The following is a 111,467-nucleotide window of genomic DNA, read 5'->3' on the forward strand; positions in this document are numbered from 1 at the left end:
CCGCCGGTGGTCGACCCCGCTCGCGGCGCGTGCGCGGGTCCGGCCCCCGCGGGCGGGGGCACGCGCGGACCGCCGGCCGGCGGGGTGGGCGCCACGGGCGACGGACCGGGCGGCGGGCCCTGCCCGATCGTGGCCGGTCCCGGCGGCACGGGCGGGGTGGAGCCCGGGCCGGGGGTCACGGGCGGGGGCGGCGGCGGGGCCGCGGGCATGCCCTGCCCGGCCACCCCGTAGCCCGCCGGCACGCCTTGCGCCGCGCCGTAGCCCGGGGGCACACCCCGCGCGGCAGGGAGTTCCCGCGGATACGGCGAGGGCGCGCCACCGGCCGGGCCCGCTCCGTCCTTCTCGTGCTCGACGACGCCGCGCGTCAGCCGTCCGACCAGGACCCCGGCCAGGGCGGCGCCGGCGAGGAAGGCACCCGGGCGGCGGCGGGCCACCCGGCGGACCTCCTCGACCCGGGCGCCCGGCGCGCGGGCGCGCAGCCAGGACGCGAAGCGCTCGGCCCGGTCCGCGGCCTCCTGCGCCAGGTCGGCCACGGGTCCACCGTCGGCCGACCCCGCCATCTGCCGGAGCTGGTCGGCGACGTCGCGCACGCCGTCGGCGGCCTGACGCTGCGTCGAACCCGCCTGCTCCTGCAACCGGCCGCGCGCCTGGCCGAGGAGGTCCCTGGCCTGCCGGCGGGCCTCGCCGGCGACGTGGCGCGCCTCGTCCGCAGCCGTACCGACGACCTGGCCGCCCGCCTCGGCGGCGGTGCGTCCGACCTCGGCGCCCTCGGTTCGGACGGTCTCGCTGGTGCTCTCCGTCACTGCCCGCTCCTTCCGTTCGGAGATGGCCGGGGCGGTACCCGAGCCGGATCCGGGGACACGCGACCGACGGCCCGTCGTCGACCAATCACCCGGACGGCCCAGCCGCCGTCGCGGGCTGCCGATCGGGTGGCCCCGGGAAGATCCGCGCGACTGTTTCGGCCGGGGCGACACGGGTAGTGACGCGGGAGGACGAAGGGGGACCGCATGGGCGTGCGGACGTGGCTCGGGTCGATCGGGGCCTCGACGCCGTTGGGGTCGTGGCCGGTGTACCGGCAGCTCACGGGCGCCGACCGGCTCGGGCGGGGCGCCGCCGCGCAGTCGCCGCGGCACGTCGGCCTGCGCCCGCGGACCGCCTCTGCCGACCGTGTGGCCGGGTCGGTGTGCCCGTTCTGCGCCGTGGGCTGCGCGCAGAAGGTCTACGTGCGCGACGAGGAGGTCGTGCAGATCGAGGGCGACCCGGACTCCCCGATCTCACGCGGTCGCCTGTGCCCCAAGGGTTCCGCGAGCCTGCAGCTCGTGACCGGCCCGCAGCGGCTGGACAAGGTCCGCTACCGGGCGCCGTACGCCACCGAGTGGACCGAGCTGGACCTGCACGAGGCGATGGAGATGATCGCCGACCGGGTCGTCGCGGCGCGCGAGCGCGGCTGGCAGGAGCGCGACGCGCAGGGCAGGCGGCTGAACCGGACCGTCGGGCTGGCCGCCCTCGGCGGCGCCACGCTGGACAACGAGGAGAACTACCTCCTCAAGAAGCTGTTCACGGCCATGGGCGCGATCCAGATCGAGAACCAGGCCCGTATTTGACACTCCGCCACGGTTCCCGGTCTGGGGACCTCCTTCGGTCGCGGCGGGGCGACGGACTACCAGCAGGACCTGGTGAACTCCGACTGCATCGTCATCATGGGCTCGAACATGGCCGAGGCCCATCCGGTCGGGTTCCAGTGGGTGATGGAGGCGAAGGGCCGCGGCGCCCGGGTGATCCACATCGACCCGCGCTTCACCCGCACCAGCGCGGTCGCGGACACCTACGTCCCGATCCGCGCGGGTTCGGACATCGCCTTCCTCGGCGGCGTGATCCGGTACGTCCTGGACAACGACCTCGACTTCCGCGAGTACGTCGCGGCGTACACGAACGCGTCGTTCCTGGTGAGCGAGGACTTCGCCGACACCGAGGACCTCGACGGGCTGTTCTCCGGCTACGACCCGCGGACCGGCGCCTACGAGCGCGACAGCTGGTACTACGAGGGCACGGAGCCGCCCCGGGACGACGACGGCAGCCGCGCCAAGACCTTCAGCGAGCCGTTCCAGGCGGGGGCGAGCGGCGCCGGCGTCGCCGGGGCGCACCTCGCCGAGCGGGACCCCACGCTGCAACACCCGCGGTGCGTCTTCCAGGTCCTCAAGCGACACTTCGCCCGCTACACGCCCGAGATGGTGGAGCGGGTCTGCGGCACGCCGCAGGAGCAGTTCCTCGACGTCTGCCGCGCCTGGACGACGAACTCGAACCGCGACCGGACCACCGCGCTGGTCTACAGCGTGGGTTGGACCCAGCACAGCGTGGGCGCGCAGTACATCCGCGCGGGTGCCATCCTCCAGCTGCTGCTGGGCAACATCGGCCGTCCCGGTGGCGGCGTGTTCGCGCTGCGCGGCCATGCGAGCATCCAGGGCTCCACGGACATCCCGACGCTGTTCAACCTGCTGCCCGGATATCTGGCGATGCCGAACGTGGCGCACACCGACCTGGACGCGTGGATGGCCGACCAGCGCACGGGCGGGCACAAGGGCTACGGCTACGACGTCGACGCCTACATGGTCTCCCTGCTCAAGGAGTACTTCGGCGACGCGGCCACGCCGGAGAACGACTTCGGCTTCGACTGGCTGCCGCGGATCGACGGCGACCACGGCACCTACCGCACGGTCATGGACATGATCGACGGCAAGGTGTCCGGCTACTTCGTCCTCGGCCAGAACCCCGCCGTCGGCTCCGCGCACGGCAGGCTCCAGCGGCTCGGCATGGCCAACCTGGACTGGCTGGTCGTGCGGGACCTCAACGAGATCGAGACGGCGACCTTCTGGCGGGACTCGCCGGAGATCGAGACCGGGGAGATCGTCCCCGAGCGGTGCCGCACCGAGGTGTTCCTGATGCCCGCGGCCTCGCACGTGGAGAAGGAGGGCACGTTCACCCAGACCCAGCGGATGCTGCAGTGGCGCACGAAGGCCGTGGAGCCGAGCGGGGACCGGCGCTCCGAGCTGTGGTTCGCCTACCACCTGGGCCGGTTGGTCCGGGAGCGGCTGGCCGGGTCCACCCGGGAGCGGGACCAGCCGATGCTGAACCTGGCGTGGGACTACGCGACCGAGGGTGGCCACGACGGCACCGGGGAGTGGGTCGAGCCGTCCGCGGACGACGTGCTGCGGCGGATCAACGGGTACGACCTCACCACCGGCGACCTGCTGCCGGACTACCTGGGGCTCAAGGCCGACGGCAGCACCTCCTGCGGGTGCTGGATCTACAGCGGCGTCTACGCCGAGGGCGTCAACCAGGCCGCCCGCCGCAAATCGCACACCGAGCAGGGGCCCTACGACGCCGAGTGGGGCTGGACGTGGCCGATGAACCGGCGAGTGCTCTACAACCGGGCCTCCGCGGACCCGGAGGGCCGGCCCTGGAGCGAGCGGAAGAAGCTCGTCTGGTGGGACGCGGACGAGGGCGCATGGACCGGCTACGACATCCCCGACTTCCCGCGGAACACCCCGCCGGGGCACCGGCCGCCCGAGGACGCGACCGGCCCCGAGGCCCTGTCCGGCGACGACCCGTTCATCATGCAGCCCGACGGGAAGGCCTGGCTGTTCGCCCCGCACGGCCTGCTCGACGGGCCGCTGCCCACCCACTACGAGCCGCACGAGTCGCCGGTGCGCAACCCGTTGTACGGGCAGCAGGGCAACCCGACGCGCAAGGTGTACGGCCGGCCGGACAACCCGTCGAACCCGGCGCCGCCCGAGGCGGGCAGCGAGGTCTTCCCGTACGTCCTCACCGCGGCACGGCTGACGGAGCACCACACGGCGGGCGGGATGAGCCGGCAGCTGCCGTACCTGTCCGAGCTGCAGCCCGCGCTGTTCGTGGAGGTGTCGCCGGAGCTCGCCCGCGAGCGCGGGCTCACGCACCTCGGCGACGCGCACGTCGTCACGAGCCGTTCGGCGGTGCAGGCCCGGGTGGTGGTGACGGACCGGATGGCACCGCTGCGGATCGACGGTCGCGTGGTGCACCAGGTCTGGCTGCCGTACCACTTCGGACACACCGGTCTGGTGTCCGGCGACGTCGTCAACGACCTGTTCGGCGTGGTCGAGGACTCCAACGTGTTCATCCAGGAGAGCAAGGTCGCGACCTGCGACGTCCGGCCCGGCCCGCGCCCGCGCGGACCGGCGCTGCGGGCCCTGCTCGACGAGGTGCGGGCCGCCGCCGGGATCACCGTGGAGACGGGGACCCGGATCGCCACGGCCCCCGGCGTGGCGCACACCGAGGAGGGTTCATGAACCGGCTGTACGGGCCGCTCGACGACGTGGCGGGTGACGCCGGGCACGTGGAGCACCCACCGCGCGTCGGCTTCTTCACCGACACCTCGGTGTGCATCGGCTGCAAGGCGTGCGAGGTGGCCTGCAAGGAGTGGAACGCGGTCCCCGAGGACGGCCTCGACCTGCTCGGCATGTCCTTCGACAACACCGGGATGCTCGGGGCGGACTCGTGGCGGCACGTCGCGTTCGTCGAGCAGCCGCGGCGGACGGCGCACCAGGACCCCGCGTTCGCGGGCCTGCCCACCGGCCCGAGCGGGATCCCGGAGACGGCGGGCGCGGTCGAGCCGCGGCTCGAGGCCGCGCCGCGCGGCGGATCGGAGCTGGGCACGAACCCGCTCCCGCCGGGCGGCCCGGAGCCGCAGGAGCTGGGCATGCCCGGCTTCTCCCGGCCGGGGGACCTCACCGGGCCCGAGAGCCGGACCGACTTCCGGTGGCTGATGGCATCGGACGTCTGCAAGCACTGCACGCACGCCGGCTGCCTCGACGTCTGCCCGACCGGCGCGCTGTTCCGTACCGAGTTCGGCACGGTGGTGGTGCAGCAGGACCTCTGCAACGGCTGCGGGTACTGCGTCTCCGGCTGCCCCTACGGCGTGATCGACCGGCGGCAGCACGACGGCCGGGCCAACAAGTGCACACTCTGCTACGACCGCCTCGGCGACGGCCTGGAGCCGGCCTGCGCCAAGGCGTGCCCGACCGACTCCATCCAGTTCGGCGAGCTCGACGAGCTGCGCGAGCGCGCCGACCGCAGGCTCGCCCAGCTGCACGACCTCGGGGTGTCCGAGGCGCGGCTGTACGGGCGCGACCCGGACGACGGCGTCGGCGGCGACGGCGCGTTCTTCCTCCTGCTCGACGAGCCGGAGGTGTACGGCCTGCCGCCGGACCCGCACGTCCCGACCCGGGACGCGCCCTCGATGTGGAAGCGGGCGGGCCAGGCAGCGGCGGCGTTCCTGCTGGCGGGCGCGGCGGCGTTCCTGGCGGGAGGTCGGCGGTGACCGGGCCCGATCCGGCGGAGCTGCCCAGCGACGCGGGCGGCAGCGCCGCGCGGTCCGCGGAGATGTTCCAGGGCATCGGCCGGCGGCCCCGTCGTCGCGGTGGCGGTCGCGGTGGTGGTCGCGGTGCCGGTCGTGGAGGTGGTGGTCGTGGCGGTCGTGGGGAACCGACCGTCGTGCCCGAGGCGGAGTTCCGCTCGTACTACGGGCGGCCGGTGCTCAAGGCGCCGGTATGGGAGTGGAAGATCGCGGCCTACCTGTTCTGCGGTGGGCTGGCCGCGGGCGCGTCGGTCGTCGCCGCGGGCGCCGACCTCACCGGGCGGCCCGCGCTGCGACGGTCGAGCCGGCTCGGCTCCCTGGGCGGGCTGCTGGCGAGCCTGTACTTCCTGGTCTCGGACCTGGGCCGGCCCGCGCGCTTCCACCACATGCTGCGGGTGCTCAAGCCGACCTCGCCGATGAGCGTGGGGACGTGGATCCTCAGCGCGTTCGGCGCCGGTGCGGGCGCGGCCGCCGTCGCCGAGGTGGTGCCCCGCCGGTGGCGTGGCACCTGGCCGGCCCGGCTGCTGGGCCGGCTGGCTCGGCCACTGGGGGTCAGCGCAGCCGCGACGGCCCCCGGGGTGGCGTCGTACACCGCGGTCCTGTTGTCGCACACCGCCGTTCCCGGGTGGAACGAGGTGCGCGACGAGCTGCCCTTCGTCTTCGTCGGGTCCGCGGCGGCCAGCGGGGGCGGCTTCGGCATGCTCTGTGCGCCGGTCGCCGAGGCGGGCCCCGCGCGGGTGTTCGCAGCGGTCGGGGCGGCGGGCGAGATCGTGGCGGCGCGCGTGATGGAGCACCGGCTCGGCCTCGTCGGCGAGGTGTACCGGGAGGGGCACGTCGGCCGGCTGCGGAAGGCCTCGGAGGCGTTGACGGCGGCGGGTCTCGCCGGGACGCTCCTGGTCGCCCACCGGAGCCGGGCCGGCGCCGCGGCCTCGGGCATCGCCCTGCTCGCGGGCAGTGCGCTGCAGCGCTTCGGCGTGTTCGAGGCGGGCGTGGCCTCCACGAAGGACCCGAAGTACGTCGTGGTCCCGCAGCGGGAGCGGGTGGACGCGAGGACCGCGCCCTCCTGAGCCCGGAGGCGGTCTTGTGCCCCGTTTTGGATCCATAACGCTCTCAGAAGCGACCTTCCGCCCCGTCATGGATCCATAACGCGTGCAGAGGTGGTCCTTGGAGAGCGTTATGGAGCCATAACGCCCTCAGTGGTGGCCTTCTGAGGCGTTATGGATCCATAGCGCTCTCGGGCGGGGCCTTCTGGCGCGTTATGGAGCCATGACGCGCTCAGGACCCATGAGAGGCAGCCTTCGGGTGCGTGGTGGAGCATGACGCCTTCGCAGGGCGCTCTCGGGTGCGTCGTGGATCCAGCGTGACAGCGGACGACGGGGTCAGAGGGCGCGCAGAGCGGTGTCCAGGGTCGGGTAGCGGCTCATCCGTCCCACGAGCTGTCGCGCGGGCAGGGCAAGGTGCCCCGCGACCGCGTCGAACCCCACGAGGTGCAGGCCCAGTCCGTGGCGTGCCGCGGTGCGAGCCGCGGGGGCGAGCGTCTCGACGGCGGACGCGTCGGCCGGTTCGACCGCGCTCAGGTCCAGGACAATGTGCCGCGTCGACGCGCTGCCGACGTGGCGGAGCCGGGTCCGCGCGTCGACCAGCCGGACGAGGCGGGTGGCGACGACCGGGTCGAGCACCCCCTCGACGGCGATGACGTGCACGTCCGGTCGGCGGCCGGAGATCGCCGATCGGCCGGGCCGGATCGGGGCGGCCACCACACCTACGACTGCTCCTTCCTCGTGTCCACCGGTCGCGTTCCCGTGGCGGAGTGCGTTCAGGCGTCGATCGGGTAGCCCGTGGCCGACACGATCCGTGGCGCTCAATCTGCATCTTGCACTACAGATATCTGTACCGCACGATGGAGATATGTCGAGTGCCGGGTGGAGAACCGCGACGCGCCGGTCCGCCACCCGCCCGTCCTCACCGGAGGTTCGCGATGCCCGTCGACCGCCACCGCAGTCCTGCCCCGTTCTCGACCACGGCCGCCCCCGAACCCGCCGTGCCGCCCGCGAGTGCGACGCGCCCCGAGCGTCCCGCGACGCCCTTCGCAGACCCGCCCACCCTCCGCGCCCTCGAGTCGCTGCACGGGGACGGTGCCGATGCGTGAGGAGTCGACGCCCCACCACGGGACGGGTGCTCCGGTCGGCTACGGCCGGTGCGGTGCCTGCGGGCACGTGAAGGTGCTCGACGAGCGCGGCCACCCCTTCCCGCACAACCGCTTCCGCTTCCGCCGCCGGCTTCGCGTCCAGCGCTGCCCCGGCGAGCACGCCGCGGCGACCCCGCTCGCCCCACTGGCCGAGGCGGGCTGAACGGGAGCCGTGACGCCCGCGCGGCTGCGCCCACTTCCTTGCCGAGGCGGCAAGGGAACCTGCCGCTGGCGCCGTGCCACGCGCACTGTCGCCCCCGGAGCGGGGGCCGGGCGGAGGTCCGCGGGTACGGCGGCGAGGTGCTGACCGGCGAGGTCGCCCACGCGGCGGCGCCCCTGACGGACGAGGCGGCGGAGCAGCTGGCCGCGCGCGACGCGGCCGTCGTGCACGGCCGGGTCGAGTCGCTGGAGGTCGTCGACGACCGGCTCGTCGCGGTGCGGCTCGCCGACGGCCGGAGCGTCCCGCGAGGCCCTCGCACTCGCCACGCAGAGGGCGGGGCGGGCTCGGACCAGCGGGTCGCGGCGCTGGTGGCGGGGGACCGCAGGCACGGCTTGTGACCGAGGTCACCCAAGGCCAAGTAAGGGCTTTCGGCCCCTGCCGCACGATCGGTCGGTAGCGAGAATCGCTGATGTGCCGGACCCCTCCACAGCCGTGTCGGACGGCAGGGCCGATCTCGTGGAGATCGACCGTGCCGAGTGCCTGCGGCTGCTGGCGACCGCCGACCTCGGACGGGTGATCTACACCGAGGGCGCCATGCCGGCCGCCCACCCCGTCAGCTACGTGCTGGACGGCGAGGAGATCGTCTTCCGCTCCGCGGGCGGGGCGACGTTGATCGCGGCGACCCGCGGGGCGGTCGTCGCCTTCCAGGTGGACCGGATCGACGCCGAGGACCACACCGGCTGGAGCGTCCTCGGCGTCGGGCAGGCCTACGAGGTCACCGATCGCTCACGGCTGTCCGAGCTCGTCCGGCAGCTGCGCGCGCCCTGGCCCCCGAGCCGGCCCGGGCACACGATCGGCATGCCGCTCGCCCGCCTGACCGGGCGCCGGCTGATCGCCCGCTGACCGCCGGCCCTCCCGGCGCACGACGTCCTCCCCCCGGCGATCCCGGGTCGTGCCCGCGGCCGCGGCACGGGAGGATGAGCGCATGGTCCGACCCGAGCGGGTGGCCGGCGGCCCGTTCGACGACGAGCCGGCGGGCTCCGTAGGCCTCGACGAGGTGCCGGAGGGCGTCGTGCTCGCCGTCAGCGGTGCGCTCGACCTCGCGCTCGCGCCCAGGCTGCAGCGCACGGTGGAGCGCGCCGCGCGGCTGCGTCCCGCCCTGCTGGTGATCGACCTGACCGGGGTGACCTTCCTGGCGTCGGCGGGCATGGCCGAGCTCGTCCGCGCCAACCGGCAGCTGCGCGGCGAGGTCCCGGTCCGCGTCGTCGCGACCGGGCGGCTCGTCCTGCGCCCGCTCGAGCTGACCCGGCTCACGGACGAGCTCGCGATCCACCCCACCCTCGCCGACGCGCTCGCGGCGGGATGAGCCGCCGATGAGCGTCGGGACGAGCGGGACCGACGGGGTGGGCCCCGAGACCGACGCCCTGTGGGTCGCCCTCACCACGGTGTTCACCGCGCCGGACGGGCGGCCCGTGCCCGTCGAGCGGCGGGCGCTCACCCCCGCCGAGCTCGCCGGCCTGCACCGGGAGGACGGCGAGGTCGTCCTGGTGCCCGACGACGCCCAGCTCGCCGCGCTGCTCCCGGGCGCGACGGCCGCCCTCGTGGTGCTCGACGGCGACGGCACGCACGACGGCGACGGGAGCGGTGACCCGGCGGCCGCGGCCGTCGCGCTGGTCGCCCGGGCCCCGGTGGGCCGCTCGCACCTGCTCGCGGCCGAGGCCGTCGGGGCGGCGACCGGCGGGCTCCGCCGTGCGGTGGGCGCCCTGCGCACCGAGGCGGCGGTGATCGACGCGCTGCACTCGGTGGGCCGGCGGCTGACCGCCCAGCTCGACATCGACCGCATCGTGCAGGAGGCCACGGACGCGGCGACCACGGCGGTCGGGGCCGCGTTCGGCGCGTTCTTCTACAACCTCGTCAACCAGTTCGGCGAGTCCTACACGCTCTACACGCTGTCCGGGGTGCCGCGGGAGGCCTTCGCGCGGTTCCCGATGCCGCGCAACACCGAGGTGTTCGCCCCGACCTTCGACGGCAGGGGCACGGTCCGCAGCGACGACATCACCGCCGACCCGCGCTTCGGCCGCAACGCCCCCTACCACGGCATGCCGGAGGGCCACCTGCCCGTGCGCAGCTACCTCGCGGTGTCCGTGATCAGCCCGACGAGCGGCGAGGTGCTGGGCGGCTTCTTCTTCGGCCACCCCGAGCGCGGCCGCTTCACCGGGCGCCACGAGTACGTGGCGGAGGGCATCGCGGGCTACTCGGCGATCGCCCTGGACAACGCCCGGCTGTACGAGCGGGAGCGCAACTTCGCCCGCGAGCTGTCGCGCAGCATGCTGCCGGAGGCACCCGCGGTCCCGGGCCTGGAGCTGGTCACCCGCTACCTGCCCGCGGCGACCGGGCCGAAGATCGGCGGCGACTGGTTCGACGTCATCCGCCTGGAGCCGGGCACAGTATCCGGCACGGCGTCCGGCACGGCGTCGGACAGGGAGTCCGGCGCGACGGCCTTCGTGATCGGCGACGTCGTGGGGCACGGGGTCACCGCCGCCACCGTCATGGGGCAGGTCCGCACCGCGATCCGCTCCTACGCCCTGCTCGGGCTGCCGCCGTCGGAGGTGCTGCGACACGTCTCCGCCCTGCTCGGCAGCGTCGCCGGGTCCACCTTCGTCACCTGCTTCTACGCCGTGCTCATGCCGGACGACGGGCTGGTCTACGCCAACGCCGGCCACCTGCCCGCCCTCCTGCTCCGCGCCGACGGCAGCATCGAGCAGCTCGGCGAGGCGATGGCCCAGCCGCTCGGCGTCGGCGCGACGTTCCCCGAGCGCACCGCGGAGTTCCGGCGGGGCGACGACCTGTTCCTCTACACCGACGGGTTGGTGGAGAGCCGCTCCCGGGACGTCACGCAGGGCCTGGAGTGGCTGCTCGAGGCGCTCGCCGAGCTGCCCCGACCGTTGACCGGCGAGGCCTGCGACGGTCTGGTCGAGCGGCTGACCGGCGGCACGCACGACGACGACGTCGCCCTGATCTCCGTGTACCGCACCGGGGAGGCGGGGTGAGACCCACGCGGGGCGGCGACGACCGGACGTCGGGGGCGTCCGGGGGCCGGGATTTCCACGTCCGCCTCTGGGCGACGGCGGAGCGGCTGGTCGGGCTGCGCCGGTCGCTGGCCGGCTGGGCGGCGGGGACCGGGCTGCCGGAGGAGCGGCAGGAGGACGTCGTGCTCGCCGCGTACGAGGCGATGGCGAACTCCGCCGAGCACGCCTACCCGCCCGGGGAGGGCGGACCGGTCGAGGTCACGGCCCGGTGCGGCGTGGGCGAGCTGACGGTGACGGTGGCCGACGAGGGACGGTGGAAGCCGCCGGACCCGCGGGAGTCCCTGCGCGGGCGCGGCCGGCCGTTGATCGGCGTGCTGGCCGACGCGAGCGCCACCGTGCACCGCGCGGACGGCACGACCGTCACGATGAGCTGGCGGCTCGGGCCGGCCTGAGCGCGGCCCGGCGGTCCCGCGCCCACCACTCGGCGCCGAGCAGCACCATCAGCGCCAGCTCGACGGGCAGACCGCCGTAGTACAGCAGCTCGGCACCGGCCCGCGCCGCCGCCGCGGGGACGCCCGGCGGCGGGTCGGCGTGGACGGTCTTGGCGAGGACGTCGTGGGCGGCGACGGCCGCGACCAGCACCGCCGCGCGGAGGCCGAGGCGCGCCCGGTGCGGCGCCGGGTCGGGGCTCACCAGCGCGGCGGCGAACAGGGCGCCGGCCAGCAGCATGTGCACGGCGACGAGCAGGTGGACGACCGGGTCGGCCGGCGCGGGCAGCCCGGTGCGCAGCAGCACCCACAGCCCGCCGACGTCGAGCACCGCGGCGACGACGGGGTGCGTGAGCCCGCGGGCCGGGGCGGACCGCAGCAGCCGGGCCAGCCCGCGGGCGCGGCCCACCGGCAGGGTCCGCAGCGCGAGCGTGACCGGTGCGGCGCGCACCAGCAGCAGCGGGGCGAGCATGCCGAGCAGCAGGTGCCCGGCGACGTGCGCGCGGAAGTCGCCGTGCCCGGTCGGCGAGGCGCCGAGCACGGCCGCCGCGACCCCGCCGAGCCAGCAGGCCGTCCGCGCGGGAGGCCAGGGACGGCCCAGGACCGCGGCCAGGTAGAGCCCGGCCGCGGCGGCACCGACCGGTCCCGCGAGCTCGTGCCCGGTCACGCGCCCCGCTCCCGGGTGCGGACCAGCAGGACGAGCCCCGCGACCAGCAGGACGGCGGCCAGGACGTTCCACACGACGTCGTAGACCAGCACGTCGGGCACGTAGCGGATCTGGTGCAGCCCCAGCAGCTTGTGCTGGACGAGCCCGTCGTAGAGCTGGAACGCGCCGCCGCCCGCCAGCGCCCCGCCGACCACCCGCAGCGGCCGGGCCGCGCGGTCGCGGCGCAGCGCGGCGATCAGGAACAGGGCGGCGACGGTGGCGGCCCAGCCGAAGGCATGGAACAACCCGTCGGAGACCAGCCCCGCGGCCGAGCCCGCCCGGTCGTAGAAGTGGTGCCAGTGCAGCAGCTGGTGGAACACGGTCTCGTCGGCGAACGCCACCACGCCGAGCCCCAGCAGCACCCCCGCGAGGGCGTTGCGCCGCGCCGCCCGGCCCGTGACCGCGCGGTCCGTACCCGTCGTCCCCACCATCGTCCCGCTCCCTTCGTCGCCCCTCCGTCGCCCCTCCGTCGCACACGGGCACTACCCGGCGACGCCGACCGGACACGGGACGGGTCCGGCGGGCGGAGCGCGTGTCGGGTCGGGCGGACGCGGGTACGGCACCCAGGTGGCCGATCACCCGCGCGCGGAGCGACCCGTGCCCACCACCACCGAGACCGGCTCGCCCTGGCTCGCCGACCGCGGCGGCGTCCGCTACACCGGACCGACGACCGAGCGGCACTTCGACGTGCTCGTCCTCGGCGCCGGGATCACCGGGCTGACCACGGCGTACCTGCTCAAGGAGCGCGGCGCGCGGGTCGCGGTGGTCGAGGCGGACCGGGTGGCCTCCGGCGCGACCGGCAACAACACCGCGAAGGTGACCGCCCTGCAGGCCACGATGCTGTCCCGGATCCGGTCGGTGCGGGGCGAGGAGACGGCGGCCGCCTACGCCGAGCACAGCCTGCGTGGCGTCGAGCTGGTGGCGGCCACGGCGGAGGAGCTGGGGATCGACTGCGACCTGCGCCGCAGGGAGGCCTGCACCGTCGCGGCCGACCGTTCCGAGCTGCGATCCGTGGAGCAGGAGTTCGAGGCGGCGCGCGCGGCGGCGCTGCCGGTGGAGTGGACGGAGGAGACCGACCTGCCCTTCCCGGTCGCCGGGGCGGTCCGGCTGGCCGGCCAGGTCGAGCTGCACCCTGTCCGGTACGCCCGGGGGCTGGCGGCGGCGGTGCACGGCGGCGGCTCGGCGGTGTTCGAGCGCACCCGCGCGGTCGCGCTCGCGGAGGGGAACCCGGTCCGGGTCGAGACGACGCGGGGCACGCTCACCGGCGAGCAGGTCGTCGTCGCGACGCACTACCCGGTGTGGGACCGCGGCGGCTACTTCGCGCGGATGGAGGCGAAGCGGGCCTACTGCGTGGCGGCGCGGGTCCGCGGCGGCCCGCCGCGCTCGATGTCGATCACCGCCGGCTCGCCGAGCTGGTCCTTCCGCTCCCTCAGCGACCAGGTGATCCTCTGCGGCCAGGACCACGCCGCCGGCGAGCGGGGTGTCGACCCCGGCCGCTACGGCCTTCTCGAGGAGTTCCTGCGCCGCCATTTCACCGTCGAGGCGGTCACACACCGCTGGTCGGCGCAGGATGCCCTGCCGTACGACCACACCCCGATGGTCGGCACGTACACACCGGTCTCCTCCCGGGTGTTCGTCGCCGCCGGCTACTCCAAGTGGGGGCTCTCCGGCGGCAGCATGGCGGGGGCCCTGCTCGCCGAGCAGCTCGCGGGCGGGCCGGGCTCGCCCGTGTTCACCCCGCACCGGGTCAGCCCGCGCGGGTTGCCGACCCTGGCCCGCACCAACGCGAAGGTCGCGCTCGACCTCGTCGGCGACCGGCTGCGGCCGGGGGAGGCCGGGTCGGCGGCCGAGATCCGGGCGGGGGAGGGGCGCATCGTCCGTTCGGGTACGGACCGCACCGGCGTCTACCGCGACCCCGACGGCGGCCTGCACGCGGTCTCCGTGCGCTGCACGCACCTGGGCTGCCTGCTGCGGTTCAACGGGGCCGAGCGCAGCTGGGACTGCCCGTGCCACGGCTCCCGGTTCGACGTCGACGGCGCGGTCCTCGAGGGCCCCGCCGTCCGCCCGCTCGAGCGCAGGCCGGTGCCGGGCACCAGGACCACCGCCGACCGGCACTAGACTTCGATGGTGCGACCCGCCGAGAGCGGAGCGACCACGGACATCGGCTCCCACACGACCGGTGACCGGCTCCGCCGGATCCAGACCCTCACGGACACCGAGCTCGCCCGGCTCGGGGTCGACGAGATGCTGGCCGAGGTGCTCGAGCGCGTCCGGGACCTGCTCGAGGTCGACACGACCGCGGTGCTGCTGCTCGACCCGTCGGCCACGTTCCTGGTCGCCACGGCCACCCGCGGGCTGGAGGAGGAGACCCGCCAGGGGGTGCGGATCCCGATCGGCAAGGGCTTCGCCGGGCGGATCGCCGCGGAGCGGCGGCCGGTGATCATCGACGAGGTCGACCACTCGAACGTGATGAACCCGATCCTGCGGGAGAAGGGGATCCGGTCGCTGCTCGGCGTCCCGCTGCTGGTGGGGGGCGACGTCATCGGTGTGCTGCACGTCGGCACCCTGGTCCCGCGGGCGTTCGACGGCGAGGACGCGGAGCTGCTCCAGCTGGCCGCGGACCGGATCGCGCTGGCGACCCGCGCCCGGATGACCCAGGCCGAACGCACGGCCGCCGCGGCGCTGCAGCGCAGCCTGCTGCCGGGAGCGCTGCCGTCGGTGCCCGGCCTGGAGCTGGCCGCCCGGTACGTGCCCGGCGGCGGCGGCGAGATCGGGGGCGACTGGTACGACGTGTTCGGCCTGCCCTCGGGCCGGCTGTGCGTGGTGGTGGGCGACGTCGTGGGGCGTGGGCTGCCGGCGTCGGTCGCGATGGGCCGGCTGCGCAGCGCCGTGCGCGCCTACGCCCTGCTGACCGAGGACCCGGCGGAGCTGCTGCGCAAGCTCGACGTGCAGGTCCAGCACTTCGAGCGGGACGTGATGGCGACCGTGCTGTGCGCGGTGGTCGAGGTCGACCAGAGCGTGGCGTGGGTGGCCTCGGCCGGGCACCCGCCGCCGGTCCGCGGGACCCCGGGGGAGCGCGGCGAGCTGGTCGAGGTCGACCCCGACCCGCCGATCGGTCTGGCGCCGGTGCGGCGGCGGCACGTCCACGCCGTCGACCTGCCCGTCGGGTCCTGCCTGGTGCTCTACACGGACGGCCTGGTGGAGCGCCGGCGCGAGTCGCTCGACGTCGGGCTGCAACGCCTCACCGAGGCCGTGATCCCCGGTCCCGCCGAGCAGCTCTGTGCCCGGATCATGGGTCGGCTCATCGGCAACGAGACCTCCGCCGACGACGTGGCCCTGCTGGTCGTGGCCCGGCCGGGCGACGACGGCACGGCGCCGTTGCGGCTGGCCGAGCCGGCGGAGCCGCGGTCGCTGCGTGCCGTGCGGCAGGCCCTGCGCAGCTACCTCGGCTCGGTCGGCGCCTCCGCTGAGGAGGTGTCCGACCTGGTCCTGGCCGTGGGGGAGGCGTGCGCCAACGTCGTGGAGCACGCCTACGGGCCGGGTGGCGGGCTGCTCGAGGTGCACCTCGAGATGCACGGGCGGCGGGTGAGCGCGACGGTCCGGGACACCGGCGCCTGGCGCGAGGCGCGCGGGGTCAACCGCGGGCGCGGCACCACCCTGATGCACGGGCTCGTGGACGAGGTCCACGTCGACCGGGACGCGACCGGTACCCGGGTCGTGCTGGAGAAGACCCTGGGGAGGAAGTCGTGACCGAGGTGAGCATCGACGCGCGCGAACCCGAGCCCGGCCGGTGGGAGATCTCCCTCGGCGGAGAGGTCGACCTGGACAACGCCGACGCCGTCGAGCAGCGCCTGCAGGACGTGATCACCAACCGCGCCCGGTCGGTGGTCCTCGACCTCGGCGGGCTGACCTATCTCGACAGCGCGGGGATTCGCACCCTGTTCACCCTCGCGAACCGCCTCGAGCTGCTGCAGGTCGGCCTCGAGGTCGTGGTGCCCGCCGGCTCCCCGGTCCGCAAGGCGATCCGGCTCGTCGGGCTGGGCGAGGTCGTCACCGTCCGGGAGGGCTGAGAGCGCAGCGGTCCCGCGGAGGGAACCCTTGCACGGCTCGAACCTGTAGTGCACAATGCAGATATTCCGATCGGAGCCCACAGGTTCCGGTCGGGTGGCATCGCCGACCAGTGCCGACCAGGAAGGAGCGACCCGCGATGCTGATGCGTACCGACCCGTTCCGCGAGATCGACCGCCTCGCCCAGCAGGCCCTCGGAGCGGCCCCCGGGACGTGGTCCCGCCCGGCCGCCATGCCGATGGACGCCTACCGCCACGGCGACGAGTTCGTCGTCGAGTTCGACCTCCCCGGCGTCGACCCCTCGGCCGTCGAGCTCTCCGTGGAGCGCAACGTGCTCACCGTCAAGGCGGAGCGCCGCCCGACGCTGCACGACGAGCACGTCGAGATGCAGGTCTCCGAGCGGCCCCTGGGCGTCTACTCGCGCCAGCTGTTCCTCGGCGACACGCTCGACACCGAGCACATCGACGCCGCCTACGACTCCGGCGTCCTCACCCTCCGCATCCCTGTCGCGGAGAGGGCCAAGCCGCGTACCATCACCATCTCCACCGCGAACGATCCGGGGCGCCGCGAGATCGACGCCTGACCGTCCGTCCGACCGGGTCGACCGGGCCCGGCCGGCTCTCCTCGGAGCAGAACGCAGGTGAGCCCGATGAGCGCACGCGACCTCGGCGGGACCCCCGCCGTGCGCGGACGCGCCGGGATCCCCCACGCCCTGCCCCGCGAGCGGTCGCCGCCCCCGTCGGCGCCGCGCCGCGCGGGTGCCGTCTGCACCCGCGCGGTTGCGGGCCCGCCCCTGCCCTCCGCCCCTCCGCACGTCACGCCGAGCCCCGCTGCACCCCAGGAGCCCCCGTGAGCCTCGCCTCCGTCTGGCTGCAACTGCACGACGGCAGCCTCGTCCGGGCCGACCAGGCCACCGAGATCACCGTGCACCCGACCCCGGCACTGACCGGGAAGCCGGCCCACTGGCTGCTCACCGTCACCGTCCCCGTGCCGGTGGGCAGCGGTGACCGCGGGGGCTGGCGCACCGAACCGCTGCACCGCACGCTCACCCAGACCGCCACGCCGCCGACCGACGCGCCGGTGGCCCTGGCGCGGCTGCTCGCGCGGCTCGACGCGGCCGACGCGGCCGGCGTCGTCCGTGCCGACACCTCGCACGTGCGCCACGCGCCCCATCCCGACCACGCCGTCGGCGCCGGCGAGGTCCGCTTCGGCTTCACCGCCTTCGCCGGCGCCGGCCCCGGCACGGCCCTCGACGGCGTCGTCAGCCCCGACGACCCGGAGGAGCTCGCCGACGACCGGCCCCGCCGGGCCGCACTCGCGGGGAGCGGCGCCGCCCCCCGCTGACCCGTCCGAGACCTCGTTCCCGCACCGGCCGGACGGTCCGCCACCACGGGCACCGGACGGTCGACGAACCTTCACCGTCCACCACGACCGAGAGGAGGGCACACCCAGCGAGACCACACGCGGATGAGATCGGATCACCCACCGGGCCGGGCGACGGGAGCACGGCGCTGCGCACGCACGCCGTCACACCACCTCCCGCCGTCCGGCCCTCGACATGCGCGCCCCGGCCCCGGGGAGTGGTCGCGCGGAGGCGGGGTACCGCCCCGGGATGGCTGCACCTGCGGACCTCACGCCCGACGGCTCGTCGCTGACCTTCGTCGGCACGGCGACGACGCTGCAGCGGCTCGGCCCCTTCACCGTCCTCACGGACCCCAACTTCCTGCATCGGGGCGAGCGGGCCTATCTGGGCCACGGCCTCACCAGCAAGCGCCGCACCGAACCGGCCCTGGGGCCCGACGAGCTGCCGCCGCTCGACGCCGTCGTCCTGTCCCACCTGCACGGCGACCACTTCGACCGGCGCGCGCGGCGCGGGCTCCCGCAGTCCGTGCCGATCGTGACCACCCCGCACGCGGAGCGCCGGCTGCGGCGGCAGGGGTTCCGGGCCGCGGAGGGACTGCGGACCTGGGAGAGCTGGGAGACCGCGCGCGGCGACGCCGTGCTGCGCGTGACCGCGGTGCCCGGGCAGCACGGTCCCGCCCTGGTGCACCGCGCGCTGCCGCCCGTGATGGGCGCGGTGCTGGAGCTCGAACGGGACGGACGCACGGTCCTGCGCCTCTACCAGACCGGCGACACCCTGATGCGGCCCTTCCTGCACCGTGTCCACGAGCGCTTCGGGCCGCCCGACGTCCTCGTCGCGCACCTGGGCGGGACGCGGGTCGCCGGGGTCCTGGTGACGATGGACGCACGGCAGGGCGCGGACCTGGTCGAGGCGTTCCGCCCCGGCACCACGATCCCCGTGCACTACGACGACTACGACGTGTTCCGCTCCCCGTTGAGCCACTTCACCCAGGAGCTGTACGACCGCGGCCTGTCGGCGGGGCTGCGGGTGCTGCACCGGGGCGAGACCGCGGCGCTGGAACCGGCCGCGGCACCCGTGCGCGGCTGACCGGGCCGGCCGGGCCGGACGGGCCGGTCGGACCTGCAGGGTCGGCCGGCGGCTCGGCGGCGGGCGGCCGGTCGTCGAGCAGCCCGCGGCGGAGCTCGGCGAGCGTCCGCGAGAGCAGCCGGGACACGTGCATCTGGGAGATGCCGACCCGTTCGGCGATCTGCGTCTGGGTCATCTCGCCGAAGAAGCGCAGCATGAGGATGGTGCGCTCCCGCTCCGGGAGCCGGTCGAGCAGCGGGCGGAGCGCGTCGCGGTACTCGACGAGGTCGAGCTCGCGGTCCAGCTCGCCGAGCCGGTCGGCCAGCGGGGTGTCGCCCTCCTCGTCGCCCGCGACGGCGTCGAGCGAGCCGGCGCTCTGGTTCGCCTGTGCGTCGAGGGCCTCGATGACCTCCTCGACCCCGGCGCCCAGGTGCGCGGCGAGCTCGCTGGGTTTCGGTGCCCGGCCGAGCTGCTGGGACAGCGGCCCGGTCGCGCGGCGGATCGCCACGCCCAGCTCCTTGAGCCGGCGCGGCACCCGCATGCTCCAGGTGCGGTCGCGGAAGTAGCGCAGGATCTCCCCGCGCACGCAGGGGATGAGGTAGCCGAGGAACTCGCCCTGGGCGCGCTCGGGGTCCCAGCGGTCGATCGCCGCGATCAGGCCCACGGTCGCGACCTGAACCAGGTCGTCGAGCCCGCCGGGGTAACCGCGGCCGTGCTTCTTGGCCAGGTGCCGGGCCACCGGGAGGAAGCCGAGGACGAGCTCGTCGCGCAGCGCGCCCCGCCGGGGATCGGCCGGATCGAGCTCCGCATAGGCGTACAGGCGGGGCATGAGGTCGACGTACTCGCTGTCCGGCGGCACCTCGTCGGGGCGCTCGGCGTCCCCGGTCCCGCCGGCCGGCGGCGTGCGCAGCCCGGCCGTCACCGGGCACGCCGCGGGTACGACCGGCACGACGGGACGGGTCGGTCGGCTCGGGGCCCGACGGTCACGTGGTGTGCTCCCTCCGTCGTGGGTCGTGCGGTTCGACGGGCGGACTGTTTCACCCCGGCGCCGGGCGCCGCGGCGGACGCTACCCGGGCGTCCGACCGACCGCAGGCCGGGAGCCCGGGCGCGGCCCGGAGCCGCCCGATCGGGCGGCTCGCGGGCGCCGTCGCCCCACCGCCTTCGCGGTGCACTCCGCGGGCGCGTCGTGACCGTCGCCTCCGTCCTGCCCCCGTGATGTAACGCCTCCGGCCCCCGCCGCGCTGACACCCCGGTGAGCACGTTCGAGTGGCGGGAGGTCGACCTCCGGGTGGCCGGGGCACGGGTCGACGGGGTGCGGGTGCGGGCGGCCGAGCCGGCGCGGGGCACGGTGGTCCTGGCGGTCGCCGGCGAGATCGACGTCGCGCAGGCCGGCGCCGTGCGCCGGGCCGCGGAGCCGTGTCTGGGCCGCGGTGTGCGGCTGGTCCTCGACCTCTCGGGCCTGACCTACCTCGGCTCGCACGGGCTGGCGGTCCTGGCCGATCTCGACGGCGCGGCGCGTGACCGGTCGGCCGCGCTCGTCGTGGTGACCGGCGCGGGGAACAAGGCGGTGCTGCGGCCCGTGGCCCTCACCGCGATGGACCAGGTCCTGCGCCTCGCCCCCACCCTCGGTGCCGCGCTGGACGACCCGGCGGCCTGAACCCGCTCGCCGCGCCTCCACGACGTGCGCGCCAGGCCGCCGCGCGGGCGGCCACCTCGGCGGCGGACGGCGCGAACACGGGCTCCTCCGGGCCGTGCGCGTCGGCGTCGGGCAGCGCGTCCACCCACGCCCGGTCCCACCGCCATCGGCCGACGGTACGGCGCGCGGCCGTGTCGTGGTGCCGCCGGACGGGGCAGCCCGCGCCCCCGCTGTGACCCGGACCACCGGGTGTTTGGCACTCCTGCCCGGGTGGGACCCGCGGATCACGAGGGTCGAGCCGACGGCCCCTACCGGCGAGCCGGCCCCCGAGTGCCGCGACGACGTCCGGGTCCCCGTCGGGCGGCCCGGGCGCGGTCCACCGCTCCGGCCCGCCCGACCCCGATCCTGGCAAGGAGCGCCCGTGTCCGTGCACGCCCTTCCGGAGTCCGGCCACGACCCGGACCCGCAGCTCACCCGGCCCAGCGAGTACGCCGACGAGATGCCGCGGCTGCGGCGCTTCGCGGCCCTCCCGGAGGGCTCGCCGGAGCGGGCGCGGCTGCGGTCCGAGCTGATCGTCGCCTTCCTGCCCGTGGTGCGGAACCTCGCCAGGCGGCACGGCGCCGGCTACCGCGGCGGCCAGGAGGACCTGGTGCAGGTGGGCACGGTGGGCCTGATCAACGCGGTCGACCGGTGGGACCCCGAGCGGGCCCAGGGCGAGTTCCTCGGCTTCCTCATCCCGTCGGTGCGCGGCGAGATCCTGCGCTACTTCCGCGACCGCACCTGGTCGGTGCGGGTGCCGCGGCGGCTCAAGGAGCTCAGCGTCGAGATCACCCGGGCCACCGGCCCGCTGTCGCACCGGCTCGGCCGGGCCCCGAAGCCGAGCGAGCTGGCCCGGCACCTGGGCGTCGACGTCGGCGAGGTCGTCGAGGCGCTCACCGCCAAGGCCAACCAGCACAGCACCCCGCTGGAGGCGGTGGCGGGCGACGAGCCCGGCACCGGCGTCGTCGACGGCCTCGGCGACCTCGACCGCAACCTCGAGAAGGTGGAGAACCGCGAGGCACTGCGCCCGCTGATCGCCGAGCTGCCCGAGCGCGAGCGCGGCATCCTCACCCTGCGCTTCTTCGGCGACCGGACGCAGACCCAGATCGCCGAGCACTTCGGCATCTCGCAGATGCACGTCTCCCGCCTGCTGGCGCGCACCCTGACGCGGTTGCGCGAGGGCCTGACCGAGGACCGCGGGTGAGCCCCCGGACGGGGCCCCGCCGCGGCCCGGACGGTTGGGCGAGGCGCCCGCCGGCAATCCGGGCGGTGTGGCCGGGATGAGCGACGACGGGGGAGACCGGGCACGGGCGGCGGAGACCATGCGGTCGGCGCCGGCGCCGGCGCTGCGCGCGGGCTTCGCGCTGTGCGAGCTCAGCCTGCGCGACCTCTGGACGGCGCAGGTGGCCCTCGGCGGGATGCTGGGCGAGGACGAGCTGCGCGAGATCCTGGAGCTGCGCCGCGAGCCCACCTGGGCCGAGCACGACGTGGTCGCGGCGGCGCTCAACGAGTGGTTCACCGAGCGCGGCCAGGACCATCCCGTGGCCTACTCCGAGGAGCTGCGGGGCGACGGCCCCGAAGGCCCGTGACGGACGGTTAGGAACGGGGCCGGCCGGGAACCCGAACCCCGATCGGGTGATGCGCCCGGACCGACGGACCCACGGGGAGCGACCATGACCTCGACCGACCGGCCGACCACGCAGCGCCGGGGCAGCGACGACGGCGGCGACGGCGACGGCGCGCGCCCGCACCCGCGTGAGATGTTCATCGGCTTCCTGCTCGACACGGTGCGCCAGGACCCGTTCCCCAGCGGGACGCAGCTCGACCTCATCGAGGAGTCCATCCCGGCGCACATGGTGCCCGAGTACGTCGAGGTGCTCATCGAGAAGTCGCGCGAGGGGTGCTTCCCGAGCACGGACGTCCTGCGTCGCATCCAGCGGATGTCCGCCGGTCCGGGGCCCGCCCCGCGCTGCTGAGGCCGGCCCCGCCCGGGGACGTCGTCGCAGGTCCGGGCATTTCGACGCGCGCACGGGAGGGGTGCGGCCGTACCGTCGACGGTGCTCGCCGCGCTCGCCGCGGCGGGCCGGGGTGAAGCAGACCGCCCTCGTCGGAACGATCGGCGGAGGGATCCCCCGTGCGCCCCACCACCGTGCGCCCCGCACCCGTGCCCCGACCCGGACCGCGCCCGTGACCCCCGAGGCGATCGCCGAGCCCGAGGGACAGGCGACCGCGAGCGAGTACGTCGGGCTCATGCCGGCGCTGGAGCGGTACGCCTCGTTGCCCGCCGACCATCCGGAGCGCACGCGGCTGCGCGAGGAGCTGGCGCTGGGCTTCCTGCCCGTCGTGCGGAACCTCGCCGCGCGGCACGCGCGTGGCTACCCGGGTGGGCTCGAGGACCTGGTCCAGGTGGGGACGGTCGGGCTGCTCAGCGCGCTCGACCGCTGGGACCCGGAGCTGGCCCGCGGTGAGTTCCTCGGCTACCTGGTGCCGTGCGTGCGCGGGGAGATCCTGCGCTATTTCCGGGACCGGACCTGGACGATGCGGGTGCCGCGCCGGCTCAAAGACCTCACGGTGGCGATCCGCCAGGTGACCGGCCCGATGTCGCAGCAGCTGGGGCGCGCGCCGCGGCCCTCGGAGCTGGCCGCGCACCTCGACGTGCCGGTCGACGAGGTGATCGAGGCACTCGACGCCGAGGCGAACCAGCACTCGGGGTCGCTCGACGCCGTGCTGGGCGAGGACGACGCCGACAACCCGATCGGCAACCGCCTCGGCGAGCTCGACCGCGCACTCGACCTCGTCGAGTACCGGCACGCGTTGCGCCCGCTGCTGGACCGGCTGCCCGAGCGGGAACGCACGATCCTGCTGCTCCGCTTCTTCGGCGAGATGACCCAGACGCAGATCGCGGAGCGGATCGGCATCTCACAGATGCACGTGTCGCGGCTGCTCTCCCGCACCCTGCGGCGGCTGCGGGCCGAGCTGCTCGACGACGTCCCGACCGACGTCGCCGGATGAGCCGGGCGGCCCACAGGTTCCCGCGGCCGGGCCCGTCTCACCACACCGGCTCCGTCCGGCCGGGGCTCACTCCTTGTTGAGCTTGTCCTGGGCCAGACCTGCGGCCTTCTCCATCGTGTTGGGCAGCTCGGTGGTGCCGTAGAAGCGGCTGTCCGGGTGGGTGGGCGGCGGCATCGGCACCGAGGACGTCGGCCCCTCGTGGTAGGTGAACTCGCCGTTGCCGTCCGGGCTCGGGCCCGCGGCCCAGCGGCCCTCGCCGGCCCGCGCACCGTCGGAGAAGTTGAGGTACTGGTAGGAGAACTCGGTGGCCTCCTTGCTCTGCGGGAAGTTGCTGGGCACGGGCATCTTCTCCGCGCCGGACTCCTTGAGCTCCTCGGCCGCGGCGAGCCACATGTTCTGGTGCATGGTGTCGCGGGCGAGCAGGAAGGACAGCAGGTCGCGCACGCCGGGGTCGTCGGTCATGTGGTAGAGCCGGGCGACCTGCAGCCGGCCCTGCATCTCGGCGTTGGCGTTGGAGGTGAAGTCCGCGAGCAGGTTGCCGCTGGCGGTGACGTAGCTGCCCTGCCAGGGGTTGCCCATGCTGTCCACCGGGCGGGCGCCGGCGCCCGCGACGATGCCGTGCTGGACGTCGGTGCCGCCGATGATCGCGGCGACGGTCGGGTCGTCCTGGACGGCGTCGGAGGTGATGCCCAGCGGTGCCTTCTCCAGCAGCTGGGCGATCATCGTGGCGAGCATCTCGACGTGCCCGATCTCCTCGGACGCGATGCCGAAGACCAGGTCGCGGTACTTGCCGGGGGTGTGCATGTTCCAGCCCTGGAACATGTACTGCATCGCCACCGTGATCTCGCCGTACTGCCCGCCCAGGACCTCCTGCAGCTTGCGGGCGTAGACGGCGTCGGGCTTCTCGGGGGTGGCCTTGAACTGCAACTCCTGACGGTGCAGGAACATGGGGGCTCCTCAGGGCTTCGGTGGCGCCGCGCGCGGGCGACGAGGACGCGCGGCGCGGTGCGCCGCGGCGGGCCGGCTCGGCGATTCGTCCGGCCGGGCCGCGGATGCCCGGCTCCGACGGTCGCAAACCGGTGTCGTTCGTGGGTTGACGCGGACCCGCGGGGGTAGCCGCGCGACCGATGCGGTCCACCACCACGAGGAGACAGCCATGACCGAGACCGTCGCGCGTGACGACGTGCCGGCGACCGACGTCGTCGACGAGCTGACCGACGACCACCACCAGGTGCTCGAGCTGCTGGAACGCATCCCCGCGACGCGGGTGGCCCAGGAGCGCCGGGACATGGCGGACACCGCCATCGCCGAGGTGGTGCGGCACTCGGTCGCCGAGGAGATGTACGTCTACCCGGCGATGACCGAGGCCCTCGACCACGGCGGCGACACCGTCGAGCACGACAAGGAGGAGCACAACAAGCTCGAGCGGATCATGAAGGACCTCGAGGGCGTCGACGGCGACGACCCGCAGTTCGACACCCTCGTGGGCGACATGGCCCGCGCGCTGCGCCACCACGCGCAGGAGGAGGAGACCGAGCAGTTCCCGCGGATGCGGGAGCGGATGTCCAAGGAGACGCTGCTGGAGCTGCGGCGCAAGGTCCAGGCGGCCAAGAAGATCGCGCCGACCCGCCCGCACCCCGACGCGCCCAACTCGGAGCTGTTCCACAAGATGGCAGGTCCGGGCGTGGGCCTCGTCGACCGGCTCCGGGACCGGCTCAGCGGCCGCGAGGCGGGCTGAGGCGCGACGCCGGCGGCGTCCGGGCGTCGCGATCACGCCCGGGCGTCGCCCGCCCGCCGGAGCTGCGGAGCGAGGTCCGCTCAACCGCTGAGCTGGGCGCGCAGGTGCGCCAGCGTGCGCGCCAGCAGCCGGGAGACGTGCATCTGCGAGATGCCGACCTTCTCGGCGATCTGGGTCTGGGTGTGCTCGCCGTAGAAGCGCAGCAGCAGGATCGTGCGCTCGCGCTCGGGCAGCTCGGCGATCAGCCTGCGCAGGTCGCCGCTGAGGTCGACGAGGTCCAGACCGGCGTCGGCGGCGCCGAGCCGGTCGGCGGGGGTGAACCCCGTCTCGGACTCGGGTTCGTCGAGGCTGTCCGCGCGGTGCCCGGCCAGGGCGTCGAGGGCCTCGACGACGTCGTCGAGCGACCGGTCGAGCTCGGCGGCGATCTCACTGGGCCGCGGGGCGCGGCCGAGGCGCTGGGTGAGGTCGATCGAGGCGCGGTTGACGGCGACCGTCAGGTCCTTGATCGCGCGCGGCACCCGCAGCGCCCAGGTGTGGTCGCGCAGGTGGCGGAGCATGGAGCCGCGGATGCTCGGGACGAGGTAGGCCAGCGGCCCGCCGGCCGTGACGTCCGGGTCGTAGTTGTCGATGGCCCGGATGAGCCCGACGACGCCGGCCTGCTCCAGGTCCTCGACCGCGGCGGACGTGGCGTACCGCTTGGCGAGGTTGCGCACCAGCGGGAGGAACTGGGTGATGAGGTAGTCCCGGCGCGTCTCGTGCTCGGGGTCCTCGGGACCGGCGCCGGCGTGTTCGCGCAGGACGGGCTCGAGGTCGTCGTAGCCGTGCGGACCGTCTCGCGCGTCGGCGCGGGCGCGCCCCGGCAGGGTGAGTGTGGTCGTGGGCACGGGCTCGCCTACCCGGGTGGTCCGAGGACAAACGGGCCGCCGGGCCGTGCTCGGCGAACGGTGCGCGGCCACCCACCGCCCGCTCGGACGTTGCGGGCGGGCGCCGGGGCGGGAAAGGTGGCGGTCACACCCCGCGCGACACCGTGACGGAGGACAGCCATGCCGAACGAGGCAGCAGGGGCGGACGCGGGACTGGCCGTGGCGGTGAGCGACGCGGCCGGGGTGCGCGTGCTGGCCTTCGCGGGGGTCCTCGGCACCCGTACGGCACCGCAGCTCGACCGGGCGCTGCGCAAGGAGCTCCTCGACCGCGGCAGGCTGCTGGTCGACGTCACCGGGCTGGACCTGGCGTCGACCGCGGTGCTGGCGTCCTTCCCGACCGCCCTGGCGGCAACGGGTGGGTGGCCGGCCTCGCGGATGGTGTTGTTCGGGCGGGGGCGCGTCGCCGAGGCCATGTGGCAGGCGGGGCGGCACCGCGAGGTGCCCGTGGCCGGCGACCTCGCCGAGGCCCTCACCCTCCTGGACCGGCGTCCCGCCCGGGTACGGCGCACCACGGACCTCCCGCAGGGACCGGAGGCGGCGCCCTTCGCCCGCCTGCTGCTGCGGTCGGCGTGCGAGGACTGGGAGATCCCCGCCGACGCCGTCGACCGGGCCGCGATCGTCGCGAACGAGCTGGTCAGCAACGCGGTGCAACACACCCTCGGGCCGGGGGAGCTGAGCCTGGCGCACTCCCGGCGCGGGCTCTGGGTCTCGGTGCGGGACGGGTCGTCCGCCCGTCCGGTCCTGACCGCCGAGTCGGACGGGCTCGGGCTGCGCGCGGTCGCGGAGCTGAGCCGGGCCTGGGGCGTGACCCCACTGGGCAGCGGCAAGTCCGTCTGGGCGCTCGTCGACGACGGGCCCGCCTGAGCCCGCACGGAGCCGACGCGGCGAGAATGCGAAGAGGGGGCATCATCCGGTGAGGTCCGGGTACCCGGAGCGCCCACGGGTCCCGACGGGGCCCGTCCGGAGTTCCACCACGACCACGGGGAGCGGGTTTGCTCCGGAACGACCTGACGTGCCGCCTCGAGGACGGGCCGGTCCCGGTCCTCGTCCTCGCCGGCCCCCTGACCGTGCGCACGGCCCCCCAGGCGGAGACGGCGGTGCGCAAGCTGCTCCTGGACCGGGGTTCCCTGCTGGTCGACGTGCAGGACCTCGAGCCGGTCGTGCCGTCGCTGCTCGCGTTCTTCAGCAGCACCCTCTCCGGGGCCGGCGGGTGGCCGGCCGCCCGGCTGGTGCTCGTCGGGCCGCCGGGGCTGCTCTCCTCCGCGCTGCGGCGCAGCGGGATCCTCCGCGAAGTGGGCCTCGCCGAGGACCGTGACCGGGCGCTGACCCTGCTCGGGACCCGTCCGGCGCGGGTACGCCGGCGCACCGGGCTCCCCGACACCGTTGTCGCGGTGCGGTTCGCCCGGATTCTGGTGCGCGACGCGTGCCAGGAGTGGGAGCTGGCCGGGGGGATCCCCGCCCGCGCCGAGCTGCTCGCGGACGAGCTGGTTGCCAACGCCGTCGTGCACGGCGGCGGGAGCCGCACACTGCTGCTCACGCTCGACGACGCGGGCCTGCGCGTCGGCGTGCGGGACGAGGGGGCCGGCGTGCCCGACCCGGACACCGCCACCGGGCAGGGCCTGCACGTGGTCGCCGAGCTCTCCGACGGCTGGGGCACGAGCCGCCACGCCGTGGGCAAGACCGTCTGGGCGTTGCTGCGCAGAGGCTGACGACCCCACCCGCGCCTCGGCGGTGCTCCCGGATCAGTCCTGCCCGGCTGCGCCGCCCGCGGACCCACCCTGCTCCTGGTCCGCTGCGGCCTCCGCCAGGGCCCGCTCCGCCGCTGCCCGGGCCTCGACGGCGGCCCGGCGGTGGCGCTCGGCGGCGTCGAGCTCGCCGGCCGCCGCCAGGGTCACGGCGGCGTCCTCGTGGCTCGCCGCGGAGAGCAGGTGCCGGTGGGCGGCCCGCTGGTGCGCGGTCGCCGCGTGCCGGCGGGCGGCGCGCGCCCGCTCCTCCGCGGATTCCACGTCCGCCGCCGTGGAGCCGCGCCGTCCGCGCGCCGCGAGCTCGCGCCGGCGCGCCCGCAGCTGCTCGAGCCGCTCGTCGATCTCCGCACGGCGGCGCTCGACCGCGGCCACGAACTCGGCCTCGGCCTCGTCCACGTCCGCCCCCCCCCGCCGCGTCGACGCCCGCTAGTCGCCGACTCCTCCATCGTCAGGATCGCGCCGACCACGGAGTCGCCATCGCCCCGCAGGGGGCTGGCGATGACCCGGACGTCGATGCTGCGGCCGCGGCGGTTGATCGCCGGCAGGGTGATCTCCTGCGGCCCGTCCTCGCCGGCCAGCGTGCTGCGCACGACCGGCCGCACGAGGTCCAGCGGCAGTCCGATGTCGAGGTTGAGGAAGTGCTGGCCGACGGCCTCGTCGCGGCGCAGCCCCCACAGCTCCTCGGCCTGGTGGTTCCAGACCTGCACGTGCAGCTCGGCGCCGACGACGACCACGCCGGCGCGCAGGCTGGTCAGTATCGTCTCGAGGAACTCGTTGGTCCGGTCCAGCTCACCGGTACGGTCCTGCAGCTCGTCGTTGATGGTCTGGAGCTCGTCGTTGGTCGACTGGAGCTCCTCGTTCATGGTCTCGAGCTCCTCGTTGGTCGACTGGAGCTCCTCGTTGGTGGTCTCGAGCTCCTCGACCGTGGACTGGAGCTCCTCGTTGGTGGTCTCGAGCTCCTCGTTGGTGGACTGGAGCTCCTCGTAGGCCGTCTCGAGCTGGCGGTTGGCCTGCTCGAGCTCGTCCTGCAGCCGGCGGAAGTCGGTGACGTCGTGGAAGGCGACGCTCACGCCCAGCACGTCGGTGCCCGACCCGACGAGCGGGCTGACCTGCACCTCCAGGTGCACCGTCTCGGGCCCGCGGTGATAGGTGACGTCGGTGACCCGGACCGTGCGGCGCTCGCTCTGCGCCTTCTCGATGTGCCGGCGCAGCTCCAGCGGCCGGTAGGAGAGCTCCAGGTCGCGGAAGGGCCGGCCGACGTCCCGCGTCGAGACGCCGAACAGCACCTCGGCCTGCCGGTTGACCACGGCGATCACACCGTCGTCGGTGAGCACGACCTGGGCCAGCGGGGCGGCGAGCACGGCCTCGTTGCGCAGGACGTCGATGCCGGTGAGCGGGGCCCGGCTGATCGCGGGCGGGGCGTCGGCGAACAGGGTGCCGTTCTGCGGCACGGCCCGGGGCGCCTTGCGGAACGTGCGCCGTTTGAGGTCGATCGGCACGAACAGCGCGCCGTGGCTGAGCAGCATCTCGGCCTTGCCCAGGAACAGCACGCCGGGCTCGGAGAGCGCGAAGTGGAAGCGGGTGAGGATCCGGGCCTGGGTCTCCGCGTTGAAGTACATCAGGGTGTTGCGGCAGACCAGCAGGTCGATCCGGGAGATCGGGGCGTCCTGGACCAGGTCGTTGCGGCCGAAGATCACCGAGCGACGCAGGTCCTTGCGGAAGGCGAACCGGCCCCCGGTCTGCTCGAAGTACCGCTCCAGCAGCTCCGGCGGGATGCCGCGGACCTCCCGGTCGGAGTAGGTCCCGTGCCGGGCGTGGGTGAGCGCCTCCTCGTCCACGTCCGTGGCGTAGATCTTCACCCGGTCGCGGAACTCCGCGGTGCCCAGCATCTCGGCCAGCACGATCGCGAGCGTGTAGGCCTCCTCCCCGGAGGCGCAGCCGGCGCTCCACACCCGCAGCGGCTCGGTGGGGCCCTTGGCGGCCAGCAGCGCCGGCAGTACGTCGGTGCGGAGGTACTCCCAGGCCTCGGCGTCCCGGAAGAACCCGGTGACGTTGATCAGGATGGTGTTGAACAGCGCGGTGAACTCCTCGGCGTGCAGCTCGAGGAAGTCCAGGTACTCCGCGTAGTCCGCGACGCCGACCTGCGACATCCGCCGGTCCACCCGGCGGATCAGGCTCGACCGCTTGTACCCGGTGAAGTCGAAGCCGCGGTTGACCTTCAGATGCTGGAGCAGGGCCTCGAAGGCCGGATCCGGCTGCGACAACGACGTACTCCCGCTCCCCTCGAAAGGCGCGCCGCCTGGTGGGACGCGCCGGGAGCCTAGCCGATCCAGGCCCCCCACCCGCTCATTCCTCCGGAAGGTCGCGGGTGAGCATCCGGCGTAACGTCGCGGCCTCCGCACCCGTCCGGTCGGCCTTGCGCCGGTGCGAGCGCGCCGCGAGCGAGCGGTTCGCCTCCTCGGCGGTGTCGGCGAGCCAGCGCTGCAGCGCCGCCTTCTCCTCCAGCGCCCGCAGCGCCGCCCACAGCACGACCTCGACGCCGTCCGACTGCTCCGCGGCGAGGCTGGCCGGGGACCAGGCGTGGCCCACCCGGCAGCGAAAGCGGGGGGCGGGTGCACCGTCGAGGAGGAACAGCACGCCGTCGCAGTCCGGGCAGGACAGCGGGGAGGGCTCGCCCAGCTCGAGCTGGGGCATCGGGCTCGGCACCCCGTCGGCCACATCGGCCTCCTCGGCGGCGAGCGGGTCGGCAGGGTTCGGGGGTGCCGGAGGGTCCGGGTCGGCCGGGTCCGGGTCGGCGGGATCACCGGGCGGGTCCTGCAGGAGCTCGGCGACGGCCGGCCCGAGCTTCGCCGCGGGCAGCGCACGGGCCCCCGGCACGTGGTCGAGGGCGCTCTGCGGCATCCCGGTGTACAGCGCCTCCGCGGGCTCCTGGACGAGGGCGGCCCCGCCGTGCCGGGCCAGGACGGCGAGGCCGGCGGTGCCGTCGTCCCGGTTGCCGGACAGGACGATCCCGATGGCGTGCGGCCCGAAGTCCACGGCCGCGGAGCGGAACAGCGGGTCGATCGACGGCCGGTGCCCGTTCTCCCGCGGCCCGCGGGAGAGGTGCAGGTGCCCGTCGGCGACGAGGACGTGGTGGTCCGCGGGTGCGGCGTAGATGTGGCCCGGTTCCAGCCGCATGCCGTGCCGGGCGGTCACCGCGGGCAGCGGCCCGGCCCGGCCGAGGATCGCGGCGAGGGCGCTGGGCGCGTCGCTGGGGATGTGCAGGACCACGACGACCGCCGCCCGCAGACCCAGGGGCAGCGCGGCGACCAGGGCGCGCAGCGCCTCCACCCCGCCGGCCGAGGCCCCGATCACCACGAGGTCCGTGACGGCGGCGGCGTGCGCGGGCGTCTTCCCGGGGGCGCCGGCACACGGGACGGTCACACCGCCCGCCGGTCCGTCCGGGAACGGTCCGACCGCGGACACGTCCGGCACGGGAACCGCCTCTCGAGTCGGCAACGGACGGGCACCGGACGGGTGCCGTCCGGGCCTGGCGGAACGGTACCCCTTCCCGGCCGCATCAGCCGTCCGCCGTGCGGTTGGACCCGCCGGGACCGGGAAGACGGCGCGGATGGCCGGCGACGCGTTGCTCGTGATCGGTGCCTCCGCGGGGGGCGTCGAGGCGCTCGTCGAGCTGGTCGCCGGACTGCCACCCGACCTCCCCGCCGCGGTCCTGGTCACCGTCCACACCGGGGACCGACCGCGCACCACGCTGGGACGGGTCCTCGCCCGCGCCGGGCCGCTGCCGGCCGACCAGGCCGCAGACGGGGAGCCGCTGCGCGCGGGCCGGATCCTGGTGGCCGCGCCGGACCGGCACCTGCTCGTGCGCCGCGACGGCGGCGGCGACACCGCGGTGCTCAGCACGGGACCCAAGGTGAACCGGCACCGCCCCGCGGTCGACGCGATGTTCGCCTCGGCCGTGCGGGCGCGGGGACCCCGCGTGGTCGCGACGGTGCTCTCCGGTGCCCTCGACGACGGCGCGGTCGGCGCCGCCCTCGTCGACCGGGCCGGCGGCCGGGTCCTGGTGCAGGACCCGGCGGACGCCCTCTTCGACTCGATGCCGCGGGCCGCGGTGGCGGCCGTTCCCGACGCACGGGCGGCGCCCGCCGCCGAGCTCGGCCGGCTGCTGGCGACGACGGTGCAGGAGCTTCCCGTGGGAGGTGACGGCATGACGGACACACCGGACGGCCCGGGCGGGGACGACGGCATGGCCGCGAGCCGGGACCCGGCCTACCTCCGGCCGGACGAGAGCGCGGCGACCCGGATGGGGTGCCCCGAGTGCGGGGGCGGGCTGGCCCGGATCGACCTGCCGCACATCGGCTACTTCCGCTGCCACGTGGGCCACCAGTACAGCCCCCGCTCGCTCGAGGCCGCCCAGCGCGAGGCGGCGGAGGCGAAGCTGTGGACGGCGATCGCCGCGCTCGAGGAGCACGCGGCGCTGGCCCGGTTCCTCGAGCAGGGTGCGGACTCCGAGCAACCCTCCGAGTACGCCCTGCGGGCCGAGCACTCCGCGGAGACGGCACGGCTGATGCGGGAGCGGTTGCTGGGCGGACGGGCCACCTGACCGCGGGCCCGCCCGGCACCGGCGCCGGACCCTGCGTGTGGCCGTCACCCCGGGGCGTCCGCGACGACGCGGCGGGCCACCTCCACGAGCTTGGTGTTGGTGTCGCGGGAGCCGCGCCGCAGCAACTCGAACGCGGCTCGCTCGTCGATCCCGTGGGTGTGCATGAGCACGCCCTTCGCCTGCCCGATGAGGTCGCGGCTGCCCAGCGCCCTGACCAGGTTCTCGGCCTGCAGCGCCCCGGCGAGGGCCACCGCCGCCTGCGCCGCGCACAGGCGGCCGCGGACGAGCTCGGCGGCGCCGAACGCGCCGGGCGCGGGCGCGAGGAGCACCAGCGCGGCCGCGGGCTGTCGTGGGCTCGCCACCAGCGGGAACGCGGCCACCGAGCGGAGCCCGAGCCGGGTGGCCGGGCCCGCGAAGGCGGGCCAGCGCGTCTCCGCCTCCGCGGCCCCGAGGTCGGGGACGACGACCGGGGTGCCGTCGCAGAGCGCGTCGGGTCCGGGGCCCTGGCCCAGCCGGACCTGCAGCGCACAGGCCAGCTCGGCCGCCCGGTCCGTCGCGGCGCGGACGGCCTCCTCGCCGTCGCCCCCTCCGCCGCCTCCGCCCCCGGCGAGCAGCAGGCCGACGTGCGGGGCCGCGGGCACCGCACGGCGGACGGCCTCGACGGCGGCGGCGCAGGCCCCGTCGGCGTCGGGCGCGGTGAGCAGCGTGCGGGTGGTCTCCTCGAGCAGCTCGACCAGGTCCGGGGGGTCCGCGGCGGGCGCCGGGCCGGGAGCCGGCCCGGTGCCGTGCCGGAGCAGCGCGCCGGACTCCCGGCGGACCCGCGCCACGTGCGCGTGCAGCGCGCCGAACCGCTCGGCCAGCTCCGCGTGGCGGCGGCGCAGCTCCACGGCGCGGGCGCGGGCGAGCCGGGCCGCGGCGAGCCGGACCGCGCGGTTCTCCTGGGCCTCGGGACCGGAGCCCCGGACCGAGCCCGAGCCGTCGCCCGGGGGACCGACGGCCCCCAGCTCCTCGCCGAGCACCCCGAGGGTGCGCTCGACCAGGTCGAAGGCCTGCGCCAGCTCCGCCCACCGCACAGGTGCGTCGGCGGTCCCGCCCTCCGGCACGTCGTCCCCCTTTCGCGGCCCACCCCGACGCTAGCGCCGGGCGCGCGCCGCGGCCATCGCAACGCCCGGTGGCACCGGGCACGCGCCCGTCGTCCGCTCAGCCCTCGTTCAGCCGCCGCCGGACCACCGCGGGGACCAGGACCCAGAGCACGCCGAGCAGCACCAGCGCCACGCACGCCGCGATCACGCCGGGCACCCCGCCGAGGACCACGGCGAAGATCAGCTCGACGACCCCGACGACGGCGAGCCCGAGCGTGGCGAGCCCGGCGATCGCGAACCGCTGGCTCGCCCGCACCAGCGGGCGCCGCGCGTGCAGACGGAAGAGCACCCGGTGGAGGATCACGGGCGCGATGAGCAGGCCCGTCGCGATCACCGACAGCGAGGTGGTCACGAGGTAGACCACCCGCTGCTGCGGGGTGATCTCGGGGAACCGGCTCTGGAACGGGACGGTCAGCAGCAGCCCGGTGAGCAGCTGCACGCCCGTCTGCGAGACCCGCAGCTCCTGAAGCAGGTCGGCCCAGTTCCGGTCCAGCCGCTCGGTCGGGGTCTCCCGCCGCTCCCGGAGGTCCCACTCGGCGTCCGGGTCGGTCTCCTCGCTGTTCCCCCGGGTCCCGCCGTGCACGTCGTGCCGGTCGTCGGGGTCGGTGGGGTCGGTGGGCGAGTCGGGGCGCTCGGGGTCCACGTGCCACCTCCGCTGCGTAGCCGGGAGCCGAGCGTGCCACGGGCGGGCGCCGTTTCGTAGCCGCCGCGAGGGGTATCGGCCCCGCAGGTCGAACGACCGCCCTGGCACCTGTCCCCGAGCGATCCGCGAGGCACGACACCCATGAACGAACCGACCCACGACGACATCGCCGCGACGATCGCGGAGCGCGCCTCGGCGACCGGCCGCACCGTGGCCGTCGCCGAGTCGCTGACCGGAGGCATGGTCGCCTCCGCCCTGGCCCGCGCCGAGGGCGCGTCGCAGTGGTTCCGTGGCTCGATCGTGGCCTACTCCAGCGAGGTCAAGCACGACCTGCTGGAGGTCCCGGAGGGCCCGGTCGTCAGCGAGCCGGCGGCCCGGACCATGGCGGCCCGGGTGCGCGCGCTGCTCGGCGCCGATCTCGCCGTGGCGCTCACCGGCTCCGGCGGCCCGGACCCGCAGGACGGCCAGCCGCCGGGCACCGTCTACATGGCCGCCGCCGGCGAGCCCGGCGGCGAGGAGGTGCTCCGGCTCGACCTCGAGGGCGAGCCGGCCGAGATCTGCGGCGCCGCGGCGAAGGCTGCCCTCGACCTGATCGCGGCCCGCCTGGAGGCCGAGCTCGGGTCGGGGCAGGAGCCCGTCGCGGCCGCCCGGGGCGGCACGGGATGACCGACGCCCCGGCGGGCACGCTCACCGGGCCCCGACGCCGGCGCAGCGGCTCCTGCAGGTCCGCACGATCTACGCCGAGCCCGAGGCCCGGGACTCCCCCCGCGGCCGGCAGGTCCTGGAGCGCTTCCCGGGCGCGGAGATCATCGAGGTGCCGTCGCACTGGCAGATCCCGGAGCTGCACGGCAACGCCGGCAACGTCGACCGCTCGGTCCGCGTGAAGACCGAGACGCTCGTGCCGGGCGTGAAGAAGTCGCTGTCCGCGCGGCCCGACGGGCGCTCGTCGGACTTCATCGCGCCCTCCACGGCCAACGGCTGCGCGATGGGCAGCCAGAGCGGGATGCGGAACGTCCGCTACCGCAACGTGCCCAAGCGCGAGGGTGTGCAGGCCGTCACCGACCTCGTCGCGCGGCGCGCGCCCTGGCTGCGGGTGCGGTACGCCTTCTGAGTACTTTGCGCGCACACTCGGCGCACACCCCGCGCCCGAGGAGGTCACCGATGACCGTCGACGCCGCCGCACCGGCGGACCACGGACTGTTCGGACCGGCGTCGGTGACCTGGCGGGTGCACCTGGAGCCCGTCATCTGGGTGGCGGGGATGCGGGCGCTGCTGCTGCAGTCCCTGCACCCGTGGGTGATGCGCGGGACCTACCAGAACAGTGCGCTGTTCGACCCGGCCAAGGCGTGGCCGCGGTTCCAGCGGACCGTGGAGTTCGTCGGCACCCGGACCTTCGGCTCGCTCGCCGAGGTGGAGGCCGCCGGCGCCCGGGTCAGGCGGCTGCACCACAAGCTGCGCGGCACCGACCCCGAGAGCGGCAGGCGGTTCCCGATCGACGCGCCCGAGGGACTGCTCTGGGTGCACTGCGGCGAGATCGACTCCTACGTCGACGTCGCCCGCCGCGCCGGGATCGTCACCGCGGCGGAGGCCGACGCGTACGTGGCCGAGAGCGTCCGGGCCGCGGAGGTCGTCGGCCTCGACCCGGCGGTCGTGCCCGCCTCGCGGGCGGAGCTCGCGGCGTACTTCGCGCGGATGCGGCCCCGGTTGCGGGTCACCGACGAGGCACGGACCGCCGTGGGCGGGTTGCTCGCGCCGCCCGCGGGGGCGCCCGCCTGGACCCGGGCGGCGATCTCGGCCACCGCGACCGCGGCCCTGGCCACCCTGCCGCGCTGGGCCCGCCGCATGTACGGGCTGCCCGGCCTGCCGACGACCGACCTGGCGGCGTCGGCGCTCCTCGGCGGCCTGCGCCGGGCCACCGACCTGCTGCCCGACCCGCCCGCGCCGCCGGAGGTCCGGGAGGCGCGCCGGCTCGTCCGTGAGGCCCGTGCCCCGCGTCCGGTGTGAGGTGGGCGGCTCCCGGGGTATCGCCCGGTGGACCGGACGGACGCACACGGAGGACGCGATGAGCGAGTTCGAGAAGGACGACAAGGTCCGCTGGAAGAGCCACGGCGGCTGGGCCGAGGGCGAGGTCCTGAAGAAGATCACCGAGGACACGGAGGCCGGCGGGCGCACCGTGCGTGCGTCGAAGGACGAGCCGCAGTACCTCGTGCGCAGCGAGAAGAGCGACAGCGAGGCCGTGCACAAGCCCGCCGCGTTGGAGCGCTGCTGACGGTCCTTCGCCGGACCCGCCCGCCGACCCGCTGCCTCGTCGCGGACGGTTCACGGGGGGCGGGACGGGTAGTCGAGGGCATGTCGACCCGAGAACTCGCCCTGGTCACCGGCGCCTCCAGCGGTATCGGGCTCGAGCTCGCCCGCGAGCTGGCCCGCCGCGGCTACGACCTCGTCGTCACCGCCGAGGACGCGGCGCTCGAGACCGCCGAGGGGAAGATCCGCGAGGCCGGCGACGGCACCGATGTCACGGTCGTGCACGCCGACCTGCGGCGCCGTGAGGGCGTCGAGGAGGTGTGGGCGGCCGTCGGCACCACGGGCCGCCCGCTCGTCGTCGCCGCGCTCAACGCCGGGGTCGGCCTCGGCGGCCCGTTCGTGGAGAACGACATCGAGGCCGAGCAGGACATCATCGACGTGAACATCACCTCGACGGTGCGCCTGGCCAAGCACGTGCTGCAGCACATGGAGGCGCGGCACCAGGGCCGGGTGCTGGTCACCTCGTCGATCGCGTCTCAGATGCCCGGCACCTACCAGGCCGTCTACAACGCCTCGAAGTCCTTCCTGCAGTCCTTCGCGCAGGCGGTGCAGGCCGAGCTCGAGGCGCGCGACAGCGGCGTCACGGTGACCTCGCTGATGCCCGGGCCCACCGAGACCAACTTCTTCCACCGCGCCGAGATGGACGACACGAAGATCGGCGCCTCGGACAAGGACGACCCGGTGCAGGTCGCCCGGCAGGGGATCGACGCCCTGCTCGACGGCAAGGACAAGGTCGTCGCCGGGTCGGTGTCGACGCGGGCGCAGAGCCTGGTCGACGACGTGCTCCCGGACAAGCTCAAGGCGGGGGCGCACGAGAAGATGGCCGAGCCCGGCTCGGCCGAGAACTGACCGGAGCCGACCGGGGAGGAGACCGAGATGGCCGGGAAGCACGAGCAGGCCGAGGAGATGCGCGACGACGTGCCGTCGACGATCGCGCGTTCCGACGACAAGGCCGTGCGCACCTACAAGAAGACGCTCGAGTCCGCGGAGGACAGCTACGGCGACGGCGAGCGCGCCCACCGCGCCGCCTACGCCGCGCTCAAGCACACCCACGAGAAGGTCGGCGACCACTGGGAGCCGAAGGACGAGCCCGGCCCGTCGGACGAGCAGGCGGAGAAGAGCGCCCCGCAGTCCCGGTCCGACGACGGGGACACCGCCGGCGGCGTCGACGCCAACGCGAAGAAGAGCCACCTCGTGGAGGTCGCGCAGAAGCTCGGCATCGACGATCCCGACGGCAGGAACAAGGACGAGCTCGTGAAGGAGATCGAGAAGGCCAACGACCGGGAGACGGCCCGCGCGCGGCGTCGGTGACCGGGCTCACATCGATGTGGTGACACGAGTTTGACCAGCGGTGACCGGAGGAATACCGAGCGCATTCCCGTCCCCTCCGCCGAGGAGTCGCCGTGACCGACGTGCACCCGGAGGGCCTCGTCCAGGCCCCGCCCCGGGTCCGTGCCCGCCCCCGTCTCGGAGCCCCGCTGTGGCTCTGGGCGATCATCTCCGCCGTCTGCTCGCTGGTCGCGGTGGCCGCCTTCGTGCGGTGGGATCCCCTGGGCGGCGCCGGCACGGTCGCGGACCCGGACACCGGCGCCGCGAGCGGGCTCTCCGCCGGCGGCGCGACGCTGCTGCCGCTGGAGCGCGCCTCCGGCCCGGGCGGGGACCTCTCCGGGTTCGCCGGCGACACCGTCACCGCCGAGGGCGTCGCCGTCCAGTCCGTCCCCACCGGCGACGGCTTCTGGCTGGGGCCCGCGCCCGACGAGCGGGTGTGGGTCGAGCTGGTGACCCAGCCCGGCGAGGCGCCGCTCGCCCTCGCGGCCGGCGACCGCGTGTCCCTCACCGGGCGGATGGTGGCGCACCCCGACACCTTCGCCGGCCAGGTGCTGCCCGGCGACCCGGCGGCGTCGGCGCTGCTGTCGCGGCAACGGGCCCACGTCCAGGTGGCGCGCTCCGACGTGGAGATCGTCTCGTCCTGAGGGGCGCCGTCCCGCCGCCGCGGCGGGCCGAGGATTGAACGGGCCGCCGATGGGCACGCCCCGGACATGACCGGACGCGACGACCACGACGACACCATGACCGAGCAGATCCTCAAGGAGGCGACCACCACCGGCGCCCCCGGCGACGAGCCCGACACCGCCCCGGACGAGCCGCAGGGGGCCGCGTTCCCCCGCGGCGGCGCGGACGAGGCCGACAGCGCGGGCAGGCACGAGGACAAGGACCGCTGACGACGCCGGGACGGGCCCGCGCGGTAGCAGGAGCCGGGCGCCCGAGCGGACACCCTGGCGGCGTTGCTCGGCGGAGTCGGGGCTGCGTCCGAGCAGCCGGCCCGGGCGCGGTGGCTCCGGTCCCGGACGGCGGACGGGCCGCGGCGTGCGCTCGCCGTCCGGCGTCCGCGCACCTCGGGGTTCGTCCGCTGTGGTCCGAGACCAGGACCGGCACCCACCCGCCCACGGTCGTGTCCCTGCGAGCAGGTGTGACGCGGCGGCCCCGCGGGTAGCTGCCCGCTGTGGAGATCGCGGGGAGCGTCGTGGTGGTGACCGGCGCGTCGAGCGGCATCGGGCGGGCCACCGCGCTCGAGCTGCTGCGGCGCGGGGCCACCGTCGTGGGCGTCGCCCGTGACGCCGGGGCCCTCGCCGAGCTCGAGGGCCACGGGCTCGTCCCCGCCCCGGCCGACGTCGCCGACTTCGCGGCGGTCGAGGGCGTGGTGCGGGAGGCGACCGGCCGGTTCGGCCGCATCGACGCGTGGGTGAACTGCGCCGGCGTCATCGAGTTCGGGGCGTTCCTCGACGTGCCCCTCGACGAGGTCCGGCGGGTGCTGGACGTCGACCTCATGGGCTATGTGCACGGCTGCCGGGCGGTCCTGCCCGGGATGGTGGAGCGCGACCGCGGCGTGATCGTCGGCGTCGCCTCGATCCTCGGGATCGTCGCGCTGCCCTACGGGGCGTCCTACTCGATGGCGAAGTTCGCGATCCGCGCGCTGGGTGTGAGCCTGCGCCAGGAGCTGCGGACGTCCGGGGTGCACGGGGTGCGGGTGGCCACGGTCCTCCCGGCGGCGATCGACACCCCGATCTGGCGCGACGCCGCGAACCGCAGCGGGGCGCGACCGCGGCTGGCGGCGCCGACGTACAGCCCGGAGCGGGTCGCGCGGATCGTCGTGAACCAGATCCGCAGGCCGCGCCGCGAGGCGGTGGCCGGCGGCGTGCTCGGCCGGCTGCTCCTGCTGCAGCACAAGGTCTGGCCGGAGAGCGCCGAGCGGATGTTCGCCGCGGAGGTGGTCCGGTACGTGCTGGCGCGCGGCGGCGGCCCCGTCGACGACCCGGGCACCCTGTACGAGCCGCCCGACCGCCCGCGGCAGGTGCACGACGGCTGGAACGGGCCCGGCCGGGAGCGGGCGCGGCGGCTCGCGGCGGGGCTGGGTATCGCGGCCGCCGTCGGCACGGCCGTGGGGCTCGCCCGGCGCTGAGCCCCGGGCCTCAGCACGGGTCCGGACCAAGATCACGGTCACGATCACGATCACGGGCACGATCACGGGCACGATCACGGAGGAAGCGCGATGCAGGTCGATCGGTTCGTGCCGGCGGAGCCGGCGAAGGTCTGGCAGGTCCTGGCCGACGGCTGGACCTATCCGCTCTGGGTGGTGGGGGCCACCCACATGCGGGCCGTCGACGACGGCTTCCCGGCCGTCGGCACCCGGCTGCACCACAGCGTCGGGGCCTGGCCCCTGCAGATCCAGGACCGGACCGAGGTCGTGGCCTGCGAACCGGAGTCGTTGCTCGAGCTCAGGGGCCACGCCTGGCCGACGGGTGCCGCCCGCATCCGGATCACACTGCGGCCGGAACCGGGCGGCACGCGACTGGCGATGGACGAGCACGCCGAGTCCGGCCCCGCCGTGCTGCTCCCCGGGGTCGTACAGCAGGCACTGCTGGTGCCGCGCAACAAGGAGACCCTGGCCCGCCTCGACGCCGTCGTCCGGGAACGGCCGTGAGCGTGCCCGGCGGCTCCGGTGCGCCCGAGGCCGTCGACGCCGTCGTCGTGGGGGCCGGGCACAACGGACTGGTGGCCGCGAACCTGCTCGCCGACGCCGGCTGGCAGGTCCTCGTCCTCGAGGCCGCGGAGGCCCCGGGCGGGGCTGTGCGGACCGCGGAGATCACCGCGCCGGGCTTCCACAGCGACCTGTTCAGCGCCTTCTACCCGCTCGGCGCGGCCTCGCCGATCCTGCGGGAGCTCGGCCTCGACCGGTACGGCCTGCGCTGGCGGCACGCCCCCGAGGTCGTCGCCCACGTCACGCCGGACGACCGGTGCGCCGTCCTCTCCCGCGACCTCGACAGGACGGCCGGTGCGCTCGACGCGTTCGCCCCGGGCGACGGGGCGGCCTGGCGCGTGCTGGCGGAGGAGTGGGCACGGATCCGCGACCCGCTGCTCGAGACGGTGCTGCGTCCGTTCCCGCCGGTCCGCGGCACGCCCCGGCTGCTGCGTGCCCTCGGCACGGCCGACGCGCTGCGGTTCGCCCGGACCGTCGTCCAGCCCGTGCGCCGGTTCGCCGAGGAGCGGTTCGCGGGCGAGGGCGCGAAGCTGCTGCTCGCCGGCAACGCCCTGCACACCGACCTCGGGCCCGACACGGCGGGCAGCGCGGTCTTCGGCTGGCTGCTGTGCATGCTGGGCCAGGACGTCGGCGTCCGGGGGCCCGAGGGCGGCGCCGGGCGGATCGTCGACGCGCTGGTGGCCCGGCTGCGCGAGCGGGGCGGGCGGATCGAGTGCGGCCGGCCCGTCCGCGAGGTCCTGCTGCGGTCGGGCCGCGCGGTCGGGGTGCGCGACGCCGAGGGCACGCCGGTCACGGCCCGCCGCGCCGTGCTCGCCGACGTCCCGGCCCCGGTGCTGTACCGGGACCTGGTGGGGGAGGCACACCTGCCGCCACGGTTCGTCCGCGACCTCGACCGGTTCCAGTGGGACACCGCGACCGTCAAGCTCGACTGGGCGCTCGACGGCCCGGTGCCGTGGACGGCGGAGGGGGCGCGCCGGGCCGGCACGGTGCACCTGGGCGCGGACCTCGACGGGCTGCGCGGCTACGCCGCCGACCTCGCCGCCGGGCGGGTGCCGCAGGAGCCGTTCCTGCTGTTCGGGCAGATGACCACCGCCGACCCCGCACGCTCGCCGGCCGGCACCGAGTCCGCCTGGGCGTACACGCACGTGCCCCGCGGGCTGGGCTGGGACGAGACCGACCTGCTTCGGCACGCCGAGCTCGTCGAGCGCACGGTGGAGCGCAACGCCCCGGGCTTCCGCGACCTGATCCGCGCGCGCAGCGTGGCCGGCCCCGCAGACCTGCAGCGGCGCAACCCGGGGCTGGTCGACGGCGCGATCAACGGTGGCACCGCGGCGGTGCACCAGCAGCTGGTGTTCCGGCCCGTCCCGGGGCTGGGGCGGGCGGACACCCCGGTCGACCGGCTGTTCCTCGCGGGCTCCTCGGCGCACCCGGGCGGGGCGGTGCACGGTGGGGCGGGTGCCAACGCGGCCCGCGCCGCCCTCGCCGCCTCCGGCCGCCTCGGCCCCCTCTATCGCGGCGCGGTCCGCGCCGCCCACAAACGCATCTACGCCTGACCGCCCAGCGGCGCCCGTGGCCGCGCCGACTCAGCGACTCTGACCAGTGTCTCGCGCCCATGATCACTGCGAGTGGTACGGAAAGGTTCCTCGAACAGCCCTCCTGCGACTCTCGTGCTGATCATCAGTTCATGATCGGAGCGAGCGGTACGGGAGAGTCCCGTGACCAACGCTCCTGTGACACTCGCGTAGATCATGGTCTCGGCGCTCATGATCATTGCGAGCGGTACGGGAGGGTTTCTCGGCCGACACTCCTGTCCCACTCGCATTGATCATGAGTTCAAAATCGGAGCGAGCGGTACGGGAGAGTCTCTCGACCAACCCTCCTGTGACACTCGCGCCGATCATGGACTCGCGCTCGTGATCCCTTCGAGCGATACGGGAGAGTCTCTCGACCAACTCTCCTATGACACTCGCGCTGATCATGGACTCGCTCATGCTCGCTACGAGCGGTACGGGAGGACTTTCGGCCGAAGCTCCTGCCCCACTCGCGCCGATCATGGACTCGCGCTCATGATCATTGCGAGTGGTACGAGAGGGTGATTCGGCCGACACTCCTGTCCAACTCGCATTGATCATGAGTTCGTGATCGGAGCCAGCGGTACCGGAGGATTCCTGGAACCGCGCTCCTGTGACGCTCGTGCCGATCATGGACTCGCGCTCATGATCCCTTCGAGCGATACGGGAGAGTGATTCGACCAACGGTCCTGTGATGCTCGCATTGATCATGAGTTCATGATCGGAGCGAGCGGCGCGGGAGGGTCCCGTGACCAACGCTCCTGTGACACTCGCGCCGATCATGGACTCGCGCTCACGATCGCTACGAGCGGTACGGGAGAGTCTCTCGACGGACTCTCCTATGACACTCGCGCTGATCATGGACTCGCTCATGATCGCTACGAGCGGCGTGGGAGGGTTTCCGGCCGAAACTCCTGTCCCACTCGCGCCGATCATGGACCCGCGCTCATGATCATTGCGAGCGGTACGGGAGGGTGATTCGGCCGACACTCCTGTCCAACTCGCATTGATCACGAGTTCGTGATCGGAGCCAGCGGTACCGGAGGATTCCTGGAACCGCGCTCCTGTGACGCTCGTGCCGATCATGGAATCGCGCTCATGACCGCTACGAGCGGTACGGGAGAGTTTCTCGGCCGACGCCTCCGTGGCGCTCGTGCTGATCATGGACTTGCGGTCATGATCACTGCGAGCGTCACCGGAGGGTTCCTCGAACAGTCCTCCTGTGGCACTCGCGCTGGTGACGAGCTCATGATCACTGCGAGCGGTACAGGACGGTACCTCGAACAGCACTCCTGTCCCACTCGCGCTGATCACGCCGCTGTGATCATTGTCAGCGGTACGGGAGGGTTCCTCGAACAGCCCTCCTGTTCCACTCGGATCGATCACCCATGGGGCTCGACGGGTCAGGGCTGCGTCTCGCCGCGTCCGAGGACGGCGGGGGAGAGGCTGGGGCGGCCGCCAGGGTGACCGACCGTGTCCGCCGCGGCGGCCGCGGCCACCCGCAGCGCGGTGGCGGGGTCGGCGGACGGGTCGCGCAGCAGTGCGACCGTGAGACCGGCGGTGAGTGCGTCGCCTCCGCCGGTCGTGTCGACGACGGGGACCGTCCTCGAGCGGGAGGAAGGCGTCGCCGTCCGACCAGACCGCCACGTTGCCGGGCTCGCCGCGTTCGACGCCGAGCACGACCATGCCGAGCCCGTCATCGACCATGGTGCGGCCGGCCTCGATCGCGGCGCGCGGTCCGTCGATCTCGCGGCCGACCAGCTGGGCGGCCTCGGCGGGGTCGGCGCGCAGGACGTCGACCTGCCCGAGCAGCGCGTCGCGGCCGTCTTCGCCGGGCACCCCGTCGAGCAGGAGGCGGGCGCCGCCGGCGTGGGCGTGCCGGGCGGCGGTGAGCAGGGCCGACGCCGGCTGCTGGCCCTGCAGGACGACCGCGCGGGCCGTGCGCAGCTCCGCGGCGGCCGCGTCGACGTCCTCGGGGGTGACGAGCACCGGCTCGTCCAGGTCCTGCAGGTAGCGCCAGCTCCCGTCGCGCTCGAGCACGTCGACCACCAGGCCCGTCGCGGCGCCATGCCGCCGTACGACCCGGGACACGTCGAGGCCGTCCTGGCGGGCCCGATCGAGCACCAGGTCCGCGGCGGGGTCGTCGCCGGCCACCGCGACCAGCGCCACCGTCGCGCCCAGCTGCGCCACGCCGACCGCGCAGTTGGCGCCCTTGCCACCGAGCATCTCGCGGCGTTCCCGGACGTCGGCGGCGGCCCCGGGGTCCGGCAGGGCGTCGACCACCAGGACCAGGTCCCGGGCCAGCTGGCCCACCACGACGACCTCGGGGACGACCGGCACCTCCATCCCCGGGATCAGTACTCCGGGTCGCCCGGGCGGGGCGGCGAGCAGTTGTTCGCCACGTTCAGCTGCTCGGCCAGCTCGTCGACCTGCTGCTCGCGCGCGCGGTCGTCGTCCTCCGCGGTCGCGGTACGGGTGTCGCGGTCCTCGCGGTCCTCACGGCCGGGGTCCTGCACGGAAGGGCCTCCCTCGTCCTGTCGCGGCGGTCCGGGTCCGGCGTACCCGATGACACCGGCGCCACACGCCGCACGCCGCGCGAGGACGCGCCCCCGCACCGCCACGGCATCACGTCGGCCGCGCCGTCACCGCCGCCCCGTCACTCCCGCAGCGCCCTCGCCCCCGACGCCCCGTCCCTCCCGAGGCCGCGTCCCTCCTGAGGTCGCGTCCCTCCTGAGGCCCCGTCCCTCCCACCACCCCGTCACTCCCGCAGCACCGCCGCGACCGGCGGGGAGCGGAACGCGGTGCCCTCGCCCTCCGTCCAGCGCCGCAGGTCGGGCTTCTGCGGACCGGAGCCGCCGAGCAGCAGCACGCCGGTCAGCACGACGGCGCCGACGCCGGTGACCACCACGCCGAGCAGGATCGTCCGCTCGATCGCGCCGGGGCCCTCGGACATCGCCAGCTTCATCACCACCGGTGCCGCGAGGAACGCCGCCTCGGACCGCAGCAGCTGGACCAGCGCGAACGCCGGCCCGAGCCGGGGCGCGGGCACGCTGAGCGCGCCGAGGAACAACCCCGGCCCGACGCCGGTGCCGGCACCCAGGCCGAGCAGGAACCCCGCGACCGCGGCCCGCGCGAGCCCGCCGCCGGTCAGCAGCACGCCTCCCGCCGCGCACACCGTCACCAGGCCGCCGAGCACCAGGACGGGCAGCCAGCGGGTCGGCAGCACGCGCACGATCAGCAGGATCGCCACGATCATCCCCGCCACCTCGGTGGCCATCGTCGCGCCGACGACAACCGGCGGGTGCCCCTCGACCTGCTGGAGCCGCAGGACCGCCAGCTCGGTGAAGGCGGTGAACCCGGCCCCGGTGACCATCGCGGCGCCGACGCCGGTGATGGGCAGCGTGTGGGCGAGGAGCCGGGCCGGCATCAGCGGATGCTCCTTGCGGTACTCGCGCACCACGAGCAGCAGGAGGGCGGCGAGCCCGACGACCGTCGGCACCAGGAAGCCGAGGGAGGTCGGCGGCTGCCCGACGAGCACGCTGACGCCGACGAACGGCAGGAAGGTCGCGGCGGCGGCCAGCGGGATCCCGGACGGGTCGAACCCCATCCGCGGCGCCTCGGCCTCGCCGCGCTCGAAACCGAGCAGCCCCACGACGAACCCGGCGAGCCCGATCGCGGCGGCGCCGGCGTGCACCCAGCGCCACGCGCCGGGCGTGGCGGCGAACCCACCGATCGACGTGCCGAGCACCGATCCACCGAAGAGCCCCAGGTTGATCAGCGCGACGGTGACCGGGATCCGCCGCGGCCCGTGTCCGGTCACGGCCGGCGGCAGCGCCACCACCAGCAGCATCCCGCTGCCCAGCCCCAGCAGCACACGGCCGGCGATCAGCACGCCGTTGGACCCGGCCGCGGCCGCCACCCCGGCCCCGGCCGCGATGAGCAGGGTGCAGCAGAGGTAGATCCTGCGCGGGTCGACGCGCCGGACGAGGTCGGCGGCGACGACCACGCTGAACGCGTAGGAGGCGTTGGCCAGGCCCTGGCCGAGCTGCAGCCCCGCGCGGTCGGTGCCGAGCTCGTGCGCCTGCACCGCCGTGAACAGGAACGGCGCGGTGGAGAGCAGCACGAAGGGTGCCAGGCCGAGCAGTGCCAGGGCGATCCCGGTGGACCAGCGGCCGGCGAGGCGCGGCGACGGCAGCCTCAACGGGGGCACCGCGTTCGGTGGTGCGACGACACGGGGAGCGGGTGCATACTTCCCGGCTTCCCGGCGCCCGGGCGGTCCAACCGGCGCGCGCCCGGCCGCTACCGGGTCAGGTCGGCGGGCGGGCGCGTGATCCGGCGCAGAGGGGTGCGGGCGGGCCCGGGACGGCCGCGCCCGCCGGGATCCCCAGCGCCCGCAGGATCATGCGTGCCGGGCGGTTCTCGTCGCAGACCAGGTGCAGGCCGCCGCCCCGGACCTCGAGATCCTCGCGCAGCCGCAGCAGCTCGCGCACCCCGCCGGCGCACAGGTGCTGCAAGCCGTCGAGTTCCACGACGACGACCGCCCGGTCCGCCTCGGCGAGCCGGTGCAGGGCGCTGCGGAAGCACCCGAGGCTCGCGAGATCGACCTCGCCGCTGAGGTGCGCGACGAGATAGCCCAGGTGCGGGCGGTCCTCGAGCTCGATCTCGACCATGGCCCTGTCCTGCATCGGCGGTGAGCCTCCCCGGAGGAGGAGATCGCGCGCTGCGCGCTTGAACGCTGCGTCTCCGAGATACGCCCATGTTGGCACGCCCGTACCGCTCGACGTAACCCCCGGACGCGGCGTGCCGCCCGGTCGCGTCGTTTGCCGCCACCGCGGAGGGGTATCGCCCCCGCGACCGTCGTCCGGCGAACGGGAGGACCGCCATGCTCACCGCACTGGCCCTGAACTGCACGCTGAACCCGTCGCCGACGGGGTCGAGCACCCAGACGATGGTCGACGAGGTGCTGGCCGCCCTCAAGCAGCACGACGTCGTGGGCGACTCGGTCCGCGTGATCGACCACGACGTGCGCCCCGGTGTGCAGCCGGACATGGGCGACGGCGACGAGTGGCCGGCGCTGCGGACGCGGATCCTCGACGCGGACATCCTCGTGTTCGCCACCCCGACCTGGGTCGGCCACCCGAGCAGCATCGCCCAGCGCGTGCTGGAGCGCCTCGACGCCGAGATCTCCGAGACCGACGACGAGGGCCGGCCGCTGATGTTCGGCAAGGTCGCGGTGGCCGCCGTCGTCGGCAACGAGGACGGCGCCCACAAGATCGCCGCCGACCTGTTCCAGGCGCTCAACGACACCGGCTTCACGGTGCCGGCGCAGGGGTCCGTCTACTGGAACGGCGAGGCGATGTCCGGCACGGACTACAAGGACCTCGACGACACTCCCGAACCCGTGGTGGCCACGACCGCCACCCTCGCCGCGAACGCGGCGCACCTGGCCCGGCTGCTGAACGAGCACCAGTACCCCGCCTGACGCCCTCACGGAGGGCAGAGAGGAGCCGTCGTGCGTGCAGTCACCTGGCACGGCAAGCGCGACGTCCGGGTGGACACCCACCCGGATCCGTCGATCAAGGATCCCGACGACGTGATCGTGCAGATCACCTCGAGCGGGCTGTGCGGTTCCGACCTGCACCTGTACGAGGTGCTGGGCCCGTTCCTCGGCGAGGGCGACATCCTCGGCCACGAGCCGATGGGCATCGTCGCGGAGAAGGGCCCGGGCGTGACCTCGCTGGACGTGGGCGACCGCGTCGTGGTGCCCTTCAACGTCTCCTGCGGGACCTGCTGGATGTGCGAGCGCGGGCTGCACTCGCAGTGCGAGACCACGCAGAACCGCGAGCAGGGCATGGGCGCCTCGCTGTTCGGCTACACGAAGCTCTACGGCCAGGTGCCGGGCGGGCAGGCGGAGTTCCTGCGCGTGCCGTTCGGCGACACGCTGCCGATCAAGGTGCCGGAGGGCCCGCCGGACGACCGTTTCGTCTATCTCTCGGACGTGTTGCCCACGGCCTGGCAGGCCGTGGCCTACGCCGATCCGCCGCGCGACGGCAGCCTCGTCGTCCTCGGGCTGGGGCCGATCGGCGACATGTCCGCCCGGATCGCCCGGCACCGCGGGGTCGAGACGGTCATCGGCATCGACCTGGTGCCCGAGCGGCTCGCCCGGGCGCAGAACCGTGGCGTGACCACCATCGACCTGCGCGACGCGGGCAAGGACGTCGTCGACGCGGTCCGCGCGCTCACCGGCGGCCGCGGGGCCGACGCGGTGATCGACGCGGTCGGCATGGAGGCGCACGGCTCGCCGTTCGGCAAGATCGCCCACCAGCTCGCCGGCTACCTGCCCGACGCGCTGGCCGCGCCGTTCATGAAGACCGCCGGCGTGGACCGCATGGCCGCCCTGCAGATGGCGATCGAGCTCGTGCGCCGCGGCGGCACGATCTCGCTCTCCGGCGTCTACGGCGGCATGGCCGACCCGATGCCGATGCTGCAGATGTTCGACAAGCAGATCCAGCTGCGGATGGGCCAGGCGAACGTCCACCGCTGGGTGCCGGACCTGCTGCCGCTGCTCACCGACGACGACCCGCTGGGGACCGAGGACTTCGCGACGCACCACGTGCCGCTCGAGGCCGCGCCCGACGCCTACAAGATGTTCCAGGAGAAGCGCGACGGGACGGTGAAGGTCCTGTTCAAGCCCGGGACCGCGACCTCGTGAGCACGAAGGGCGACGAGGACGTCCGTGCGGAGGTGGCGGTAGTCGCTGAGGAACGGGGGCACGATCCCCTGAAGGACTGACGTCGGAGGGGTCGGCACCGAAGGACGGTTGACCGGGCAGGCGCGGAGGAGTTCGCTCTCAGCAGGAGCGAGGGGGAGCCATGCTCAGCGACGAGGACCGGCGTCGGCTGCAGGACATCGAGGCGGCGATCCGGATGGAGGACCCGCGGTTCGCCGAGCGCCTCGCGCAGGGGAGGTTCCCCACGCGTGCCCGCAGGGCGGTGGCGCTCGTCCTCGTCGCGGTCGGCCTCCTGGGCCTGCTCACGGGGATGGCGCTGCTGTCCGGGGTGATGATCCTGTTCGCCGTGCTGGTCACCGGGATGGGCGCCACGCTGTGGTTCCGGCTCGGCGGCCGGCACCGCCCCGCCGGGTGACGGTCAGGCGACCAGTCGGGACTGCTCCACGGCCAGCGCGTCGACGAGGTCGTTCATCTCGTCCCCGGAGTGGCCCTTCACCCACCGGAAGGACACGTCGCCGCGCTCGTTGACCAGCGTGATCAGCGGCTCCCACAGGTCGCGGCTGACGACCGGCTTGCGCGCGCTCGTCGTCCAGCCGCGGGCGAGCCACCCCTTCCACCAGCCGTCCCGGAAACAGTTCACGACGTAGGTGGAGTCGCTGACCACCACCAGCGGGCCGTCGAGGGCCCGGACGGCCTCCAGCGCCGCCCGGATCTCCATCCGCTGGTTGGTGGTGCCCGCCTCGCCGCCGCTGTCCTGCCGGCCGTCCCGGGTGGCCCAGGCCCAGCCGCCCGGGCCCGGGTTGCCGGAGCACGCGCCGTCCGTCCACACCTCGAGGGCACCCTCGGCGGCGGGCATGTCCGGGCGCGGGGCCGACCGCGAGGGCCGCGCCGTGAGGGTGTCGGTACCCGTCCCCCCGCTCGCCTTCGCCGTCTCGGCGCACGCCGAGTGCGCCCAGGCCTTGCCCGCCTTCGCGATCTCCTCGCCGGGACGGACGGGGCTGGAGCAGACGCCGCAGGTGGTGGCGTACTTCGCGGTCATCGGCACCGCGCCAGCCTACGACCCGACTTCCCCGCCCCCGTCCGGGCTCCCGGCATGCTCCGGCCGTCGGAGGGGTACCGCTCGCTCCGTGTCGACCCAGGTCCTGCTCGTGGTGCTCGTGCTGGCGGCGGGGGTGGTGCTGGGCCGCCTCGTGAGCCGGCGGACGGGGCTGCCCGAGGCCGCCGTCTACGTGCTGCTCGGGGTGGCGGCGGCGTTCATCCCCGGGGTGGGCGAGGTGCGGCTCTCGCCGGACCTGGTGCTGCTGGTCTTCCTGCCGCCCCTGATCTACTACGCCGCCTTCTTCAGCGACCCCCGGGAGACCGCGAACAACCTGGTCCCCGTCGTCGGGCAGTCCGTCGGGCTCGTCGTCGCGACGGCGGTCGCCGTGGGCGGCACGCTCCTGCTGGTCTTCCCCGACGTCGGCTGGGCCGCCGCGATCGCGTTCGGCGCCGCCGTCGCGCCGCCCGACCCCGTGGCCGCGGGCTCGGTGCTGCAACGGCTGGGGGCGCCGCGCCGGCTGGTCACCGTGCTGGAGGCCGAGGGACTGGTCAACGACGGCGTCGCGCTCACCCTCTTCGCCGTCGCGATCGCGGCGGTCGGCGCCACGACCACGGTGGGCGAGGTCGGGCTGCAGCTGCTGATCGAGATCGGCGGGGGCATCGGGTTCGGGCTGGTCGTGGGGATCGTCAGCGCGACCCTGCGCCGGTTCGTCCGCGACACGGCGAGCCACGTGATCCTCTCGCTGGTCACGCCGTACCTGGCGTTCGTGCCGGCGCAGGAGCTGCACTCCTCGGGCGTGCTCGCGACGGTCACGGCCGCCGTGTGGCTCGGGGTCCGCGGCCGCGGGCTGGTCGAGCCGACCGTCCGGCTGCACTCGGAGACCTTCTGGACGGTGCTGAACTCGCTGCTGGTCGCGCTGCTGTTCGTGCTGCTGGGGATCCAGGTGCCGGCCGTGGTCCGCGAGGTGGGGGCGTACCCGTGGAGCGCGCTGGCCCTCGCGGCGGCCGCGGTCGTCGCCGTCGCGATCCTCGTCCGGCTGGCGTGGGTGATGCTGGTGGCTCCCCTGGGTGCCCTGCTGCCGGTCCGGGAGGAGCTGGCCGCGCAGATGCCCTGGCGGGAACGGGTGGTGCTCGGCTGGTGCGGGCCCCGCGGCGCCGTGTCGCTGGCGGTGGCGCTGTCGATCCCGCTGGCGGTCGCGAACGGGGCGCCCTTCCCGCGCCGGGACCTGTTGCTGTTCCTCACCGTCGTGGTGGTGCTGGCGACCCTGGTCGGGCAGACCGTGCCCCTGCCCTGGCTGCTGCGCGTGCTGCGGCTGCGGCCCGACGAGCGGGAGCGCACCGAGGGCGTCCGCGCCCGCCGGGCGGCGGTGGACGCCGCGCTGCGCGAGCTCGACGAGGTCGCCGAGCGCGACGAGCCCGCGCCGGCCGGGCTGGAGGAGCTGCGCCAGGTCCTGGAGCTGCGCCGCGACCACCTGCGGGAGCAGCTGGAGGCGACCCGGCACGCGCACCACCACGGCGACGACGCGACCGACCCCGCGCCGCGCGGGGACGGGGGCGCCGGCACCGGCGCGGACGCGAGCGAACTGCGGCTGCGCCTGGTGGAGGTCGAGCGGGAGACGCTGCGCCGGATGCAGTCGCGCGGAGAGATCAGCCGCCCGACGATGGTGGCGATCAGCCAGGAGCTGGACCTCGACGAGACGCAGCTCCGCCGGCGGCGGTGAGCACCCCCTCGGGCCCCTACTGGTGCAGGTAGGTGACCGTGAAGGTGCTGCCCCCGACCGGTCCGGTCCGGGTCTGCCGCACACCCGTCGTGCCGGACTCGAAGCCCACCGGCCGGTAGGAGGCCAGTGGTTTCCCGTCCACGGTGGCGCCGGAGAACGTGATGCTGCCGAACGACGGGAACGCCCCCGTGGGCGACTCGAGGACGACCTCGGCCGAGGTGTGGTCGTCCTGGAGGTGGGCCGTGTGCGTCGTCCGCGTCCAGCCCCGCGTGGTGTCGGCGACCGTGAAGGTGTAGTCCGCCGCGGTCCGCTGCACGCTGGCCGTCATCCGGTCGCCCGGGGCGACGGGGTCGGGGTGGTAGACCGGCGGCTGCGGCGCCGTCTCGTACCAGGCGCGGTAGACGGGCTGCCCGGAGGCGCACGTGATCTCGAGCCCGGCCTGCTGCACCGTCCCGGTCGCGACGCCGCCCAGCCCCACCCACGGCCCGAGGACCTGGGTCGGCGCACCGCAGCGCACGGCCGGGGCCGACCAGGCGGCCGACACCCGGGTGAAGCCGGTCCCGACCGCCGCCCAGCCCGACCAGTTGGACCCGGTGAGCTGCTGGTAGCCGGCGGACGTGGGGGCGGGCGCGGTGGTCCCCGTCGCCGGCGCCGCCTCGGCTACCGGCCCCCGCCCGTCGGAAGGGGCGAACAGCAGCAGGACCGCGCCCACCACCGCCGCCGCGGCGCCCCCCACCCGGCGCCCGTGCCGTCCTCGTGCTCCCGTCATGACGCCCCCCACCTCGCGACCGGACCGGGGCGTCAGCCAAGCACGCCGCACCGCCCGGAGTACAGGCCGACCGGCCCTTGTCCGGGGCGGGCCGGGCGGCTCGGCGCCGCGGCGGCAGGGCGGCGCGTCGCGGCAGGGCGGCCCGGCGCGGCACGACGGCCCGGCGCGGCGGCGGCAGGACGACTCAGCGCAGCTGCGGCAGCACCTCGTCGGCCCAGCCCCGGAAGAAGCCCTCGTGGTCGGTGCCGACCTGCTGGACGTAGACCTCGTCGACCCCGGCGTCGAGATACTGCCGGACCCGCTCGAGGTGGTCCTCCGGGTCGTCGCCGCACACGATCGCCTCGGCGACCTGCTCGCGCGGCACCAGCGTCATGGCGTCGGCGAAGTCCTGCGGGCGGGGGAGGGTCTGGGCGAGCTGGCCCGGAAGGGCGTCGTTGGCCCACAGGCGGTGCGCCCGGTCGATCGCGGCCTCGCGGTCGGGGCCCCAGCAGACCTTCATCCCGGCCTGGACGGGTTTGTCCCCGCCGCCGGACCCGCGGAAGGTCCGGGACCAGGTCGGCGTCGGGCGTCACCGTGCAGTAGCCGTCGCCGATCCGGGCGGCCAGCTCGGTGGCCTGCGGGCCGAACCCGGAGACGTAGATCGGCACGGGCTGCTCGGGCAGGGTGTAGACCCGCGCCTCCTGCACCTCGTAGTAGGTGCCGTGGTGGCTGATCTGCTTCCCCTCGTGGAGGAGGCGGATCACGTCGACCGCCTCCTCGAGCATGGCCAGCCGCTCGCCCACGGACGGCCAGGCGTCGCCGAGGACGTGCTCGTTGAGCAGCTCGCCGCTGCCGACACCGAGGACGAAGCGGCCGTCGAGCTGCACCGCGGCCGTGGCGGCGGCCTGCGCGATCACCGCAGGGTGGATGCGGACGGTCGGGCAGGTGACCGCGGTCGTGACGGGCAGGGACACGGCCTCGGCGAGCGCGCCGATCACGGACCAGACGAACGGGCTCTGGCCCTGCTCGTCGTTCCACGGGTGGAAGTGGTCGGAGATCCACAGCTTCTCGAAGCCGGCCCGTTCCGCCGCCCGTGCCTGGGCGACGAGCTCCTTCGGGCCGTACTGCTCGCAGGACAGGAAGTAGCCGATGCTCGCCATGCGGGACCGCTACCCCGGCGCGCCCCGGTGAACCACCCGGGCCCCGCGGCGCCGCTGGGCCGGACGGGGGAACCTCCGCCGTCCGGCACAGCGTCCTTGCTGCGACGGTCGGGCGGAATCCGCGTCGGGCACTCCTCGCGGCGAGTGGCGCCGACCCGGTTCGGGGTAGTCGGCGGGGAGCGCCGCACGCCCCGGGCGGCGCAGGCGGGGAGGAAGCATGCGGCCCATGACGGCACTGGAGACCGGCGACGAGGCCCCGCGGTCGGGCAACGGGACCCGACCGGCCGACCCCGGCCCCGCCGAGCGCCGGGACGCCGCGGTCGCCGACCTCAAGCAGAGCCTGCGTGACCTGCTGCGCACCGTGCTGCGCAGCTCCGTCGGGCTCGTGCTGGAGCACGTCGAGGACCTCGGCGGGACGATCCAGAAGATGGCCACCTCGGGCGGGCTCGCCATGGGTGGGCTGCTCGGCGGGGTGCGGGCCGGGTTGGCGGGCAAGAACCCGATCTGGGGTGCGCTGAAAGGCGCGGTCGGGGCCATGAGCACGGGAATGCGCGTCGCGATCATTCTCGCCCTGGTGCTCGCGATCCTGTTGTTGCCGATCACCGTCGTGTTGCTGCTGGTCGCACTGATCGTGCTGATCATCGTGGCCGCCGCCAAAGCAGGGTCCTGACGGCGCCAGGGGCCCGACGGAAATGTCCACCCCACCCTCTTTCGAGGTGCCGCGGTTCTTCGATCCGAACCGTGCGCACACGCCTGATCTCGGCCCGTGACCTGCTGCTCGTCCGACCGGGGGGTAGTCGCTCGTTCGGCGCAACCTGCTCACGAGTTCGCCGCAACCTGCCTCACCCGGGTGTTTCACGATCATTTCCGGGAAATGGACCGGGCGGGTGGGCCGAACGGCGCAAAAATGGCGGATGTCGGCGATCAGCGTGTGCGGCCAGATGCGTTCGGGTAGAAGCTCCTGACCCCGGTTCGGAGCCCGGGCGCGAGCGGTTCGGTGACATCGGTCCCTTCGCGCGGGCCCGGGCCGGCCACCACAACATGGAGGCACGATGAAATGCGGCGCACGGGTGGCCCTCGGGGTAGCCGGCGGCTACTTCCTGGGACGCACCAAGAAGATGAAGCTCGCCCTGATGCTCGGCGGGATGGCCGCGGGGCGTCGTGCGGGCGGGCCGGGTGAGCTCCTGGCCCAGGGCACCAAGCTGCTGAACAGCTCCCCCGAGCTCGCGGCACTGACCGACCAGGTCCGCGGGCGCCTGCTGGAGGCGGGGAAGGGCGCCGCCATGGCCGTGGCGGCGCGTCAGGTCGCCGCACTCACCGACCGGGTCGGCCAGAAGGTCGAGTCGCTCGCGGACACCGGTTCGGGTGCGAAGGACAAGGCCGGCAAGGCGAAGGGCAGGGCCGAGGACACGGCCGAGGACACGGCCGAGGACACGGCCGAGGACACGGGGTCGGACACGGCTGACGCCGGGGAGGACACCGTGGGGGCCGGCGCGGACGCGACGGAGAGCGCCGTGGAGAGCGCCCGTGAGGCCGTCGACGGCGGGGGCGACGACGAGGCCGATCGGGGCGCGGACGAGGACTCCGGGCAGGAGCCCGAGGACCAGCCGAAGCCGCGCCGGCGCACCGCCAAGGCGCAGGGCGCGGCGCGTGGGACGGGGTCCCGGGCCACCGGCTCCGGGCGTCGCACCGCGGCCGCGGGCACCGCCGCCGCGCGGACCGGGGCGCGGGCCGCCGCGGGCGGGGCGAAGGCCGCGTCGGGGCGCGGCAAGGCCGCCGCCAAGCGGAGGAGCAGCGATGCCTGACACGTCCAAACTGGCGGAGGCGCTGCCGTCCGACGCCTTGAAGGATGCCGGCTCGAAGCTGCTGTCGATGCTGGTGCAGCGGGCCGCCGAGGCCGCGACGGACCGGGTGACGAGCCTGACCGACCGCCTCGACACCGTCACCGAGAACGGCGGCTCCGGGCTGCGCGAGGCGTTGGGTCGCGGGCGCGACGAGGACGACCGGCGCGACGAGGACGACCCCGACGCCGAGGACGACGCCGACGACGACGGCGAGGGTGGCGGCAAGAAGGGCGGCTTCTTCTCCGGGATCAAGGAGAAGGTCAGCGGCCTGTTCGGCGGCGGTGGCGACGACTCCGAGGGCGGGGGCGGCGGCAGCGGCGGCGGCAAGAAGGTCAAGCTGATCAACATCGTGGAGGAGCAGGACGTCGGGCTGCCCGTCCGCACGACGTACAACCTCTGGACGCAGTACGCCGACTTCCCGGGCTTCATGAAGAAGGTCGAGAGCGTCGACCAGATCGCCGACGAGAAGACCCACTGGAAGGCGCAGATCTTCCTGTCCCACCGCGAGTGGGAGGCGACGACCATGGAGCAGGTCGCCGACTCGCACATCATGTGGCGGTCCAAGGGCGTGAAGGGCCACGTCGACGGCGCGGTGAGCTTCACCGAGCTGGGGCCGAACCTCACCCGGATCCTGCTGGTGCTCGAGTACCACCCGCAGGGCCTGTTCGAGCGCACCGGCAACATCTGGCGCGCCCAGGGCCGCCGGGCGCGGCTGGAGTTCAAGCACTTCCGCCGGCACGCCATGACCACCGCGATGCTGCACCAGGACGAGATCGAGGGCTGGCGCGGCGAGATCCGCGACGGCGAGGTCGTCCGGACCCACGAGGAGGCGCTGGAGGAGGAGCGGCGCGCCCGCGAGGAGGAGGGCGAGCCCGAGGAGCGCGACGAGTACGCCGAGGACGCCGACCGCGGCGAGGAGTACGACGAGGACTACGGCGACGAGGGCGAGCCCGCCGCCGAGTACGAGGACGAAGAGGAGGCCCCCGAGGGCGGGACCGAGGAGGCCCCCGTCGACGAGGCCGACGAGTACGACGAGGAGGAGCCCGAGGACTACGACGAGGCCGACGAGGCCGACGAGTACTCCGACGAGGAACCGGACGAGGACTACGACGAGGCCGACGAGGCCGACGAGGCCGACGAGGCGGACGAGGCGGACACCGCCGCCGACGAGGACCGCGACCGGGACACCGGCCGGGACACCGACGAGGACACCGAACCCGACGAGGAGCCGCGCCCGGCCCGCCGCCGTACCGCACGCCGGCAGACCGCGGGCGCCGGCGGAAGGAGCCGATGAGCGATGACGGTGGCGACGCAGACGCAGGGCGGGGGGTACGTCGACCGCGGGGGCGGGGGCGGCTCGAGCGGTCTCGCCGACGTCGTCGAGCTGATCCTCGACAAGGGCCTGGTCATCGACGTGTTCGTCCGGGTCTCGCTGGTGGGCATCGAGATCCTCACCATCGACGCGCGCGTGGTCGTGGCGAGCGTGGACACCTTCCTCCGCTTCGCCGAGGCCACCAACCGCCTCGACCTCTACGGCAAGGGCAAGGGCGGCAAGGACCTGACCGAGCTCACCCAGGGGATGATGGAGGGCGGCGCCAAGGGCAAGACCGCCGGCGCCCTCGACGCGGCCGTCGACAAGGTCGGGGAGCTCCTGGGCGGCAACAACCGCGAGGAGGAGCAGGAGGAGGCGCCGCGCCGCCGGCGGCCGCAGCGGACCCGGGAGCGTGAGGCGTGAGCGCGACGTACGTCTACGGGCTGGTCCGGGCCGACGCCGAGCTGCCCGAGGACCTGGTGGGGCTGGGTCCCTCGGGCACGGTCTCCACCGTGGCGCACGAGAAGGTCGCCGCGATCGTCGGCGACGTACCGCTCGACCGGCCGCTCGGCACCCGGGACGACCTGGTGGCCCACGAGGCCGTGGTGGACTCGGTGGCCGCGCACACGACGGTGCTCCCGATGCGGTTCCCGGCCGTGATCGAGGAGGAGGGCGTGCTCGCCGAGCTCCTCGAGCCGCACCACGACCGGTTCGTCCGGGCGCTGGACCAGCTCGAGGGCACGGTGCAGTACACCCTCAAGGGGCGCTACGACCAGGACGTCCTGCTCCGCGAGATCGTCGAGGAGGACTCGGGGGTGCGCGAGCTGCAGGAGCGCATCCGCGGGGTGCCCGAGGACGCGGCCTACTACGACCGCGTCAAGCTCGGCGAGCTGATCGTCAAGGCGCTCGAGGAGCGCCGTGACGTCGACGCCAAGGACATCCTGGACCGGATCGGCCCGTTCGCCGAGGCGGTCTCGGCCACCCCACCGACCCAGCCCGAGGACGTCGTCAACGCGGCGTTCCTGGTACGACGGGACGGGGCGGAGGAGTTCGAGGCGGCCGTGGAGGAGCTGGGTGGGGACACCCACGAGTGGCTGAAGCTGCGGCTGCTCGGGCCGCTCGCCCCCTACGATTTCGTGCCGGAGGAGTGATCGCGGATGGGTCTCGTGTCGGGTCTGCTCGGGCTGCCGCTGGCACCGATGCGCGGCGTCCTGTGGCTGGCGCAGCAGATCCAGGACCAGGCCGAGCAGCAGTACTACGACCCGGCACGGATCCGTTCCGAGCTGGAGTGGGTCGACGAGGCGCGCCGCACCGGTGAGCTGTCCGAGGCCGAGGCCGCCGAGCGGGAGAACGAGCTGCTCCAGCGCCTGATGGTGCGCCGCGCATGAACGGGGCCCGCGGCGCGGTCACCGGCCCTCACCGGCGGGACCGATGACGGACGACCACGACGAGGACGCGGGGCGGCGCGCCCGTGAAGCGGCAGGCGAGGAGGCCGGCGAAGGAACCGGCGGCGGACACGGGGGAGGACACCGGGGCCGACCGCTCGGGGGACGCGCGCAACGGCCGGGTGCTGCCGGCCGAGGCGGCCCGCCGGGCGGCCGAGCAGATCGTGGCGCTGACCGGCCGCGAGCTGGAGTCGGTGGTGTCGATCGAGCGACGCGACGAGGGCTGGCTGATCGGCGTGGAGGTCGTCGAGACCCGCCGGATCCCGGACTCGGCCGACATCCTGGCCGTGTTCGAGGCGGAGGTCGACGAGCACGGCGACCTCTACGGGTACCGCCGCACCGCCCGGCACAGCCGGGGACAGCTGCACAGAGGAGGACGATGACGACCGGAGGTCTTCCGGTACCGGGACGCACCGCCCGACCGCCCGAGCACCGCCAGGAGTCGACGAACCTCGCCGACATCCTCGAGCGCGTGCTGGACAAGGGCATCGTGATCGCGGGCGACATCCGGGTGAACCTGCTCGACATCGAGCTGCTGACCATCAAGATCAGGCTGCTCGTCGCCTCGGTCGACAAGGCCCGCGAGATGGGTATCGACTGGTGGGAGCACGACCCGAGCCTCAGCTCCGGCCAGCGGGACCTGAACGAGGAGAACCGCCGGCTGCGGCAGCGGATCGGGGATCTCGAGGCCGCCCGTACGCGCGGCGAGCTGGAGAACGGTTCGGCGCCGGACGCGGAGGCGGAGTCGCGGCCGGAGGCTCAGCCGGAGTCTCGGCCGGAGGCTCAGCCGGAGCCGGTGCGCAGGCGGAGCGCCCGGGCCCGGGAGGAGCGGGAGTGAGCCTGGTCTGGTTGTACGCGGTGCGCCACGGCGGGGCCGACCGGCCACCCGCCGGACCCGGTGTCGACGGCGAACGCCCCCGGCTCGTCGTCGAGGGCCCGCTCGTCGCGGTGGTCGGCACGGTGCGCGAGGAGGAGTTCGACGAGGCGGCGCTCGCCCGCGCGATGGAGGACCTGGACCGCATCGAGCGGCTCGCCCGCGCGCACCACGCGGTGATCGTGGAGGCGGCGGCCGAGGAGCCGACCGCGCCCCTGCGGCTGGCCACCGTCTACCGGGACGACGAGGCGGTCGCCCGGATGCTGCGCGAGCGCGCCGCCGAGTTCGCGCAGGTGCTCGAGCGGGTCCGCGACCGGCAGGAGTGGGGCGTCAAGGTCTACGTCGACGCGAAGCCCGAGGCACCCGCCGAGGAGCCCGCGTCCTCCGGGAAGCCCGGCACGGCCTACCTGCTGCGCCGGCGCGCCGACCGGGACCGCGGCGCGCAGGCCCGCGAGCGCGCCCGGGCCGTCGCGGACCGCATCGACGAGACGCTCGCCGGGGTCGCGGCGGCGGCGCACCGGATGAGGCCGCAGGACGCCCGGCTCAGCGGCCGGGCGCAGGAGATGGTGCTCAACGCGACCTACCTGGTCGACGCGGAGGCCGAGGAGGGATTCCGCGCGGCGCTCGCCGCGGTGGAGGCGGACGGGGCGACGGTCGAGCTCACCGGCCCGTGGCCGCCCTTCTCCTTCGCCACGCTGGGGGAGTCGTGACCCTCGCCCGAGCCGATGGTCGGGGTCGCGAGCTCCCCGTTCGCCCGGACGACGAGCTCTCCCTGGTCGACCTGCTCGACCGGCTGCTCGCCGGCGGCGTGATGCTGACCGGCGACATCACGATCTCGCTGGCGGACGTCGATCTGGTGCACGTCTCGCTGCGGGCGCTGATCAGCTCGGTGTCGACCCTGCTGGAGGGGCAGGAGACCGCCGTGCCGGAGGCGGCGCTGTCGGAGGCCGAGGTCACGGAGGTGCGCCGTGCCTGAGCTGCCCCGCCGCGTGGACGCCCAGCCGGACACGGTCGGCCGCGACCTCGGCCGGCTGGTGCTCACGATCGTCGAGCTGCTGCGCCAGCTGATGGAGCGCCAGGCGCTGCGCCGGGTCGACGCCGGCGACCTGCCCGACGAGAAGATCGAGCAGCTCGGCCTGGGCCTGATGCGGCTCGAGGAGGCGATGGTCGAGCTGCGCGAGCACTTCGGGCTCGAGCCCGGCGACCTCAACATCGACCTCGGCCCGCTCGGCAACCTGCTCGGTCCCGAGGCCGGCTCGCGCTGACCGACCGACGAGCGCCGACGGGTGACCGCCCGCGGCGGCGGGTACCCGGTCGTCGCCCGGGGCGGCCGGGCCGGACGAGGGAGGCGGCGTGGCACGCGCGATCTGGACGGGCTCGATCACCTTCGGGCTGGTGTCGATCCCGGTGGGGCTCTTCACCGCCACGGACGACCACACCGTGCACTTCCACCAGTTCGAGCGGGGCACCTCGGACCGCATCCGCAACCAGCGGGTCAACGAGCGCACCGGCGAGGAGGTCGACTACGGCAACATCGTCAAGGGCGCCGAGGTCGGCGACGGCGAGTACGTCGTCGTCGAGCAGGAGGAGCTGGACCAGATCGCGCCCGGCCGCTCCCGCACCCTCGACATCAGCGACTTCGTCGACCTCGCCGACATCGACCCGGTCTACTACCAGCGCACCTACTGGCTGGCGCCGACCGGCGACGAGTACCGCAAGCCCTACGCCCTGCTGCGCGAGGCGATGAAGCAGGGCGACAAGGCCGCGATCGGCACGTTCGTGATGCGCGGCAAGGAGTACCTGGCCGCGCTGCGGGCCGACGGCGACGTCCTGGCCCTGCACACCCTGCACTTCGCCGACGAGGTGCGGGACCCGTCGGAGCTGGAGAACGTCCCGACGCGCCGGACCAAGCCGGGCGAGAAGGAGCTGCGGATGGCCACGCAGCTGATCGAGTCCATGAGCGGGCCGTGGAAGCCCGACCAGTACCGCGACACCTACCGCGACCGGGTCGACAAGCTCATCGAGGACAAGAAGCAGGGCCGCGAGATCGTCACCGAGTCCGAGCCGCCGGAGCCCACCGAGATGTCCGCGCTGCTGGAGGCCCTGCAGCGCAGCGTCGAGGAGGCCCGGGGGAAGAAGTCGGGGTCCGGCGGGAAGTCCGGCGGGAGCGGGTCCGGCAGCAAGTCGGGCAGCGGCAAGAGCGGGGGCAAGGCCGGCGGGAAGTCCTCCTCGGGCTCGCGCAGCAAGGCCTCCTGACCCGGCGGCCGACCCGGCTCAGCCCCGCGCCGCCAGCGCGTCGTGCACGACGGCGCGGAGGTCGCCGCCCTTCTCGAGGGCACGGCGCTGGTGGGTGGCGCCGGGGCGGCGGGCGACCAGGGACTGCCACAGCTCGGTGACGGTGTCGTGGTCGCCGGCCGTGCGCAGCGCCGGGCCGACGTGCTCGAGCAGCGCGCGCACGACCTCGGCCGCCGGCGCGGGGCGCCACGTGTGCGGGTGCAGCAGGTCCGCGTCCAGCCCCGACCGGCTCGCCCGCCACGCGGCCAGCCGCAGGATCTCGGTGCGCACCGGGTCGGCCGGCACGCCGTCGGCCCACTCCCGGGCCGCCGTCTCGACCAGGGCCCGGGTCAGGGCGGCGACGAGGACGGCGTCGGCGGGCTCGCGGCAGACGTCCGCGACCCGGACCTCGAGGGTCGGCTGGTGGTGCGAGACGCGGGCGTCGAAGTAGAGCATGCCCTGGTCGAGCAGGGTGTCGGTGCCGAGCAGGGCCTCGGTGAGCTCGCGGTAGGCGGCGGCCGAGCCGTACGGGCCGGTCGGGCCGGCGGAGGGCCAGCGCCCCCAGACCTGGGTGCGGAAGCCCGCGTAGCCGGTGTCCGTACCCGCCCAGAAGGGCGAGTTGACCGACAGCGCGAGCAGCACCGCGAGCCAGGGCCGGATCCGGTCGAGCGCGCCGACGGCCTCCTCGTCGGACCCCACGGCGACGTGCACGTGGCAGGCGCAGGTCAGCTGTTCGCGCCCGATGCGCCCGAAGCGCTCCACCATCGCGCGGTAGCGGTCGTCCGGGGAGACGTGGGCGTCCGCGGGGACCGGCGGGGTGCCGAGCGGCACGGCCTCCACACCCGCGGCCCGCGCCGCCTCCGCCGCCTGCGCGCGGCGGGTGCGGATCTCGCCGAGCAGGTCCCCGAGGTCCCGGACCGCGTCGGTCGCCGTCTCCACCTGCTCGGCCTGCAGCTCGCCGGTGAGCTCGGCATCCCGCGCCCGGCGCAGCACGGTCGCGCCGACCGCGCGCGGCTCACCCGAGTCCGGGTCGACCAGCAGGAACTCCTCCTCGACGCCCAGCGTGCGCACTGCCACGCGATCAGTATCGCGGGCGGGGTGCGGGAGGTGTCAGCCGCCGCGCCCGGCGCGGCGGAGGGAGCGGCACCAGAACCCGCCGGCGGCCCCGAGCGCCGCACCGACCATCGCGTACGCCGGGCGACCGGCCACGAGCCCGACGAGCAGCCCGATCGCGGACATCACGGCGAGCACGGCGATCGCGGCGATCTCGGGGCCGGGGGAAGGCGGTTCGGGCTCGTCGTCCTCCTCGGCCGACTCGCCCGTGCCCTCGACGCCCTCGACCCCCTCGACGCCCTCGACGCCCTCGTCGAGCGTCGGGGCGGGCGCGCCCGCCCCGAGCCCCGGGTCGGGGACCGGGGCCGCGGGCGCCGATCGGCCGGGGCTCGGTTCGACGGGCCCGGGGACCTCCCGCGGGTCCGCCGTGAGCTGCCGGGCGAGCCGGGGGTCCTCCCGTTCGAGGAACCTGCCGATCGCCGCGAGGGCCGCCCGTTCCTTGCTGCTGAGCACCGTGTGCTCCTCTCGTCCGGGTTGCGGCCCGACTACCCGGGAGGGAGGGGCCGAACCGCTCCGGGCGCCATCGGTCGGACGGACACGCCGGGCAGGGTCGACGGGGCAGGGTCGACGGGGCAGGGGCACGGTGCAGCGTCGACCGGGCAGGGTCGTCGCCGGCAGGGCGGGTACCCGCCGGGCATGACCTCCTTCGGCTACACCCTGATGACCGAGCAGCGCGGGCCGCGCGAGCTCGTCGCCGACGCCGTCGCCGCGGAGCGGGCCGGGTTCGACTTCGAGGTGATGAGCGACCACTACTTCCCGTGGCTCGACGAGATGGGCCACGCCCCGTACGCGTGGAGCGTCCTCGGCGCCGTCGCGACCGCGACCGAGCGGGTCGGCCTGATGACCTACGTGACCTGCCCGATCATGCGGTACCACCCGGCCGTCGTCGCGCAGAAGGCGGCGACGGTCGCGCTGCTGTCCGACGGCCGCTTCACGCTCGGGCTGGGGTCCGGCGAGAACCTGAACGAACACGTCGTGGGGCGGGGCTGGCCGACCGCCGACGTCCGCCAGGAGATGCTCGACGAGGCGGTCACGATCATCCGGGAGCTGCTCGGCGGCGGCTACGTGACCTTCGAGGGGAAGCACTACCGGGTCGACTCGGCCAAGCTCTGGGACCGCCCGGAGGACGGCGTCCCGCTCGCGCTCGCGGTGTCCGGCGCCCAGTCGGTGAACCGGTACGGCCCCGTCGCCGACGCGATGGTCGCCGTCGAGCCGGAACCCGACCTGGTCGAGGGCTGGGACCAGGCCTCGGGCGCCGACCTGCCGAAGATCGGCCAGCAGCCGATCAGCTGGGGCCCGGACACCGACGCCGCCGTGGAGCGCGCCCACTCCCTGTTCCGCTGGTTCGCCGGCGGCTGGAAGGTCAACGCCGAGCTGCCCGGCACCGCGGGCTTCGCCGCGGCCACCCAGTTCGTGCGCAAGGAGGACGTCGCCTCGGCGATCGCCTGCGGGCCGGACGTGGCGGCGCACGTCGAGGCGGTGCGCCCGTTCGTCGAGGCCGGGTTCACCCACGTCGCGCTGGTCGAGGTGGGCGGCGAGATGCAGCCCGACTTCCTCGGGTTCGCACGCACCGAGCTGCTGCCGGCGCTGCGCGAGGAGTACGGGGAGTCGAAGGACCCCGCTATCGCCGTGCGAGCGCGGTGACGAGGTGCTCGCGGAGCTCCGGGACGGACTCGAACACGTCCCGGGCTCCCGCCTCCCGCAGCTCGTCGACGGAGAAGCCGCCGGTGCGGATCGCGTAGCCGGCGTACCCGGCCCGGCCGGCCGCCTCGAAGTCCCACACCGAGTCACCGACCACGAGGGCCTCGCGGCCCTCGACCTTCTCCACCGCCACGCCGATCAGGTCGGGCTGGGGCTTGGTCTGCTCGACGTCCTTGCTGGTGGTCCAGGCGTCGGCGAGCTCGCGGCCGCCGAACAGGTCGAGGTAGGCGTCGACGTGCTCGGGCTTGCCGGAGCTGGCCAGCACGATCTTGAGCCCGGCGTCGCGCAGCGCGGTGAGCAGCTCGCGCACGCCCTCGAACGGCTGCACCTCGCGCAGCAGCGGGTCGAACTCCTCCTTCCAGGCCTCGCGGACCCCGTCGCCGTGCTCGGCCTCGAACTCCTTCCCGGCGACGGCGGGGACCAGCTGGTCGCCGCCCATCCCGATGGCCCGGTGCAGCCGCCAGACCGGCAGCGTCACGTCGAACCGCCGGAACGCGCGGAACCAGGCCAGCGCGTGGTGGTAGTTCGTGTCGACGAGGGTGCCGTCGACGTCGAGCACGGCGGTGTCCACGGTGGTCTCCGGAGCCATGGGGGCCGGGTACCCGCCCCGCGCCCGGTGACTCATGTCCCGTCGCCCCCACCGGGTTCCTCGCGCACCACCTCGCGCGGGTCCTTGTCGTCGCGCAGCCCGAGGTAGCGCGGGTGCCGCAACCGGGCGTCGCGGGTCCACTCGGTGAACCCCACCTGCGCGACGAGCTCGGGCCGCAGCCAGTGCGCACCCTTCTCCCGCACGGGGCCGGCGAAGGGCGAGCGGTCGGCCGCGAGCCCGTCGAACCGCTCCCGCAGCCGGTGCAGCACCTGCCCGTCGAAGCCGGTGCCGACCTTGCCGGCGTAGTGCAGCCCGTCGCCGTCGTACACCCCGACGAGCAGCGCGCCGAAGCCCTGCCGCGAGCCCGCCGGGTCGGTCCAGCCGCCGATCACGAACTCCTGCTCGCGGACGCACTTGAACTTCAGCCAGTCCTCGGAGCGCTTCCCGGGCCGGTAGCGGGCGTCGGCGCGCTTGGCGATCAGCCCCTCCCACCCGCGGGCGCACGCCTCGGTGAGGTAGGCCTCCCCCTCGGTGTTGCGGTGGGTGGAGAAGCGGAGCGGGTCGGTGAAGTCGACGGCCGCGCGCAGCAGGCGCTTGCGGGTGCGCAGCGGCAGGCCGGTGACGTCGCGGCCGCCGACCACCATGACGTCGAACAGGTAGCCGAACACCGCGACGCCGGTCGCGCGGGCCCGGTCCGGGTCGTGCAGCCCGAGCCGGCCCTGGAGCTTCGAGAAGCTGGTCTGGGCCCCGTCGAACGCCACGATCTCCCCGTCGGCGACGAGCGCCGGGCCGCGGCCGAGCGCCTCCGCGATCTCCGGGTAGGTGTCGGTCATGGGCTTCTCGGCGCGGGACCAGATCGTGGTGCCGCCCCCGTCGCGGACGAGCACCGCGCGCACCCCGTCGAGCTTGCGCTCGTAGATCCAGCCGGGGTCGGAGAAGTGGTCGGCGGTCAGCGTGGCGAGCATCGGGGGGACGAACCGGGCCGCGGCCGACGGCAGCCCCGCCCGTTCGTCCGCGTCGAGCAGGTCGAGCGGGTCCGTGGTGGCCATGGCCGATGCCTACCGCCTTCCGCGGACCGGCGCGAGTCCGCCGTCAGCGGCGCAGCATCCGCAGCAGGGCCGGCGGGCGCCCGCCGAACCCCTCCGCCTCGAGCATCGCGAGCAGCACCCGCGGCAGGTCCCGCACCGCCGGGAAGAGCAGGAAGCGGGGCTCCCAGGACGGGCGGAACTTGGCGTTGAACCGGTACAGGCTCTCGATCTGCCACCACCGCGAGGCGCAGTGCAGGATCCGGGCCCACAGCCGCGCGACCGGCCCCGCACCCAGCCGCTGCCCGCGCTCGAGGGCACCGCGGAACACCGCGAAGTTCAGGGAGACCCGGGCGATCCCGTGCCCGCCGGACCACCGCACGACGTCGACGACGAGCTGCTCGGTGAGCCCGCCGTCGGCCGCCGGGTCGCGGCGCATGAGATCGAGGGAGAGCCCGTCGCGGCCCCACGGCACGAACTGCAGCAGCGCGACCGGGACGTCGTCGCGGTGCGCGACGGCCAGGACCGCGTCGCCGTCGGCGGGGTCGGCCGTGCGGGACAGCGCCATGGAGAAGCCGCGCTCCTCGGCGTCGCCGCGCCAACGGCGGGCCAGCCCGGCGAGCTCGGCCCGCTCCGCCGGGTCGATCTCCCCGACCCGCCGGACGCGCACGGTGAAGCCCGCCCGTTCGGCGCGCGCGACGGTCTGCCGCAGGCCCCGCATCGCGCGGCCCTCGAGGGTGAACGCGGCCGTGTCCAGGACGGCCTCGTCGCCGAACTCCAGCACGGAGAGCCCGGCCCGGGCCCACGCCGTCGCGCCCTCCTCGGAGCACGCCAGCACGGCCGGCACCCATGCGTGCGCCACCGCCCGGTCGAGGAAGGCCGCGATCGCGGCGTTCCACTCGCCCTGCTCGCCGAGCGGGTCCCCGGAGGCGAGCGCCACCCCGGCGAGCACGCGGTAGGACACCGCGGCGCCCCCGCTCGGGGCGTAGACGACGGTGCGGTCGCGGCGCAGCGCGAAGTAGTCGAGCGAGTCCGGGTCGGGCCGGCGGGCGAGCATGGCACGCAGCCGCTCCTCGTCGGCCGGCTCCAGGCGGGACTCCGGTTCGGGGGACCGCAGCAGGAAGTAGCCGGCACCGAGGACGGCGAGCACCCCGAAGGTGAGGCCGACGGTCGCGGTGAGGTCGTCGAGCCACACCCCGTGGTCGGTGAAGGCGACCGGGCCGGACACCCCGACCAGCGCGAGCAGCGCCTGGTCCAGCTGCTCGGACCCCGCGGTGCCGGGCGCGAGCCGGTGCGGGTTCAGCGCGAGGAACAGCCACACCACGCCCACGCCCGCCACGGCGAACTGGACCAGCACCCCCGCCGCGCGGGTGACCCCGCCGGGATCGGAGCGGGCCGGGAAGAACCGCCGGGTGACGACGAGCAGGCCCAGCAGCAGGGCGGTGACGGCGGCGGCCACCGCGGCGTGCCCGTGCGCCGGGCCGACGACCCGCGTGAGGTTGACGGCCGTGAGCGCCGCGGTGATCAGCACGGCGAGCGCCCAGGCCCGCCGCTTGCGGCGGCGCAGCCCGGCGGCGAGCAGCAGCATCCCGACGCCCGCCACCACGGTGACGACGACCTGCCCGACCCCGACGATCTCCGGCAGGCCCACGGAGGCCCGGAACGGCTCGCCGAGCATCCGCCGGGGCCCGGCGAGCAGCCCGCCCGCGAGCGTGAGGACCCCGACCACGCGCGAGGACCACACGACCACGCCGACCGCGGTCGCCCCGGCGAGACCGGCCGGCACCCGCGGGAAGGCGCCGGTCGGGGCGGAACGGGTCATCGCGCCCGCCCCGGCCTGCGGGACGCGGTCGGCGCCGGTGCCATGGGGCGCACGATACGACCTTCCGGCGGCGGGGTGTGCGGTCCCCGGCCTCAGCCGCGGGACGTCGCGCCGACCGGTACCGGCGCGTCCGGTTCCGCCGCCGTGACGGCGGGCCGGCGGGCGGACAGCAGGCCGACGCCCACCGCCGTCACCACCAGTCCGAGCACGCCCAGGGCGAGCGTGAGCGGGGACGTGCCGAACGGCTCGCCGAGCACGAGGACGCCCATCGCGCCCGCCGTGAGCGGGTCGAGGAGGGTGAGCACCGCGAGCGGGGCGCCCAGGCCGCCGCCGCGGTAGGCGTGCTGTGCGAGCGCGGTGCCGACGAGCGCGGCCGCGGCGGTGAGGGCGACCCGCTCCGGGGTCAGGTGGCCGAGCAGCATCGTCTTCGCGGTCGCGGAGGCGAGGCCGAAGCACAGCGCGGCGCCCACCGAATAGCAGACGGCGGCCCCGCGGGGCAGCCGGCGACCGCACACCAGGCCGGCGCCGGCGGCGACCACGACGGCGGCCGCCAGCACCCCGACGACGGGCCAGAACCCCAGCCCGGCGCCCGCCGCCGGAGGCGCGCCGTGCGGGCCGTGGTGCGGCACGGCCGCGAGCACCGCCGGCAGGCCGAGCGCCACGCAGAGCACCCCGGCCCAGGAGCGCGGACTGATCGGCGTGCGGTTCACCCGCGCACCGAGCACGAGGGCGATCGCCAGGCAGGACACCCCGATCGGCTGCACGACGACGAGCGGGCCGGCGCCCAGCGCCGCCACGTGCAGGGTCGCGCCCGTCAGCGTCGCGCCGACGGCCGCCCACCACACCCGGCGGCGGACGAGCCGGGCCATCAGGCCGAGCCCGGCTGCGGACTGCCGCGACGCCTCGCGCTCCTGCAGCACCGCGGAGATCGCGTAGAACACCGCCGAGGCGACCGCGAGCAGGATCGCGAGGGGGATCAGCACGCCCGTGAGGGTACGGGTCCGCAGCCGCCGATTCGCGCCCCCGCCAGGCGAATCGACAGTTTCGACGATCCCGCCGCCGGGATCCTCCCGCCTCCCGCCGTGCCGTCCGGTTCGGGTCCGGGCGGGAGCGTCAGGCCGCCGCGGGTCGCCAGCCGATCGCCGGCCCCAACCGCGTCGCGATGTCGGTGAGGATCTGGACGTAGTCCTCCTGCGCGAAGCTGAACGGCAGCGCGAACACCACCTCGCGCACCGCGCGGAACCCGGCGTGCGCGTGGAGCTGCGCGGCGATCTCGTCGGCCGGGCCGACGAGATCGCGGGCGAAGAGCATCCGGGCCGGGCCCTGCGGGGCGGCGGTGCGCGGCAGCCGGGCCGCGGCGTAGGCCTCGTACTTCGCGCGCTGCTCCGGGGTGGCCGTGTCCGTCGGCACGACCACGAGCCCCTGCGAGACGCGGGCGGCCGCGCCTGCGGGGTGCGCCGCGCGGAAGGCGTCGATGTGCGCGCGCTGGATCTCGGCGAAGTCGGTGCCCGCGGCACCGTCCTCGGCCCGGACCACGCTGCTCGTCAGGAGGTTCATGCCCTGCTCGCCGGCCCGGCGGGCGGACCCGAGGCTGGCCGCGCCGTACCACATGCGGCCGCGCAGGCCGGGGGAGTGCGGCTCCACCCGGTCGGAGAAGACCTCGATGCCCTCGGTGCCGGAGAAGGAGCTCGCGGGCTCGCCGGCGACGAGCCGCAGCAGCCGGTCGACCCGTCCGGGCCCGAAGTCCTCCTGCCCGGCGGTGTCCGGGTAGAGCGCGTCGGCGACCGCGTCGAAGTGCATCGGCGGTCCGACGCTCACCCCCGGGTTGAGCCGGCCGCCGGACAGGACGTCGACGGTGGCCAGGTCCTCGGCCAGCCGCAGCGGGTTCTCCCACCCCAGCGGGGTCACCGCGGTGCCCAGCTCGATGCGCCGCGTGCGCTGCGAGGCCGCGGCGAGCACCGCGACCGGGGAGGAGATGCCGTACTGCAGGTGCCGGTGGCGGACCCAGGCGCTATCGAACCCGAGCCGCTCGCCCAGCTCGATCATGCGCAGGGTCGTCTCGTGGCCGGCGCCGGGGGCGGCGCCGTCGAACGAGCCGATGGTGAGGAAACCCAGCTTCTCCAGCGGTTCCGACGGCGCGGGCATGCGTCCATCATCATCCGCCGGCGCGCGGCGCCGGGCCGTGGGGTGCGATCAGGAGCAGACCCCGGGCCGGACGAGGTCGACCGCGAACCGGTCACGCCACCGTTCCGGCCGCTCACGGGGCACGATCACCAGACCGACCTTCGGCTCGTCGTCCCCCGGAGGGTCGGCGTCGATCAGCTCCCGCACGCGCTGTCCCACCCGCCGGTAGAACTCGAGCTGCAGCGTGCGCCCGAACAGTCTCCAGCCGAGCCGGAGGACTGGGTTGGGCACGGGACCGCGGCGGGAGTAGGCGTGGATCCAGAAGGTGACGCGCCCGGTCTCGGGGTCCTTGGCCACCTCGTAGCTCAGCCGGCCCTGCTCGAGGTGCCCGCACAGCGTCTGGTAGGTCCAGCCCCACACGCGCTTGCCGTCGCGGACCGTGTCGTAGGCGTCCGTGACCCGGACCGGCATGAGGAAGCGGAGGAACAGGAACCGGCCCTCCAGCACCATGTCCCGGCCGAGCAGCGGGTCGTCTCGACGGTAGACGCCCCGCAGGATGCGGTCGTCGGTGAACTCGTAGTTGCGCACGATCCGGCAGGCGCGTTCGAAGGGCCCGTCGCGCTCGGGCGGGCCGGGGGCCTCGGTGCCGAGCTCGGCGTAGCCGGAGTCGACGTGCCAGCGCCGGTCGCGTGTGGTGGTGGGCGCCTCGTCCTCGGGATAGTTCACCGGCAGGCCGGCGAGGTACGCGACCTCGGCCTCCAGCGCCGCGCGGTTCAGCGGGACTCCTCGCGTCGCACCGACTCGCTGATCAGCCAGAAGGTCGGCGGCCAGAGCCCGACGAACAGGGCGCGGCGCTCGGCGTTGCCCCGTTCCTCCTGGTCGACCGTCTTCGCCCGCATCCACAGCCCGATGCAGAGGGCGATGCATCCCAGCGACACGCTCTGCAGGTGGATCGCGCGGACGCCCGCGCGCCGGAGGATCGTCCCGATGGTCACGCGGCATGGGTTCCCGCTCGCCGGGTACTCACACGCGATGCTCCGTTCCCATGCCCGTCGGCCGGTGACGGGCTCGCGAGGTTCGCGCCGGGTCGGCGCGCTCGTCCGGTGGCCCGTCGGCGTGGGCATCGTGGCCTGGCGCTATCTCTGGCGGACGACCGTCACGCACCGCAGCGAGGAGGACGGGGACGCCTCCGACCTCCCGGAGCCGCTCCCGCCGGAGGTGTGCGACGACCGGGTCCAGCACCTCGAGGACGGCCACGGGGACCTGCTGCACCGCACCTACTCCGTGCGCGTCGCCGGCGGCCACCGGACGCCGGAGGAGCTGCTCGCCCTGCTCGCGCGGGACCCGAACGTGTGGTCGCCGTCGGGGATGGCGGTCTTCCGCCGGACGAAGGGCAGCGACGGCGCGATGACGGTGGGCGACGAGTTCCTGATCCGCTTGCCGGGGCCGTGGGACGGGCCGGTCCGCGTGGTCGGGTCCGGGCCGCGGCACTTCCGGCTGGCGACGCTGCACGGGCACCTGGAGGCCGGGCAGATCGAGTTCCGCACCGAGCAGGCGGGGGAGGACGTCCGGTTCGTCATCGAGTCCCGGGCCCGCCCCGGCGACCGGCTGTCCCACCTGCTCTACGACCGGCTGCTCGTCGCCAAGGAGGTGCAGCTGGTGATGTGGACGCACGTCTGTCTGCGCGCGGCGAAGCTGACCGGCGGGCGCCCGCAAGGTGGCCTCACCGTGCGGACGCGCAGGCTCCGGGCGCCCGTCCACACGGACGCCGCGACACGCCCGGCCGGACCTGATTGCGGGAATTCCCCGGAACAGGTGTAGGCCGCGGACGGGGTGGGGACCCCGGGAGCGAGGCAGACCGCGACTGTCCGTCGTTGGGGAGCGGATCGGACAGTCCTTCGGGCCGGGGCCGCCGTGATCGGGGTGGCGGCCCCGGCCTCGCCTCGTCCGGATCCCGCCGGGGGCATCGGGCCGCAGGCCGTCCCCGCCCCCCGCGTCTGCAGGATCAGCGCGTTCAGGATCAGCGCGTGCAGGATCAGCCCGCCGGCATCAGCACCTCGTCGATCACGAACACGGTGGCGTTGGCGGTCGGGATGTTGCCGCAGAGCACCTTCGCGGTGTTGCCCTTGCCGTCGGTTACGGTCGGGGCCTCGGGGGTACCGCCGATCGTCACGGTGCCGCCGGCGAGCTCGGTGGTGGTGCCGGCGGCGACCAGGCCCGCGGCGTCGTAGCGCTGCGGCACGACGTGGTAGGACAACAGCCCGCCGAGCTGCTGCTGGTTCGCCAGCAGCCCGTTGAACGCCTGGTCACCCAGCTGCCTCTGCACCTGGTCGAAGGCGCCGTCGTAGGGCGCGAACACGGTGATCCCCTGCTGGGCGTCGAGGGTGTCGGCCAGGCCCGGGACCTTGCCGACCGCCGTCACCAGCATGGTGAGCAGCGGGTTGGTGCTCGCCGCGCTCGCCACCGGCTGCGGCCCCATGTCGGCCAGCGAGCCGGGCGCGTCGCCCTGCGGCAGCCGGTTGCAGGCCGGGCCGAAGACGTCGGCGTCGGTGGTCACACCGTCGCCCGCGGCGCCGGACATCGGCGCCGCCGACGTCGGGGCGGCCGACACCGGGGTGGAAGCCATCGGCGACGCCGAGGCGGCGGTGTCCGAGGAGCCGGACCCGCACGCGGCGAGACCCAGGCTCAGCGCGGCGGTCGCGCCGGCGGCGGCGACCCGGAAGGGCTTGTTCATCGTGTTCTCCTGCGGTTCCCGGCCCGGCTGTTCCGGCCCGTCGTCGACTTCTTCGACGCCTTTCGGGAATGCGGTTCGACGTTCTTCGCGCTTCGTTCTCGAGGCCGTTCCGGTTCGCCCCGGAAGAGTGGTCGTCCGGGGCCGTCGGGGCGGGCGGGAGCAGGGGCGGGCAGGCTCTAGGTGTCCGGCGCAGCTAGGGAAGAGCCGCAGCGATGACCATGCGGGAGGGCCTTACGACCATGGGGGCCGAGGCGCATACTCGCCCCCCTCTCGACGCGTGGAGGAGGTCGTCATGCATTACGGAGTGGTCCACGAGATACGCGACCCCGCAGGGTGGGACCGGGTGATGAACTCGAATCCTCAGCTCCCGGAAGGCTTCGTGCTCCTCGCGAGCGTCACGCAGGACGACGCCGCCCGGGCGATGTGCATCTGGGAGGCCCCCAGCCTCGACGGGCTGCAGAGCCTCCTCGACGGGGCGTTCGGGGACGCGGTCGTGAACGACTGCTTCCTCGCCGACTCGGCCCGTTCGGTCAACCTGCCGGCGGCACGGCCGGAGGCCGCACCGGCCTGACCGGCGGAGAACGCGGGACGCCCGGGCAGGGGCACCGTGCCCGGACGTCCTGTCGTCGGCGGTCGTCGCGCCCTCGCTCCCGGCGACGACGCTCCCCGCTCAGCCGACCTGCCCGCTCGCGACGAGGTGGCTCGGGTCGCGGGGGCGACCCGGCCCGGTTCGGGCGACACGGCGTAGCCGGTGAACGCGCCCCCGGGCGGCAGGGTGGTGACGTCGGTGCCTCCGGAGGTGGCGTCGAACGTCCCGAGCGGCACGGGGGCCGCGCCCGCGGCGCCGCTCAGGCCCCACAGGACGTAGACCGAGCCCGCGCGGTCGTTCGACGGCAGGTCCGCGACCACCACACGGCGGGCCCGCGCCCCGGTCACGACGGCGGCCACGGGCTCCCCGGACCTCAGCGGTGCAGGGTCAGCAGCTGCTCGAAGAACCCGCCGAACCCGTTCTGGCGGTCCACGAGGTGCACCTCGAGGATCCAGTGGCACTGCCGGCCGGACGGGTCGGTGCGGCGCATCGGGTGGTCGCTGCCGGGCGCGATGTAGCTCTCGATCCGCTCGCCGTCGATCCACTCGTGCGGGAACTCGCCCACCAGGTGACCGCTGTGCACCCCGCCGAACTCCCAGCCCGCCTCCTCGGCCAGCCCGACGACGTGCGCGTACAGCTCCGCCCCGCTGATGTCGGGGTGCGCCTCGAAGTGGGCGCGGCCGGCGTCGAAGATGCGCGGCAGGTCGTCGCGCAGGCGGTGCTTGACCGGGTCGTCGCCCAGCACGAAGGTGCGCCCGAAGTCCGCCTCCCACTCCGCGAAGATCGGCCCGAGGTCGAGGAAGACGATGTCGTCCTCCTCGATCAGCCGGTCCGGCGGGTTCTCCTTGTAGGGCAGCAGCGTGTTCGGGCCCGAGCGCACGACCCGCTTGTGCCAGTGCCGGTCGGTGCCGAAGAGATCGGCGCCGAGGTCGCGCACCCGGTCGCTCACCGTCCGCTCGGACTCGCCCGGGGCGATCAGCCCGCGCCGCCCGGCCTCCTCGAACAGGTGCAGGGCCTTGCGCTCCGCCTCGACGAGGTTGCGGGCGCGGGCCTCCTCGTCGACGGGTGCGGTTCCGGTCGCGTCGCTCATCGATCGCCTCCTCGCGTCCCCCCGACCCTAGGTCGACACCGGGCCCGCTTCTAGGCTCGGCGCGAGGAGGGGATCGGGTGGTCCGGTGGCTGGAGCGGCGGCAGGTCCCGCTGTACGTCGCGGCGATCCTCGCCGGGGTGACCCTCGGGCTGCTCGCGCCGGCCGCGGGCCCGGGCCTCGGCGTGGCCGTCGGGCCGGTGCTCGGCGCGCTGCTCTACGCGACGTTCCTGCAGGTCCCGGCCCGTGAGCTCGCCCGGTCGCTGCGTGCGGGCCGGTTCCTGGCGGCGGTGCTGGTGGCCGACTTCGTGGTCGCGCCGCTCGTCGTGGCGGCGATGACGCCGTTCCTGCCCGCCGACGTCGCGGTCCGCACCGGCGTGCTGCTGGTGCTGCTCGCCCCGTGCGTGGACTACGTCGTGGTCTTCACCGGGCTGGCCGGGGGCAGCGCGGGCCGGCTGCTGGCGGCCACGCCGCTGCTGCTGCTCGCCCAGATGGCGCTGCTGCCGCTGCTGCTGGGCCTGCTGCTCGGGCCCGCGGCGGCCGGGGCCATCGCGCCCGGCCCGTTCGTCGAGGCCTTCGTCGGGTACATCCTGCTGCCGCTCGGCCTCGCCTGGCTCACCCAGGCCTGGGCGGCGCGGCATCGCAGCGGCGAGGTGGTCGCGGGCGCGGCCACGGCGGCCATGGTGCCGTTGATGGTGGCGACGCTGCTGCTCGTGGTCGCCTCGCAGGTCCCGGGGCTGGGGGCGGTCCGGGCGGTGCTCGGCGCCGTGCCCTTCTACGTGGTGTTCCTGCTGGTCATGGTGCCGCTCGGCGCCCTGGTGGCCCGGCTCTTCCGGCTCGGGACGGCCGACGCCCGGGCCGTGGCGTTCACCGGTGCGACGCGGAACTCGCTCGTCGTGCTGCCGCTGGCCCTCGCGCTGCCCGCCGGGCCCGTCGTCGCGGCGACGGTGGTGGCGCAGACGCTCGTCGAGGTCGTCGGGATGGTCGTGGCCGTGCGCGCGGTGCCGCGGGTGGTCGCGCCGCTGCTCCGCGGGACGCCGGGGCGCCCCGCGGAGCGTGCTCCGGGCGGGCCTACTCCGGGGTGACCTCGGCCATGTCGTTCCAGGCCTCGCCCTCGAGGTCCTGGTAGTTGATCTTCGGGCGCTCGGCCACGACCGTGCCCATCCACGGGAAGAAGTTCTGGGCGTGCTCGGTCTGGACGTGCGCGGAGCCGGCGTCGCCGTCCCGGAAGGTCTCGACGATCGCGAACTCGTTCGGCGTGGTGCCGCTCTCGTAGAAGTCGAACGAGACGTTGCCCGGCTCGGCCCGCACGTTGTCGGTGTACTCCTTGATGCCGGCCAGCCAGTCCTCGCGCTTCGCGGGCTTGATCTTCACCTTGAGCACGATCAGGATCACGGGCACCTCCGCAGGTCGATGGTCGGCCCCGGGCACCCCACCCGGGACGGTGGGGGCAGCCTCCCACCCCCGCACCGGCGGTGGTGTCTCAATCGGCGACGACCCGCCCGTCGGGTGAGGCCGGCCGGAGGGGCCCGCGGAACGTCCCGCAACCCGTCCCGCCGCCCGCCGCGTCGTTTCCGTTGAACGGAAGATTGCCCTGACACGCGTCGGACGGCCCGCTCATACTCCGGCGATCGGGACACCGAGGGAGGGTTCCATGACGACGGAGTCAGCGGGAACGGCGAGCGGGTCGGGGGCGCGTGCCGGATGGGTCGCGCCGCTGTGCTGGTCCGCGGTCGCCCTGGAGGGGTTCGACCTGGTGGTGCTCGGGGTGGTCCTCCCGGTGCTGCTGCGTGACCCGTCGTGGGGGCTGAACCCCGCGTCGGCCTCGCTGATCTCGGTCGTGGGCCTGGTCGGCGTGATGGTGGGCGCGCTCGCCGCGGGCCCGCTCACGGACCGCTTCGGCCGCCGCACGATGCTCCTGGTCACCGTCACGTCGTTCTCGGTCCTGACGCTGCTGTGCGCCTTCGCGCCCGGGCCGGTGCTGTTCGGGCTGCTCCGCTTCCTCGCCGGGCTCGGGCTCGGCGGCGTGCTCCCGGTGGCCATCGCGATGGTCAACGAGTTCGCCCGGTCCGGCCGCGGCGGCAGCGCCACGACCGTGGTCATGACCGGCTACCACGTCGGTGCCGTGGTCACCTCGCTGCTCGGCATCGTCGTCATCCCGTCGCTGGGCTGGCGGGCGATGTTCGTGATCGGGGCGCTGCCCGCGCTGGTCCTGGTGCCGCTGGTGTGGGCCCGGCTGCCGGAGTCGATCCCGGTCGAGCGCGCGCCCGCCGCCCGCCGCAGCCCCGTCGCGACGCTCTTCCGCGGGGGTTTCCTGCGGGCCACGATCGCCTTCTGGGTGACCTCGTTCATGGGCCTGCTGCTGGTCTACGGCCTCAACACCTGGCTGCCGGAGATCATGCGCTCCGCCGGCTACGCGCTCGGCGCCGCGCTGGCCCTGCTGCTGGTGCTCAACGTCGGTGCGGTCCTCGGGCTGCTGCTGGCCGGCCGTGTGGCGGACCGGATCGGCGTGCGGACCTCCACGATCGCCTGGTTCACCGCCGCCGCCCTGTTCCTCGCGCTGCTGGCGATCAAGCTGCCCGGCGTCGGGGTCTACGTGAGCGTGCTCCTCGCGGGCGTGTTCACGTTCAGCTCCCAGGTGCTCGTCTACGCCTACGTCAGCCAGTACTACCCGGCCGAGGCGCGCGCGACCGCGATCGGCAGCGCCTCCGGCGTCGGCCGGCTCGGCGGGATCTGTGGCCCACTGGTCGGCGGCATCCTGCTGTCCACCGGCCTCGCCTACCCCTGGGGCTTCTTCGTCTTCGCGGTCGTCGCCGCGATCGGCGCGGCCTCGGTCGCCGTGGTCGGGCGGGCGCGCAGTGCCGAGGCCGCGGACCGCCGGATGGAGACCGCATGAGGACGGTCCGGGACGCCACCTTCGACGTCCTGCGCCGGCACGACCTCACCACGATCTTCGCCAACCCCGGCTCCACCGAGATCACGCTGCTCACCGACCTGCCCGCGGACCTGGAGTTCGTCCTGGCCCTGCACGAGGGGTCCGTGGTCGGCGTCGCGACGGGCTGGGCCACCGCGCACGACCGGCCCGCGCTCGTCGTCCTGCACACCACCGCGGGGCTGGGCAACGCCGTCGGCGCGCTCGCCACCGCGCGGGTCAACCGGGTGCCGCTGGTGGTCGTCGTCGGGCAGCAGGACCGGCGGCACCTGGCCTTCCGGCCGTTCCTCACGGGCGAGCTGGAGGGCCTGGCCGGCCGCTACCCGGTCTGGACGACGACGCCCGCCCGGCCGCAGGACGTCCCGTCGGCCGTGGCCCGGGCCCACCACGAGGCCGTCGCCGGCCGCGGGCCCGCGCTGGTCGTGGTGCCCAGCGACGACTGGGCCGAGCCGGCGGGCGACGAGGTCGCCGCGCCCGCGGTCGTCCGACGCGGCGCGCGGGCCGATCCGTCGGTCGTCGAGGAGCTGGCCGGGGCGCTGTCGGCCGCGGCCTCGCCCGCGCTCGTGGTCGGCGCCGACGCCGACGGCGAGGCGTCCTGGGCGGCGCTCGTCGCCCTCGCCCGGCGGCTCGACTGCCCGGTGTGGCAGGAGCCGTTCGCCGCGCGCGCCGGGTTCCCGCAGGACCACCGGCTGTTCGCCGGGCACCTGCCGGCCGGGCGGGCCCGGCTGCGCGAGGCCCTCGCACCGCACGACGTCGTCCTGGTCGTCGGGGCGCCGGCCTTTCGGCAGTACCCCTACGAGGCAGGCCGGTTCGTGGGCGAGGGCACGCGGTTGCTGCTGGTCACCGACGACCCCGAGGACGCCCACCACAGCCCGGTCGATCTGGCCGTCGTCGCCGATCCGGGCCCGGTGTGCCGGGCGCTGGCCGACCGGCTCCCGGCGCGGCCCGGGTCACGGTCGTTCCCGAAGGTGAGCCCTCCCGAGCCACCGGCGGAGGGGGAGCCGCTGCGCGCGGCGCACGTCCTCGCCGCCCTGGCCGCGCGGGTGCCGGCGGAGACGGTCGTGGTGGAGGAGACGCCGTCGAGCCGGCCGGACCTGCACCGGCTGCTCCCGGCCCGGCGCCCGCTGGGCTTCCTCTCCGCGGCGATGGGCGGGCTCGGCTTCGGCCTGCCCGCCGCGATCGGTGTGCGGATGGCCCGGCCGGACCGGCCGGTGGTCGCGGTGGTGGGGGACGGGTCGTCGCTGTACGGGATCCAGGCGCTGTGGACCGCCGCGCACTACGGCGTCGGCGCGCTGTTCGTGGTGCTGGCCAACGGCCGTTACGCGATCATGGACCGGCTCGCCGAGAAGCAGGGCGGCGCCGCGCCCTGGCCCGCGTTCACCGAGGTCAGCGTGAGCGGGCTGGCCCGGTCCCTCGGCTGCCCGGCCCGTGTGGTGCCGACGGCGGGCGAGCTGGTGGAGGCGCTGGACGCGGTCGGCCCGACCCTCGCCGACCGCACCGAGCCGCTGGTGCTGGAGGTGGTGGTCGAGCCCGACCCGACCTTCGACCCCTGACCGGCGAAGTCCCCGGAGTCGCGCTCCCCGACACCGCGAGTCGCGAGTTCCGGTCGCGCGAGTCGCGAGTTTCGGTCGCGCGAGTCGGCAGTTCCGGTAGCGCGAGTCGCGAGTTCCGGTGGCGCGAGTCGCGAGTTCCGGTCGCGCGAGTCGCGAGTTCCGGTCGCGCGAGTCGGGAGTTTCGGTCGCGCGAGTCGGCAGTTCCGGTAGCGCGAGTCGCGGGTTCTGGTGGCGCGAGTCGGGAGTCCCGAACTCGACGGGCGCCATACCGGACGTCGATGCGGTGCGTCGCGAGCCGTCGGTTGCGGCTCCGCACAGCGCGCGCTCGGGCATGACGGGTCAGCGGGTGAACCAGGAGGGGGCGTCGAGGCGGGGGCCCGAGGTGATTCGGCCGAGCGCGTCCTCGATCGTGCGGACCGCGTCCTCCCCGAGCTCGCGGACCCAGCGCGCCCTGAGGTCGTCGAAGATCGCGGCGGAGCGGGCGAGCAGGTCGCGGCCGCGGGCGGTGGGACGCACGACGACGCGGCGGGCGTCGGTGGGGTCCGCGGCGCGCTCGACGTAGCCGGCGGTCCCGAGCGCCGCGATCGTCTTGGCCGCCGCCTGCTTGGTCACGCCGAGCCGCCTGCCGAGCTCGGCGGCCGTCGTGCCCTCACCGACGGCCTGCAGCGCGAAGCCGTGCATCGGCCGGGCTTCGGGGTGACCCTGCTCCGCCAGATCCTCGTGCAGCGCGTCGACCAAGGTCTGGAAGCCGGCGAGCAGCAGGAGCGGCAGGGCGAAGCCGGGGCGCTCAGTTGACACGGTCGACAACCAGGTTCACCATATCGACAACCATGTTGTCGAGCTTACCGGAGGCCACCATGTCCGTCGTCCGCCGCGCCGACCGGCGCGTCCACGAGACCCCGAACGCCGTGATGACCACCCTCGCGTCGCCCACCCTCGGTGGTGCCGCGCAGTCGCTCTGGCAGGTGCGGATGCGCCCGGGCCAGGCCGGTCCGGACCACGTGATGGACGTGGAGCAGGTGTGGACCGTCGTCGACGGCGGGATGACGCTGCGGAGCGCCGACGACGAGACCGTGCTGGCCGCGGGGGACACCGCGGTGCTGCCGGCCGGTTCGCCCCGGCGAATCGTCGCCGACCCCGATCACGGGCTGTCCGCGCTCGTCACCGGTCCCGGCGCGGGGCGGGCCCTGCTCCCGGACGGCACCGATCGCGGCGTACCGGACTGGGTCCGCTGAGCACGCAGAACAAGGGCGCGCCGGGGACCCCTCGACCCCGGCGCGCCCGCGGACCCGGCGCGGTCGTCGGTCAGCGCCGGAACAGCGCCGCGATCTCGTACCGGCGCACCCAGGCGATCAGCGCGAACAGCACGCCCAGGACGATCGGGGTGTAGAGGTACTCGGCCATGCCGATCACGAAGACCTGGAAGAGCGCGGCGCCGATCATCAGCGCCACGAGGCAGGCGGCCGCGAGCCCGGCGACCAGCGGGATCATCAGGCCGATCCCGCCCGCGACCTCCAGCGCCCCGATGACGTAGCGGAACCAGTCGCCGGCGCCGATGGCGTCGAAGGTCTGCACGGCGGTGGCCTCGCCGAACAGCTTGGGCGCGCCAGAGGCGACGGCCATGAACAGGCCCAGCACGACCTGCAGGACGTAGAGGGCGATCCGGCCCTTGCTGCGGGCGGGGGCGGCGGTACCGGCGGCGATCATGGTCTCGGTCCTCTCGATCGGTGCGGCCTCTGCCGCGGCGTCAGAGGGGAGACCGCATCTCCGCCTGGAACTCATCGCCGCCGGCCACAACGTCCCTGCGCAGGATCATCTCGGGGTCCGCGGGCCGTTCCAGCAGCGTCTCGTCGGGCCCCGTGAAGCCGAAGCGCGTGTAGAGGCCGTGTGCGTCCCGCGTGTGCAGCGACCATCGCATCCCCGGCCCGCCGGCGAGCATCGTCTCGACGAGCGCGACGCCGAGCCCGTGGCCGCGCACCGACGGGTCCACCCAGACGTCGGCGAGGTAGGCGAAGGACACGCCGTCGGACACCGCCCGGGCCGACCCCAGCGTGCGGTCGCCGCGGTAGACGCCGACCACCCGCCAGGCGGCGTCGAGCTGGCGCTCCAGGTGCTCGCGAAGCCGCCAGCGACCCCAGTACGCGTCCGTGGACAGCCAGGCCCAGACGGCGTCGCGGTCCAGCCGGGCGGGGTCGTCGTCGATCTCGAACCCACCGATCACGCGCTTCACCCGGCCACCCTCGCAGGCGCGGCCCGCTGGGGCAGCCGGATTCGGGGCGCGTGCCCTACGGCAGCATCCAGCCCAGCACCGGCGTGGACTGCAGGTAGATCAGGATCGCGAGCACCAGCAGCATGCCGAGGCTCCACCCGACGACCTTCCGCAGCAGCACGCCCTCCTGGCCGTCGAGCTTGACCGCGGCCACGGCGATCGTGAGGTTCTGCGGCGACAGCATCTTCCCGAGCACGCCGCCCGACGAGTTCGCACCGGCCAGCAGCTCCGGCGGCAGCCCGGCCGTGTTGGCCGCGGTGACCTGCAGCGAGCCGAACAACGCGTTGGACGACGTGTCCGAACCGGTGACGGCCACCCCGAACCAGCCGAGCAGCGGCGACAGGAAGGCCAGCGCGCCGCCCGCGCCCGCGATCAGCAGGCCGATCGCGGTGGTCTGCGCCGACGCGTTCATGACGTAGGCCAGCGCCAGGACCGCGGCCACGGTGAGGATCGCCCACTTCAGGTCCGCGACGGTGCGCCCCCAGATCCGCACGGCCTCCGCGGCGCCGATGCCGAGCACCGCCGCCACGATCACCCCGGCGATGAGCATCAGGGTCCCGGCGGTCGACAGCCAGGTCAGCGAGTACTGCGTGGTGCTGCTCGCCTTGCCGTTCATGGCGACGACGTCGAGTCCGGGCCAGTGGAACGCCAGCTTCAGCTTGTCGACGCCGGGCTTGATCCCCGGCAGCTGCACGATCGCGAAGACCAGCACGATGATCACGTACGGGGCGTAGGCGCGGCGGATCTCGCGGGGGTCGTCGACCCGGGCGCCCGACCGCACGGTCGCGACCGCCTCGGCGCCCTCGGGCGAGGTCCCGGCAGGGACCGGCCCCCCGGTCGGCCGGGGGTCACCACCGCGGCCGGACCCTCCGGTGCCCTCACCGGAGGAGTCCGGACCGCCCGCCCCGACCAGGCTCCCGCCGTCGGGTCCGGGCTCGGCCTCGGGCTCGCCGCCCGGCCGGCGCGCGGCCCACACCGCGTGCGGCATCGCCCGCGCGACCACCACGACGGCGACGGCGGACAGCAATGCGGCCAGGATGTCGGTCAACGGCACGGAGACGTAGTTCGACGTCGCGAACTGGACGATCGCGAAGACGACGCCGGCGACCACGGCGGGCACCCACGCCTCCCGCACGCCCCGGCGCCCGTCGACCAGGAACACCAGGACCAGCGGGACGAACAGGGCCAGGAACGGGGTCTGCCGGCCGACCATCGAGGCGACGTCGCCCAGCGGGAGCCCGCTGACCTGCGCGAGCGTGATCACGGGGACGCCCATCGCGCCGAACGCCACCGGCGCGGTGTTCGCGACGAGCGCCAGCACGGCCGCCCGCAACGGGCGGAAGCCGAGCGCGACCAGCATCACCGCACTGATCGCGACCGGGGCACCGAAGCCGGCCAGCGCCTCGAGCAGCGCGCCGAAGCAGAAGGCGACGAGGATCGCCTGCGTCCGCCGGTCCGAGGACAGCGCGCCGAAGCTGCGCCGCAGCACGTCGAAGTGCCCGGTGGCGACGGTCATGTTGAACACCCAGAGGGCGTTCACCACGATCCACATGATCGGGAACAGGCCGAAGAACGCGCCGTGCGCCGCGGCCAGCAGCGCCATGCCGACGGGCATCGCGAATCCCACGATCGCGACGACCAGCGACGCGACCAGCCCGGCCAGCGCCGCCCACTGTGCCCGCACGCGCAGCGCTCCCAGCGCGACGAGCACCACCGCGAGCGGCACCACCGACACCAGGGCCGACCACCCCAGGGAGCCGCCGACGGCCTTCGGGTCCTGCTGGTAGACCGCCAGGACCGGCCCCGCCAACGGTCCGGACAACACCGTCGCAGACGTCATGGTCGCGGAGTGTGCGCCGCGTCACCCGAGTCGGCAGCGTGGACTGGGCCGAACGGGTGGCCGCGCCCGCCGGATGCGGCCGAACCCCAGGTCGGGACGCGGTCCCTTCCCGGTCCGGACTCAGCTCTCCGTGATCGACAACGCCCCGGACGGGCAGGCGTCGACCGCCGCCCGCACCTTCTCGTCGACCTCCGGGGCCCCCTCCAGGAGCACCACGATCCCGTCGTCGTCCTGGTCGAACACCGCGGAGTCGGTCATCACGCACATCCCGGCGCCGATGCACACCCCGCGGTCGGCCCTCAGCTCGCTCATCACGCTCCTCCCCACGCCACGGGCAGGCTCTCCATCCCGTAGACGACGTTGAACGACCGGAACCTACGATCTTCCGACGCCGGCCGCAGGTCCGGGAACCGCTGCAGCAGCGCGGGGAAGGCGATCCGCATCTCCATGCGGGCCAGCGGCGCGCCGAGGCAGTGGTGCACCCCGTGCCCGAAGGCGACGTGCCCGAGCGCGCCGCGCCGGACGTCGAGCCGCTCCGGGTCCTCGACCAGGGCCGGGTCCCGGTTGGCGGCCGGGATCGAGAGCATGACCAGATCGCCCTCCGCGATCGCGTGACCCGCGATCTCGGTCGGCCGGGTCACGGACTTGAACGTGCCGGAGTGCACGATCGACAGCCAGCGCAACAGCTCCTCGACCGCGGGCCCGATCGCCTCGGGATCGTCCCGGACCAGGGCGAGCTGGTCGGGGTGGTCCATCAGCGCCAGCGTGCCCAGCCCGAGCATGTTCGACGTGGTCTCGTGGCCGGCGATCAGCAGCAGGTTCGCGATACCGACCAGCTCGTCCGTGGTGAGGTCCGCACCGTGCTCGCGCACCAGCATGCCGAGGAGCCCGTCGCCCGGGTGCGCGCGTTCGCGCGCGACCAGGCTCGTCATGTACTCGCGCTGCTCCTCACCGGCCCGCAGCCGCTCGTCCGTCGGCCTGGACAGGTCGAGCAGCTTGGCGCTGCGCCGCTGGAACTCCGCCCGGTCCTCGTACGGCACCCCGAGCAGCTCGCAGATCACCAGGGACGGGACCGGCAGCGCGAAGTCGGCGACCAGGTCCGCGGGCGGCCCCGCCTGCGCCATGGCGTCGAGGTGCTGGTCGACGATCTGGCGGACCCGGGGCTCCAGCCGCTGCATCCGGCGCCCGGTGAACTCCGGGGTGAGCATCCGCCGCAGCCGCGTGTGCTCGGGCGGGTCGAAGGCCAGCAGGTTCCCGGCGCGCATCCGGGCGAGCTCCTCCGGGCTGCGCTCCGGCATGCCCGGCAGGCCCGGCATGCGCCGGTGCGGCTGCCACGCGTTGCTGAACGTGGTCGCGTCGCCGAGCACCTCGCGCACGTCCGGCCAGCGCGTGACCAGCCAGGCCTCGAGCCCGAACGGCGTGCGCACCTTCCGGACGCCCTCGCCCTCGCGGATCGCCCGCAGCTCGGGCGCCGGATCGAAGCCCGCCCGCTGCATGTGCAACGGCAGCTCCTCGACGCTCCTGCCGGCGAGTGCGGTCTCCGACGCCGCCTCCGCCGTCCCCTCGTCCGGACGCGTCCGCGCGGTCTCCGTCATTCGGCCTCCCCGTTCCGTTCGCCCCCTCCCGTCACTCTCACATCGTGCGGCCGGACGGGCACACAGCGCGCTGAGAGGGCGCTGAGCGAGCCGGACATCTCACCCACGACCCGGGCGCAGGGTCTCACCCGAGCAGGTTCCGGTACAGGTCCCGGAGCAGCAGGATCTCGGCGCCGTGGTGGATCGCCTCGCGGTGGATGTGCAGCACCAGGTCCGCCAGCGGGAACTCCGCGTACGGTCCCTCCGCCGGGCCGCACGGCCGGGCCAGCCCCGCGTCGTCGAGCGCCTCGACGCCGCCGATCCACGCCGCGTAGGCCCGGTCGAGCTGGCGCAGCCCCTCGGTCGCGGTGCCGGCGTAGGCGTGCTCCTCGTAGGAGGTCGGCGGGCCGCCGAAGTGCGCGGCCGCCCGCACGCCGAACACACCGACGATCAGGTGCGCCATCCGCCAGGCGATCGTGGTGAGCGGCGGGGGGTCGGGTTCGGGGAACGCGACGTCGACCCGGAACCCGCCCGTGCCGGTCTGGATCGCGCCCGGCGCGGGCCGGCCCACCGGGCGGACGCTCCACCCCGGCGCCGGCTCCCAGAGGTACTCCTCGTCCGTCAGCCCCTCGAGCTTCGGCCGCAGCAGGGCCTGCCAGTGCCAGGACAGCTGCTCGGCGAGCCGGGTGGCGGCGGTGTGCGCGGTGGTGTCCGTCATGGCGCGCACGCTAGCCCCGGCCCCCGACAGGACCGGTGTCGTGCGGGGCGAGGGGTGCCGGAGCACCCTGCGCCCCGCACGAGCAGCCTCAGCTGCGCGGAACCGGCACGTTGCGGATGCTGGCGTCGAGCAGCTGGACCGGGTGCAGCAAGGGCAGGTCCGCGCCCGTGCCGTCCTTGAGGTGCTTGCCGATCTGCAGCAGGCAGCCCGGGTTCGCGGTGACGACCACGGCGGGCTCCACCGACCGGACGTTGTCGGCCTTGCGCCTGCCCAGCTCGTCGGCCGCCTCGGGCATGATCATGTTGTAGATGCCCGCGGAGCCGCAGCACAGCGCCGCCTCCGGGATGTCGAGCACCTCCAGCTCGGGGATGCTGCGCAGCACCTCCCGCGGCTGCGTGCGCACCCCCTGGGCGTGCCCGAGGTGGCAGGCGTCGTGGTAGGCGACCCGCGCGGGCACCGGCGAGCGCGGGGCGCGCGGCCCCAGCTCGGCGAGCACCTCGTGCACGTCGCGCACCCGCGCGCTGAACTCCTTCGCGCGCCGGGCCCACTCCGGGTCGTCGGCCAGCAGGTGGGCGTAGTCCTTCATCGAGGACCCGCAGCCCGCCACGTTGGTCACGACGTGGTCGACGTCGAGCCGCTCGAAGCGCTCGATCGTGCGCTTCGCCCGGGCGAGCGCCGGGTCCTCGCGGCCGGCGTGCAGCTCCAGGGCCCCGCAGCACTGCTGGTCGCGGGGGACGAGCACGTCGAGGCCCTCGGCCGCGAGCACCCGCACGGTGGCCTCGTTGACCCGGTGGAAGAACACGTCCTGCACGCAGCCGGACAGCAGCGCGACCCGGCCGCGCCGCTCGCCGACGGCGGAGGTGTGCACCGGCAGTGTCGCGAACGCCTCCCGCACCGTGACGGGCGGGAGCAGCGACTCCAGCGCGGCCAGCCGCCCCGGCAGCTTCGCGGCGAGCCGCCGGACGGCGGGCACGGCGGCCAGCTTCTGGTACAGCGCCCCCGGCAGGGCCGCCGCGCGCAGCCGCCGCTTGTACGGGAACAGCGCGAAGATCGCCTCGCGGAACATCCGGTCGGCCGGGGTCCGTGGGACGTTGCGCTCGAGCTGCGGGCGCACCGACTCGAGCAGCTTGTCGTACTGCACGCCCGAGGGGCATGCCGTCACGCACGCCATGCAGCCCAGGCAGGCGTCGATGTGCTGGCGCAGCGGCCCCTCCAGGCCGATCTCGCCCTTCTCGGCGAGGTCCATGAGGTAGATGCGCCCGCGCGGCGAGTCCATCTCCTCGCCCCACAGCTGGTAGGTGGGGCAGGTCGGCAGGCAGAAACCGCAGTGCACGCAGTCGTCGAGCAGCTCCCGCGAGGGCGGGTGGTGCTCGTCGAAGGCGCTCGGGCCGGTCTGCGGCAGGTTGGTGTCGGCGGAGCCGGCGGGTGTGGTCACGAGATCTCCCACGGGTCGAAGCGGCCCGGGCCGAACCGGCCGTCCGGGTCGAACCGCTGTTTGACGGCCTTGTGCACGGCGAGGGCGGACGGCGGCGGCCCCCACGCCGGGGCGTCGAGGTCGGCGGGGCGGGACCGCAGCACGCTCGTCCCGCCGGCGGCGTGCACCGCGGCGTGCGCCTCGGCGACCGCGGTCCCGGGCAGCGACACCGTGGCCACGCCGGTGCCGAGCCCCGCGGTGACGGCCGCGGCCGGCAACCCCTCCAGCACCCCCGGCAACAACGAGGGCCTCACCCCGATCCGGAGGACGGCGGCGCCCTTCTCACCGCGGGTGAGCGCGGCGTGCTCTGCCCACACGGCGGTCCCGTCGCCGTCCGCCACGGTCGCCGCGTCGCCGAGCAGCCGGGTCAGCCGATCCAGCCGGGCCGGCAGGGCCTCCTCGGTCGAGTCGATGCGGACCAGCAGCCGGCCCGACGACAGCCACTCCACGGCCGTGGGCTCGAGCTGCGAGGCCAGCACCTCGCCGGCGAGCCGGGCGGCCTCGGCGAGGTCGCACTCCACGACCACGGTGCCGATCGCCTTCGGCACCGGGTGCAGCCGCAGCACGACCTCGACCAGCACGCCGAGGGTGCCGTAGGAGCCGTGCAGCAGCTTGGCCAGGTCGAACCCGGCCACGTTCTTGATGACGTGCCCGCCCGAGCGGACCACCGCCCCGTCGGACAGCAGCGTGGTGGCCCCGATGACGAGGTCGCGCAGGGTGCCGTGCACCAGCGCGGACGGCCCGGCGTCGGCCGTGGCCACCAGCCCGCCGACGGTCGCCCCGTCGGCCACCCGCGCGGCGTCGAACGACAGGTGCTGGCCGTGCTTCGCCAGCTCCTCCTGCAGCGCCCGCAGCGGCGTCCCGGCGTGCACCGAGACCGTCATGTCGCCCGGGTTGTGGGTGATGACGCCGCTCAGCCCGGTGGTGTCGAGCACGGCGTCGACGTGCCCGAGCCGGCCCGCCCAGTCCGCGGCCGTCCCGGCCCCGGCGATCGAGATCCGGCCTGCGGTGTCGAGGACCGCCTCGCGGGCCTCCTTCAACGACGCCGGTTTCACTGCCGTCAGGGTCCCCTCCCGATCACTCATAGCCGCTCGATCACTCCCGACTCCTCCAGCGGGTGCGGCCGGTACTTCCCGGGCCGCTCCCCGCACAGCCGCGGCGTGGGCAGGACCTTGCCCGGGTTGCAGAGGCCCTCGGGGTCGAAGGCGTCCCGCACCCGCTTCATCACCGCGAGGTCCTCCTCGCCGTACATCTTCGGCATCGAGCACGCCTTGTCCGTGCCGATGCCGTGCTCGCCGGAGAGCGACCCGCCCAGCTCGACGCAGAGCTCGGCGATCGCCCCGGACAGCTCCTCGGCGCGCTCGGTCTCGCCCGCAGCGGCGCTGTAGAGGACGAGCGGGTGGAGGTTGCCGTCGCCGGCGTGGAAGACGTTGGCCACCCGCAGGCCGGCCTCGTCGCCCATGTCGGCGATGCGGCCCAGCACCTCGGCGAGCCGGGTCCGGGGGACCACGCCGTCCTGCACGAAGTAGTCCGGCGAGATCCGGCCGACGGCGGCGAAGGCCGCCTTGCGCCCGCGCCAGATCGCCGCCCGCTCCTCCGGCGAGCCGGCGATGTGCAGCCGGGTGCAGCCGTGGGCGTCGCAGATCTCCTTGACCTGCGCGAACTCGGCGTCGCACTGCTCGATCGGGCCGTCGAGCTCCACGACCAGCGCGGCCGGGACGCCCACCGTGTAGCCGGCGTGCACCGCCTCCTCGGCGGCCTCGATCGCGAGCGTGTCCATCATCTCCACGGCCGCGGGCACGATCCCGGCCGCGACGATGTCCGAGACCACCTCACCCGCCTCGGCGACCGACGGGAAGTCCGCCAGCAGCGTCCGCACCGTCTCCGGGGTGCGCAGCAGCCGCACGGTGATCTTCGTGGTGATGCCCAGCGTGCCCTCGGAGCCGAGGAACACCCCGCGCAGGTCCGGGCCCAGCTGCTCGGCGGAGTCGCCGCCGAGGGTGACCAGCTCGCCGTCGGGCAGGACGACCTCCATGGCCAGCACGTGGTTCGTGGTGAACCCGTACTTGAGGCAGTGCGCGCCGCCGGAGTTCTCCGCGACGTTGCCGCCGATCGTGCACACCTGCTGCGAAGAGGGGTCGGGCGCGTAGTAGAGCCCGTGCGCCGCGGCGGCCGCGGTGATCTCCAGGTTGGTGACCCCCGGCTCGACGACGGCGCGCCGGTTCACCGGGTCGACCTCCAGCACCCGCTTCAGTCGGGCCAGCGAGATCACCACGCCGTCCGCCACCGGCAGCGCACCGCCGGAGAGCCCGGTGCCGGCGCCGCGGGCGACGAACGGCACCCCGTTGCGGTGGCAGGCCTTCACCGCCCGGGCGACGGCCTCCGCGTCGCGGGGGATGAGCACGATCTCGGGACGGACCCGGTACCCGGTCAGTCCGTCGCACTCGTAGGCGCGGGTCTGCACGGGATCGTCGACGACGTCGTCGGGGCCCAGGGCCGCGACGATCGCGGCGCGGGCCACGGGATCGAGGGCCATCTGACCTCCTTGTCACGGCTCGTGGTGGGAACTTCGGAAAGCGTAGGGCGGCACGGGCGCCGCGGCCGTCTCGAATCGGCCGCGGTCGCCGGGGTCAGGCGGTCGCGAGCAGGGTGCCCAGTCGTCGGCCGGCCGCGACGACGAGCGGCGCGATCCGCGCGACCGCCGCGTCGTCCATCCGGGAGAGCGGGCCGGAGACCGAGACCGCGGCCGAGCCGTGCGGCCCGGTCACGGGCGCGGCGACGCAGCGCACGCCGGTCTCCTGCTCGCCCTCGTCGAGCACGTAGCCGCGTTCCCGGGCAACGGCCAGCTCGCGGGCGAACACCTCGGGGTCGGTGATCGTGGTCGGCGTGACGGCCGGCAGGCCGGTGCGCGCGACGATCCCGGCCGCGTCGGCGGGCGGCAGGGCGGACAGCAGCGCCTTGCCCACGCCCGTGCAGTGCACCGGCACCCGGCGCCCGATCTCGGTGAACATCCGCATCTGGTGCGGCGAGGGCACCTGCGCGACGTAGACGGCACGGTCGCCGTCGAGCACCGCGAGGTTCGCCGTCTCGCCGATCTCGGCGACGAGGTCCGTGAGGACGGGGGTGGCCCAGCGGCCGAACTGGCGCGCCGCCGTCTCGCCCAGGCCGACGAGCTTGGGGCCCAGCGTGTAGCGCCGCGAGGGCAGCTGCCGCAGGTAGCCGAGATCGACCAGGGTGCGCACCAGCCGGTGGATGGTCGCCGGGGCGAGCCCGGTCCGGTCGGCGAGCTCGGACAACCCGGCCTCGCCGCCCGCCTCCGCCAGCGTCTCGAGCAGCCCGAACGCCCGCGCCAGCGACTGGACGCCGCCCGCACGGGGTACCTCGGGCCGGGACGTGTCGGTGCCGTCGCTCACAGCGTCGGACCCTACATTCCATGATGCGGAAGCGCCAGTCCGTCTGGTAGAAAAGGCGCCGCACCAGAGTCGAGGAGAGAGGACGCCGCGATGGCCGGCACCGCAGGACTGCAGGTCGACCCCGAGCTCCGGCGGTTCGTGGAGGGCGAGCTGCTCGCGGGCCTGGACCTGGCTCCGGAGGCCTTCTGGAGCGCGCTCGCGGACCTGCAGGGGCGCTTCGCCCCGCGGATCGCCGAGCTGCTCGCCCGGCGGGACGAGCTCCAGGCCCGGATCGACGCCTGGCACGAGGCCCACGGGCCCGGCGAGCCCGAGGCGTACCGGAACATGCTCGCCGAGCTGGGCTACCTCCTGCCCGCCGACGAGCCGGCCGCGATCTCGGTCGGCGCCGTCGACGCGGAGATCGCCGAGGTCCCCGGCCCGCAGCTGGTCGTCCCCGCCACCGTGCCGCGGTACGCGCTCAACGCGGCCAACGCCCGCTGGGGCTCGCTCTACGACGCCTTCTACGGCACGGACGCGCTGCCGCTCGACCACGAGCTCGCCAGGGGCTACGACGAGGAGCGCGGCGCGCAGGTCATCGCCGCCGCCGACGAGCTGCTGGACGAGCTGTTCCCGCTGGTCCAGGGCTCGCACGCGGACGTCACCGCCTACTCCGCCTCGGAGCAGGGCCTGGTCGCGTTCACCGGGGGCGGCGAGACGGCACTGGCCGACACGGCCCAGTTCGCGGGCTTCCGCGCGCCGGACGGCGAGGGCCGCGCCGCGGTGCTGCTGCGCCGCAACGGCCTGCACGTCGAGCTGACGATCGACCCCACGCACCGCGTCGGCCGCCAGCACCACGCCGACGTCGCCGACGTCGTGCTGGAGTCCGCGGTCACCACGATCGTCGACCTCGAGGACTCGGTCGCGACGGTCGACGGCGAGGACAAGGCCCTGGCCTACCGGACCTGGCTCGGTCTGATGACCGGCGAGCTCGTCTCGGAGTTCGAGAAGGGCGGCGAGACCGTCACCCGGCGGGTCCACGGCGACCGCGAGTACACCGGCGCCGACGGGTCCCCGCTGACCCTCCCGGGCCGCTCGCTGATGCTCGTCCGCAACGTCGGGCACCACATGACCACCAACGCGGTGCGCACGGCCGAGGGCGAGGAGATCGCCGAGGGCGTGCTCGACGCGCTGGTCACCGCCACCGCGGCGCAGTACGACCTGCAGGGGAAGGGGCGGTACTCCAACTCCCGCAGCGGTTCGATGTACATCGTCAAGCCCAAGCAGCACGGGCCGGACGAGGTGGCGCTGACCGTCGAGCTGTTCGCCGCCGTCGAGGACGCCCTCGGCCTGCCCGCGCGCACGCTCAAGATCGGCATCATGGACGAGGAGAAGCGCACCAGCGTGAACCTCGCGAGCGCGATCGCGGCCGCGGCGGACCGGGTCATCTTCGTGAACACCGGCTTCCTCGACCGCACCGGCGACGAGATCCACACCTGCTTCGCGGCCGGTCCGGTCGTGCCCAAGGGCGACATGAAGTCCTCGACCTGGCTCAACGCCTACGAGGACCGCAACGTCGACGTCGCGCTGGCCTCCGGGTTCGCCCACACCGCCCAGATCGGCAAGGGCATGTGGGCCAAGCCGGCGGCGATGGCCGCCATGCTGGAGCAGAAGGGGGCCCAGCCGGAGCAGGGCGCCAACTGCGCCTGGGTGCCCTCGCCGACCGCCGCGACCCTGCACGCGCTGCACTACCTGCGCACCGACGTGCACGCGGTGCAGGAGGACCTCGCGAAGCGGGCGATCACCGACCGGGAGAAGCTGCTGGTGCTGCCGGTCCTCACCGAGGAGCTCACCGACGAGCAGAAGACCCACGAGCTGGAGACGAACGCGCAGTCGATCCTCGGCTACGTCGTCCGCTGGGTGGGGCTGGGCATCGGCTGCTCCACCGTGCCGGACCTCGAGGGCGTCGGGCTGATGGAGGACCGGGCGACGCTGCGGATCTCCAGCCAGCTGATCGCGAACTGGCTGCACCACGGCGTGGTCGAGGAGAAGACGGTCCGGGACACCTTCGCGCGCATGGCCACCCTGGTCGACGAGCAGAACGCCAACGAGCCCGGTTACCCGCCGATGGCGAAGGACCTCGACGGCAGCGAGAGCTTCCAGGCCGCCCTGGAGCTGGTCTTCACGGGCCGCACCGAGCCCAACGGCTACACCGAGCGCGTGCTCACCACCTGGCGGCAGAAGGCCAAGCAGCGCGCATGAGGTCTGCGTCTCCCCGGGGAACGCAGCCCGGCGCCGACGGGTTGGTGCCCACGTGGGAGGACGGATGAGGGCGTGGGCGCGTGTCGCGGCGGTGCTGTTCGTCGTCGGCTACGGCGCGAACCAGTTCAGCCCGCTCATGGTCATGTACCGCGAGCAGGGGCACTACTCGGCCACGGTCGTCGCCGCGTTCTTCGGCGTCTACGTGGCCGGGCTGGCCCCGGGCCTGCTCGTCGGGGGCCCGCTGTCGGACCGGCTCGGCCGTCGGCGGGTCCTGCTGCCGGCCCTGGTGGCGTCGGTGCCGGCGAGCGCGGTCCTCGCCGCCGGCGCCTTCTCCGAGGCACTGCTCTACACCGGGCGCTTCCTGTTCGGCGTGGTCACCGGTGTGGCCATGGCCGTGGGGACGACGTGGGTGAAGGAGCTCTCGCAGGCCCCGCACGACCCGGGGGCCGACGCGGGCTCCGGCGCCCGCCGCGCGGCGCTCGCGCTGTCCGCGGGGTTCGGCGTGGGCCCGGCCGTCGGCGGCGTGCTGGCCCAGTGGGCGCCGCTGCCGATGGAGCTGCCCTACCTGGTGCACATCGTGCTCACCCTGCCGGTGATCGCGCTCGCCCTCCGGGCGCCCGAGACCCGGACGCCCCAGGCGACGCCGCGCCGCTCGCTCGTCGCGGACCTGAAGGTGCCGGCGGTGGCGCACCCGCGCTTCCGCGGGCTGGTGCTCCCGCTGGCCCCGTGGGTCTTCGCCGGGCCGGCGCTGTCCTTCGCCGTGCAGCCGGCCGCCCTCGGAGCGGAGCGCACGGCCGGCTACGGGCTGATCTTCGCCACCGGGCTCACCGCCGTGACCCTCTCGGCGGGTGTCGCGATCCAGGCCGCCGCCCGCCGGCTCGACGCCCGCGCCCCGCTCGCCGGCGGGCGGCTCGGCCTGGCGCTGATCGTCGTCGGCACCCTGGTCGCCGCGGTCACCGCGCTGACCGGTTCGCTGGTGGTGGCGTTCGTGGCCTCCGCGGTCCTCGGCGCGGCCTACGGCATCTCGCTGGTCTCCGGGCTGTTGGAGGTGCAGCGGATCGCCGCGCCCGAGCACCTGGCCGGCCTCACGGCCGTCTACTACACGCTGACCTACGGCGGGTTCCTGCTGCCCCTGATCCTCGCGCCGCTGGCCGTGCACGTGCCGTACGCGGTGCTGCTCGTCGTGGTCGCGGCGGTCGCCGCGGTCTGCCTGGCGCTCCTCGTGGTGGCCGGGCGCCGTACGCGGGTCCCCGTTCCGGCGTGACGCTCGAGCTGCGGGCCACGGCGTTCGACCACCCTGACGCGCAGCGGCTGGTCGCCGCGGTCCAGCAGGTCTCCGTGGAGCGCTACGGCGGCCGGGACGCGACGCGCACCGACCCGGCCGAGTTCGCCGTCCCCCACGGGCTCTTCCTGGCGGGCTACGCGGAGGGTGCGCCGGACGCCGCCGGCTGATCCTCGAGACGGGCACGAGACAGCCCGAGGCGATCGCGCTCTACCGCAGCTCCGGCTACGCGCCGATCGCTCCGTTCCGGGTGTACCGGGACGAACCGGGCGGCCTCTGCTTCGCCAAGATCATCGCCTGACCGGCGGGGCTCTTCGGGGGGACCAGTAGGATCGGTGTGAGCGCCGGTTTCCGGCGCACTCTGTCCGAAGCTCGTCAACGACCCGACGCACCCTGAGCCGGGCCGCTCCCTTGAGCATGCGCGCCGCACGGGTGTCGCGGGACGGAGGTGTCTTGCTCGCGCTCGTCGTCGCCCATCTCGTGGTGGCCGCGCTGCTGCCGCTGGTGTCGCGGCGCAGCCGGCGGGCCGCCTTCGGGATCGCCGCGGTGCTGCCCGCCGCGACGCTGGTCTGGGGGGTCGTCCACCTCGGGGCGGCGCTCGGGCCCGGTCTCGAGGAGACGGTGACCTGGTCCGCGGCGCTGGACCTGGAGCTCGGGTTCCGGCTCGACGCGCTCGGCCTGGTCATGATCGTGCTGGTCGGCGGGCTCGGGGCGCTGATCCTGGCCTACAGCGCCTGGTACTTCGGCAAGGACAGCCGCGACGCCCCGCGGAACTCCGCGCTGCTGCTCGCGTTCGCCGGGGCGATGCTGGGCCTCGTCCTGGCCGACGACCTGCTCACCCTGTACGTGTTCTGGGAGCTGACGTCGATCGCGTCGTTCCTGCTGGTCGGGCAGGGCGGCCTGCACCGGGCCAACCGGCGCGCGGCCGTGCAGGCGCTGCTGGTCACCGTGTTCGGCGGGCTCGCGATGCTGCTCGGGATCGTGTTCGTGGGCGAGTCCGCGGGCAGCTACCGGATCTCGGAGATCGTCGCCGCGCCGCCGGTGTGCGGCCTGGCCGCGACCGGCGTCGCGCTGATCCTGGTCGGGGCGCTCACCAAGTCGGCGCAGGCGCCGTTCCACCCCTGGCTCCCCGCCGCGATGGCCGCGCCCACACCGGTGAGCGCGTACCTGCACGCGGCGTCGATGGTGAAGGCCGGCGTGGTGCTGGTCGGCCGGCTCTCGCCGGGCTTCGCCGACCGGGCCGAGTGGTGGGTGCCGATCGCGCTGCTGGGGCTGGTCACGATGCTGATCGGCGGCTGGCGGGCGCTGCACGAGACGGACCTGAAGCGGCTGCTGGCCTTCGGCACCGTGAGCCAGCTCGGCTTCCTCATGGTGCTGTTCGGCTCCGGCGACCGGATCGGCGAGATCGCGGCGCTGACCATGCTGCTGGCCCACGGGCTGTTCAAGGCGCCGCTGTTCATGGTCGTCGGGATCGTCGACAAGGTCACCGGTACCCGCGAGGTCGGCGCGCTGTCCGGGCTCGGTCGCCGGCTGCCGGGCCTCGCGGTCGCCGCGGTGCTGGCCGCGGCGTCGATGGCCGGCGTGCCGTTCCTGCTGGGGTTCCTGGGCAAGGAGGCGGCCTTCGAGGCGTTCGTGCACCAGGGTGGCGCCCGCGGCTGGGTGCTCGCGCTCGGCCTGCTGACCGGCTCGATCCTCACCGTCGCCTACTCGGCGCGGTTCCTGTGGGGCGCCTTCGCCGACAAGCCGGGCCTGGAGCCCGTCGACCCGAAGCGGCCGGCGCCGGGCCTGCTCGTGCCGACCTGGACGGCCGCGGTCGCGGGCCTGGTGCTCGGCTGCATCCCGCCGCTGGTGAACGCCCTGGCCCAGCCCTACGCCGCCGCGTACCCGGCGACGGACGCGACCGAGGCGGACTACCACCTCGCGCTGTGGCACGGGCTCTCCCTGCCGCTGTTGTTCTCGGCGGTCGCGCTGGCCGTCGGCCTCGCGCTGCACGTCGGCCGCGACCGCATCACGGGCCTGCACCGGGCCTTGGGCCATCCGCTGTCCGCCCAGCGCGGGTACGAGGTCGTGGTGGCCGGCCTCGAGCGGGCCGCCACCCAGGTCACCGGTCGCGTCCAGGTCGGTTCCCTGCCCGTCTACCTCGGCGTCCTGCTGTGCACGGTGCTGGTCCTGCCCGGCATCGCCCTGATCACGGGCGGCGTGTGGCCGCGGGACCAGTCCCTGGTGTCGTCGCTGCTGCAGCTGCCCCTCGGGCTGATCGTGGTGGTCGCCGCGCTCGCGCTGACCCGGGTGCGCCGGCGGTTCACCGCCGTCCTGCTGGTCGGCGCCATCGGGTACGGGATCGGCGGGCTCTTCGTCGTCGACGGGGCGCCGGACCTGGCCCTGGCGCAGTTCCTGGTCGAGACGCTCACCCTCGTCGCCTTCGTGTTCGTGCTGCGCCGGCTGCCCGCGCACTTCGACCCGGACGGCGGCACCGCCACGGCACCCGGGAACCGCCCGCGGCGGGGTGTGGAGATGCGCAAGGCCGTGCTGGCCACCGTCGCGGGCGTGTTCGTCGCGGTCGCGGGCGTGGTCCTCAGCGGGGCGCGGCAGCAGCCCCCGGCCGCGAGCGGCGAGTTCGTGGCCCGCGCCCCGGAGGCCGGGGCGGACAACGTCATCGCGGCGATCCTCGTCGACTTCCGGGCACTGGACACCGTCGGCGAGATCACGGTGCTGCTCATCGCGGCGGCGGGCACGGCGAGCCTCGTGCTCGCCACCCGGTTCGACCGGCGACGCAAGGCCGGCGGCGGCACCCCCGAACACGAGAAGGAGGTCCTCGGATGACCACCCGCGAACCGGTGCCGTTCACGCAGTGGGACGAGCCGGAAGGGGAGTGGACGCTGCCCGGCGCCTGTCCCGTGCGCTCCAACCGCACCCTCATGCTGGAGGCCGCGGCCCGCTTCCTCTTCCCGACGGTGCTGGTCTTCTCGGTCTACCTGCTGATCGTCGGGCACTACGCGCCCGGCGGCGGGTTCCCGGGCGGGCTGGTGGCGGGCCTGGCCTTCGTGCTGCGCTACATCGCCGGGGGCGAGTCGGAGGGCGCCGAGATCGGCTCCCGGTTCGTCGTGCGCCCGCCGGTGCTCATGGGGCTCGGCCTGCTGGTCGCCGTGGTCTCCGCGCTCGCCCCGGTGGCCTTCGGCGCACCCGTGCTGGCCAGCGCGAAGGTGACGTTCGAGATCCCGCTGGTCGGCACCGTCGACCTGGTCTCCAGCCTGTTGATCGACATCGGGGTGTACCTGCTGATCATCGGCGTGGTGCTCGACCTGCTGCGCTCCCTGGGCAGCGGCATCGAACGGGACGCGCGGGAAGCCGCCGGGGAGGAGGCGGGGCCGTGATCACGATCAACCTCGCGATGGCGGTCGTGCTGGCCGTCCTCTACTCCGTGGGCTTCTACCTCCTGCTGCAGCGGTCGCTGATGCGGATCCTGATCGGCATCGTGGTGCTCGGGCACGGGGCGAACCTGCTGCTGCAGCTCGCCGGCGGCCCGCCCGCGCGGGCCCCCGTGCTGGGCACCGCGCTGCCGGAGGAGTTCGCCGACCCGCTCCCGCAGGCCCTGGCCCTGACCGCCATCGTGATCACCTTCGCGCTCACCACCTACCTGCTGGCCCTGGGCTACCGCAGCTGGGTGCTGACCGGCCGCGACGAGGTCCAGGACGACGTCGAGGACCGCCGCGTGGCCGAGCGGGAGCGCCCCGAGGGCTCGATGGAGGAGGACGCCGAGGGCCCGGACGACGAGGAGGATCCCGGCTCGGCGGCCGCCTCGGACCGGACGGACGAGCCCGCCGAGGTCTCCGGGAGCGGGGCGGCCCGGTGAGCACGCTCGTCACGCTCCCGGTGCTGCTGCCCATCCTGGGGGCGGCCCTCACGGTGCTGGCCGCCCGGTCGGCGCGGACCCAGCGGCTGATCGGGATCGTGGTGCTCGCCGCGGTCTCGGTCGTGGCCGCGGTCCTGCTCGTCGCGGCGGACCGGACCGGACCCGTCGTCGCCGAGCTGGGCGGCTGGCCCGCGCCCGTCGGGATCGTGCTGGTGGCGGACCGGCTCTCCGCGCTGCTGTTGCTGATCTCGACGGTGGTCACGCTCGCGGTGCTGGTCTACGCGATCGGCCAGCGGATCTCCGACTACGGCCGGGAGACGGCCAGCACCACCTTCCACCCGATCTTCCTGCTGCTCTCGACGGGCGTGTCGCTCGCGTACCTGACCGGTGACCTGTTCAGCCTGTTCGTGGCCTTCGAGATCATGCTGGCCGCGTCGTACGTCCTGATCACCCGGCGCACCAACGCCTCCCGGATCCGCTCCGGGATGACGTACGTGATCATCAGCCTGACGTCGTCGCTGCTGTTCCTCACCACGATCGCGCTGGTCTACGCGGCCACCGGCACCGTCAACCTGGCCGACCTCGCGGGCCGGGTGGCGGCCCTGCCGGAGGGGCTGCGGACGCTGCTGTCGATGCTCACGATCGTCACGTTCGGCATCAAGGCGGCGATGGTGCCGCTGCACTTCTGGCTGCCGGACAGCTACCCCAACGCGCCCGCGCCGGTCACCGCGCTGTTCGCCGGCCTGCTCACCAAGGTCGGCGTCTACGCGCTGCTGCGCACCCAGACGCTGGTGTTCCCGGGCACCGGCCCCTCCGCGGTGCTGCTGGTGCTGGCCGTGCTGACGATGGTCGTCGGCGCGCTCGGCGCGCTCGCCCAGGACGACCTGAACCGGCTGCTGTCCTTCCTGCTGGTCAGCCACATCGGCTTCATGCTGTTCGGACTCGCGGTGTACGACGCCCGGGGCGCGGCCGGCACGGCCCTCTACATCGTCCACCACATCACCGTGCAGGCCACGCTGTTCCTGGTCAGCGGCCTGATCACGCGACGGACGGGCACGGTGTCGATCGAGGCGATGGGCGGGCTCGCACGCCGGGCGCCGGTGCTCGCGGTGCTCTTCGCGATCCCCGCGCTCACCCTCGCCGGCATCCCGCCGACGTCGGGCTTCGTGGCGAAGCTCGCGTTGCTGCAGGCCGGGGCCACGGGCGGGGCGGCCACCGCCGTCGTCGCCGGGTTCGTGGTGCTCGCCAGCCTGCTCACCCTGTACGCGATGGTCCGGGTCTGGGTCCGGGTCTTCTGGGGCACCGAGAAGGAACCGCTGTCCGACGACGACCCGACGGACGAGCTGGTCGTCGGCACGGCGCGGGCCTCGCGGCCGATGTACGCGGCCACCGTCGCCCTGGTCGCGGTGAGCATCGCGATCGCCGTCGCGGCCGGGCCGCTGTCCGCGGTGACCGAGAAGGCGGGCGCCGACCTGATGGCCCGCACTCCCTACGTCGAGGCGGTGCTCGGATGACCGTCGTCCGGCGTTGGCCCCAGGTCCTCTGGCTGACGGTCGTGTGGGTCCTGCTCTGGGGCACGGTCTCGGTGAAGATCGTCGTCGGCGGGATCCTCGTCGCCGCGGCCGTGACCGCGCTGTTCCCGCTGCCGCTGCTGCCACGGCTGCCCTTCCGGCCGTGGGCGCTGCTGCAGCTCGGCTGCTACCTGCTGGTCGACCTGGTCGTCTCCGGCGTCCAGGTCGCCTGGGAGACGCTCCGCCACGGCCCCCGCGCGCAGGCGGGGATCGTCGCCGTGCCGCTGCTGACGGACTCGGAGCGGATCACCACCTTCGTCGCCGCCGCGACGGCGCTGACCCCGGGGACCGTCGTGCTGCAGATCGACCGGGCGGGCGGCCGCCTGTACGTGTACACGCTGGGCCTGCGCCGGCCGGACGACGCCGCGCGGGTGCGCCGGCAGATGGAGCGGCTGCAGGAGCGCATGGTGCGCACCGTGGGGGAGGAACGATGACGCACGCCGACGTACTTCTTCCCGCGGAGGCCGCATGAACATCGTGTTCGCGCTGGTCCTCGGGATGCTCGCGGCCGCGGCGGTGATCAGCGTCGTGCGCGTGCTGCGCGGGCCGGGGACGCTGGACCGGATCGCGGCGCTCGACGTCTTCGTGGTCCTGATCGTGGCCGCGTCGGCGGTCTACATCGCGATCTACCGGGACGGCTCGACGATCCCGCTGATGGCGGCGGTCGCGCTCGTCGGGTTCGTCGGCTCGGTCACGGCGGCCCGGCTGGTCGAGCGGTGGGAGCGGCACCGGTGAACGGGCACGTGGTCCGCGCCGACGTCCTCGTGCCCGCGGAGGTGCCATGATCACCGACGTCGTCTCGGCCGTGTTCCTGCTGCTGGGTGCGTTGTCCTGCCTGCTCGGCGCGCTCGGGCTGGTCCGGCTGCCCGACCTGCCGGCCCGGCTGCAGGCCGCGACCAAGCCGCAGACCCTCGGCCTGCTGCTGATCCTGCTGGGCACGGCGATCCGGTTGGACTTCGAGAACGCCGCGACGCTGATCCTGGTGATCCTCTTCCAGGCCGTCACCGCCCCGGTGATCTCGCAGATCGTGGCTCGCTCGGCCTACCGCACGGGCACCCTCGACCGGAGCGCCCTCGTCGTCGACGAGCTGGCGGAACGGATGGAGCGCGAGGCCCGGGAGGGCGGCTCCGCCGGGCGAAAGTAGGCTCCGACCGTGGCTGTCTACGCGCTCGGTGACGTCGAACCCGACATCCATCCCGAGGCCTACGTCCACCCGGACGCGGTCGTGATCGGGAACGTGAGGCTGGGGGCCCAGGCGTCGGTGTGGCCGACCGCCGTGCTCCGCGGCGACGACGGCTACATCGTGGTCGGCGAGCGCACCAGCATCCAGGACGGCTCGATCATCCACACGACGGAGCGGCGGCCCACGCTGATCGGCAACGACTGCACCGTGGGACACAACGTGCACATCGAGGCGGCCGACATCGCCGACAAGGTGCTGATCTCCTCGGGCTCGGTGGTGCTCAACGGCTCGACGATCGGGGAGGGCGCGATCGTGGCCGCCGGCGCGGTCGTCTCGCCCGACGCCGTGATCCCGCCCCACCGGATGGCCCTCGGCATCCCGGCGCGCGTGCGCGAGGGCTACGAGGTGCCGGAGGACCGGTTCCGGTACGCCGTGGACTCCTACGTGCAGCGGGGCAAGCGGTTCCGCGCCGAGCTGCGCAGGCTGGACGTCTGATGGCCGCCAAGCCGCTGGCCGAGGTCGTCGAGGAGGGCTGGGCCCGGGCGCTGGAGCCCGTCGCGCCGGTCGTGGCGGAGATGGGGGAGTTCCTGCGCGCGGAGCTCGCCGCCGGCCGGAGGTACCTGCCCGCCGGCGCGAACGTGCTGCGGGCCTTCCAGCAGCCGTTCGACGAGGTCCGGGTGCTGATCGTCGGGCAGGACCCCTACCCGACGCCGGGGCACGCCGTCGGGCTGTCCTTCTCGGTGTCCGCCGACACCCGCCCGCTGCCGCGCTCCCTGATCAACATCTTCAAGGAGTACCAGGAGGACCTGGGCCTGCCGCTGCCGGCGTCGGGCGATCTCACGCCGTGGACCAAGCAGGGCGTGCTGCTGCTCAACAGGTGCCTCACGGTGGAGCCCGGTTCGCCCGGGTCGCACCGCGACAAGGGCTGGGAGGCCGTCACCGAGCAGGCGATCCGCGCGCTGGTCGAGCGCGACGCGGAGCCCCTGGTCGCGATCCTCTGGGGGCGCGACGCGCGCAACCTCGCGCCGCTGCTCGTCGACGTCCCGATCATCGAGTCGGCGCACCCCAGCCCGATGTCGGCCGACCGCGGCTTCTTCGGGTCGCGGCCCTTCAGCCGGGCCAACGACCTGCTCGAGGAGATCGGCGGCGAGCCCGTCGACTGGCGCCTGCCGTAACCCGGGGCGTGTGTCCTGGTTCACAATCTTCCCGGGGTGGGCGAGGTCCGCCCTTCCCGGGGGTGGACGAGGAGTTCACGACCACAGATCATCCCGCGTCACCATGGCACCGCCGCGCACGACGACGGGGCGGTCTCCCCGGAGGGAGACCGCCCCGTTCGCGTCTCGCGGGTCGCTCGCCGTCAGGCGCGGGCGACCTTGCCCGCCTTGAGGCAGGAGGTGCACACGTTCAGGCGCTGACGGTTGCCACCGTCGACCTTGGTGCGCACGGTCTGGATGTTCGGGTTCCAGCGGCGGTGGGTACGGCGGTGCGAGTGCGAGACGGACATGCCGAAGCCCGGACCCTTGCCGCAGACGTCGCAGACGGCAGCCACGTCGGACACTCCTCGGGGTAGACAGACAACGATGCAGGCCCGGGTCGCCCCGGGCACGTGTCGTCCAGGGTAACCGCCCGTCCGCGGGGCCTCCCACCGGCCCCCCGCCCGCGCCCGACCGGGTCGCCGCGACACACCCGCTCGATAGGGTGGGGGCGTGCCCCCGACGCTCGACGCCGCCCTGCTCCGGCGCTGGGCCGCCGCCGCCGTGGCGGGGCTCGACCGGCACCGCGGCGAGCTCGACGCGATCAACGTCTTCCCGGTCGCCGACGCGGACACCGGCTCCAACATGCTCCTCACGATGAAGGCCGGCGCCGACGCCGTCGACCCGGTCTCGGAAGAGCCGGCGGAGGTCGCGGCGGCACTGGCCAAGGGCGCGCTGCGTGGTGCCCGCGGGAACTCCGGGACCATCCTCTCCCAGCTGCTGCGCGGCCTCGCCGAGGCCGTCGGCGCCGGCGAGGAGCTCACGGCGGCGCTGCGCCGGGCCGCCGAGCTGACCACCGCCGCCGTCGCCGAGCCGCGCGAGGGCACCATGCTCACCGTCATCACCGCCGCGGCCGACGCCGCCGCCGAGCTCGGCGGGGACCCGGCGGCGGTCGCCGACGCCGCCCACGCGGCCGTCGCCCGCACCACCGGCCAGCTCGCCGAGCTGAGCCGGGCCGGAGTGGTCGACGCGGGCGGGCTCGGCATCGCCGTGGTGCTCGACGCCCTGGTCGAGGCCTGCGCGGGGCGGGTCCCGGAGCGGTCGCGGGTCGTCGTCCGGGACCGGGCGGCGCTCACCGCGGCCCGCGAGTCCGGCTCCGAGCAGTACGACAGCGAGGTCATGTACCTGCTCGACCGCACCACCGACGACGCGGTCACCGCCCTGCGCGCGCGGCTGGCCACGCTCGGGGACTCCGTGGTCGTCGTCGGCGACGGGTCCGGGACCTGGAACGTGCACGTCCACTGCACGGACGTCGGGGCGGCGATCGAGGCCGGGGTCGAGGCGGGCCGGCCGCACCGGATCACCGTCATGCGCTTCGACGACCGTCCGCCCGAGCCCGAGCGGCCGGCCTTCCGCCGCCCGCGCGCGGTGCTGATGATCGCCTCGGGGCGCGGGGTGGCGGAGCTCGCCCGCGGCGCCGGGGCGGACGTGCTGGAGACGCGGCCCGGGCACACGGTGTCGGGCAGGGAGCTGGCCGACGCGGTCGACGCCACCGGCGCGGCCCACGTCGCCCTCATGACCTGCGACGTCGGCCTGCTCGGCCTGGCCTCCCGGGTCGCCGGTGCGGCGCGCGACGAGGGCCGCGAGGTCGTCGTGGTACCCACGACGTCGGTGCCGCAGGGCCTCGCCGCCCTCGCCGTGCACGACCTGTCCCGCAACGCCGCCGACGACGTCGTCGCGATGGCCGAGGCCGCCGCCGGCACCCGGACCGGTGGGCTCGTCGTGGCGGAGGCGGAGGCCCTCACGTGGGTCGGCCGGTGCGCGCCGGGGGAGGTGCTCGGGATGAGCGAGGGCGAGGTCGTGCTGATCGCCCCCGACCTGACTGTCGGTGCCCTGTGGTTGGCTCACCGCATGCTGACTCCGGGTGGTGAGCTCGTCACCGCGCTGTTGGGGGCGGATGCGCCCGAGGAGCTGGGCAGCGGGCTGGCCGAGGACCTGCGCCGCACCCACCCGGAGGTCGACGTGGTGGTCTACCGCGGCGGGCAGGCGGACTTCCCGCTCGTGCTGGGGGTGGAGTAGTGGCCCTCACGAGGATCGACCTGGACACCCCGCTCCTCGACGTGGTCGGGAAGGCCTCGGCGAACGCGCTGGGCGGCAAGCTCGAGCTGCACACCGTCGGCGACCTGGTGCGGCACTACCCGCGCCGGTACGTCGAGCGCGGCAAGCTCACCGACATCGCCGGGCTCGAGGTGGGCGAGTACGTCACGGTGATCGCCACGGTGCAGTCGGCGACCACCCGTCCGATGCGCACCCGGCGCGGGAAGCTGATGAACTGCACGATCCGGGACGCCAAGGGCGCCACCCTGTCCTGCACCTTCTTCAACGCGCAGAAGGTGCAGTCCTTCATCCAGGTCGGGCGCACGCTGATGTTCTCCGGCACGGTCTCGGTCTTCCGCACCGGCCGGCAGACCACGCTGCAGCTCACCCACCCCGAGTTCGAGGAGCTGGAGGAGGACGCCGAGGACCGGCCGTTCATCTCGATCTACCCGGCCACCAAGGGCGTCCGGTCGCAGGCCATCGCGCGCAGCGTCCGCCAGGTGCTCGCCCTGCTCGACGACCCGACCGACCCGCTGCCCGAGGACCTCCGCCGGGAACACGAGCTCATGGCCCTCGGCACCGCGCTGCGCAAGATCCACGTGCCGCAGTCCGAGGCGGACCGGCACGCGGCCCGGGGCCGGCTGGTGTGGGACGAGGCGTTCGGCGTCCAGCTCGCGCTGTCGCTGCAACGGGAGCGGGCGATGCACCGGCCCGCGGCGCCGTCGCCGCGCAAGGCCGGCGGGCTGCTCGAGGCGTTCGACGCGATCCTGCCGTTCCCGCTCACCGCCGGGCAGAAGTCGGTCGGCGAGGAGATCGCCGAGGACCTCGGCCGCCCGCTGCCGATGAACCGGCTCGTGCAGGGGGACGTCGGCGCGGGCAAGACCGTCGTCGCGTTGCGGGCGATGCTGCAGGTCGTCGACAACGGGCGACAGGCCGCGATGCTGGCCCCCACCGAGGTGCTCGCCACCCAGCACGCGCGGTCGCTGCGGGCGATGCTCGGGCCGCTCGGCCACGGGGGCGAGCTCGGCTCGTCCGAGGGAGCCACCCGGATCACGCTGCTCACCGGGTCGATGTCCACGGCGGAGCGGCGCCAGGCGCTGCTGGACATCCAGTCCGGGGCCGCGGGGATCGTCGTCGGGACGCACGCGATCATCGAGGACACGGTGGGCTTCGCCGAGCTCGGCCTGGTGGTGGTCGACGAGCAGCACCGGTTCGGTGTCGAGCAGCGGGACGCGCTGCGCGGCCGCGGCGAACGCACACCGCACCTGCTGGTCATGACGGCCACGCCGATCCCGCGGACCGTCGCCATGACCGTGTACGGCGACCTGGAGGTCTCGGCGCTCACCGAGCTGCCCAAGGGCCGCTCGCCGATCAAGACCACGGTGGTGCCCGCAGGGGAGAAACCCTCGTGGCTCGAACGCGTGTGGGCCCGCATCCGCGAGGAGGTCGCGGAGGGCCACCAGTGCTACGTCGTGTTCCCGCGGGTGGGCGGGGAGTACGCGACCAAGAAGAAGGGCCGCGACCCGGAGGACGCCGACGACCCGGACGACGCCGGGGCGGACGGCGACGACGGCGAGCGCCGCCCGCCGCTGGCGGTGCTCGACATCGGGCCCAGGCTGGCCGAGGGGCCGCTGGCGGGGCTCCGGATCGGGATCCTGCACGGCAAGCTGCCCGCCGACGAGAAGGACGCGGTCATGCGGGCCTTCGACGCCGGTGAGCTCGACGTGCTCCTGGCCACCACGGTCATCGAGGTGGGCGTCGACGTCCCCAACGCGACCGGGATGATCATCATGGACGCGGACCGGTTCGGGCTCTCCCAGCTGCACCAGCTCCGCGGCCGGGTGGGACGTGGCTCGGCGCCCGGGGTGTGCCTGCTGGTCACGGAGATGCCGGGTGGCACCACGGCCCGCGAGCGGCTCGACGCGATCGCCTCCACCACGGACGGGTTCGAGCTCGCCCGGTTGGACCTGGAGCTGCGCCGCGAGGGCGACATCCTCGGCTCCTCGCAGTCCGGGCGGCGCTCGGGCCTCAAGCTGCTGTCGTTGCTGCGGCACGAGAACGTCATCTCCGCCGCCCGGCTCTCCGCGGCCCGGCTGGTCGCCTCCGACCCCGGCCTGGCCCACCACCCCGGCCTGCGCGCCCTCGTCGCCGAGACGGTCGGGGACGAGGAGGCCGCCGCCTACCTCGACAAGGTGTAGCCCCCGGGAACACCCGCGAGTCGGGAGTTCCGGCAGCGCGAGTCGGGAGTTCCTGCAGCGCGAGTCGGCACTTACGGGCGTCCGAACCTCACTTCTCGAGGACATGCCCGGATGGACATCTCGGTGCTCCGGGACCCGTCGACTCGTGGGACTACGCGCTGAGCTGCCCCCGGCCCTCGTTCTCCAGGGCGGCCGCGGCGGCGCGGGGCAGGTGCACCACGCCCGCCTTCTCCAGCCGGGCCAGCTCGGACCGGGCCATCGCGTAGGCGGCGAGGCGCTCCGCGTCGTTGTCCGAGTCCCGCGCGGTGGTCAGCAGCTTGATCGCCCGCTCCACCGACGCGCGCTCCGTCGCCGACAGCGAGGAGTGCCGGATCCGCTCGGCCGCGTCGCGCGCGGCCTCCCACGCCCGCACCGCCCGGTCGACGGCGGCGACGAACATCTCCGCGTGGTGGCGGTCGGCCGGCCGGTGGTCGGTGTCGAGGGCCTGGGCCTCGGCGAACGCCTCGACGAACCGCCCGGTGCTGGGCACCGAGACGTCCGCGAGGGCCGGCAGCCGCAGCACGGCCATCGGATCGCACTCGTAGGCCGTGTACTCCTCGCGCAGCCGGTCGAACCGCGCCCGGGCCTGCGCCCACGGCGGCGCCGGCGGGGCCTGCGGACGGGGCGCCGCGACCGGCGGCGGAGGGACCGGGCGGCGGCGCCCGGCCCGGTGCGCCGTGATCGCGACGACGGCGAGCAGGAACAGCGGGGAGAAGGAGACCGCGGCGAAGGCGGTCGCGGCGGCGGCGCTGCCCAGCAGCCCGACGAGCAGGATGATCAGCGGGAGGGCGATCCACGGCGAGGGCACGGCCATCCCGGGCCGGTACGGGCCGTGGTGGCGGTGCGGCGGTCCCGCCGCCCGGCGCACCCGGCGCGCCGTCCGTTCACCCGGATTCTCCCAGCGGAAACCCTGCCCCCGGCCGTAGCCGCCGGGCCCGCCGAAGCCGCCCGGGTGATGCGGACGCCGTGTCATGCCTCCTTGGTACCCGAACGGGTGGTGACGTGCATCGACCCTGCGGGGGAATGTCCCGGTCGGCCGCGTTCGCCGGCGCCGCGGGTCTCAGCGCCGTCTCAGCCACCCCGCCGTGGTGACGGCCGCCCCCCGGGCCCGCGCACCGTGTCCCATCAGGTGGTTCTCCGGTCGACGGCCGTCCGGGCCGCGTGCCACGATTCCCCGTCCCCGCCGCCACCGCGGCGCGGACGCACGTCACGTCCGACGGACCAGGGAGCCGGATGTTCTCGAAAGTGCTGGTGGCCAACCGCGGGGAGATCGCGATCCGGGCGTTCCGGGCCGCGTTCGAGCTGGGGATCTCGACGGTGGCGGTGTTCCCCTACGAGGACCGCAACTCGCTGCACCGGGCGAAGGCCGACGAGTCGTACCTGATCGGCGAGCGCGGCCACCCCGTCCGCGCCTACCTGTCGGTCGAGGAGATCATCAGGGCCGCGAAGAAGGCCGGCGCCGACGCCGTCTACCCGGGCTACGGCTTCCTCTCCGAGAACCCCGATCTGGCCGCCGCCTGCCACGAGGCCGGCATCACCTTCGTCGGGCCGCCGTCGGAGGTCCTGCACCTGACCGGCAACAAGTCCCGGGCGGTCGCGGCCGCGCGCGAGGCGGGGGTGCCGGTGCTGAAGTCGTCGGAGCCCTCGGACGACGTGGAGACCCTGCTCGCCGCGGCCGACGAGGTCGGCTTCCCGATCTTCGTCAAGGCGGTCGCCGGCGGCGGCGGGCGCGGGATGCGCCGGGTGCTGCGCCCGGAGGACCTGCGCGACGCCGTCGAGGCCGCCTCGCGGGAGGCCGAGTCGGCCTTCGGCGACGGCACCGTGTTCCTCGAGCAGGCGGTGGTGAACCCCCGCCACATCGAGGTGCAGATCCTGGCCGACGGCGAGGGCAACGTCGTGCACCTGTTCGAGCGGGACTGCTCGGTGCAGCGGCGCCACCAGAAGGTCGTGGAGATCGCGCCGGCGCCGAACCTGGACCCGGAGCTGCGCGAGCGCATCTGCGCCGACGCCGTGAGCTTCGCCCGCCACATCGGCTACCGCAACGCGGGCACCGTCGAGTTCCTGGTCGACGAGCGCGGCAACCACGTCTTCATCGAGATGAACCCGCGCATCCAGGTCGAGCACACGGTGACCGAGCAGGTCACCGACCGGGACCTGGTGATCGCCCAGCTGCGCATCGCGTCGGGTCTGACGCTGCCGGAGCTGCACCTGACCCAGGACGAGGTCACGCTCTCCGGCGCGGCCCTGCAGTGCCGCGTCACCACCGAGGACCCGGCCAACGGCTTCCGCCCCGACACCGGCGTGATCAGCGCCTACCGCTCGCCCGGCGGCCCCGGGGTGCGGCTCGACGGCGGCACCGTGCACACCGGCGCCGAGGTGTCGGCGCACTTCGACTCCATGCTGGTCAAGCTGACCTGCCACGGCCACGACTTCGCCAACGCCGTGCGCCGGGCCCGCCGCGCGATCGCCGAGTTCCGGATCCGCGGCGTCTCCACGAACCTGCCGTTCCTCGCCGCGGTGCTCGACGACCCGGACTTCGCCGCCGGGCGGATCACCACGAGCTTCATCGAGGACCGGCCGGAGCTGCTGAAGGCACGCCCCTCGGCCGACCGTGGTTCGCGGATGCTGGCCTACCTGGCCGACGTCACCGTGAACCGGCCGAACGGTCCGCGGCCCGAGGTCGTCGAGCCCGTCGACAAGCTGCCGCCGGTGGACCTGGGCGCCGAGCCGCCCGCCGGGTCCGCCCAGCTGCTGCGCGAGCTCGGGCCGGAGGGTTTCGCGCGGCGGCTGCGCGACCAGAAGGCCGTCGCGGTCACCGACACGACCTTCCGCGACGCGCACCAGTCCCTGCTGGCCACCCGCATCCGCACGCGGGACCTGCTGGCGGTCGCCCCGCACGTCGCGCGGATGGCGCCGGAGCTGCTGAGCCTGGAGTGCTGGGGCGGGGCGACCTACGACGTCGCACTGCGGTTCCTCGCCGAGGACCCGTGGGAGCGGCTGGCCGCGCTGAAGGAGGCCGTGCCGAACATCTGCACGCAGATGCTGCTGCGCGGGCGCAACACGGTGGGCTACACGCCGTACCCGACCGAGGTGACGGACGCGTTCGTCGCCGAGGCGGCGAAGACCGGCATGGACATCTTCCGGATCTTCGACGCGCTCAACGACATCTCCCAGATGCGCCCGGCCATCGAGGCCGTCCGCAACACCGGCACGGCCGTCGCCGAGGTCGCGCTCTGCTACACCGCGGACCTGTCCGACCCGGGCGAGCAGCTCTACACGCTCGACTACTACCTGCGCCTCGCCGAGCAGATCGTCGACGCCGGCGCGCACGTGCTGGCGATCAAGGACATGGCCGGGCTGCTGCGCCCGCCGGCCGCGCGCACCCTCGTCGAGGCCCTGCGCAGCCGGTTCGACCTGCCGGTGCACCTGCACACCCACGACACCGCGGGCGGCCAGCTGGCCACGCTCATCACCGCGATCGACGCCGGGGTCGACGCCGTCGACGGCGCGGTCGCGTCGATGGCCGGCACCACCAGCCAGCCCTCGCTCTCGGCGCTGGTCGCCGCCACCGACCACACCGAGCGGGCGTCCGGGATCTCGCTGCAGGCGGTGAGCGACCTGGAGCCCTACTGGGAGGCGGTGCGGAAGGTCTACGCGCCGTTCGAGTCCGGGCTCGCCTCGCCGACCGGCCGGGTCTACCACCACGAGATCCCGGGCGGGCAGCTGTCCAACCTGCGTCAGCAGGCGATCGCGCTCGGCCTGGGGGACCGGTTCGAGCTGATCGAGGACTGCTACGCCGCCGCGGACCGGATGCTGGGCCGGCTGGTCAAGGTCACGCCGTCGTCGAAGGTCGTGGGCGATCTCGCGCTGCACCTGGTCGGCGCGGGCGTCACGGCCGAGGACTTCGAGTCCGACCCGGGCAAGTTCGACGTCCCGGACTCGGTCATCGGGTTCCTGCGCGGCGAGCTGGGTGACCCGCCCGGCGGCTGGCCGGAGCCGTTCCGGACCCGGGCGCTGGAGGGCCGCTCGCCGGAGGCCGAGCACGCCGAGCTGAGCATCGAGGACCGGCGGGGGCTGCGCGACCACCCCCGGCAGACGTTGAACCGCCTGCTGTTCCCCGCCCCGACCAAGGAGTTCGACGCCCACCGGGAGCACTACGGCGACACCAGCGTGCTGTCGTCGAAGGACTTCTTCTACGGGCTCGAGCCCGACCTCGAGCACACCGTCACCCTCGAGCAGGGCGTGACGCTGCTCATCGAGCTGGAGGCGATCTCGGAGGCCGACGAGCGCGGCTACCGGACCGTGCTGACCACGCTCAACGGGCAGCTGCGGCCGGTCTCCGTGCGCGACCGGTCCATCCAGACGGACGTCAAGGCGGCCGAGAAGGCCGAGCGCGGCAACGACCACCACGTGGCCGCGCCGTTCGGCGGCGTCGTCACGCTGCAGGTGGGCGAGGGCGACTCGGTGTCCGCCGGGCAGACCGTCGCGACGATCGAGGCGATGAAGATGGAGGCCAGCATCTCCGCCCAGCGCGGCGGCGCCGTCTCCCGGCTCGCCATCGGCAAGGTCCAGCAGGTGGAGGGCGGCGACCTGCTGCTGGAGATCGAGTAGCCGACCCGACCGCACGAACGGCACTTCCGTGCGCTAGGACTGCACGGGAGTGCCGTCGGCGTGATCGGAGGTGGGCGCGTTGACCAGGATCATCGCGGGGCGCGCCCGCGGGCGTCGGCTCGCCGTCCCCGGCGCCGGCACCCGGCCCACCTCGGACCGGGTGCGGGAGGCGCTGTTCTCCGCGCTCGACCACGACCCGGGCCTCGAGGGCGCCGCGGTGCTCGACCTCTGCGCGGGCACCGGGGCCCTCGGGCTCGAGGCGCTGTCCCGCGGGGCGGCGCACGCCCTGTTCGTCGAGTCGGACCGCAAGGCGGCCGGGGTGCTGCGCCGCAACGTCGCGACGGTCGGGCTGGGCGGGGAGGTCCGGCTCGGCGCGGCCGGGACCGTCCTCGCCGGACCCGCGCCGCGGCCGTTCGACCTCGTGCTGGTCGACCCGCCCTACGCCGTGACCGACGCGGAGGTCGCGGCCTGGCTGCACGCGGCCGCCGTCCACGGCTGGCTGGCCGCGGACGCCGTGGTGATCGTCGAGCGGGGCCGGTCCGGGGGAAGTCGCGCCGCCGGTTTCCCCTGGCCGGAACCGCTCGAAGGGGTGCGTGAGCGTCGTTACGGGGACACCGTGGTCCACGTCGGCGGCTGTTACGGTCCGGCCATGCCAGCTGAGGCGCAGCGATGAGGCGCGCGGTCTGTCCCGGCTCGTTCGACCCCGTGACGCTCGGCCATCTCGACGTCATCTCGCGGGCCGCCGGCCTGTTCGACGAGGTCGTCGTCGCCGTGCTGATCAACAAGAAGAAGCAGGGCCTGTTCTCCGTCGAGGAGCGCATCGCGATGCTCGAGGAGACCACGGCCGACCTCCCGAACGTCCGCGCCGACTCCTTCCACGGCCTGCTGGTCGACTACTGCCGGGCGCACGACATCAAGGCCATCGTCAAGGGCCTGCGTGCCGTCACCGACTTCGACTACGAGCTGCAGATGGCGCAGATGAACCAGCGGCTCTCCGGCGTCGACACGCTGTTCATGTCGACCAACCCCGAGTTCAGCTTCCTGTCCAGCTCGCTGGTCAAGGAGGTCGCGACCTACGGCGGCGACGTCGGGCACCTCCTGCCGCCCACGGTGCACCGCCAGCTCCTCGACCGGATCGCCGAGCGCAGCTGAGGTCCGTACCCCGGTGCCGCGCGGATCATTCCGTGATCACCCGGACGGAACTTGACACGCCCTGGGCGCGGCGAATACGGGGAACCGCGCCGTGCCGGTGAGAGGATCGCGGCCGTGTACAGGGTCTTCGAGTCGCTCGACGCACTGGTGACGGTGGTGGAGGAGGCGCGGGGCGTCCCCATGACCGCCAACTGCGTGGTGCCGCGCGGTGACGTCCTCGACCTCCTCGACGACCTCCGCGAGGCGGTCCCGGGCGAGCTCGACGACGCGCAGGATGTCCTCGACCGGCGCGACGAGATCGTCGGCGAGGCGGAACGGGAGGCCGAGGAGACCCGGACCGCCGCGTCGACCGAGGCCGAGGAGATGCTCGCCGAGGCCCGCGCCGAGGCCGAACGGCTGGTGGCCGAGGCCCGCGAGGAGGCCGAGCGCACCCTGGCCGACGCCCGGCACGAGGCCGACACGATGATCGCGCACGGTCGGCAGGAGTACGAG

At 74.7% G+C, this 111,467-nt stretch carries 119 protein-coding genes and 3 pseudogenes (1 of these 122 running past the window's edge); 77 read left to right on the forward strand and 45 right to left on the reverse strand.

Features of this window, described 5'->3' with window-relative positions; all coding sequences use genetic code 11:
• Nucleotides 1-803 (reverse strand): hypothetical protein (locus tag LWC35_RS12975; RefSeq protein WP_232870345.1); only part of this gene is annotated, 803 nt, incomplete at its 3' end.
• A gap of 204 nt (nt 804-1,007) precedes the next feature.
• On the opposite strand from LWC35_RS12975, the gene fdh reads away from it, so the two are divergent.
• The 3 genes from fdh (at nt 1,008) to nrfD (ending at nt 6,459) form a co-directional block, all read left to right on the forward strand.
• Nucleotides 1,008-4,325 carry a formate dehydrogenase gene (gene fdh / locus LWC35_RS12980; protein WP_232870346.1) on the forward strand — a complete coding sequence of 1,106 codons (3,318 nt, stop codon included), beginning with the start codon at nt 1,008-1,010 and terminating at the stop codon, nt 4,323-4,325.
• The gene (locus LWC35_RS12985) at nt 4,322-5,356 is read left to right on the forward strand and encodes a 4Fe-4S dicluster domain-containing protein (RefSeq protein WP_232870347.1); all 1,035 of its coding nucleotides are present in this window, start codon (nt 4,322-4,324) and stop codon (nt 5,354-5,356) included. Before fdh ends, LWC35_RS12985 begins: the two co-directional genes overlap by 4 nt.
• 62 nt (nt 5,357-5,418) lie before the next feature.
• Nucleotides 5,419-6,459 (forward strand): NrfD/PsrC family molybdoenzyme membrane anchor subunit, encoded by a 1,041-nt coding sequence (nrfD, locus tag LWC35_RS12990; protein ID WP_232870476.1) that lies wholly within the window; start codon nt 5,419-5,421, stop codon nt 6,457-6,459.
• 312 nt (nt 6,460-6,771) lie between these two features.
• Here the strand turns inward: nrfD and LWC35_RS12995 are convergent, their stop codons facing one another.
• Nucleotides 6,772-7,149 (reverse strand): STAS domain-containing protein, encoded by a 378-nt coding sequence (locus LWC35_RS12995; RefSeq protein ID WP_232870348.1) that lies wholly within the window; start codon nt 7,147-7,149, stop codon nt 6,772-6,774.
• A gap of 384 nt (nt 7,150-7,533) precedes the next feature.
• Here LWC35_RS12995 and LWC35_RS13000 point away from each other — a divergent pair, with 384 nt between their 5' ends.
• The 6 genes from LWC35_RS13000 (at nt 7,534) to LWC35_RS13025 (ending at nt 11,221) form a co-directional block, all read left to right on the forward strand.
• Nucleotides 7,534-7,743, forward strand: coding sequence for a hypothetical protein (locus tag LWC35_RS13000; protein ID WP_232870349.1), 210 nt, complete (start codon nt 7,534-7,536; stop codon nt 7,741-7,743).
• A gap of 137 nt (nt 7,744-7,880) precedes the next feature.
• The gene (locus tag LWC35_RS13005) at nt 7,881-8,138 is read left to right on the forward strand and encodes a hypothetical protein (RefSeq protein ID WP_232870350.1); all 258 of its coding nucleotides are present in this window, start codon (nt 7,881-7,883) and stop codon (nt 8,136-8,138) included.
• Nucleotides 8,139-8,211: 73 nt separating this feature from the next.
• Entirely contained in the window at nt 8,212-8,643 is a 432-nt protein-coding gene (locus LWC35_RS13010; protein WP_232870351.1) for a pyridoxamine 5'-phosphate oxidase family protein, read from the forward strand.
• An 82-nt stretch (nt 8,644-8,725) separates the two neighbouring features.
• On the forward strand, nt 8,726-9,106 hold the full coding sequence (locus tag LWC35_RS13015; protein WP_232870352.1) for an STAS domain-containing protein: 381 nt from the start codon (nt 8,726-8,728) through the stop codon (nt 9,104-9,106).
• A 7-nt stretch (nt 9,107-9,113) separates the two neighbouring features.
• The gene (locus LWC35_RS13020) at nt 9,114-10,790 is read left to right on the forward strand and encodes a PP2C family protein-serine/threonine phosphatase (protein WP_232870353.1); all 1,677 of its coding nucleotides are present in this window, start codon (nt 9,114-9,116) and stop codon (nt 10,788-10,790) included.
• The gene (locus LWC35_RS13025; protein WP_232870354.1) at nt 10,787-11,221 is read left to right on the forward strand and encodes an ATP-binding protein; all 435 of its coding nucleotides are present in this window, start codon (nt 10,787-10,789) and stop codon (nt 11,219-11,221) included. The genes LWC35_RS13020 and LWC35_RS13025 overlap by 4 nt, the downstream gene beginning before the upstream one ends.
• Here LWC35_RS13025 and LWC35_RS13030 read toward each other — a convergent pair.
• Nucleotides 11,190-11,924, reverse strand: coding sequence for a cytochrome c oxidase assembly protein (locus LWC35_RS13030; RefSeq protein WP_232870355.1), 735 nt, complete (start codon nt 11,922-11,924; stop codon nt 11,190-11,192). The genes LWC35_RS13025 and LWC35_RS13030 overlap by 32 nt on opposite strands.
• Nucleotides 11,921-12,394, reverse strand: a complete 474-nt coding sequence (locus LWC35_RS13035) for a DUF2243 domain-containing protein (RefSeq protein WP_232870356.1) — start codon at nt 12,392-12,394, stop codon at nt 11,921-11,923. The genes LWC35_RS13030 and LWC35_RS13035 overlap by 4 nt, the downstream gene beginning before the upstream one ends.
• A gap of 166 nt (nt 12,395-12,560) precedes the next feature.
• Between LWC35_RS13035 and LWC35_RS13040 the strand changes: the two genes are divergently transcribed.
• The 7 genes from LWC35_RS13040 to LWC35_RS13070 all read left to right on the forward strand — a co-directional run bounded on the left by LWC35_RS13040 (nt 12,561) and on the right by LWC35_RS13070 (nt 18,480).
• A complete protein-coding gene (locus LWC35_RS13040) occupies nt 12,561-14,081 on the forward strand; it encodes an FAD-dependent oxidoreductase (protein WP_232870357.1) in 1,521 nt (506 codons plus the stop codon).
• A 6-nt stretch (nt 14,082-14,087) separates the two neighbouring features.
• On the forward strand, nt 14,088-15,713 hold the full coding sequence (locus tag LWC35_RS13045; RefSeq protein WP_232870358.1) for an ATP-binding SpoIIE family protein phosphatase: 1,626 nt from the start codon (nt 14,088-14,090) through the stop codon (nt 15,711-15,713).
• Nucleotides 15,710-16,033, forward strand: coding sequence for an STAS domain-containing protein (locus LWC35_RS13050; RefSeq protein WP_232870359.1), 324 nt, complete (start codon nt 15,710-15,712; stop codon nt 16,031-16,033). Before LWC35_RS13045 ends, LWC35_RS13050 begins: the two co-directional genes overlap by 4 nt.
• 137 nt (nt 16,034-16,170) lie before the next feature.
• Entirely contained in the window at nt 16,171-16,614 is a 444-nt protein-coding gene (locus LWC35_RS13055) for an Hsp20/alpha crystallin family protein (protein WP_232870360.1), read from the forward strand.
• 66 nt (nt 16,615-16,680) lie between these two features.
• A complete protein-coding gene (locus LWC35_RS13060; protein ID WP_232870361.1) occupies nt 16,681-16,884 on the forward strand; it encodes a hypothetical protein in 204 nt (67 codons plus the stop codon).
• Entirely contained in the window at nt 16,881-17,375 is a 495-nt protein-coding gene (locus LWC35_RS13065; RefSeq protein ID WP_232870362.1) for a hypothetical protein, read from the forward strand. Before LWC35_RS13060 ends, LWC35_RS13065 begins: the two co-directional genes overlap by 4 nt.
• Nucleotides 17,376-17,643: 268 nt before the next feature.
• On the forward strand, nt 17,644-18,480 hold the full coding sequence (locus LWC35_RS13070) for an MBL fold metallo-hydrolase (protein WP_232870363.1): 837 nt from the start codon (nt 17,644-17,646) through the stop codon (nt 18,478-18,480).
• Here LWC35_RS13070 and LWC35_RS13075 read toward each other — a convergent pair.
• Nucleotides 18,377-19,408 carry a SigB/SigF/SigG family RNA polymerase sigma factor gene (locus LWC35_RS13075; RefSeq protein WP_232870364.1) on the reverse strand — a complete coding sequence of 344 codons (1,032 nt, stop codon included), beginning with the start codon at nt 19,406-19,408 and terminating at the stop codon, nt 18,377-18,379. The two genes, LWC35_RS13070 and LWC35_RS13075, sit on opposite strands and share 104 nt — an antisense overlap.
• A 304-nt stretch (nt 19,409-19,712) precedes the next feature.
• Between LWC35_RS13075 and LWC35_RS13080 the strand changes: the two genes are divergently transcribed.
• From LWC35_RS13080 to LWC35_RS13100, 5 genes are all read left to right on the forward strand, one after another.
• Nucleotides 19,713-20,117 carry an STAS domain-containing protein gene (locus LWC35_RS13080; RefSeq protein ID WP_232870365.1) on the forward strand — a complete coding sequence of 135 codons (405 nt, stop codon included), beginning with the start codon at nt 19,713-19,715 and terminating at the stop codon, nt 20,115-20,117.
• A 406-nt stretch (nt 20,118-20,523) separates the two neighbouring features.
• A complete protein-coding gene (locus tag LWC35_RS13085) occupies nt 20,524-21,339 on the forward strand; it encodes a SigB/SigF/SigG family RNA polymerase sigma factor (RefSeq protein ID WP_372463040.1) in 816 nt (271 codons plus the stop codon).
• A gap of 76 nt (nt 21,340-21,415) precedes the next feature.
• Nucleotides 21,416-21,724, forward strand: a complete 309-nt coding sequence (locus LWC35_RS13090; protein WP_232870367.1) for a hypothetical protein — start codon at nt 21,416-21,418, stop codon at nt 21,722-21,724.
• Nucleotides 21,725-21,808: 84 nt separating this feature from the next.
• Complete coding sequence (locus LWC35_RS13095) at nt 21,809-22,111, forward strand: hypothetical protein (protein WP_232870368.1); 303 nt, start codon at nt 21,809-21,811, stop codon at nt 22,109-22,111.
• Nucleotides 22,112-22,322: 211 nt separating this feature from the next.
• Entirely contained in the window at nt 22,323-23,147 is an 825-nt protein-coding gene (locus LWC35_RS13100) for a SigB/SigF/SigG family RNA polymerase sigma factor (RefSeq protein ID WP_232870369.1), read from the forward strand.
• Between the two features lie 66 nt (nt 23,148-23,213).
• On the opposite strand, the gene LWC35_RS13105 is transcribed toward LWC35_RS13100, so the two are convergent.
• Entirely contained in the window at nt 23,214-24,095 is an 882-nt protein-coding gene (locus tag LWC35_RS13105) for a manganese catalase (protein ID WP_232870370.1), read from the reverse strand.
• 208 nt (nt 24,096-24,303) lie between these two features.
• Between LWC35_RS13105 and LWC35_RS13110 the strand changes: the two genes are divergently transcribed.
• On the forward strand, nt 24,304-24,885 hold the full coding sequence (locus tag LWC35_RS13110; RefSeq protein WP_232870371.1) for a hemerythrin domain-containing protein: 582 nt from the start codon (nt 24,304-24,306) through the stop codon (nt 24,883-24,885).
• 80 nt (nt 24,886-24,965) lie between these two features.
• Here LWC35_RS13110 and LWC35_RS13115 read toward each other — a convergent pair whose 3' ends face one another.
• On the reverse strand, nt 24,966-25,769 hold the full coding sequence (locus LWC35_RS13115) for a sigma-70 family RNA polymerase sigma factor (protein WP_232870372.1): 804 nt from the start codon (nt 25,767-25,769) through the stop codon (nt 24,966-24,968).
• Nucleotides 25,770-25,928: 159 nt separating this feature from the next.
• Here LWC35_RS13115 and LWC35_RS13120 point away from each other — a divergent pair, with 159 nt between their 5' ends.
• Together LWC35_RS13120 and LWC35_RS13125 are read left to right on the forward strand one after the other, a co-directional pair.
• A complete protein-coding gene (locus LWC35_RS13120) occupies nt 25,929-26,672 on the forward strand; it encodes an ATP-binding protein (protein ID WP_232870373.1) in 744 nt (247 codons plus the stop codon).
• A gap of 128 nt (nt 26,673-26,800) precedes the next feature.
• Complete coding sequence (locus tag LWC35_RS13125; protein ID WP_232870374.1) at nt 26,801-27,517, forward strand: ATP-binding protein; 717 nt, start codon at nt 26,801-26,803, stop codon at nt 27,515-27,517.
• A gap of 33 nt (nt 27,518-27,550) precedes the next feature.
• Here LWC35_RS13125 and LWC35_RS13130 read toward each other — a convergent pair whose 3' ends face one another.
• From LWC35_RS13130 to LWC35_RS13140, 3 genes are all read right to left on the reverse strand, one after another.
• Nucleotides 27,551-27,703, reverse strand: coding sequence for a hypothetical protein (locus tag LWC35_RS13130; RefSeq protein ID WP_232870375.1), 153 nt, complete (start codon nt 27,701-27,703; stop codon nt 27,551-27,553).
• The gene (locus tag LWC35_RS13135) at nt 27,700-29,817 is read right to left on the reverse strand and encodes a CheR family methyltransferase (protein ID WP_232870376.1); all 2,118 of its coding nucleotides are present in this window, start codon (nt 29,815-29,817) and stop codon (nt 27,700-27,702) included. The genes LWC35_RS13130 and LWC35_RS13135 overlap by 4 nt, the downstream gene beginning before the upstream one ends.
• Before the next feature lie 82 nt (nt 29,818-29,899).
• Nucleotides 29,900-31,018, reverse strand: coding sequence for a chemotaxis protein CheB (locus LWC35_RS13140; protein ID WP_232870377.1), 1,119 nt, complete (start codon nt 31,016-31,018; stop codon nt 29,900-29,902).
• Between the two features lie 145 nt (nt 31,019-31,163).
• Here LWC35_RS13140 and LWC35_RS13145 point away from each other — a divergent pair, with 145 nt between their 5' ends.
• Nucleotides 31,164-32,156: a chemotaxis protein CheB gene (locus LWC35_RS13145; RefSeq protein WP_232870378.1), complete on the forward strand. Its 993-nt coding sequence runs from the start codon at nt 31,164-31,166 to the stop codon at nt 32,154-32,156.
• A 44-nt stretch (nt 32,157-32,200) separates the two neighbouring features.
• On the opposite strand, the gene LWC35_RS40250 is transcribed toward LWC35_RS13145, so the two are convergent.
• Nucleotides 32,201-33,259: an ANTAR domain-containing protein gene (locus LWC35_RS40250; RefSeq protein ID WP_232870379.1), complete on the reverse strand. Its 1,059-nt coding sequence runs from the start codon at nt 33,257-33,259 to the stop codon at nt 32,201-32,203.
• Nucleotides 33,260-33,356: 97 nt separating this feature from the next.
• Entirely contained in the window at nt 33,357-33,941 is a 585-nt protein-coding gene (locus tag LWC35_RS13155) for a DUF6328 family protein (RefSeq protein ID WP_232870380.1), read from the reverse strand.
• A gap of 141 nt (nt 33,942-34,082) precedes the next feature.
• Here LWC35_RS13155 and LWC35_RS13160 point away from each other — a divergent pair, with 141 nt between their 5' ends.
• The 11 genes from LWC35_RS13160 to LWC35_RS13210 all read left to right on the forward strand — a co-directional run bounded on the left by LWC35_RS13160 (nt 34,083) and on the right by LWC35_RS13210 (nt 41,837).
• Nucleotides 34,083-34,607, forward strand: a complete 525-nt coding sequence (locus tag LWC35_RS13160) for a CinA family protein (RefSeq protein WP_232870381.1) — start codon at nt 34,083-34,085, stop codon at nt 34,605-34,607.
• Between the two features lie 67 nt (nt 34,608-34,674).
• Nucleotides 34,675-35,052, forward strand: coding sequence for a spore photoproduct lyase family protein (locus LWC35_RS13165; RefSeq protein ID WP_372463041.1), 378 nt, complete (start codon nt 34,675-34,677; stop codon nt 35,050-35,052).
• A 50-nt stretch (nt 35,053-35,102) separates the two neighbouring features.
• Nucleotides 35,103-35,945 (forward strand): oxygenase MpaB family protein, encoded by an 843-nt coding sequence (locus LWC35_RS13170; protein WP_232870383.1) that lies wholly within the window; start codon nt 35,103-35,105, stop codon nt 35,943-35,945.
• Nucleotides 35,946-36,003: 58 nt separating this feature from the next.
• Nucleotides 36,004-36,210 carry a hypervirulence associated TUDOR domain-containing protein gene (locus LWC35_RS13175; protein ID WP_232870384.1) on the forward strand — a complete coding sequence of 69 codons (207 nt, stop codon included), beginning with the start codon at nt 36,004-36,006 and terminating at the stop codon, nt 36,208-36,210.
• An 80-nt stretch (nt 36,211-36,290) separates the two neighbouring features.
• Nucleotides 36,291-37,094, forward strand: coding sequence for an SDR family NAD(P)-dependent oxidoreductase (locus tag LWC35_RS13180; protein ID WP_232870385.1), 804 nt, complete (start codon nt 36,291-36,293; stop codon nt 37,092-37,094).
• Between the two features lie 27 nt (nt 37,095-37,121).
• Nucleotides 37,122-37,556: a ChaB family protein gene (locus LWC35_RS13185; RefSeq protein WP_232870386.1), complete on the forward strand. Its 435-nt coding sequence runs from the start codon at nt 37,122-37,124 to the stop codon at nt 37,554-37,556.
• 92 nt (nt 37,557-37,648) lie between these two features.
• Entirely contained in the window at nt 37,649-38,218 is a 570-nt protein-coding gene (locus LWC35_RS13190) for a DUF4131 domain-containing protein (RefSeq protein WP_232870387.1), read from the forward strand.
• Between the two features lie 66 nt (nt 38,219-38,284).
• Nucleotides 38,285-38,467, forward strand: coding sequence for a hypothetical protein (locus LWC35_RS13195; RefSeq protein WP_232870388.1), 183 nt, complete (start codon nt 38,285-38,287; stop codon nt 38,465-38,467).
• Nucleotides 38,468-38,748: 281 nt separating this feature from the next.
• Entirely contained in the window at nt 38,749-39,705 is a 957-nt protein-coding gene (locus LWC35_RS13200) for an SDR family NAD(P)-dependent oxidoreductase (RefSeq protein WP_232870389.1), read from the forward strand.
• Nucleotides 39,706-39,795: 90 nt separating this feature from the next.
• Nucleotides 39,796-40,227: an SRPBCC family protein gene (locus tag LWC35_RS13205; RefSeq protein WP_232870390.1), complete on the forward strand. Its 432-nt coding sequence runs from the start codon at nt 39,796-39,798 to the stop codon at nt 40,225-40,227.
• The gene (locus LWC35_RS13210) at nt 40,224-41,837 is read left to right on the forward strand and encodes a phytoene desaturase family protein (protein WP_232870391.1); all 1,614 of its coding nucleotides are present in this window, start codon (nt 40,224-40,226) and stop codon (nt 41,835-41,837) included. The genes LWC35_RS13205 and LWC35_RS13210 overlap by 4 nt, the downstream gene beginning before the upstream one ends.
• Before the next feature lie 1,421 nt (nt 41,838-43,258).
• Here LWC35_RS13210 and LWC35_RS39200 read toward each other — a convergent pair.
• From LWC35_RS39200 to LWC35_RS13230, 5 genes and pseudogenes are all read right to left on the reverse strand, one after another.
• Nucleotides 43,259-43,555, reverse strand: coding sequence for a PfkB family carbohydrate kinase (locus LWC35_RS39200; protein WP_269804080.1), 297 nt, complete (start codon nt 43,553-43,555; stop codon nt 43,259-43,261).
• 10 nt (nt 43,556-43,565) lie between these two features.
• Nucleotides 43,566-44,201 (reverse strand): annotated as a pseudogene (locus tag LWC35_RS39205) (PfkB family carbohydrate kinase); the annotation flags it as partial.
• Nucleotides 44,202-44,209: 8 nt separating this feature from the next.
• Complete coding sequence (locus tag LWC35_RS13220) at nt 44,210-44,371, reverse strand: hypothetical protein (protein WP_232870393.1); 162 nt, start codon at nt 44,369-44,371, stop codon at nt 44,210-44,212.
• A gap of 242 nt (nt 44,372-44,613) precedes the next feature.
• Complete coding sequence (locus tag LWC35_RS13225) at nt 44,614-46,056, reverse strand: MFS transporter (RefSeq protein WP_232870394.1); 1,443 nt, start codon at nt 46,054-46,056, stop codon at nt 44,614-44,616.
• A 106-nt stretch (nt 46,057-46,162) separates the two neighbouring features.
• Nucleotides 46,163-46,525 (reverse strand): STAS domain-containing protein, encoded by a 363-nt coding sequence (locus LWC35_RS13230; protein ID WP_232870395.1) that lies wholly within the window; start codon nt 46,523-46,525, stop codon nt 46,163-46,165.
• 212 nt (nt 46,526-46,737) lie between these two features.
• Here LWC35_RS13230 and LWC35_RS13235 point away from each other — a divergent pair, with 212 nt between their 5' ends.
• From LWC35_RS13235 to LWC35_RS13245, 3 genes are all read left to right on the forward strand, one after another.
• Entirely contained in the window at nt 46,738-47,337 is a 600-nt protein-coding gene (locus tag LWC35_RS13235; RefSeq protein WP_232870396.1) for a flavodoxin family protein, read from the forward strand.
• Between the two features lie 30 nt (nt 47,338-47,367).
• Complete coding sequence (locus LWC35_RS13240) at nt 47,368-48,567, forward strand: alcohol dehydrogenase catalytic domain-containing protein (protein ID WP_232870397.1); 1,200 nt, start codon at nt 47,368-47,370, stop codon at nt 48,565-48,567.
• Nucleotides 48,568-48,727: 160 nt separating this feature from the next.
• Complete coding sequence (locus tag LWC35_RS13245; RefSeq protein ID WP_232870398.1) at nt 48,728-49,000, forward strand: DUF3040 domain-containing protein; 273 nt, start codon at nt 48,728-48,730, stop codon at nt 48,998-49,000.
• 3 nt (nt 49,001-49,003) lie between these two features.
• Here LWC35_RS13245 and LWC35_RS13250 read toward each other — a convergent pair whose 3' ends face one another.
• Nucleotides 49,004-49,624: a ribonuclease H family protein gene (locus LWC35_RS13250; RefSeq protein WP_232870477.1), complete on the reverse strand. Its 621-nt coding sequence runs from the start codon at nt 49,622-49,624 to the stop codon at nt 49,004-49,006.
• Between the two features lie 88 nt (nt 49,625-49,712).
• On the opposite strand from LWC35_RS13250, the gene LWC35_RS13255 reads away from it, so the two are divergent.
• Nucleotides 49,713-51,344: a cation:proton antiporter gene (locus tag LWC35_RS13255; protein WP_232870399.1), complete on the forward strand. Its 1,632-nt coding sequence runs from the start codon at nt 49,713-49,715 to the stop codon at nt 51,342-51,344.
• A 16-nt stretch (nt 51,345-51,360) separates the two neighbouring features.
• Here the strand turns inward: LWC35_RS13255 and LWC35_RS13260 are convergent, their stop codons facing one another.
• Both LWC35_RS13260 and LWC35_RS40915 read right to left on the reverse strand, forming a co-directional pair.
• Nucleotides 51,361-52,113 (reverse strand): G1 family glutamic endopeptidase, encoded by a 753-nt coding sequence (locus LWC35_RS13260; RefSeq protein ID WP_232870400.1) that lies wholly within the window; start codon nt 52,111-52,113, stop codon nt 51,361-51,363.
• Nucleotides 52,114-52,297: 184 nt separating this feature from the next.
• A pseudogene (locus LWC35_RS40915) lies at nt 52,298-53,252 on the reverse strand (TIGR03557 family F420-dependent LLM class oxidoreductase).
• Nucleotides 53,253-53,478: 226 nt separating this feature from the next.
• Between LWC35_RS40915 and LWC35_RS13275 the strand changes: the two are divergent.
• From LWC35_RS13275 to ku, 12 genes are all read left to right on the forward strand, one after another.
• Nucleotides 53,479-53,922: a hypothetical protein gene (locus tag LWC35_RS13275; protein WP_232870401.1), complete on the forward strand. Its 444-nt coding sequence runs from the start codon at nt 53,479-53,481 to the stop codon at nt 53,920-53,922.
• 382 nt (nt 53,923-54,304) lie between these two features.
• Nucleotides 54,305-55,057, forward strand: a complete 753-nt coding sequence (locus tag LWC35_RS13280; RefSeq protein WP_232870402.1) for a hypothetical protein — start codon at nt 54,305-54,307, stop codon at nt 55,055-55,057.
• Entirely contained in the window at nt 55,050-56,390 is a 1,341-nt protein-coding gene (locus LWC35_RS13285) for an SRPBCC family protein (protein ID WP_232870403.1), read from the forward strand. Before LWC35_RS13280 ends, LWC35_RS13285 begins: the two co-directional genes overlap by 8 nt.
• Nucleotides 56,391-56,393: 3 nt before the next feature.
• Complete coding sequence (gene gvpJ, locus LWC35_RS13290; protein WP_232870404.1) at nt 56,394-56,831, forward strand: gas vesicle protein GvpJ; 438 nt, start codon at nt 56,394-56,396, stop codon at nt 56,829-56,831.
• Complete coding sequence (locus LWC35_RS13295; protein ID WP_232870405.1) at nt 56,828-57,559, forward strand: GvpL/GvpF family gas vesicle protein; 732 nt, start codon at nt 56,828-56,830, stop codon at nt 57,557-57,559. The genes gvpJ and LWC35_RS13295 overlap by 4 nt, the downstream gene beginning before the upstream one ends.
• Before the next feature lie 6 nt (nt 57,560-57,565).
• Nucleotides 57,566-57,796, forward strand: coding sequence for a gas vesicle protein GvpG (locus LWC35_RS13300; RefSeq protein ID WP_232870406.1), 231 nt, complete (start codon nt 57,566-57,568; stop codon nt 57,794-57,796).
• 83 nt (nt 57,797-57,879) lie between these two features.
• Complete coding sequence (gene gvpO, locus LWC35_RS13305; protein ID WP_232870407.1) at nt 57,880-58,236, forward strand: gas vesicle protein GvpO; 357 nt, start codon at nt 57,880-57,882, stop codon at nt 58,234-58,236.
• Entirely contained in the window at nt 58,233-58,691 is a 459-nt protein-coding gene (locus LWC35_RS13310; protein ID WP_232870408.1) for a gas vesicle protein, read from the forward strand. Before gvpO ends, LWC35_RS13310 begins: the two co-directional genes overlap by 4 nt.
• Complete coding sequence (locus tag LWC35_RS13315; RefSeq protein WP_232870409.1) at nt 58,688-59,437, forward strand: GvpL/GvpF family gas vesicle protein; 750 nt, start codon at nt 58,688-58,690, stop codon at nt 59,435-59,437. The genes LWC35_RS13310 and LWC35_RS13315 overlap by 4 nt, the downstream gene beginning before the upstream one ends.
• On the forward strand, nt 59,434-59,703 hold the full coding sequence (locus LWC35_RS13320; RefSeq protein ID WP_232870410.1) for a gas vesicle protein: 270 nt from the start codon (nt 59,434-59,436) through the stop codon (nt 59,701-59,703). Before LWC35_RS13315 ends, LWC35_RS13320 begins: the two co-directional genes overlap by 4 nt.
• Complete coding sequence (locus LWC35_RS13325) at nt 59,696-59,992, forward strand: gas vesicle protein K (RefSeq protein WP_232870411.1); 297 nt, start codon at nt 59,696-59,698, stop codon at nt 59,990-59,992. The genes LWC35_RS13320 and LWC35_RS13325 overlap by 8 nt, the downstream gene beginning before the upstream one ends.
• Nucleotides 59,993-60,080: 88 nt before the next feature.
• Nucleotides 60,081-60,983: a non-homologous end joining protein Ku gene (gene ku / locus LWC35_RS13330; protein WP_232870412.1), complete on the forward strand. Its 903-nt coding sequence runs from the start codon at nt 60,081-60,083 to the stop codon at nt 60,981-60,983.
• 18 nt (nt 60,984-61,001) lie between these two features.
• On the opposite strand, the gene LWC35_RS13335 is transcribed toward ku, so the two are convergent.
• A complete protein-coding gene (locus LWC35_RS13335; protein WP_232870413.1) occupies nt 61,002-62,078 on the reverse strand; it encodes a carboxylate-amine ligase in 1,077 nt (358 codons plus the stop codon).
• Between the two features lie 33 nt (nt 62,079-62,111).
• Nucleotides 62,112-62,567 (reverse strand): DUF3040 domain-containing protein, encoded by a 456-nt coding sequence (locus LWC35_RS13340; protein ID WP_232870414.1) that lies wholly within the window; start codon nt 62,565-62,567, stop codon nt 62,112-62,114.
• A gap of 183 nt (nt 62,568-62,750) precedes the next feature.
• Between LWC35_RS13340 and LWC35_RS13345 the strand changes: the two genes are divergently transcribed.
• Entirely contained in the window at nt 62,751-63,758 is a 1,008-nt protein-coding gene (locus LWC35_RS13345) for a TIGR03557 family F420-dependent LLM class oxidoreductase (RefSeq protein WP_232870415.1), read from the forward strand.
• Here LWC35_RS13345 and LWC35_RS13350 read toward each other — a convergent pair.
• The 7 genes from LWC35_RS13350 to LWC35_RS13380 form a co-directional block, all read right to left on the reverse strand.
• A complete protein-coding gene (locus tag LWC35_RS13350) occupies nt 63,736-64,404 on the reverse strand; it encodes an HAD family hydrolase (protein ID WP_232870416.1) in 669 nt (222 codons plus the stop codon). The two genes, LWC35_RS13345 and LWC35_RS13350, sit on opposite strands and share 23 nt — an antisense overlap.
• Nucleotides 64,405-64,436: 32 nt before the next feature.
• The gene (ligD, locus tag LWC35_RS13355) at nt 64,437-65,453 is read right to left on the reverse strand and encodes a non-homologous end-joining DNA ligase (protein WP_443690205.1); all 1,017 of its coding nucleotides are present in this window, start codon (nt 65,451-65,453) and stop codon (nt 64,437-64,439) included.
• A 43-nt stretch (nt 65,454-65,496) separates the two neighbouring features.
• On the reverse strand, nt 65,497-67,251 hold the full coding sequence (locus LWC35_RS13360) for a phosphatidylglycerol lysyltransferase domain-containing protein (RefSeq protein ID WP_232870417.1): 1,755 nt from the start codon (nt 67,249-67,251) through the stop codon (nt 65,497-65,499).
• 92 nt (nt 67,252-67,343) lie between these two features.
• Nucleotides 67,344-68,234: a DMT family transporter gene (locus LWC35_RS13365; protein WP_232870418.1), complete on the reverse strand. Its 891-nt coding sequence runs from the start codon at nt 68,232-68,234 to the stop codon at nt 67,344-67,346.
• A gap of 130 nt (nt 68,235-68,364) precedes the next feature.
• Entirely contained in the window at nt 68,365-69,396 is a 1,032-nt protein-coding gene (locus tag LWC35_RS13370) for an LLM class flavin-dependent oxidoreductase (protein WP_232870419.1), read from the reverse strand.
• Nucleotides 69,397-69,444: 48 nt separating this feature from the next.
• Nucleotides 69,445-70,101 (reverse strand): DUF1990 family protein, encoded by a 657-nt coding sequence (locus tag LWC35_RS13375; RefSeq protein WP_232870420.1) that lies wholly within the window; start codon nt 70,099-70,101, stop codon nt 69,445-69,447.
• Nucleotides 70,102-70,148: 47 nt separating this feature from the next.
• Complete coding sequence (locus LWC35_RS13380; protein ID WP_232870421.1) at nt 70,149-70,370, reverse strand: hypothetical protein; 222 nt, start codon at nt 70,368-70,370, stop codon at nt 70,149-70,151.
• 64 nt (nt 70,371-70,434) lie between these two features.
• Between LWC35_RS13380 and LWC35_RS13385 the strand changes: the two genes are divergently transcribed.
• Nucleotides 70,435-71,196 (forward strand): DUF1990 family protein, encoded by a 762-nt coding sequence (locus LWC35_RS13385; RefSeq protein WP_232870422.1) that lies wholly within the window; start codon nt 70,435-70,437, stop codon nt 71,194-71,196.
• A 214-nt stretch (nt 71,197-71,410) separates the two neighbouring features.
• On the opposite strand, the gene LWC35_RS13390 is transcribed toward LWC35_RS13385, so the two are convergent.
• On the reverse strand, nt 71,411-72,109 hold the full coding sequence (locus tag LWC35_RS13390) for a fasciclin domain-containing protein (protein ID WP_232870423.1): 699 nt from the start codon (nt 72,107-72,109) through the stop codon (nt 71,411-71,413).
• A 292-nt stretch (nt 72,110-72,401) separates the two neighbouring features.
• Between LWC35_RS13390 and LWC35_RS13395 the strand changes: the two genes are divergently transcribed.
• On the forward strand, nt 72,402-72,680 hold the full coding sequence (locus LWC35_RS13395; protein WP_232870424.1) for a hypothetical protein: 279 nt from the start codon (nt 72,402-72,404) through the stop codon (nt 72,678-72,680).
• Between the two features lie 391 nt (nt 72,681-73,071).
• Here the strand turns inward: LWC35_RS13395 and LWC35_RS13400 are convergent, their stop codons facing one another.
• Nucleotides 73,072-73,788, reverse strand: coding sequence for a M24 family metallopeptidase (locus tag LWC35_RS13400; RefSeq protein ID WP_232870425.1), 717 nt, complete (start codon nt 73,786-73,788; stop codon nt 73,072-73,074).
• A 77-nt stretch (nt 73,789-73,865) separates the two neighbouring features.
• Between LWC35_RS13400 and LWC35_RS13405 the strand changes: the two genes are divergently transcribed.
• Nucleotides 73,866-74,870 carry an arsenic resistance protein gene (locus tag LWC35_RS13405; protein ID WP_232870426.1) on the forward strand — a complete coding sequence of 335 codons (1,005 nt, stop codon included), beginning with the start codon at nt 73,866-73,868 and terminating at the stop codon, nt 74,868-74,870.
• On the opposite strand, the gene LWC35_RS13410 is transcribed toward LWC35_RS13405, so the two are convergent.
• A complete protein-coding gene (locus LWC35_RS13410; RefSeq protein ID WP_232870427.1) occupies nt 74,857-75,180 on the reverse strand; it encodes a putative quinol monooxygenase in 324 nt (107 codons plus the stop codon). The two genes, LWC35_RS13405 and LWC35_RS13410, sit on opposite strands and share 14 nt — an antisense overlap.
• A 259-nt stretch (nt 75,181-75,439) precedes the next feature.
• On the opposite strand from LWC35_RS13410, the gene LWC35_RS13415 reads away from it, so the two are divergent.
• Both LWC35_RS13415 and mdlC read left to right on the forward strand, forming a co-directional pair.
• A complete protein-coding gene (locus LWC35_RS13415) occupies nt 75,440-76,681 on the forward strand; it encodes an MFS transporter (RefSeq protein WP_232870428.1) in 1,242 nt (413 codons plus the stop codon).
• A complete protein-coding gene (gene mdlC, locus LWC35_RS13420) occupies nt 76,678-78,270 on the forward strand; it encodes a benzoylformate decarboxylase (RefSeq protein WP_232870429.1) in 1,593 nt (530 codons plus the stop codon). The genes LWC35_RS13415 and mdlC overlap by 4 nt, the downstream gene beginning before the upstream one ends.
• 339 nt (nt 78,271-78,609) lie before the next feature.
• On the opposite strand, the gene LWC35_RS13425 is transcribed toward mdlC, so the two are convergent.
• Entirely contained in the window at nt 78,610-79,068 is a 459-nt protein-coding gene (locus tag LWC35_RS13425; RefSeq protein ID WP_232870430.1) for a MarR family winged helix-turn-helix transcriptional regulator, read from the reverse strand.
• Nucleotides 79,069-79,127: 59 nt separating this feature from the next.
• Here LWC35_RS13425 and LWC35_RS13430 point away from each other — a divergent pair, with 59 nt between their 5' ends.
• Nucleotides 79,128-79,505, forward strand: a complete 378-nt coding sequence (locus LWC35_RS13430; protein WP_232870431.1) for a cupin domain-containing protein — start codon at nt 79,128-79,130, stop codon at nt 79,503-79,505.
• A 70-nt stretch (nt 79,506-79,575) separates the two neighbouring features.
• Here the strand turns inward: LWC35_RS13430 and LWC35_RS13435 are convergent, their stop codons facing one another.
• From LWC35_RS13435 to LWC35_RS13480, 10 genes are all read right to left on the reverse strand, one after another.
• Nucleotides 79,576-79,977, reverse strand: coding sequence for a DoxX family protein (locus LWC35_RS13435; RefSeq protein ID WP_232870432.1), 402 nt, complete (start codon nt 79,975-79,977; stop codon nt 79,576-79,578).
• A 40-nt stretch (nt 79,978-80,017) separates the two neighbouring features.
• Nucleotides 80,018-80,488 carry a GNAT family N-acetyltransferase gene (locus LWC35_RS13440; RefSeq protein ID WP_232870479.1) on the reverse strand — a complete coding sequence of 157 codons (471 nt, stop codon included), beginning with the start codon at nt 80,486-80,488 and terminating at the stop codon, nt 80,018-80,020.
• Nucleotides 80,489-80,555: 67 nt separating this feature from the next.
• The gene (locus LWC35_RS13445) at nt 80,556-82,379 is read right to left on the reverse strand and encodes an L-lactate permease (protein ID WP_232870433.1); all 1,824 of its coding nucleotides are present in this window, start codon (nt 82,377-82,379) and stop codon (nt 80,556-80,558) included.
• A 120-nt stretch (nt 82,380-82,499) separates the two neighbouring features.
• Complete coding sequence (locus LWC35_RS13450; protein WP_232870434.1) at nt 82,500-82,691, reverse strand: ferredoxin; 192 nt, start codon at nt 82,689-82,691, stop codon at nt 82,500-82,502.
• Nucleotides 82,691-83,875, reverse strand: coding sequence for a cytochrome P450 (locus LWC35_RS13455; RefSeq protein ID WP_232870480.1), 1,185 nt, complete (start codon nt 83,873-83,875; stop codon nt 82,691-82,693). Before LWC35_RS13455 ends, LWC35_RS13450 begins: the two co-directional genes overlap by 1 nt.
• Before the next feature lie 223 nt (nt 83,876-84,098).
• On the reverse strand, nt 84,099-84,671 hold the full coding sequence (locus tag LWC35_RS13460; protein ID WP_232870435.1) for a DinB family protein: 573 nt from the start codon (nt 84,669-84,671) through the stop codon (nt 84,099-84,101).
• 88 nt (nt 84,672-84,759) lie between these two features.
• Nucleotides 84,760-86,106 carry a (Fe-S)-binding protein gene (locus tag LWC35_RS13465; protein ID WP_232870436.1) on the reverse strand — a complete coding sequence of 449 codons (1,347 nt, stop codon included), beginning with the start codon at nt 86,104-86,106 and terminating at the stop codon, nt 84,760-84,762.
• Nucleotides 86,103-87,200: an FAD-binding oxidoreductase gene (locus tag LWC35_RS13470; RefSeq protein ID WP_232870437.1), complete on the reverse strand. Its 1,098-nt coding sequence runs from the start codon at nt 87,198-87,200 to the stop codon at nt 86,103-86,105. Before LWC35_RS13470 ends, LWC35_RS13465 begins: the two co-directional genes overlap by 4 nt.
• Before the next feature lie 26 nt (nt 87,201-87,226).
• A complete protein-coding gene (locus LWC35_RS13475; RefSeq protein ID WP_232870438.1) occupies nt 87,227-88,681 on the reverse strand; it encodes an FAD-linked oxidase C-terminal domain-containing protein in 1,455 nt (484 codons plus the stop codon).
• A 94-nt stretch (nt 88,682-88,775) separates the two neighbouring features.
• The gene (locus tag LWC35_RS13480) at nt 88,776-89,558 is read right to left on the reverse strand and encodes an IclR family transcriptional regulator (RefSeq protein ID WP_232870439.1); all 783 of its coding nucleotides are present in this window, start codon (nt 89,556-89,558) and stop codon (nt 88,776-88,778) included.
• A 90-nt stretch (nt 89,559-89,648) separates the two neighbouring features.
• On the opposite strand from LWC35_RS13480, the gene LWC35_RS13485 reads away from it, so the two are divergent.
• From LWC35_RS13485 to LWC35_RS13540, 12 genes and pseudogenes are all read left to right on the forward strand, one after another.
• Nucleotides 89,649-91,796 (forward strand): malate synthase G, encoded by a 2,148-nt coding sequence (locus LWC35_RS13485; RefSeq protein WP_232870440.1) that lies wholly within the window; start codon nt 89,649-89,651, stop codon nt 91,794-91,796.
• 64 nt (nt 91,797-91,860) lie between these two features.
• A complete protein-coding gene (locus LWC35_RS13490; RefSeq protein ID WP_232870441.1) occupies nt 91,861-93,060 on the forward strand; it encodes an MFS transporter in 1,200 nt (399 codons plus the stop codon).
• Nucleotides 93,057-93,379 (forward strand): annotated as a pseudogene (locus LWC35_RS13495) (hypothetical protein). Before LWC35_RS13490 ends, LWC35_RS13495 begins: the two are co-directional and overlap by 4 nt.
• Nucleotides 93,380-93,531: 152 nt before the next feature.
• Nucleotides 93,532-95,901, forward strand: a complete 2,370-nt coding sequence (gene mbhE, locus LWC35_RS13500; RefSeq protein ID WP_232870442.1) for a hydrogen gas-evolving membrane-bound hydrogenase subunit E — start codon at nt 93,532-93,534, stop codon at nt 95,899-95,901.
• The gene (locus tag LWC35_RS13505) at nt 95,898-96,452 is read left to right on the forward strand and encodes an MnhB domain-containing protein (RefSeq protein ID WP_232870443.1); all 555 of its coding nucleotides are present in this window, start codon (nt 95,898-95,900) and stop codon (nt 96,450-96,452) included. The genes mbhE and LWC35_RS13505 overlap by 4 nt, the downstream gene beginning before the upstream one ends.
• Nucleotides 96,452-96,931, forward strand: a complete 480-nt coding sequence (locus tag LWC35_RS13510) for a Na(+)/H(+) antiporter subunit C (RefSeq protein ID WP_232870481.1) — start codon at nt 96,452-96,454, stop codon at nt 96,929-96,931. The genes LWC35_RS13505 and LWC35_RS13510 overlap by 1 nt, the downstream gene beginning before the upstream one ends.
• The gene (locus tag LWC35_RS13515) at nt 96,928-98,445 is read left to right on the forward strand and encodes a Na+/H+ antiporter subunit D (protein ID WP_232870444.1); all 1,518 of its coding nucleotides are present in this window, start codon (nt 96,928-96,930) and stop codon (nt 98,443-98,445) included. Before LWC35_RS13510 ends, LWC35_RS13515 begins: the two co-directional genes overlap by 4 nt.
• A complete protein-coding gene (locus tag LWC35_RS13520) occupies nt 98,442-98,936 on the forward strand; it encodes a Na+/H+ antiporter subunit E (RefSeq protein ID WP_232870445.1) in 495 nt (164 codons plus the stop codon). Before LWC35_RS13515 ends, LWC35_RS13520 begins: the two co-directional genes overlap by 4 nt.
• Nucleotides 98,937-98,970: 34 nt before the next feature.
• A complete protein-coding gene (locus LWC35_RS13525; RefSeq protein WP_232870446.1) occupies nt 98,971-99,237 on the forward strand; it encodes an MrpF/PhaF family protein in 267 nt (88 codons plus the stop codon).
• Nucleotides 99,238-99,283: 46 nt separating this feature from the next.
• A complete protein-coding gene (gene mnhG, locus LWC35_RS13530) occupies nt 99,284-99,646 on the forward strand; it encodes a monovalent cation/H(+) antiporter subunit G (protein WP_232870447.1) in 363 nt (120 codons plus the stop codon).
• 9 nt (nt 99,647-99,655) lie between these two features.
• Entirely contained in the window at nt 99,656-100,180 is a 525-nt protein-coding gene (locus LWC35_RS13535) for a gamma carbonic anhydrase family protein (RefSeq protein WP_232870448.1), read from the forward strand.
• Entirely contained in the window at nt 100,180-100,860 is a 681-nt protein-coding gene (locus LWC35_RS13540) for a uracil-DNA glycosylase (RefSeq protein ID WP_232870449.1), read from the forward strand. Before LWC35_RS13535 ends, LWC35_RS13540 begins: the two co-directional genes overlap by 1 nt.
• 182 nt (nt 100,861-101,042) lie before the next feature.
• Here the strand turns inward: LWC35_RS13540 and rpmB are convergent, their stop codons facing one another.
• Nucleotides 101,043-101,234 (reverse strand): 50S ribosomal protein L28, encoded by a 192-nt coding sequence (rpmB, locus tag LWC35_RS13545; RefSeq protein ID WP_232870450.1) that lies wholly within the window; start codon nt 101,232-101,234, stop codon nt 101,043-101,045.
• A gap of 157 nt (nt 101,235-101,391) precedes the next feature.
• Between rpmB and LWC35_RS13550 the strand changes: the two genes are divergently transcribed.
• Together LWC35_RS13550 and recG are read left to right on the forward strand one after the other, a co-directional pair.
• Entirely contained in the window at nt 101,392-102,957 is a 1,566-nt protein-coding gene (locus LWC35_RS13550) for a DAK2 domain-containing protein (protein WP_232870451.1), read from the forward strand.
• Entirely contained in the window at nt 102,957-105,173 is a 2,217-nt protein-coding gene (recG, locus tag LWC35_RS13555) for an ATP-dependent DNA helicase RecG (RefSeq protein ID WP_232870452.1), read from the forward strand. The genes LWC35_RS13550 and recG overlap by 1 nt, the downstream gene beginning before the upstream one ends.
• Nucleotides 105,174-105,324: 151 nt before the next feature.
• Here recG and LWC35_RS13560 read toward each other — a convergent pair whose 3' ends face one another.
• Nucleotides 105,325-106,185 carry a hypothetical protein gene (locus LWC35_RS13560; protein WP_232870453.1) on the reverse strand — a complete coding sequence of 287 codons (861 nt, stop codon included), beginning with the start codon at nt 106,183-106,185 and terminating at the stop codon, nt 105,325-105,327.
• A 260-nt stretch (nt 106,186-106,445) separates the two neighbouring features.
• On the opposite strand from LWC35_RS13560, the gene LWC35_RS13565 reads away from it, so the two are divergent.
• From LWC35_RS13565 to LWC35_RS13580, 4 genes are all read left to right on the forward strand, one after another.
• On the forward strand, nt 106,446-109,823 hold the full coding sequence (locus LWC35_RS13565) for a pyruvate carboxylase (RefSeq protein WP_232870454.1): 3,378 nt from the start codon (nt 106,446-106,448) through the stop codon (nt 109,821-109,823).
• A gap of 79 nt (nt 109,824-109,902) precedes the next feature.
• A complete protein-coding gene (gene rsmD / locus LWC35_RS13570; protein WP_232870455.1) occupies nt 109,903-110,496 on the forward strand; it encodes a 16S rRNA (guanine(966)-N(2))-methyltransferase RsmD in 594 nt (197 codons plus the stop codon).
• Complete coding sequence (gene coaD, locus LWC35_RS13575) at nt 110,493-110,975, forward strand: pantetheine-phosphate adenylyltransferase (RefSeq protein WP_232870456.1); 483 nt, start codon at nt 110,493-110,495, stop codon at nt 110,973-110,975. The genes rsmD and coaD overlap by 4 nt, the downstream gene beginning before the upstream one ends.
• Nucleotides 110,976-111,089: 114 nt before the next feature.
• A protein-coding gene (locus tag LWC35_RS13580; RefSeq protein ID WP_232870457.1) for a DivIVA domain-containing protein crosses the window boundary here: on the forward strand, nt 111,090-111,467 show its 5' portion. 369 nt of this gene lie beyond the right edge of the window; only the first 378 of its 747 coding nucleotides appear in the window; its start codon is at nt 111,090-111,092; the stop codon falls past the right edge of the window.

Origin of the sequence: Pseudonocardia kujensis (genome assembly GCF_021283305.1) — a bacterium.
Classification (GTDB): Bacteria; Actinomycetota; Actinomycetes; order Mycobacteriales; family Pseudonocardiaceae; genus Pseudonocardia; species Pseudonocardia kujensis.

Bases quoted from the DNA above. Each gene is read 5' to 3' on its own strand.
- gvpJ (WP_232870404.1), top strand. From the start codon at position 56,394: ATGACGGTGGCGACGCAGACGCAGGGCGGGGGGTACGTCGACCGCGGG.
- LWC35_RS13485 (WP_232870440.1), top strand. From the start codon at position 89,649: ATGGCCGGCACCGCAGGACTGCAGGTCGACCCCGAGCTCCGGCGGTTC.
- LWC35_RS13285 (WP_232870403.1), top strand. From the start codon at position 55,050: ATGCCTGACACGTCCAAACTGGCGGAGGCGCTGCCGTCCGACGCCTTG.
- LWC35_RS13120 (WP_232870373.1), top strand. From the start codon at position 25,929: ATGCCGAACGAGGCAGCAGGGGCGGACGCGGGACTGGCCGTGGCGGTG.
- LWC35_RS13310 (WP_232870408.1), top strand. From the start codon at position 58,233: ATGACGACCGGAGGTCTTCCGGTACCGGGACGCACCGCCCGACCGCCC.
- LWC35_RS13260 (WP_232870400.1), bottom strand. From the start codon at position 52,113: ATGACGGGAGCACGAGGACGGCACGGGCGCCGGGTGGGGGGCGCCGCG.
- LWC35_RS13230 (WP_232870395.1), bottom strand. From the start codon at position 46,525: ATGGTCGAGATCGAGCTCGAGGACCGCCCGCACCTGGGCTATCTCGTC.
- LWC35_RS13400 (WP_232870425.1), bottom strand. From the start codon at position 73,788: ATGAGCGACGCGACCGGAACCGCACCCGTCGACGAGGAGGCCCGCGCC.
- LWC35_RS13275 (WP_232870401.1), top strand. From the start codon at position 53,479: ATGACGGCACTGGAGACCGGCGACGAGGCCCCGCGGTCGGGCAACGGG.
- LWC35_RS13390 (WP_232870423.1), bottom strand. From the start codon at position 72,109: ATGAACAAGCCCTTCCGGGTCGCCGCCGCCGGCGCGACCGCCGCGCTG.
- LWC35_RS13175 (WP_232870384.1), top strand. From the start codon at position 36,004: ATGAGCGAGTTCGAGAAGGACGACAAGGTCCGCTGGAAGAGCCACGGC.
- LWC35_RS13520 (WP_232870445.1), top strand. From the start codon at position 98,442: ATGACCGTCGTCCGGCGTTGGCCCCAGGTCCTCTGGCTGACGGTCGTG.
- LWC35_RS12985 (WP_232870347.1), top strand. From the start codon at position 4,322: ATGAACCGGCTGTACGGGCCGCTCGACGACGTGGCGGGTGACGCCGGG.
- LWC35_RS13180 (WP_232870385.1), top strand. From the start codon at position 36,291: ATGTCGACCCGAGAACTCGCCCTGGTCACCGGCGCCTCCAGCGGTATC.
- LWC35_RS13445 (WP_232870433.1), bottom strand. From the start codon at position 82,379: ATGACGTCTGCGACGGTGTTGTCCGGACCGTTGGCGGGGCCGGTCCTG.
- LWC35_RS13145 (WP_232870378.1), top strand. From the start codon at position 31,164: ATGGCCGGCGACGCGTTGCTCGTGATCGGTGCCTCCGCGGGGGGCGTC.
- LWC35_RS13280 (WP_232870402.1), top strand. From the start codon at position 54,305: ATGAAATGCGGCGCACGGGTGGCCCTCGGGGTAGCCGGCGGCTACTTC.
- LWC35_RS13360 (WP_232870417.1), bottom strand. From the start codon at position 67,251: ATGACCCGTTCCGCCCCGACCGGCGCCTTCCCGCGGGTGCCGGCCGGT.
- LWC35_RS13430 (WP_232870431.1), top strand. From the start codon at position 79,128: ATGTCCGTCGTCCGCCGCGCCGACCGGCGCGTCCACGAGACCCCGAAC.
- mnhG (WP_232870447.1), top strand. From the start codon at position 99,284: ATGATCACCGACGTCGTCTCGGCCGTGTTCCTGCTGCTGGGTGCGTTG.
- LWC35_RS13560 (WP_232870453.1), bottom strand. From the start codon at position 106,185: ATGACACGGCGTCCGCATCACCCGGGCGGCTTCGGCGGGCCCGGCGGC.
- LWC35_RS13475 (WP_232870438.1), bottom strand. From the start codon at position 88,681: ATGGCCCTCGATCCCGTGGCCCGCGCCGCGATCGTCGCGGCCCTGGGC.
- LWC35_RS13170 (WP_232870383.1), top strand. From the start codon at position 35,103: ATGACCGTCGACGCCGCCGCACCGGCGGACCACGGACTGTTCGGACCG.
- LWC35_RS13000 (WP_232870349.1), top strand. From the start codon at position 7,534: ATGCGTGAGGAGTCGACGCCCCACCACGGGACGGGTGCTCCGGTCGGC.
- LWC35_RS13350 (WP_232870416.1), bottom strand. From the start codon at position 64,404: ATGGCTCCGGAGACCACCGTGGACACCGCCGTGCTCGACGTCGACGGC.
- nrfD (WP_232870476.1), top strand. From the start codon at position 5,419: ATGTTCCAGGGCATCGGCCGGCGGCCCCGTCGTCGCGGTGGCGGTCGC.
- LWC35_RS13345 (WP_232870415.1), top strand. From the start codon at position 62,751: ATGACCTCCTTCGGCTACACCCTGATGACCGAGCAGCGCGGGCCGCGC.
- LWC35_RS13415 (WP_232870428.1), top strand. From the start codon at position 75,440: ATGACGACGGAGTCAGCGGGAACGGCGAGCGGGTCGGGGGCGCGTGCC.
- LWC35_RS13490 (WP_232870441.1), top strand. From the start codon at position 91,861: ATGAGGGCGTGGGCGCGTGTCGCGGCGGTGCTGTTCGTCGTCGGCTAC.
- LWC35_RS13160 (WP_232870381.1), top strand. From the start codon at position 34,083: ATGAACGAACCGACCCACGACGACATCGCCGCGACGATCGCGGAGCGC.
- LWC35_RS13035 (WP_232870356.1), bottom strand. From the start codon at position 12,394: ATGGTGGGGACGACGGGTACGGACCGCGCGGTCACGGGCCGGGCGGCG.
- LWC35_RS13395 (WP_232870424.1), top strand. From the start codon at position 72,402: ATGCATTACGGAGTGGTCCACGAGATACGCGACCCCGCAGGGTGGGAC.
- LWC35_RS13235 (WP_232870396.1), top strand. From the start codon at position 46,738: ATGCTCACCGCACTGGCCCTGAACTGCACGCTGAACCCGTCGCCGACG.
- LWC35_RS13055 (WP_232870360.1), top strand. From the start codon at position 16,171: ATGCTGATGCGTACCGACCCGTTCCGCGAGATCGACCGCCTCGCCCAG.
- LWC35_RS13245 (WP_232870398.1), top strand. From the start codon at position 48,728: ATGCTCAGCGACGAGGACCGGCGTCGGCTGCAGGACATCGAGGCGGCG.
- LWC35_RS13505 (WP_232870443.1), top strand. From the start codon at position 95,898: ATGACCACCCGCGAACCGGTGCCGTTCACGCAGTGGGACGAGCCGGAA.
- LWC35_RS39200 (WP_269804080.1), bottom strand. From the start codon at position 43,555: ATGACGGGCTCGGCATGGTCGTGCTCGGCGTCGAACGCGGCGAGCCCG.
- LWC35_RS13060 (WP_232870361.1), top strand. From the start codon at position 16,681: ATGAGCGCACGCGACCTCGGCGGGACCCCCGCCGTGCGCGGACGCGCC.
- ligD (WP_443690205.1), bottom strand. From the start codon at position 65,453: ATGGCCACCACGGACCCGCTCGACCTGCTCGACGCGGACGAACGGGCG.
- LWC35_RS13370 (WP_232870419.1), bottom strand. From the start codon at position 69,396: ATGCCCGCGCCGTCGGAACCGCTGGAGAAGCTGGGTTTCCTCACCATC.
- LWC35_RS13250 (WP_232870477.1), bottom strand. From the start codon at position 49,624: ATGACCGCGAAGTACGCCACCACCTGCGGCGTCTGCTCCAGCCCCGTC.
- LWC35_RS13195 (WP_232870388.1), top strand. From the start codon at position 38,285: ATGACCGGACGCGACGACCACGACGACACCATGACCGAGCAGATCCTC.
- LWC35_RS13300 (WP_232870406.1), top strand. From the start codon at position 57,566: ATGGGTCTCGTGTCGGGTCTGCTCGGGCTGCCGCTGGCACCGATGCGC.
- LWC35_RS13105 (WP_232870370.1), bottom strand. From the start codon at position 24,095: ATGTTCCTGCACCGTCAGGAGTTGCAGTTCAAGGCCACCCCCGAGAAG.
- LWC35_RS13090 (WP_232870367.1), top strand. From the start codon at position 21,416: ATGAGCGACGACGGGGGAGACCGGGCACGGGCGGCGGAGACCATGCGG.
- LWC35_RS13095 (WP_232870368.1), top strand. From the start codon at position 21,809: ATGACCTCGACCGACCGGCCGACCACGCAGCGCCGGGGCAGCGACGAC.
- LWC35_RS13045 (WP_232870358.1), top strand. From the start codon at position 14,088: ATGGTGCGACCCGCCGAGAGCGGAGCGACCACGGACATCGGCTCCCAC.
- LWC35_RS13565 (WP_232870454.1), top strand. From the start codon at position 106,446: ATGTTCTCGAAAGTGCTGGTGGCCAACCGCGGGGAGATCGCGATCCGG.
- LWC35_RS13185 (WP_232870386.1), top strand. From the start codon at position 37,122: ATGGCCGGGAAGCACGAGCAGGCCGAGGAGATGCGCGACGACGTGCCG.
- mdlC (WP_232870429.1), top strand. From the start codon at position 76,678: ATGAGGACGGTCCGGGACGCCACCTTCGACGTCCTGCGCCGGCACGAC.
- LWC35_RS13020 (WP_232870353.1), top strand. From the start codon at position 9,114: ATGAGCGTCGGGACGAGCGGGACCGACGGGGTGGGCCCCGAGACCGAC.
- coaD (WP_232870456.1), top strand. From the start codon at position 110,493: ATGAGGCGCGCGGTCTGTCCCGGCTCGTTCGACCCCGTGACGCTCGGC.
- LWC35_RS13110 (WP_232870371.1), top strand. From the start codon at position 24,304: ATGACCGAGACCGTCGCGCGTGACGACGTGCCGGCGACCGACGTCGTC.
- LWC35_RS13455 (WP_232870480.1), bottom strand. From the start codon at position 83,875: ATGCAGCGGGCGGGCTTCGATCCGGCGCCCGAGCTGCGGGCGATCCGC.
- LWC35_RS13450 (WP_232870434.1), bottom strand. From the start codon at position 82,691: ATGAGCGAGCTGAGGGCCGACCGCGGGGTGTGCATCGGCGCCGGGATG.
- LWC35_RS13070 (WP_232870363.1), top strand. From the start codon at position 17,644: ATGGCTGCACCTGCGGACCTCACGCCCGACGGCTCGTCGCTGACCTTC.
- LWC35_RS13540 (WP_232870449.1), top strand. From the start codon at position 100,180: ATGGCCGCCAAGCCGCTGGCCGAGGTCGTCGAGGAGGGCTGGGCCCGG.
- LWC35_RS13015 (WP_232870352.1), top strand. From the start codon at position 8,726: ATGGTCCGACCCGAGCGGGTGGCCGGCGGCCCGTTCGACGACGAGCCG.
- LWC35_RS13205 (WP_232870390.1), top strand. From the start codon at position 39,796: ATGCAGGTCGATCGGTTCGTGCCGGCGGAGCCGGCGAAGGTCTGGCAG.
- LWC35_RS13525 (WP_232870446.1), top strand. From the start codon at position 98,971: ATGAACATCGTGTTCGCGCTGGTCCTCGGGATGCTCGCGGCCGCGGCG.
- LWC35_RS13435 (WP_232870432.1), bottom strand. From the start codon at position 79,977: ATGATCGCCGCCGGTACCGCCGCCCCCGCCCGCAGCAAGGGCCGGATC.
- LWC35_RS13460 (WP_232870435.1), bottom strand. From the start codon at position 84,671: ATGACGGACACCACCGCGCACACCGCCGCCACCCGGCTCGCCGAGCAG.